Origin of the sequence: Streptomyces sp. RKAG293, from assembly GCF_023701745.1 — a bacterium.
Classification (GTDB): domain Bacteria; phylum Actinomycetota; class Actinomycetes; order Streptomycetales; family Streptomycetaceae; genus Actinacidiphila.
In genome coordinates this window covers 3,860,456-3,975,048 of sequence record NZ_JAJOZB010000001.1, presented here as the reverse complement: position 1 = coordinate 3,975,048, position 114,593 = coordinate 3,860,456, and the positions used below count along the sequence as shown (strand labels likewise).

General features: G+C 71.1%; 100 protein-coding genes, 2 tRNA genes, 2 pseudogenes and 1 riboswitch (2 of these 105 running past the window's edge). Of the genes and pseudogenes, 66 read left to right on the top strand and 38 right to left on the bottom strand.

Annotation, left to right across the window (positions count from 1 at the left end):
* On the bottom strand, positions 1-271 hold the 5' portion of the coding sequence (locus LNW72_RS17450; protein ID WP_250976271.1) for a S41 family peptidase. It extends 3,173 nt beyond the left edge of the window; the window shows 271 of its 3,444 coding nt (coding positions 1-271); it begins with the start codon at positions 269-271; its stop codon lies off the left edge, out of view.
* 136 nt (positions 272-407) lie between these two features.
* Here LNW72_RS17450 and LNW72_RS17445 point away from each other — a divergent pair, with 136 nt between their 5' ends.
* From LNW72_RS17445 to LNW72_RS17420, 6 genes are all read left to right on the top strand, one after another.
* Positions 408-1,508 carry an energy-coupling factor ABC transporter permease gene (locus LNW72_RS17445; protein WP_250976270.1) on the top strand — a complete coding sequence of 367 codons (1,101 nt, stop codon included), beginning with the start codon at positions 408-410 and terminating at the stop codon, positions 1,506-1,508.
* 2 nt (positions 1,509-1,510) lie between these two features.
* Positions 1,511-2,275, top strand: a complete 765-nt coding sequence (cbiQ, locus tag LNW72_RS17440; RefSeq protein WP_250976269.1) for a cobalt ECF transporter T component CbiQ — start codon at positions 1,511-1,513, stop codon at positions 2,273-2,275.
* Positions 2,272-3,066, top strand: coding sequence for an ABC transporter ATP-binding protein (locus LNW72_RS17435; RefSeq protein ID WP_250976268.1), 795 nt, complete (start codon positions 2,272-2,274; stop codon positions 3,064-3,066). The genes cbiQ and LNW72_RS17435 overlap by 4 nt, the downstream gene beginning before the upstream one ends.
* A 43-nt stretch (positions 3,067-3,109) precedes the next feature.
* Positions 3,110-4,765, top strand: a complete 1,656-nt coding sequence (locus LNW72_RS17430) for an FAD-binding dehydrogenase (RefSeq protein ID WP_250976267.1) — start codon at positions 3,110-3,112, stop codon at positions 4,763-4,765.
* A 217-nt stretch (positions 4,766-4,982) separates the two neighbouring features.
* Complete coding sequence (locus LNW72_RS17425; protein WP_250976266.1) at positions 4,983-6,782, top strand: glycoside hydrolase family 6 protein; 1,800 nt, start codon at positions 4,983-4,985, stop codon at positions 6,780-6,782.
* Between the two features lie 177 nt (positions 6,783-6,959).
* Complete coding sequence (locus tag LNW72_RS17420; RefSeq protein ID WP_250976265.1) at positions 6,960-8,159, top strand: serine hydrolase domain-containing protein; 1,200 nt, start codon at positions 6,960-6,962, stop codon at positions 8,157-8,159.
* A gap of 27 nt (positions 8,160-8,186) precedes the next feature.
* Here LNW72_RS17420 and LNW72_RS17415 read toward each other — a convergent pair whose 3' ends face one another.
* The 4 genes from LNW72_RS17415 to LNW72_RS17400 all read right to left on the bottom strand — a co-directional run bounded on the left by LNW72_RS17415 (position 8,187) and on the right by LNW72_RS17400 (position 14,608).
* Entirely contained in the window at positions 8,187-9,806 is a 1,620-nt protein-coding gene (locus LNW72_RS17415) for a penicillin-binding transpeptidase domain-containing protein (protein WP_250976264.1), read from the bottom strand.
* A 265-nt stretch (positions 9,807-10,071) separates the two neighbouring features.
* Positions 10,072-10,833: a nucleotidyl transferase AbiEii/AbiGii toxin family protein gene (locus LNW72_RS17410; protein WP_250976263.1), complete on the bottom strand. Its 762-nt coding sequence runs from the start codon at positions 10,831-10,833 to the stop codon at positions 10,072-10,074.
* Positions 10,834-11,041: 208 nt separating this feature from the next.
* On the bottom strand, positions 11,042-12,523 hold the full coding sequence (locus LNW72_RS17405; protein WP_250976262.1) for a type IV toxin-antitoxin system AbiEi family antitoxin domain-containing protein: 1,482 nt from the start codon (positions 12,521-12,523) through the stop codon (positions 11,042-11,044).
* Between the two features lie 276 nt (positions 12,524-12,799).
* A complete protein-coding gene (locus LNW72_RS17400) occupies positions 12,800-14,608 on the bottom strand; it encodes a phospholipid carrier-dependent glycosyltransferase (protein WP_285370434.1) in 1,809 nt (602 codons plus the stop codon).
* A gap of 219 nt (positions 14,609-14,827) precedes the next feature.
* Here LNW72_RS17400 and rsmI point away from each other — a divergent pair, with 219 nt between their 5' ends.
* The gene (rsmI, locus tag LNW72_RS17395) at positions 14,828-15,730 is read left to right on the top strand and encodes a 16S rRNA (cytidine(1402)-2'-O)-methyltransferase (RefSeq protein WP_138354711.1); all 903 of its coding nucleotides are present in this window, start codon (positions 14,828-14,830) and stop codon (positions 15,728-15,730) included.
* 56 nt (positions 15,731-15,786) lie between these two features.
* Here the strand turns inward: rsmI and LNW72_RS17390 are convergent, their stop codons facing one another.
* Complete coding sequence (locus LNW72_RS17390) at positions 15,787-16,551, bottom strand: glucose 1-dehydrogenase (protein WP_250976260.1); 765 nt, start codon at positions 16,549-16,551, stop codon at positions 15,787-15,789.
* 2 nt (positions 16,552-16,553) lie between these two features.
* Positions 16,554-17,330 (bottom strand): TetR/AcrR family transcriptional regulator, encoded by a 777-nt coding sequence (locus LNW72_RS17385; protein WP_250976259.1) that lies wholly within the window; start codon positions 17,328-17,330, stop codon positions 16,554-16,556.
* Between the two features lie 215 nt (positions 17,331-17,545).
* Here LNW72_RS17385 and LNW72_RS17380 point away from each other — a divergent pair, with 215 nt between their 5' ends.
* The 8 genes from LNW72_RS17380 to LNW72_RS41670 all read left to right on the top strand — a co-directional run bounded on the left by LNW72_RS17380 (position 17,546) and on the right by LNW72_RS41670 (position 24,329).
* Positions 17,546-17,896, top strand: coding sequence for a hypothetical protein (locus LNW72_RS17380; RefSeq protein WP_250976258.1), 351 nt, complete (start codon positions 17,546-17,548; stop codon positions 17,894-17,896).
* A 165-nt stretch (positions 17,897-18,061) separates the two neighbouring features.
* Positions 18,062-18,940 (top strand): TatD family hydrolase, encoded by an 879-nt coding sequence (locus LNW72_RS17375; protein ID WP_250976257.1) that lies wholly within the window; start codon positions 18,062-18,064, stop codon positions 18,938-18,940.
* Between the two features lie 174 nt (positions 18,941-19,114).
* On the top strand, positions 19,115-20,557 hold the full coding sequence (locus tag LNW72_RS17370) for a resuscitation-promoting factor (protein ID WP_250976256.1): 1,443 nt from the start codon (positions 19,115-19,117) through the stop codon (positions 20,555-20,557).
* Positions 20,558-20,652: 95 nt separating this feature from the next.
* Positions 20,653-21,540: a 16S rRNA (adenine(1518)-N(6)/adenine(1519)-N(6))-dimethyltransferase RsmA gene (gene rsmA, locus LNW72_RS17365; protein ID WP_250976255.1), complete on the top strand. Its 888-nt coding sequence runs from the start codon at positions 20,653-20,655 to the stop codon at positions 21,538-21,540.
* Positions 21,537-22,469 (top strand): 4-(cytidine 5'-diphospho)-2-C-methyl-D-erythritol kinase, encoded by a 933-nt coding sequence (locus tag LNW72_RS17360; RefSeq protein WP_250976254.1) that lies wholly within the window; start codon positions 21,537-21,539, stop codon positions 22,467-22,469. The genes rsmA and LNW72_RS17360 overlap by 4 nt, the downstream gene beginning before the upstream one ends.
* Before the next feature lie 109 nt (positions 22,470-22,578).
* Positions 22,579-23,157 (top strand): RNA polymerase sigma factor, encoded by a 579-nt coding sequence (locus LNW72_RS17355; protein ID WP_250976253.1) that lies wholly within the window; start codon positions 22,579-22,581, stop codon positions 23,155-23,157.
* Positions 23,154-23,783 carry a hypothetical protein gene (locus tag LNW72_RS17350; protein ID WP_250976252.1) on the top strand — a complete coding sequence of 210 codons (630 nt, stop codon included), beginning with the start codon at positions 23,154-23,156 and terminating at the stop codon, positions 23,781-23,783. The genes LNW72_RS17355 and LNW72_RS17350 overlap by 4 nt, the downstream gene beginning before the upstream one ends.
* A 219-nt stretch (positions 23,784-24,002) precedes the next feature.
* The gene (locus LNW72_RS41670) at positions 24,003-24,329 is read left to right on the top strand and encodes an STAS domain-containing protein (RefSeq protein WP_250976251.1); all 327 of its coding nucleotides are present in this window, start codon (positions 24,003-24,005) and stop codon (positions 24,327-24,329) included.
* 7 nt (positions 24,330-24,336) lie between these two features.
* On the opposite strand, the gene LNW72_RS17340 is transcribed toward LNW72_RS41670, so the two are convergent.
* From LNW72_RS17340 to LNW72_RS17330, 3 genes are read right to left on the bottom strand one after another with little or no spacing between them, the layout of a single operon-like run.
* A complete protein-coding gene (locus LNW72_RS17340) occupies positions 24,337-24,657 on the bottom strand; it encodes a hypothetical protein (protein ID WP_250976250.1) in 321 nt (106 codons plus the stop codon).
* A gap of 53 nt (positions 24,658-24,710) precedes the next feature.
* Positions 24,711-24,926, bottom strand: coding sequence for a hypothetical protein (locus tag LNW72_RS17335; RefSeq protein WP_250976249.1), 216 nt, complete (start codon positions 24,924-24,926; stop codon positions 24,711-24,713).
* The gene (locus LNW72_RS17330; protein ID WP_250976248.1) at positions 24,926-25,375 is read right to left on the bottom strand and encodes an ATP-binding protein; all 450 of its coding nucleotides are present in this window, start codon (positions 25,373-25,375) and stop codon (positions 24,926-24,928) included. Before LNW72_RS17330 ends, LNW72_RS17335 begins: the two co-directional genes overlap by 1 nt.
* 208 nt (positions 25,376-25,583) lie before the next feature.
* Here LNW72_RS17330 and LNW72_RS17325 point away from each other — a divergent pair, with 208 nt between their 5' ends.
* Together LNW72_RS17325 and LNW72_RS17320 are read left to right on the top strand one after the other, a co-directional pair.
* Positions 25,584-26,429 (top strand): helix-turn-helix transcriptional regulator, encoded by an 846-nt coding sequence (locus tag LNW72_RS17325; RefSeq protein WP_250980194.1) that lies wholly within the window; start codon positions 25,584-25,586, stop codon positions 26,427-26,429.
* An 11-nt stretch (positions 26,430-26,440) separates the two neighbouring features.
* Positions 26,441-26,662, top strand: coding sequence for a DUF397 domain-containing protein (locus LNW72_RS17320; protein ID WP_250976247.1), 222 nt, complete (start codon positions 26,441-26,443; stop codon positions 26,660-26,662).
* On the opposite strand, the gene LNW72_RS17315 is transcribed toward LNW72_RS17320, so the two are convergent.
* The 4 genes and pseudogenes from LNW72_RS17315 to LNW72_RS17300 form a co-directional block, all read right to left on the bottom strand.
* Entirely contained in the window at positions 26,623-26,943 is a 321-nt protein-coding gene (locus tag LNW72_RS17315) for a hypothetical protein (RefSeq protein WP_250980491.1), read from the bottom strand. The two genes, LNW72_RS17320 and LNW72_RS17315, sit on opposite strands and share 40 nt — an antisense overlap.
* 307 nt (positions 26,944-27,250) lie before the next feature.
* A pseudogene (locus tag LNW72_RS42085) lies at positions 27,251-27,466 on the bottom strand (methyltransferase domain-containing protein); the annotation flags it as partial.
* A 161-nt stretch (positions 27,467-27,627) separates the two neighbouring features.
* The gene (locus LNW72_RS17305; protein WP_308401962.1) at positions 27,628-28,071 is read right to left on the bottom strand and encodes a DUF6879 family protein; all 444 of its coding nucleotides are present in this window, start codon (positions 28,069-28,071) and stop codon (positions 27,628-27,630) included.
* Positions 28,072-28,128: 57 nt separating this feature from the next.
* Positions 28,129-28,356: a hypothetical protein gene (locus LNW72_RS17300; protein WP_250976246.1), complete on the bottom strand. Its 228-nt coding sequence runs from the start codon at positions 28,354-28,356 to the stop codon at positions 28,129-28,131.
* A gap of 283 nt (positions 28,357-28,639) precedes the next feature.
* Between LNW72_RS17300 and LNW72_RS17295 the strand changes: the two genes are divergently transcribed.
* From LNW72_RS17295 to LNW72_RS17265, 7 genes are all read left to right on the top strand, one after another.
* Positions 28,640-30,445, top strand: coding sequence for an ABC-F family ATP-binding cassette domain-containing protein (locus LNW72_RS17295; protein WP_250976245.1), 1,806 nt, complete (start codon positions 28,640-28,642; stop codon positions 30,443-30,445).
* Positions 30,446-30,626: 181 nt separating this feature from the next.
* Positions 30,627-32,426 (top strand): hypothetical protein, encoded by a 1,800-nt coding sequence (locus LNW72_RS17290; protein ID WP_250976244.1) that lies wholly within the window; start codon positions 30,627-30,629, stop codon positions 32,424-32,426.
* A gap of 326 nt (positions 32,427-32,752) precedes the next feature.
* A complete protein-coding gene (locus LNW72_RS17285) occupies positions 32,753-33,448 on the top strand; it encodes a LuxR C-terminal-related transcriptional regulator (protein ID WP_250976243.1) in 696 nt (231 codons plus the stop codon).
* Between the two features lie 245 nt (positions 33,449-33,693).
* The gene (gene galT, locus LNW72_RS17280) at positions 33,694-34,737 is read left to right on the top strand and encodes a galactose-1-phosphate uridylyltransferase (protein WP_138354691.1); all 1,044 of its coding nucleotides are present in this window, start codon (positions 33,694-33,696) and stop codon (positions 34,735-34,737) included.
* Between the two features lie 8 nt (positions 34,738-34,745).
* Complete coding sequence (gene galE, locus LNW72_RS17275) at positions 34,746-35,732, top strand: UDP-glucose 4-epimerase GalE (protein ID WP_164294450.1); 987 nt, start codon at positions 34,746-34,748, stop codon at positions 35,730-35,732.
* Positions 35,729-36,871: a galactokinase gene (gene galK / locus LNW72_RS17270; RefSeq protein ID WP_250976242.1), complete on the top strand. Its 1,143-nt coding sequence runs from the start codon at positions 35,729-35,731 to the stop codon at positions 36,869-36,871. The genes galE and galK overlap by 4 nt, the downstream gene beginning before the upstream one ends.
* A gap of 420 nt (positions 36,872-37,291) precedes the next feature.
* Positions 37,292-38,137 (top strand): response regulator transcription factor, encoded by an 846-nt coding sequence (locus LNW72_RS17265; protein WP_250976241.1) that lies wholly within the window; start codon positions 37,292-37,294, stop codon positions 38,135-38,137.
* Here the strand turns inward: LNW72_RS17265 and LNW72_RS17260 are convergent.
* Positions 38,096-38,593, bottom strand: coding sequence for a MarR family winged helix-turn-helix transcriptional regulator (locus LNW72_RS17260; protein WP_138354687.1), 498 nt, complete (start codon positions 38,591-38,593; stop codon positions 38,096-38,098). The genes LNW72_RS17265 and LNW72_RS17260 overlap by 42 nt on opposite strands.
* Before the next feature lie 112 nt (positions 38,594-38,705).
* Between LNW72_RS17260 and LNW72_RS17255 the strand changes: the two genes are divergently transcribed.
* Both LNW72_RS17255 and LNW72_RS17250 read left to right on the top strand, forming a co-directional pair.
* On the top strand, positions 38,706-39,530 hold the full coding sequence (locus tag LNW72_RS17255; protein ID WP_250976240.1) for a trans-aconitate 2-methyltransferase: 825 nt from the start codon (positions 38,706-38,708) through the stop codon (positions 39,528-39,530).
* Positions 39,527-39,892, top strand: a complete 366-nt coding sequence (locus LNW72_RS17250; protein ID WP_250976239.1) for a VOC family protein — start codon at positions 39,527-39,529, stop codon at positions 39,890-39,892. Before LNW72_RS17255 ends, LNW72_RS17250 begins: the two co-directional genes overlap by 4 nt.
* Before the next feature lie 24 nt (positions 39,893-39,916).
* Here LNW72_RS17250 and LNW72_RS17245 read toward each other — a convergent pair whose 3' ends face one another.
* The 6 genes from LNW72_RS17245 to LNW72_RS17220 form a co-directional block, all read right to left on the bottom strand.
* Positions 39,917-40,411, bottom strand: a complete 495-nt coding sequence (locus LNW72_RS17245) for a hypothetical protein (RefSeq protein WP_250976238.1) — start codon at positions 40,409-40,411, stop codon at positions 39,917-39,919.
* A 62-nt stretch (positions 40,412-40,473) separates the two neighbouring features.
* Positions 40,474-41,073, bottom strand: coding sequence for an aminoacyl-tRNA hydrolase (gene pth, locus LNW72_RS17240; protein ID WP_374117285.1), 600 nt, complete (start codon positions 41,071-41,073; stop codon positions 40,474-40,476).
* Between the two features lie 85 nt (positions 41,074-41,158).
* Complete coding sequence (locus LNW72_RS17235) at positions 41,159-41,752, bottom strand: 50S ribosomal protein L25/general stress protein Ctc (protein WP_250976236.1); 594 nt, start codon at positions 41,750-41,752, stop codon at positions 41,159-41,161.
* A gap of 201 nt (positions 41,753-41,953) precedes the next feature.
* Positions 41,954-42,934 (bottom strand): ribose-phosphate diphosphokinase, encoded by a 981-nt coding sequence (locus tag LNW72_RS17230; RefSeq protein ID WP_250976235.1) that lies wholly within the window; start codon positions 42,932-42,934, stop codon positions 41,954-41,956.
* A 168-nt stretch (positions 42,935-43,102) separates the two neighbouring features.
* Entirely contained in the window at positions 43,103-44,545 is a 1,443-nt protein-coding gene (glmU, locus tag LNW72_RS17225) for a bifunctional UDP-N-acetylglucosamine diphosphorylase/glucosamine-1-phosphate N-acetyltransferase GlmU (protein WP_250976234.1), read from the bottom strand.
* Between the two features lie 109 nt (positions 44,546-44,654).
* Positions 44,655-44,726: transfer RNA gene (locus tag LNW72_RS17220), tRNA-Gln, on the bottom strand.
* 201 nt (positions 44,727-44,927) lie between these two features.
* Between LNW72_RS17220 and LNW72_RS17215 the strand changes: the two genes are divergently transcribed.
* Positions 44,928-45,911: a fatty acid desaturase gene (locus LNW72_RS17215; RefSeq protein ID WP_250976233.1), complete on the top strand. Its 984-nt coding sequence runs from the start codon at positions 44,928-44,930 to the stop codon at positions 45,909-45,911.
* 88 nt (positions 45,912-45,999) lie between these two features.
* Positions 46,000-46,605, top strand: a complete 606-nt coding sequence (locus LNW72_RS17210) for a TetR/AcrR family transcriptional regulator (RefSeq protein ID WP_138354766.1) — start codon at positions 46,000-46,002, stop codon at positions 46,603-46,605.
* A 54-nt stretch (positions 46,606-46,659) separates the two neighbouring features.
* Here the strand turns inward: LNW72_RS17210 and ppc are convergent, their stop codons facing one another.
* Positions 46,660-49,389 (bottom strand): phosphoenolpyruvate carboxylase, encoded by a 2,730-nt coding sequence (gene ppc, locus LNW72_RS17205; RefSeq protein ID WP_250976232.1) that lies wholly within the window; start codon positions 49,387-49,389, stop codon positions 46,660-46,662.
* A gap of 226 nt (positions 49,390-49,615) precedes the next feature.
* Between ppc and LNW72_RS17200 the strand changes: the two genes are divergently transcribed.
* Positions 49,616-51,016, top strand: a complete 1,401-nt coding sequence (locus LNW72_RS17200; protein ID WP_250976231.1) for a histidine kinase — start codon at positions 49,616-49,618, stop codon at positions 51,014-51,016.
* A 68-nt stretch (positions 51,017-51,084) separates the two neighbouring features.
* Here the strand turns inward: LNW72_RS17200 and LNW72_RS17195 are convergent, their stop codons facing one another.
* Both LNW72_RS17195 and LNW72_RS17190 read right to left on the bottom strand, forming a co-directional pair.
* Positions 51,085-51,576, bottom strand: coding sequence for an SUKH-3 domain-containing protein (locus tag LNW72_RS17195; RefSeq protein WP_250980193.1), 492 nt, complete (start codon positions 51,574-51,576; stop codon positions 51,085-51,087).
* Between the two features lie 59 nt (positions 51,577-51,635).
* Positions 51,636-52,136 (bottom strand): YwqJ-related putative deaminase, encoded by a 501-nt coding sequence (locus LNW72_RS17190; RefSeq protein ID WP_250976230.1) that lies wholly within the window; start codon positions 52,134-52,136, stop codon positions 51,636-51,638.
* A gap of 253 nt (positions 52,137-52,389) precedes the next feature.
* On the opposite strand from LNW72_RS17190, the gene LNW72_RS17185 reads away from it, so the two are divergent.
* From LNW72_RS17185 to LNW72_RS17170, 4 genes are all read left to right on the top strand, one after another.
* Complete coding sequence (locus LNW72_RS17185) at positions 52,390-53,187, top strand: sensor domain-containing protein (protein ID WP_250976229.1); 798 nt, start codon at positions 52,390-52,392, stop codon at positions 53,185-53,187.
* Between the two features lie 79 nt (positions 53,188-53,266).
* A complete protein-coding gene (locus tag LNW72_RS17180) occupies positions 53,267-54,292 on the top strand; it encodes an SMI1/KNR4 family protein (RefSeq protein WP_250976228.1) in 1,026 nt (341 codons plus the stop codon).
* Between the two features lie 8 nt (positions 54,293-54,300).
* The gene (locus LNW72_RS17175) at positions 54,301-56,901 is read left to right on the top strand and encodes an SUKH-4 family immunity protein (RefSeq protein WP_250976227.1); all 2,601 of its coding nucleotides are present in this window, start codon (positions 54,301-54,303) and stop codon (positions 56,899-56,901) included.
* 185 nt (positions 56,902-57,086) lie between these two features.
* Positions 57,087-58,007, top strand: coding sequence for a cellulose-binding protein (locus LNW72_RS17170; protein WP_250976226.1), 921 nt, complete (start codon positions 57,087-57,089; stop codon positions 58,005-58,007).
* A 27-nt stretch (positions 58,008-58,034) separates the two neighbouring features.
* On the opposite strand, the gene LNW72_RS17165 is transcribed toward LNW72_RS17170, so the two are convergent.
* Positions 58,035-59,576: an MFS transporter gene (locus tag LNW72_RS17165; RefSeq protein WP_374117284.1), complete on the bottom strand. Its 1,542-nt coding sequence runs from the start codon at positions 59,574-59,576 to the stop codon at positions 58,035-58,037.
* 363 nt (positions 59,577-59,939) lie between these two features.
* On the opposite strand from LNW72_RS17165, the gene LNW72_RS17160 reads away from it, so the two are divergent.
* The 5 genes from LNW72_RS17160 to LNW72_RS17140 all read left to right on the top strand — a co-directional run bounded on the left by LNW72_RS17160 (position 59,940) and on the right by LNW72_RS17140 (position 68,645).
* Positions 59,940-60,731, top strand: coding sequence for an ABC transporter ATP-binding protein (locus LNW72_RS17160; protein WP_138356083.1), 792 nt, complete (start codon positions 59,940-59,942; stop codon positions 60,729-60,731).
* Positions 60,728-63,292 (top strand): FtsX-like permease family protein, encoded by a 2,565-nt coding sequence (locus LNW72_RS17155; protein ID WP_250976225.1) that lies wholly within the window; start codon positions 60,728-60,730, stop codon positions 63,290-63,292. Before LNW72_RS17160 ends, LNW72_RS17155 begins: the two co-directional genes overlap by 4 nt.
* Positions 63,293-63,478: 186 nt before the next feature.
* Positions 63,479-67,039 carry a transcription-repair coupling factor gene (gene mfd, locus LNW72_RS17150; RefSeq protein ID WP_250976224.1) on the top strand — a complete coding sequence of 1,187 codons (3,561 nt, stop codon included), beginning with the start codon at positions 63,479-63,481 and terminating at the stop codon, positions 67,037-67,039.
* A 164-nt stretch (positions 67,040-67,203) separates the two neighbouring features.
* Positions 67,204-68,217, top strand: coding sequence for a glycosyltransferase family 2 protein (locus LNW72_RS17145; RefSeq protein WP_250976223.1), 1,014 nt, complete (start codon positions 67,204-67,206; stop codon positions 68,215-68,217).
* On the top strand, positions 68,217-68,645 hold the full coding sequence (locus LNW72_RS17140; RefSeq protein WP_250976222.1) for a GtrA family protein: 429 nt from the start codon (positions 68,217-68,219) through the stop codon (positions 68,643-68,645). Before LNW72_RS17145 ends, LNW72_RS17140 begins: the two co-directional genes overlap by 1 nt.
* Here LNW72_RS17140 and LNW72_RS17135 read toward each other — a convergent pair.
* On the bottom strand, positions 68,626-70,056 hold the full coding sequence (locus LNW72_RS17135) for a DUF2079 domain-containing protein (protein WP_250976221.1): 1,431 nt from the start codon (positions 70,054-70,056) through the stop codon (positions 68,626-68,628). The two genes, LNW72_RS17140 and LNW72_RS17135, sit on opposite strands and share 20 nt — an antisense overlap.
* A gap of 316 nt (positions 70,057-70,372) precedes the next feature.
* Here LNW72_RS17135 and LNW72_RS17130 point away from each other — a divergent pair, with 316 nt between their 5' ends.
* The 13 genes from LNW72_RS17130 to LNW72_RS17070 all read left to right on the top strand — a co-directional run bounded on the left by LNW72_RS17130 (position 70,373) and on the right by LNW72_RS17070 (position 83,548).
* A complete protein-coding gene (locus LNW72_RS17130) occupies positions 70,373-71,020 on the top strand; it encodes a hypothetical protein (RefSeq protein WP_250976220.1) in 648 nt (215 codons plus the stop codon).
* 56 nt (positions 71,021-71,076) lie between these two features.
* Positions 71,077-72,582: a serine/threonine-protein kinase gene (locus tag LNW72_RS17125; RefSeq protein ID WP_250980191.1), complete on the top strand. Its 1,506-nt coding sequence runs from the start codon at positions 71,077-71,079 to the stop codon at positions 72,580-72,582.
* 68 nt (positions 72,583-72,650) lie between these two features.
* A complete protein-coding gene (locus LNW72_RS17120) occupies positions 72,651-73,373 on the top strand; it encodes an HNH endonuclease family protein (RefSeq protein ID WP_250976219.1) in 723 nt (240 codons plus the stop codon).
* Between the two features lie 125 nt (positions 73,374-73,498).
* Positions 73,499-74,128 (top strand): SurA N-terminal domain-containing protein, encoded by a 630-nt coding sequence (locus tag LNW72_RS17115; protein WP_250976218.1) that lies wholly within the window; start codon positions 73,499-73,501, stop codon positions 74,126-74,128.
* 81 nt (positions 74,129-74,209) lie between these two features.
* Complete coding sequence (locus tag LNW72_RS17110) at positions 74,210-75,181, top strand: nucleoside triphosphate pyrophosphohydrolase (RefSeq protein WP_250980190.1); 972 nt, start codon at positions 74,210-74,212, stop codon at positions 75,179-75,181.
* Between the two features lie 79 nt (positions 75,182-75,260).
* On the top strand, positions 75,261-75,962 hold the full coding sequence (locus LNW72_RS17105; RefSeq protein WP_250976217.1) for an endonuclease V: 702 nt from the start codon (positions 75,261-75,263) through the stop codon (positions 75,960-75,962).
* Positions 75,955-77,280 (top strand): cytochrome P450, encoded by a 1,326-nt coding sequence (locus tag LNW72_RS17100; protein WP_250976216.1) that lies wholly within the window; start codon positions 75,955-75,957, stop codon positions 77,278-77,280. Before LNW72_RS17105 ends, LNW72_RS17100 begins: the two co-directional genes overlap by 8 nt.
* A gap of 208 nt (positions 77,281-77,488) precedes the next feature.
* Positions 77,489-78,481: a transglycosylase family protein gene (locus LNW72_RS17095; RefSeq protein ID WP_250976215.1), complete on the top strand. Its 993-nt coding sequence runs from the start codon at positions 77,489-77,491 to the stop codon at positions 78,479-78,481.
* Positions 78,482-78,741: 260 nt separating this feature from the next.
* Positions 78,742-78,914: riboswitch (cyclic di-AMP (ydaO/yuaA leader) on the top strand.
* Between the two features lie 4 nt (positions 78,915-78,918).
* On the top strand, positions 78,919-79,617 hold the full coding sequence (locus LNW72_RS17090) for a transglycosylase family protein (protein WP_250976214.1): 699 nt from the start codon (positions 78,919-78,921) through the stop codon (positions 79,615-79,617).
* Between the two features lie 348 nt (positions 79,618-79,965).
* Positions 79,966-81,249: a phosphopyruvate hydratase gene (gene eno / locus LNW72_RS17085; protein WP_250976213.1), complete on the top strand. Its 1,284-nt coding sequence runs from the start codon at positions 79,966-79,968 to the stop codon at positions 81,247-81,249.
* A gap of 115 nt (positions 81,250-81,364) precedes the next feature.
* Positions 81,365-81,868 (top strand): septum formation initiator family protein, encoded by a 504-nt coding sequence (locus tag LNW72_RS17080; RefSeq protein ID WP_250976212.1) that lies wholly within the window; start codon positions 81,365-81,367, stop codon positions 81,866-81,868.
* 44 nt (positions 81,869-81,912) lie between these two features.
* Entirely contained in the window at positions 81,913-82,461 is a 549-nt protein-coding gene (locus tag LNW72_RS17075) for a DUF501 domain-containing protein (RefSeq protein WP_250976211.1), read from the top strand.
* A 142-nt stretch (positions 82,462-82,603) separates the two neighbouring features.
* Positions 82,604-83,548 carry a Ppx/GppA phosphatase family protein gene (locus LNW72_RS17070; RefSeq protein WP_250980189.1) on the top strand — a complete coding sequence of 315 codons (945 nt, stop codon included), beginning with the start codon at positions 82,604-82,606 and terminating at the stop codon, positions 83,546-83,548.
* Positions 83,549-83,863: 315 nt separating this feature from the next.
* Here LNW72_RS17070 and LNW72_RS17065 read toward each other — a convergent pair whose 3' ends face one another.
* From LNW72_RS17065 to LNW72_RS17060, 3 genes are all read right to left on the bottom strand, one after another.
* Positions 83,864-85,039 (bottom strand): methyltransferase domain-containing protein, encoded by a 1,176-nt coding sequence (locus LNW72_RS17065; RefSeq protein ID WP_250976210.1) that lies wholly within the window; start codon positions 85,037-85,039, stop codon positions 83,864-83,866.
* Positions 85,036-85,164: a hypothetical protein gene (locus LNW72_RS41200; protein ID WP_285369593.1), complete on the bottom strand. Its 129-nt coding sequence runs from the start codon at positions 85,162-85,164 to the stop codon at positions 85,036-85,038. The genes LNW72_RS17065 and LNW72_RS41200 overlap by 4 nt, the downstream gene beginning before the upstream one ends.
* A gap of 681 nt (positions 85,165-85,845) precedes the next feature.
* On the bottom strand, positions 85,846-86,055 hold the full coding sequence (locus LNW72_RS17060) for a hypothetical protein (protein ID WP_250976209.1): 210 nt from the start codon (positions 86,053-86,055) through the stop codon (positions 85,846-85,848).
* 139 nt (positions 86,056-86,194) lie between these two features.
* Here LNW72_RS17060 and LNW72_RS17055 point away from each other — a divergent pair, with 139 nt between their 5' ends.
* The 3 genes from LNW72_RS17055 to LNW72_RS17045 all read left to right on the top strand — a co-directional run bounded on the left by LNW72_RS17055 (position 86,195) and on the right by LNW72_RS17045 (position 90,680).
* Positions 86,195-87,298 (top strand): helix-turn-helix transcriptional regulator, encoded by a 1,104-nt coding sequence (locus tag LNW72_RS17055; protein WP_250976208.1) that lies wholly within the window; start codon positions 86,195-86,197, stop codon positions 87,296-87,298.
* A 481-nt stretch (positions 87,299-87,779) separates the two neighbouring features.
* Positions 87,780-89,189 carry an NAD(P)/FAD-dependent oxidoreductase gene (locus LNW72_RS17050; RefSeq protein WP_250976207.1) on the top strand — a complete coding sequence of 470 codons (1,410 nt, stop codon included), beginning with the start codon at positions 87,780-87,782 and terminating at the stop codon, positions 89,187-89,189.
* A 165-nt stretch (positions 89,190-89,354) separates the two neighbouring features.
* Positions 89,355-90,680, top strand: coding sequence for a cyclopropane-fatty-acyl-phospholipid synthase family protein (locus tag LNW72_RS17045; protein ID WP_250976206.1), 1,326 nt, complete (start codon positions 89,355-89,357; stop codon positions 90,678-90,680).
* A 63-nt stretch (positions 90,681-90,743) separates the two neighbouring features.
* Here the strand turns inward: LNW72_RS17045 and LNW72_RS17040 are convergent, their stop codons facing one another.
* The gene (locus tag LNW72_RS17040; RefSeq protein WP_250976205.1) at positions 90,744-93,290 is read right to left on the bottom strand and encodes an FtsX-like permease family protein; all 2,547 of its coding nucleotides are present in this window, start codon (positions 93,288-93,290) and stop codon (positions 90,744-90,746) included.
* Positions 93,291-93,472: 182 nt separating this feature from the next.
* Positions 93,473-94,243, bottom strand: coding sequence for an ABC transporter ATP-binding protein (locus LNW72_RS17035; protein ID WP_250976204.1), 771 nt, complete (start codon positions 94,241-94,243; stop codon positions 93,473-93,475).
* A gap of 424 nt (positions 94,244-94,667) precedes the next feature.
* On the opposite strand from LNW72_RS17035, the gene LNW72_RS17030 reads away from it, so the two are divergent.
* Positions 94,668-94,749, top strand: a tRNA-Leu gene (locus tag LNW72_RS17030).
* A 117-nt stretch (positions 94,750-94,866) separates the two neighbouring features.
* Positions 94,867-95,784, top strand: a complete 918-nt coding sequence (locus LNW72_RS17025; RefSeq protein WP_250976203.1) for a Bax inhibitor-1/YccA family protein — start codon at positions 94,867-94,869, stop codon at positions 95,782-95,784.
* Between the two features lie 90 nt (positions 95,785-95,874).
* On the opposite strand, the gene LNW72_RS17020 is transcribed toward LNW72_RS17025, so the two are convergent.
* The gene (locus tag LNW72_RS17020; RefSeq protein WP_250976202.1) at positions 95,875-96,105 is read right to left on the bottom strand and encodes a DUF4287 domain-containing protein; all 231 of its coding nucleotides are present in this window, start codon (positions 96,103-96,105) and stop codon (positions 95,875-95,877) included.
* Between the two features lie 89 nt (positions 96,106-96,194).
* Between LNW72_RS17020 and LNW72_RS17015 the strand changes: the two genes are divergently transcribed.
* On the top strand, positions 96,195-96,554 hold the full coding sequence (locus tag LNW72_RS17015; RefSeq protein ID WP_374117282.1) for a hypothetical protein: 360 nt from the start codon (positions 96,195-96,197) through the stop codon (positions 96,552-96,554).
* A 42-nt stretch (positions 96,555-96,596) separates the two neighbouring features.
* On the opposite strand, the gene LNW72_RS17010 is transcribed toward LNW72_RS17015, so the two are convergent.
* The 3 genes from LNW72_RS17010 to LNW72_RS17000 all read right to left on the bottom strand — a co-directional run bounded on the left by LNW72_RS17010 (position 96,597) and on the right by LNW72_RS17000 (position 100,351).
* Positions 96,597-97,406 (bottom strand): hypothetical protein, encoded by an 810-nt coding sequence (locus LNW72_RS17010; RefSeq protein ID WP_250976201.1) that lies wholly within the window; start codon positions 97,404-97,406, stop codon positions 96,597-96,599.
* 566 nt (positions 97,407-97,972) lie between these two features.
* A complete protein-coding gene (locus tag LNW72_RS17005) occupies positions 97,973-99,193 on the bottom strand; it encodes an acetyl-CoA C-acetyltransferase (RefSeq protein WP_250976200.1) in 1,221 nt (406 codons plus the stop codon).
* Positions 99,194-99,322: 129 nt separating this feature from the next.
* Positions 99,323-100,351: an SGNH/GDSL hydrolase family protein gene (locus LNW72_RS17000; RefSeq protein WP_250976199.1), complete on the bottom strand. Its 1,029-nt coding sequence runs from the start codon at positions 100,349-100,351 to the stop codon at positions 99,323-99,325.
* A 197-nt stretch (positions 100,352-100,548) separates the two neighbouring features.
* Here LNW72_RS17000 and LNW72_RS16995 point away from each other — a divergent pair, with 197 nt between their 5' ends.
* Positions 100,549-101,928, top strand: coding sequence for a cystathionine beta-synthase (locus tag LNW72_RS16995; RefSeq protein WP_250980187.1), 1,380 nt, complete (start codon positions 100,549-100,551; stop codon positions 101,926-101,928).
* A gap of 148 nt (positions 101,929-102,076) precedes the next feature.
* Positions 102,077-102,835 carry a hypothetical protein gene (locus LNW72_RS16990; RefSeq protein WP_250976198.1) on the top strand — a complete coding sequence of 253 codons (759 nt, stop codon included), beginning with the start codon at positions 102,077-102,079 and terminating at the stop codon, positions 102,833-102,835.
* A 382-nt stretch (positions 102,836-103,217) separates the two neighbouring features.
* Here the strand turns inward: LNW72_RS16990 and LNW72_RS16985 are convergent, their stop codons facing one another.
* Positions 103,218-103,646 (bottom strand): hypothetical protein, encoded by a 429-nt coding sequence (locus LNW72_RS16985; RefSeq protein WP_250976197.1) that lies wholly within the window; start codon positions 103,644-103,646, stop codon positions 103,218-103,220.
* Positions 103,647-103,861: 215 nt separating this feature from the next.
* On the opposite strand from LNW72_RS16985, the gene LNW72_RS16980 reads away from it, so the two are divergent.
* The 3 genes from LNW72_RS16980 to LNW72_RS16970 all read left to right on the top strand — a co-directional run bounded on the left by LNW72_RS16980 (position 103,862) and on the right by LNW72_RS16970 (position 106,941).
* Positions 103,862-105,238 carry an acyl-CoA synthetase gene (locus LNW72_RS16980; RefSeq protein WP_250976196.1) on the top strand — a complete coding sequence of 459 codons (1,377 nt, stop codon included), beginning with the start codon at positions 103,862-103,864 and terminating at the stop codon, positions 105,236-105,238.
* Between the two features lie 116 nt (positions 105,239-105,354).
* Positions 105,355-106,299, top strand: a complete 945-nt coding sequence (locus LNW72_RS16975; protein ID WP_250976195.1) for a MurR/RpiR family transcriptional regulator — start codon at positions 105,355-105,357, stop codon at positions 106,297-106,299.
* Between the two features lie 126 nt (positions 106,300-106,425).
* A complete protein-coding gene (locus LNW72_RS16970; RefSeq protein ID WP_250976194.1) occupies positions 106,426-106,941 on the top strand; it encodes a hypothetical protein in 516 nt (171 codons plus the stop codon).
* Positions 106,942-107,285: 344 nt separating this feature from the next.
* On the opposite strand, the gene LNW72_RS16965 is transcribed toward LNW72_RS16970, so the two are convergent.
* On the bottom strand, positions 107,286-108,620 hold the full coding sequence (locus LNW72_RS16965) for a diaminopimelate decarboxylase (RefSeq protein ID WP_250976193.1): 1,335 nt from the start codon (positions 108,618-108,620) through the stop codon (positions 107,286-107,288).
* 118 nt (positions 108,621-108,738) lie between these two features.
* On the opposite strand from LNW72_RS16965, the gene hutU reads away from it, so the two are divergent.
* From hutU to hutI, 4 genes and pseudogenes are all read left to right on the top strand, one after another.
* Positions 108,739-110,403: a urocanate hydratase gene (gene hutU, locus LNW72_RS16960; RefSeq protein ID WP_250976192.1), complete on the top strand. Its 1,665-nt coding sequence runs from the start codon at positions 108,739-108,741 to the stop codon at positions 110,401-110,403.
* 11 nt (positions 110,404-110,414) lie between these two features.
* Positions 110,415-111,604 (top strand): annotated as a pseudogene (locus LNW72_RS16955) (allantoate amidohydrolase).
* The gene (locus LNW72_RS16950) at positions 111,595-112,932 is read left to right on the top strand and encodes a formimidoylglutamate deiminase (RefSeq protein ID WP_250976191.1); all 1,338 of its coding nucleotides are present in this window, start codon (positions 111,595-111,597) and stop codon (positions 112,930-112,932) included. Before LNW72_RS16955 ends, LNW72_RS16950 begins: the two are co-directional and overlap by 10 nt.
* A 53-nt stretch (positions 112,933-112,985) precedes the next feature.
* Positions 112,986-114,161 carry an imidazolonepropionase gene (gene hutI, locus LNW72_RS16945; protein ID WP_250976190.1) on the top strand — a complete coding sequence of 392 codons (1,176 nt, stop codon included), beginning with the start codon at positions 112,986-112,988 and terminating at the stop codon, positions 114,159-114,161.
* A 42-nt stretch (positions 114,162-114,203) separates the two neighbouring features.
* Here hutI and LNW72_RS16940 read toward each other — a convergent pair whose 3' ends face one another.
* On the bottom strand, positions 114,204-114,593 hold the end of the coding sequence (locus LNW72_RS16940; protein WP_250976189.1) for an RNA polymerase sigma factor SigF. Its footprint extends 501 nt past the window's final position; 390 of the gene's 891 nt are visible here — the last part of the coding sequence; the start codon falls outside the window, past its right edge; its stop codon occupies positions 114,204-114,206.

Genomic DNA, 114,593 nt, shown 5'->3' with positions numbered 1-114,593 from the left:
CCCAGTACGTCAGCCGGCGGGCCGGGCCGCCGTCCACCGGGGCGAGATGGATCTCCGGGTCCAGACTGCGCCACGAGGTGAAGGCGAGGGCGGAGCCGTCCGGCGAGAAGCGCGGCGAGCCGACCCTCGTGCGGTCGGCCGTGACCCGCCAGGCCCGGCCGGGAACGCCGCCCGGCCGCCCCAGGGGTGCGACCCAGACGTCGTCCTCGGCGACGAAGCACAGCAGTTCGCCGTGAATGTGCGGATACCGGAGATACGCGCCATCGCTCACCTACCCCATGGTTCTGGGCATGGGGGGCGCGGGCAACTCGTACGCGCTCCCGATGCACCTGAACCGCTCTTGCACATCACTTGCAGGTAGCCACTATCATCGAACGGTTGACCAGGCAGTACTTGAGGGGACCCCCATGCACGTACCCGACGGATTCATCGACACCCCGGTGTCGGCGGCGACCGGCGTCGTGGCCGTCGCGGCCGTCGCGATCAGCCTGCGCGGCGCCCGCCGCGAGCTGGACGAGCGCACCGCGCCGCTCGCGGGCCTGGTGGCCGCCTTCATCTTCGCCGTGCAGATGCTGAACTTCCCGGTGGCCGCCGGCACCAGCGGCCATCTGCTGGGCGGCGCGCTCGCGGCGATTCTCGTCGGCCCCTACACAGGGGTCCTGTGCGTGTCCGTGGTCCTGCTGATGCAGGGCGTCCTGTTCGCGGACGGCGGGCTCACCGCGCTCGGCACCAACATCACCGACATGGCGATCGTGACGACCGTCGTCGCCTACGCGATCTTCCGCGGCCTCGTGAAGGTGCTGCCGCGCAGCCGCGCCTCCATCACCGTCGCCTCGTTCGCCGCCGCGGTCGTCTCGGTGCCGGCCGCCGCCGTCGCCTTCACCACGATCTACTGGCTCGGCGGCACCACCGACGTGCCGATCGGCAAGGTCGCCACCGCGATGGTCGGCGTCCATGTGCTGATCGGCATCGGCGAGGCCGCGATCACCGCCGCCACCGTCGGCGCGGTCGTCGCCGTCCGCCCCGACCTGGTCTACGGCGCCAGGGGGCTGAGCAAGCCGCTGGAGCTGCGCACCACGCCGACCGGCGCCCCGCTGGTGCCGGGCGAGGCCCGTCCGGCCGCCGTGACCGTGGCCACCCCGGCGCCCGCCGCCGTCGTGACCTCCCCGGCCCCCGCCGGCCGTTCCAACCGGCCGGTCTGGATCGCGGGCCTGATCGCGGCGCTGGCCCTCGCGGGCGGCGTCAGCTACTACGCCTCCGCCAGCCCCGACGGCCTGGAGAAGGTCGCGCACGACAAGGGCATCGACGAGAAGGCCAAGCCGCACGCGACCGACGACTCCCCGCTCGCGGGCTACAGCGTCAAGGACGTCGGCGACGCCCGGCTGTCGGGCGGCCTCGCCGGGGTCATCGGCGTCGGCGCGACCCTGACCGTCGGCTCCGGCGTCTTCATCGTCGTACGGCGCCGCCGCACGCACACCGTCCACCCGATCCAGGGCCAGGGGGCCTGACCATGGGCGCGGGACACGCACACCGGCTCTACCGGCACGGGCACTCGCCCGTGCACGGGATGCCCCCGCACTGCAAGATCGCGGCCGTCTTCGGCTTCGTCCTCGTCGTGGTCTCCACCCCGCGCGAGGCGATGTGGGCCTTCGGCCTGTACGCGGTCCTGCTCGTGGCCGTCGCGTTCCGCGCCCGCGTCCCGATCGCGTTCCTGCTCCGCAGGCTCGTCATCGAGGTGCCGTTCGTGGCCTTCGCCGTCCTGCTGCCGTTCGTCGCGACCGGCCCGCAGGTCCACGTCCTCGGCATGTCGCTGAGCGAGAGCGGCCTGTGGGGCGCCTGGAACGTGCTGGCCAAGGGCACCCTCGGCGTCGCCGCGTCCGTCCTGCTCGCCGCCACCACCGAACTGCGCGAGCTGCTGCTGGGCCTCCAGCGGCTGCGGATGCCGCCGCTCCTCGTCCAGATCGCGTCCTTCATGATCCGCTACGGCGATGTCATCACCGACGAGATGCGGCGGATGCGGATCGCCCGGGAGTCGCGCGGCTTCCAGGCCCGCGGCATCCGGCACTGGCCGGTCCTCGCGAAGTCCGCGGGCGCGCTGTTCATCCGCTCCTACGAACGCGGTGAACGCGTCCACCTGGCGATGGTCAGCCGCGGCTACACCGGCACGATGCCCGTCATCGACGACGTCACCGCCACCCGCACCCAGTGGTCGCACGCCGCCGTGCTCCCCGTACTGGCCCTGGCCGTCTGCCTGACAGGATGGACGCTGAGATGACCACCGAACTGACCCGTGACCCGACCGCCGGCACGATGCCTCCCTCGCTGGACGTGCGCGGCCTCGCCTTCGCCTACCCCGACGGTCACCAGGCCCTCTTCGGCGTCGACCTGAGCGTCGCCCGCGGTGAGCGGGTGGCGCTGCTCGGCCCCAACGGCGCGGGCAAGACCACCCTCGTCCTGCACCTCAACGGGATCCTGACCGGCGGCGCCGGGACGGTCACCGTCGGCGGTCTGCCCGTCGGCAAGAAGCACCTCGCCGAGATCCGCCGCCGGGTCGGCATCGTCTTCCAGGACCCCGACGACCAGCTCTTCATGCCGACCGTCCGCGAGGACGTCGCCTTCGGCCCCGCCGCCGGGGGCCTGCGCGGCCCGGAGCTGGAGGCGCGCGTCATGACCGCCCTCGACCAGGTCGGGATGGCCGACTTCGCGGCCCGCCCGCCGCACCACCTGTCCTTCGGACAGCGCCGCCGGGTCGCGGTGGCCACCGTGCTCGCGATGCGCCCGGAGATCCTGGTCCTGGACGAGCCCTCCTCCAATCTCGACCCCGCGTCCCGCCGCGAGCTGGCCGACATCCTCCGCTCGCTGGACGTCACCGTCCTGATGGTCACCCACGACCTCCCGTACGCCCTGGAGCTCTGCCCCCGCGCGGTCGTCCTCAGCGACGGCGTCATCACCGCAGACGGCCGCACCCAGGAACTCCTCTGCGACGAGGACCTGATGCGGGCGCACCGGCTCGAACTCCCCTTCGGCTTCAACCCCCGCTCGGTGACGGCCCCTACCGCGAGGTAACGTGCCCCCGAGCATCCGACCACCGCACCCGGAGGGCACCGCCATGGCAATGGACGCGGACGTCATCGTCGTAGGAGCAGGGCTCTCCGGGCTGGTGGCGACAGCAGAGCTGGCCGCGGCGGGCCGCAAGGTGATCCTGGTGGACCAGGAACCCGAGGCGTCGTTCGGCGGGCAGGCGTTCTGGTCGTTCGGCGGGCTGTTCCTGGTCGACTCGCCCGAGCAGCGCCGGATGCGCATCAAGGACAGCCCGGAGCTGGCCCTCCAGGACTGGATGGGCACCGCCGGCTTCGACCGTCCGGAGGACCACTGGCCGCGCAAGTGGGCCGAGGCGTACGTGGACTTCGCCGCGGGTGAGAAGCGCGCCTGGCTGCACGAGCGCGGCGTGCGCTTCTTCCCGGTGGTCGGCTGGGCCGAACGCGGCGGCTTCCTGGCGACCGGCCCCGGCAACTCGGTGCCGCGCTTCCACATCACCTGGGGCACCGGCCCCGGCATCATCGAGCCGTTCGTCCGCCAGGTGCGCGAAGCGGTCGCGCGGGGCCGCGTCGAACTGCGGTTCCGGCACCGGGTGACCGGGCTGAACACCACCGACGGCACGGTGGACGGCGTGACCGGCGAGATCCTGGTCGCCGACGGCGCGCAGCGCGGTGAGGCCAGTTCGCGCGAGGTGCTCGAGGCGTTCACCCTGACGGCGCAGGCCGTGATCGTCACCTCCGGAGGCATCGGCGGCAACCACGACCTCGTGCGGAAGAGCTGGCCCGCCCGGCTCGGCACGCCCCCCGAGAAGCTGCTGTCCGGCGTCCCGGCGCACGTCGACGGCCTGATGCTCGGCACGGCCGGTGCCGCCGGCGCGAACCTGATCAACGGCGACCGGATGTGGCACTACACCGAGGGCATCGAGAACTGGGACCCGATCTGGGCGCGGCACGGCATCCGGATCCTGCCGGGCCCGTCGTCGCTGTGGCTGAACGCGCGCGGCGAGCGGCTGCCGGTGCCGCTGTTCCCGGGGTTCGACACGCTGGGGACGCTGGAGCACATCATGACGACGGGCTACGACTACACGTGGTTCGTCCTCACCCAGAAGATCATCGAGAAGGAGTTCGCGCTCTCGGGCTCCGAGCAGAACCCGGACCTGACGGGCAAGAGCGTGCGCGAGGTGCTCAAGCGCGCGCTGCCGGGCGCGACCGGACCCGTCGAGGCCTTCAAGAAGCACGGCCCCGACTTCGTGGTCGAGAAGGACCTGCCGGCGCTGGTCCGGGGGATGAACGCGATCACCGAGGACGCGCTGATCGACGAGACCGCGCTGCGCCGTGAGATCGAGGCGCGGGACCGGGAGATCGCGAACACGTTCACCAAGGACCTCCAGGTCATGGCGATGCGCGGAGCGCGCAACTACCTCGGCGACAAGCTGATCCGCACGGCGTCGCCGCACCGGATCCTGGACCCGAAGGCGGGCCCGCTGATCGCCGTCCGGCTGAACATCCTGACCCGCAAGTCGCTCGGCGGACTGGAGACCGACCTCGGCGGACGGGTGCTGCGCGCGGGCGGGGAACCGTTCGGCGGGCTGTACGCGGCGGGCGAGGCGGCCGGGTTCGGCGGCGGGGGCATGCACGGCTACCGCTCGCTGGAGGGCACGTTCCTCGGCGGCTGCATCTTCTCCGGGCGTACGGCGGGGCGGGCGGCGGCAGCGGCGACGGCGTAGGGCTACCGCGTAAACGGCTACCGCGTAAACGGCGATCGCGTAGGGGCGGGCCGGGTTTCCGGCCGGCGGCGGTTCTGTTCGAAGCGTTGACAGGACTTGGCCAACGCCCAACTATGGGAGCGCTCCCACGTTAAGAGCGTGTAACCGCACCAGGCATCAACGCACCACCTCCCCCGACGACTTGAAAGCTCACCCCCACCCCGGAGGTAGTCCGCACATGAGAGCCGCAGCGCAACAGCCACGCCAGCTACCACCGCCACGACACCGCCGTACGGCCGTGCTGGCCGCAGGTCTCCTCATCGCCACCGCGGGCGGGACCGCGGCCGCGTTCACCGCCACCGACGCCTCGGCCGCCACGGACGCGGTCGCCGGATGCACGGTCGCGTATACGGTGCAGAACCAGTGGGACACCGGCTTCACCACCCAGGTGACCGTCACCAACACCGGCCCCGCGGTCACTTCTTGGACGCTGGGCTGGTCGTTCGCCGGCAACCAGAAGGTCACCCAGGGCTGGAACGCGGACATCGCGCAGAGCGCCGCCGCCGTCACCGCCAAGAACCTGTCGTACAACGGGACCCTGGCGACCGGCGGTTCCACGAACTTCGGCTTCAACGGCTCCTACAGCGGCACGAACACGAGCCCCACCGCCTTCACGCTCAACGGCGTCGCCTGCAACGGCGGCACGCCGACCACACCCCCCACGACGCCACCGACCACCCCGCCGACCACTCCGCCCACGACGCCGCCCACCACCCCGCCGCCCGGCACCCGGGTCGACAACCCGTACGCGGGCGCCAAGGGCTACGTCAACCCCGAGTGGTCCGCCAAGGCCGCGGCCGAGGCCGGCGGCAGCCGCATCGCCAACCAGTCGACCGCCGTATGGCTCGACCGCATCGCGGCGATCAACGGTGTGAACGGTGGCATGGGCCTGCGCGCCCACCTGAACAAGGCGGTCAGCCAGGCCGCGGGACAGCCGCTCACCATCGAACTGGTCGTCTACGACCTGCCCGGCCGGGACTGCGCGGCGCTCGCCTCCAACGGTGAACTCGGCGCGACCGAGCTCGGCCGTTACAAGACCGAGTACATCGACCCGATCGCCGCGATCATCGCCGACCCGGCCTACGCCGCGCTGCGCATCGTCACGATCATCGAGCCGGACTCGCTGCCCAACCTGGTCACCAACGCGGGCGGCACCGCCGGCTCGACCGAGGCGTGCGCGACGATGAAGGCCAACGGCAACTACGAGGCCGGCGTCGGCTACGCGCTGCACAAGCTCGGCGCGTACGCCAACGTCTACAACTACATCGACGCCGGGCACCACGGCTGGCTGGGCTGGGACACCAACATGGGCCCGGCCGCCCAGGAGTTCCTGAAGGCCGCGACGACGGGCGGCGCGACCGTCAACGACGTGGCGGGCTTCATCGTCAACACCGCCAACTACGGCGCGACGACCGAGCCGTTCTTCAAGATCACCGACAACGTGAACGGCACGAGCGTCCGCCAGTCGAAGTGGGTGGACTGGAACCAGTACGTCGACGAGCAGACCTACGCCCAGGCGCTGCGCAGCCTCCTGGTGACGACCGGTTTCAACTCCGGTCTCGGCATGCTGATCGACACCTCCCGCAACGGCTGGGGCGGCGCGGCGCGGCCCGCCGGCCCGGGCGCGACGACCTCCGTGGACACGTACGTCAACGGTGGCCGGCTCGATCGCCGCATCCACCTCGGCAACTGGTGCAACCAGTCCGGTGCCGGTCTCGGCCAGCGGCCCACCGCGGCTCCCGCGTCCGGGATCGACGCCTTTGTGTGGGTGAAGCCGCCGGGTGAGTCCGACGGTTCCAGCACGGCGATCCCGAACGACGAGGGCAAGGGATTCGACCGGATGTGCGACCCGACCTACACCGGCAACGGCCGCAACGGCAACAGCATGTCCGGCGCGCTGCCGAACTCGCCGCTGGCGGGCCAGTGGTTCTCCGCCCAGTTCCAGGAGCTCATGAAGAACGCCTACCCGGCGCTCTGACCGCCCCGGGTTCTGGTCCCGGCCGCGCCCCGCTCGGATTCCACGAGCGGGGCGCGGCTCATGCCCGCTCCCGAAGGTCCCGGAAGGTACCGAGGAAGGCCGGGGTTGGGATGTGGGGGTGCGCCGTGCACCATGGGGGTGCGGATTCATGTCGGGCGCGGAGCGGGAGCGACAACGGTGGTGGACGTCCATGGGACGGTGACGGACGGCTTCGAGCCGGTCCGCGAGGCGTTCGCACGCAACTTCGAGCAGCGCGGTGACCGCGGCGCGGCCTTCGCCCTCTACCGCGACGGCCGCAAGGTCGTCGACCTGTGGGCGGGCACGGCCGCCCCCGACGGCGACGAGCCCTGGCAGGAGGACACCGCGCAGGTCGTCCGGTCCGCCACCAAGGGCCCGGCGGCGGCCTGCCTGCTCCTGCTCCACCAGCGCGGCCAACTCGACCTGGACGCGCCGGTCGGTACGTACTGGCCCGCCTTCAAGGCCGCGGGCAAGGACCGGGTGACCGTACGGGACGTCCTCGCGCACCGGGCCGGCGTCCCCGCGCTCGATGTGCCCCTCACCCCGGAACAGGCCCTCGACGGGGTGTCCGGCCCCCGCGCCGTCGCCGCGCAGGCCCCGCTCTTCGCGCCGGGCACCACCCACGGCTACCACGCCCAGACCTACAGCTGGCTGCTCGGCGAGATCGTCCAGCGGGCGTCGGGGCGCAGCCTCGGCCGGTACATCGCCGAGGAGATCACCCGGCCGCTCGGGCTGGACCTGTGGGTGGGCCTGCCGCCCGGCGAGGCCCACCGCGTCGGGCGGATCGCCGACGTCCCGCCGCCGCCCGCGCCCGCGGCGAGCGGGCTGCGCGCCCGCCCGAAGCAGTCCGTCCACGACGCCTACGCGAACCCGGAATCCCTCACCCGCCGGGCCTTCGCCGCGATCACCCCGCTCCCGGACGAGAACGACCCGGCCTACCGGGCCGGCGAGCTGGCGGCCTCCAACGGCATCGCCACCGCCCGCTCACTGGCCCGCTTCTACGCGGCCCTGATAGGCAACGTGGACGGGTACCTGGCGAGCGACGCCGAGAGCAGGATGCTCTTCGCGCCGGCCACCGTCACCGGCGCCCGCACCGTCGAGTCCGAAGGGCCGGACCAGGTGTTGGTCGTCAACACCCGGTTCGGCCTCGGCTACATGCTGCACGGGCCGGCCTCCCCGTTCCTCGGCCCGGCCTCGTTCGGCCATCCCGGCCGCGGCGGCCCGCTGGCCTTCGCGGACCCGGACGCCGGCATCGGCTTCGGCTACATCACCAACGGCATGCAGAAGAACGTCACCTCCGACCCCCGCGCCCAGGCCCTGCTCCGGGCGGTACGGGACTGCCTGGCGGCGCTGCGGTAGCGGGGGCTTCCGCCGGTTGCGCGCGGCTTACGAGGCCTTGAGGACGGCCGCGACGATGGGTCCTGCGGAGTCGCCGCCGTGGCCGCCGTTGAGGACGACGGCCGCCACCGACACGTCGCCGCAGTAGCCGAGGAACCAGCCGTTGGGCTGGGTGGAGCCGGCCTCCGCCGAACCGGTCTTGGCGCCGCAACCGCTGCTCTGCAGACCGCTCATCGCCTGGGCGGCGGTTCCGCTGACGGCTGTGGTGTGCATCATCGACCGCAGGTCGCTGGTGACGCCGGACGGGAGCCCGCCGGCCTTCGCGACCGGTGCGCCGATCACGTCCAGCGGCACCATCCTCGGCTGATGGAAGCTGCCGGTGGAGGCGGTGGCCCCGATCGAGGCGACGGTGAGCGGGTTCATCTGGAGCTGGCCCTGGCCGATCATCTCCGAGGTCTTCTCGTCACCGGTACCGCCGGGCACCTTGCCCTCGAGGCACTGCACACCGCAGTTCCACGCGGGACCGATGCCGAAACTGTCACGGGCGACGGACGGCAGGGTGTCGGGCTTGATCTCGTCCGAGAGTCTGACGAAGCCGGTGTTGCAGGAGTTCGCGAAGTCCCAGCGGAAGTCCGCCTTCGGATTAGAGCTCTTCTCCACGTTCGTGTACGGCTTGCCCTGCGGAGCGGCGTACTGCACCGCGCAGGACACCGGGTCGCCGGGCTTGACGCCCGCCTTCAACAGGGCCGCCGCGGTGAGGACCTTGAACGTGGATCCGGGCGCGATCTGCGCGCCGAAGGCCAGGTTCTGCCCGGTCGCGGGGTTGTTGGCGACGGCCAGGATCCCACCGGTGTGCGAGTCCAGCGCGGTCACGGCGGAGCCGGACCGCTTCAGGACGGCCTTCTCGGCGGCCGCCTGGATGTCCGCGTCCAGCGTGGTCGGGAACTTGCTGCCGGTGCCCTTGGCGATGACGTGCAGCGTCTCGGTCACGGTGCCGTCCGCGCCGTCGATCCAGGTCTCGACACCGGGGGTGCCACCCGACGCCTTGGATCCGTACTTGGTCCGCAGCTGGGTGAAGAACCGGCCCAGGGACGGGTACTTGACCGCGTCGAGGACCTTGCCGTTCCGGTCGGTGAAGTCCAGCGTGGCCTGTTTGGCGGTGCCGGTCTCCAGGCTCGCGCCCTCCGCCAGTTTCGGGTGCACGACCGCGGCCTTCCACTGCACGACCGGCTTGCCGCTCGCGCCCCGGATCACGGTGAGGGCGGAGTCGTACGCCCACGGCGAGGTCTTGCCCTGGAACGAGAGCGTGGCGGCCACGTTGAACGGCACCTTGGCGCCGACGGCGGTGCCCGGGGTGAGCGTGACGGCCGAGACGTGCGCCTTGTCCTTGTACCCGCTCAGCGCGGTGGTGGCGGTCTGCACGGAGTCCGTGAGGCCCGCGGCCTTCGCGGTGTCCCCCGCGGCCCAGGCGGCCAGGAAGTCGGCCGCCGTCCCGGCTATCTCCTTGGCGTCCGGAGGCGCCGTGCTCTTGGCCGAACCGGCCTTGCTCGTCGACGACGTGCTGTCGCTGTTGAGCGCGTCCAGCACGTTGTAGACCCCGTACCCGGCGACCCCGAGCATCCCGGCGACCACCCCGCCGACTATGCCGAGCTTGGCACCCCGTTGCATTTCCCGTCCCCCCTCGTGAACTGAACGCGTTCAAAGAAAGCGCTCTTCACCGCACTTTACGGGACGGCAGTGACACAGGGGGTCTCATTCCGGGCACGCGTCGATATCAGGTTCGGACCAAGGGTCCAGGACCAGCCACTCCGTTCAACCCGCCCTGAGGGGCCCTCAGGTGTCAGATCCAGGAGTCGAACCACATCCGGGCACGCCAGGCGTCCATGGAGATCGGCATCCCTGTGTAGATGGGGAAGAAGTGCCTTGCAGTGGGTTAGCCCGGGCTCCAGGTGCCCTGTTCTGGGCACCATGTGCCGGTGAAGGCCGGCCCGAGGAGGGGCGCGAGGAAGGCTTCAGCGGCGGGGAGGGCGGTATCCCATGTATCGCAGCTTTGGAGGCCCGCGACATCCGCAGCAGCCCTCCTGTAGCCGGCGGGCCAGCCGTCGTGCGGCGTCACGAAGCGGTCGGGCAGGCGGAGTTCGGGACCGTTGCTGGCGCGGCGGAGCGATGCCTCCGTGTGAAGAGCATGGTGGGTTGCTGCAGCGTCGAGGGCTTCGTTTTGGCTGATGAGGAGGATGTCAGCCAGGTCACGGAAGCGGCCGGAGGGGACGGTGCCATGCCATTCGTGCATGGCGCAGATCTTGTCGGCCAGGTGATCGACAAGGGGGTAGAGCTTGATCGTGGGCCAATCTGTCGGCCAGGGCAGGTCTGGTCGGGGGTAGAGCTGGGCGGATTGAGGAGTGGCGGTGATGTTGCGCCGGGCGACGAGGTCGACGTGGATGGTGTCGACTTTTCTGTTGCCGATAAGGACTTGGAACGACTGCTTGACCCCTCCATTCTCGTTGCCGTGGCGGTCGATTCTTCCTGGGATGTAGCGGAGAAAGTCGTTGAGGTCGAGGGAGGCCGCGTTGAGGAGTGCGTCCAGGGCCTCGTTCATGCTGCTGTCGTTGGTGAGGCGTTGGAGGTCAATATCCTTACTCAAGCGCGCCGCTGCTGGGTAACGCACCAGGAGCGCTTGGCCCCCTTGAGAAGCCATCCATCCGGGTCGGATTGGAAGACACGGGCGGTAAGTCGCTGGAAATAGAACCCGCGCATCACCGCGTCCACAGTGCCGCTCTTTTGGTTCCTGACGATGTCCCTGGCGTACTGTTTGAGGGCCGTTTCGAACGCCAGAGGGGTTTTGTATGTCTTGATCGCATACTCCGCAGGGCCGTTGGTCTTGGACCAGCTGATTGGCATGTGGTCTAGTCGCCCTCAGCGGCGGCAGATTCGGAGGCGTCGAAGTCATCGACTGTCTCCTCGTCAGGTTCGCCTCCGACGGGTTCGGCTGTCGGAAGGGCCCTGCGCGTGCTCAATGCCCCCTGGGCTGAGAAGTTGTGCGTGCCGAGGGACCGCATGGCCTCCTGGAGTGCCTGCAGCCCCGGGCCGCCCATCGCCAGGTTGCGCAAAGACTCCTGGACTGAGGGAGGCAGTACCGTCAGCCCTCGTGTTGCCTCCTGAAGTGCCTGCAGTATGGAACGGCTCAACGCTTGATTATGCAGCGCCTCTTGGTTTAGTGAAATAGCCTTCATCGCCTCCTGAATGCCTTGCATGGCTGGGGCACCCGAGGCTATTTTGTTGACTGATTCCATAAAGGCGGGGTTCAGCGTGATGGTCTGCGCCGCTTCCTGCAGTGCTCGGGCAGTAGACGTCGGAATCGCGATTTCATGCAGGAGCGTTTGGTAGGCCAGGGCTGAGGCAACCGCTCCTTGGCGGCTTGCTGTGGCGAGTTGCTGATCCCGGAGAAGGAAGCCGGCCTGTTCTGCAAGGGTTTCCAGAAGATCAGTTCCTGTGGCATTACGAGGCAGTCCGTAGAAGTGGGTGTAAGACCGGACCCGGGCGGCGAGGGTTCGGGTATCGATGAGGTCTTGCTGGTCCGCTTCGGCAAGAATTCGGCCAACGTGCCCCGCGTCAGCGCGTGATTTGAGAAGGTCGCAGATCGTGCGTTCGACGGTGGTGACCGGCAGGCCGTCAACCATTGTGATGTCTTCTACGGGAACGGCTACCTGGTGGAGGACAACGGCTGGCTCTCGGGTAGTGCGGCGTCGGGGGACGGATATCTGCACCGCATCGGCTGGAATGTCCCCCAGGTCGTGAAGCTGACAAGCTGATGCGTGAGAAACGACTCCAGAGTGCTCGTCACCAAGATCACGTTGCCAGGCGGGGATAGCCGGGTTTAGTCGTAGCCAGGCAACTTTGATGGCCAGGTGAGCGGTGGGTGTGGCGCCTGAGACCTGGTAGACGCTGCGCCCGGCGCGGTGCAACAGGTCGACGCTTGCCAAGCGGGCCAGGTTCACGCGGGAGACGCCAGCGACCTCGGCTTGGGCTGTCGTCACCAGACCCCACTGGTCAGCGGCGATCTCGTTGAGCGTCTTCAGGGCCTCATGCCGATCCATACAGCAATAGTAACAAGGAGTTGCAAGTAGCGCAGCGTTTGCTTCTCTCAGGATGATGCAAACGCTGCGATCAAGTGGAGGCCACGGAACCTCGTCGAGGACAACGGTCACCTCGGGGGCCTGATCGTCCAGCCGCGCTCGGGCGGCATCCAGCGCGACGGCCTCTGAGACGGTGAGGGCGGTGTGCGCGACGCCCAGCGCCCTACGGGTGAGGATCGGCTGCCAAGCAACCGCCAAGAGGGCGAGCGCCGTGGCGACAGCGGAGACCGCTGTCCAAACTGTGTCCCACATGGGTGCTGATTGTTGACCTTCCACTACCGGTGAGCGCCATTCCGGCTACACACCATCTTGGCGATACCGCGTCGTAATGGCTCGGGGGCCCTGGCGGGCTCGGCGGAGCACGCGCCTACAGGTCAGGCGAAGACCCGGCCGGGCCTACCAGCGAGCCTGAGGGAGGCACGCCGTCGGGCCGTGGGCCGTCCGGGGACGGCCCAGCACGACCGGCAACGACCGATGCCGACCGGGAAGCGGTGCGCTTCTGCGGTCGGCATCGGGGTGTTGTTGCAGCTAGATCCAGGAGTCGAACCACATCCGGGCACGCCAGGCGTCCATGGAGATCGGCATCCCTGTGTAGATGGGGAAGAAGTAGATGAAGTTCCAGACAATCAGCAGGACGAGTGTGCCCGCGCCGACCGCGCCCCACATTCGGCGGCGTTCGTCGGAGCCCGGGGGGCCGAGGATCGAGCCGATCATCATCGCTACGGCGAGACAGAGGTAGGGGACGAAGGCGACCGCGTAGAAGAGGAAGATCGTGCGGTCCTGGTACATCATCCAGGGCAGCCAGCCGGCGAACGCGGCGCACAGGATGGCGCCGGCCCGCCAGTCGCGGCGGAAGCCCCAGCGGTAGACCAGGTACAGCAGCGCGAAGCACGCCGACCACCACAGCAGGGGGGTGCCGATGGCGAGGATCTCGCGGGCGCAGCCCTTGGCCGCGGTGCAGCCGGCCTCGCCGTTCTTCGGCGACTCGTAGAAGTAGGAGACGGGCCGGCCCAGGACCATCCAGCTCCACGGGTTCGACTGGTACATGTGCGGCGTGGAGAGGCCGATGTTGAACTGGTAGACCTGGAACTCGTAGTGCCACAGGCTGCGCAGCGCGTCCGGCATCCACGTCATGTCGAACTGGTGCAGGTCGATCCGGCCGATCAGCGGCAGCTTGATGTGGTCGGGGGACAGGCCCTTGCGGTGGGCCGCCCAGTCGCGGCCGTAGCCGCCCTTCGTCACGAACCAGCCGGTCCAGGAGACCAGGTACGTGCCGATGGCGACGACCACGACGGACAGGAACGCCCAGCCGGTGTCCTTGCGCAGCACCGACACGTACGGGCGCCGGGCGCCCGCGACCCGGCGCGAACCGGCGTCCCACAGGATCGTCATCAGCCCGAACGCCGCCAGGAAGTACAGACCGTTCCACTTGCTCGCGCACGCCAGACCCAGGAACAGCCCGGCCGCCAGCCGCCACGGCCGCCAGCCCATGCCGCCGCGGTCCCCGACCCGGCGGTCCGGGCCCGCCACACCGTCCTCACCGACCGGCAGCGCCGCCGCCAGCCGGGCCCGCGACCAGTCGCGGTCCACGACCAGACAGCCGAACGCGGCCAGCGCGAAGAACATGATGACCAGGTCGAGCAGGGCCGTACGGCTCATCACGTAGTGCAGGCCGTCCACCGACAGCAGCAGCCCGGCCAGACAGCCGAGCGCGGTGGAACGGAACAGCCGGCGGCCGATCCGGCACACCATCAGCACCGACAGCGTGCCGAGCAGCGCGACCATGAACCGCCAGCCGAACGGGTTCAGGCCGAACAGCTGCTCACCGACCGCGATGACCCACTTGCCGACCGGCGGGTGCACCACATAGCCCGGATCGGGCGACAGCGGGATGATCTGGGGATCGGCCAGGATCTGCGGATTGGAGATCTTGCCGTCGGTCCAGGTGCCCTCGTAGCCGTACTGGAGCAGCGACCACGCGTCCTTCGCGTAGTACGTCTCGTCGAATATCACCGCGTGCGGGGTGCCCAGGTGCCAGAAGCGGATGAGGCCCGCCATCAGCGCCACCAGCAGCGGACCGCCCCATCCGGTCAGCCGCGCCACCCTCGACGCGGCCGCCTGGCCCAGGCCCAGCGAGCCCCACAGCCGGGTCCCCGGCTCCGGGAACGGCACCACGAGGCGCTCGCGGACGTCCACATGCGGCCGCTCGGTATAGCCGAAGCGGCGCAGCCGCCGCTGCCATGGGCTGGGCTGCGGCTCCGGGAGGAGGAGGCCCTCGTCCCGCTCGGCCTGAGTCGCGGTGTCACTGGTCACCGGGCCATCGTAGGGATGTCGCATGCCGGTTCGGGTCCCGGGCATGCGGATTCCACCCCCGAACCCACCCACTGCTGACGAGAAGCCGTCCTTTTCCCCCTTCCTGTCAGTTTCCTGTCAGCAGTTCAGCGCCCCCGGGGGCACCTCCCAGCGGTAGCCGGGGGATCTGCGGCCAACCGCACCCCCACCCCCAGGCCGCCCGCCGATTGAGGGCAAAGGGCGGGTGGGTGGGAAGCTGGACCCGTGACTAGCTCAGCGGCAGGCGTAGGCGTACTGGTTCTGGCGGGGACCCCCATCGGCGACATCCAGGACGCGCCACCGCGCCTCGCCGCCGAACTGCTCGCGGCGGAAGTGATCGCCGCGGAGGACACCCGGCGGCTGCGCCGGCTGACGCAGGGCCTCGGCGTGCACACGACCGGCCGGGTCGTCTCGTACTTCGAGGGCAACGAGAGCGCCCGTACCCCCGAGCTGGTCGAGGCGCTGGAGAACGGCGCCCGCGTCCTGCTCGTCACCGACGCGGGTATGCCGTCCGTCTCCGACCCCGGCTACCGGCTGGTGGCGGCGGCCGTGGAGAAGGGCATCAGGGTCACGGCGGTGCCGGGCCCGTCGGCGGTGTTGACGGCGCTGGCGCTCTCCGGGCTGCCCGTCGACCGGTTCTGCTTCGAGGGATTCCTGCCGCGCAAGGCGGGGGAGCGGCTGGCGCGGCTGCGCGAGGTGGCCGACGACCGCCGCACGCTGGTGTATTTCGAGGCGCCGCACCGGATCGACGACACGCTGGCCGCGATGGCGGAGGCGTTCGGTCCCGACCGCCGCGCGGCGGTGTGCCGTGAGCTGACCAAGACGTACGAGGAGATCAAGCGCGGCCCGCTGAAGGAGCTGGCCGCCTGGGCGGCGGAGGGCGTGCGCGGCGAGATCACCGTCGTCGTGGAGGGCGCCCCGGAGCGCGGGCCGTCGGACCTCGGCCCGGCCGAACTGGTGCGCCGGGTGATGGTGCGCGAGGAGGCGGGGGAGCGCCGCAAGGAGGCGATCGTGGCCGTGGCGGCGGAGCTCGGCCTGCCGAAGCGCGATGTCTTCGACGCGGTGGTGGCGGCGAAGAACGCGGCCAAGGCGGCGGAGAAGGGGCCTGGAGCGCCTGCGGGGGCCTGAGAACCGGACCCCCGGCCGCGGCCCCGGCCCCGGCCCCGCCCCCGCGCCTCCCCGGCCTACTGACCCATGACGTACTTGACCGTCGGACCGGCCGTCCAGCCGCCGTCCACGGCGAGCTCGGCGCCCGTCACGTACGAGGCGGAGTCCGAGAGCAGGAAGGTCACGGCGCTCGCGATCTCGTCGGCTTCGCCGACCCGGCCCATCGGGGTGTTCGGGAAGTTGCCCTCGCCGCGCTGGATGCCGACGGACGCCGTCATGTCCGTGTACGTCATACCGGGGTGGACGGAGTTCACGCGGATGCGGGCGGTGCCCAGCTCCACCGCGCCGATCTTGGTGAGGCCGCGCACGCCCCACTTGGACGCGCCGTAGCCCGCGGTGAGGGCGAGGCCCATGAGGCCGGCGGCGGACGAGATGTTGACGATCGAGCCCGCGCCGCGCGCCTTCATGGCGGGGATGACGGTCTTCATGCCGATGAAGACGCCGGTGAGGTTGATGTCGAGGACCTTGCGGAAGTATGCGACGGAGGCGTCCTCGAGGAACTTGCCCTCGGCTATCCCGGCGTTGTTGACGAGGCCGTCGATGCCGCCGAACTCGCTGACCGCGAAGTCCGCGACCGCCGCCCAGCCCTCCTCGGACGTGACGTCGTGGCGCAGGAAGCGGGCCCGGTCGCCGAGCGCGGCGGCGGTGGCCCTGCCGTCCTCGTCCAGTACGTCGGTCAGGATGACACTGGCGCCTGCCGCGACCGCCTGACGGGCGGTCTCGGCCCCCAGGCCGCGGGCCGCGCCGGTGATGATGACGGTCTTGCCGGTCAGGTCGTTCATTTTCAAGCTCCCTGTGGAATCGGGGTCGAAGTCGGACTCGGAGTCGGAGTCGGAGTCGGGGTTGTCGTTGGAGGAGTGGCGCCGGTCTCGGGCGCGGGCGCGCGCAGCATGGCGGTGGTCATGCCGACGAGGTCGGCGAGGAACAGCGGCTCGTCGGTGAGGGTCCGCGTGCCGTCGAGGTACTGGCGGGCCCGGTCGCCCAGGGCCGCGCCGATCAGGGTGAGCGCGAGGTCGAGGCGTTCCAGGCGTACGGGCTCCGGCAGCCCGTCGAGGCGGTCCTCGATGAGGAGGATGAGCCGCCAGTAGCCGGTGCCGGCCAGCGTCGGATGCGGGGTGCGGGTGCGTACCCCGCTCTCGTGGCTGAGCTGTGCGGAGATCAGCAGGCAGTGCCGTCCGCCGTCGGTGGCGAGCTCGGTCGCCTCGGCGGTGACGAGCGCGGCGAGCAGCGCACGCAGGTCGGGCCCAGGGCCCTCAGGCAGGCCCGGTTCCGGTCCCTCAGGCAGGCCCGGCCCCGGCCCCGACCCCGGCCCCGCGTCCGCGAGCAGCTCGGCGAGCCGCGGTGCGAGCGCCGCTTCCGTCCGGTCCTGCCGGCCGGCCATGACGGCGTCGAGCAGGCCCTGCCGTGATCCGAAGTGGTACTGGACGGCGGAGGGGTTGGACTGACCCGCGAGACGGGTGATGTCGCGGGTCAGCGCGCCGTCGACGCCCTTGACGGCGAAGAGTTCCCCGGCCGCGCGGAGCAGTTTGCGGCGGGTCTCGGGTCCGGATGTTCTCGCCATGCGAGCATTCTAATGCACAGCATTATTAAGTGTCGTGACGCACGTCACGTGCCTAAACTCGGACGAGGGCAAAGCAAAGTCGCGCACTACCCACTTACAGCCCAAAAGTGCCCCAAGAGTCGTATACCCCTGCTGCGGTATCGGCCGGAAAGGCGTTCGCTGGTAGTGGGAAGACCCGCTCCGGACGCCTCGTCCGGAGGGCAACAGGAGCTGCCATGAGCGAGATCGTCGGATCCGACACCACCGTCTCCGAGGCGTACGCCTTCGCGTGCCTCAGCTGCGGTCACGGCTGGGAGCAGTCGTACGACATCGAGCACCATGTCGACGCGAAGGGTCAGCCCTTCGTCACCTACACCACCGCCGGCGAGAAGGTGCCGTCCCCGCTCACCCGCCCGACCTGCCTGAACTGCGGGGGGCACAAAGTGCGGATCATGCGGTCGGGTCAGGTCTCCGACGTGATGTCGCTGTGGAACACCCCCACGGGCGAGCGCGCCGTGCACCGAACGCACCACTGGTCTCTCCTGCACCGGCTGCATCGCAAGCACGGAGACACCGGCACGGCCTGACGACCGGCACAGCTTGACGACCGGCACGGCCTGACGCCGGGCCCGTCCGATCCCCGGCCGGGCCGACCCTGGACCGGAAGGACCGCCCCCACGCATGACCCCCGGCGGTCCGCCTCCGCCCGGCCTCCGTGCCGCCCGCTCCCCGGGTCTCCATAGGATCGGGGCATGTCCCCGAAGAACGAGAAGTCCGCGGCCCCGCCGGTGCCCGAGCCGCTGCGGGTCCCGGTCGCCGACTCGCACACCCACCTCGACATGCAGGAGGGAACGGTCGAGGAAGCTCTGGCCAAGGCCGCCTCCGTCGGGGTCACCACCCTCATCCAGGTCGGCTGCGACCTGAAGGGCTCGCAGTGGGCGGCCGACACCGCCGCCCAGCACCCGAACGTGTGGGCCACCGTCGCCCTGCACCCCAACGAAGCCCCCCGGATCGTCCACGGCGATCCGGACGGCTGGTCCCGCCAGGGCGCCCGCACCCCCGGCGGCGACAAGGCCCTGCAGGACGCCCTCGACCGGATCGCCGCGCTCGCCGCGCTTCCCCAGGTCCGCGGCGTCGGCGAGACCGGCCTCGACTACTTCCGCACCGGCCCCGAAGGCGTCGAGGCCCAGCAGTACTCCTTCCGCCGGCACATCGACATCGCGAAGGCCGTCGGCAAGGCGCTCGTCATCCACGACCGCGAGGCACACGCCGACGTGCTGCGCATCCTCGACGAGGAGGGCGCGCCCGACACCGTCGTCTTCCACTGCTACTCGGGCGACGCCGCCATGGCCCGGATCTGCGCCGACAAGGGCTACTACATGTCCTTCGCCGGCAACGTCACCTACAAGTCCGCCCAGGACCTGCGGGACGCCGTCGCCGTGGCCCCGCTCGAGCTCCTGCTGGTGGAGACGGACGCGCCTTTCCTGACCCCGGTGCCGTACCGCGGTCGGCCTAACGCGCCGTACCTCGTTCCGGTCACCCTGCGGGCGATGGCCGCGGCCAAGCAGGTTCCTGAGGACGAGCTGGCGTCCGCCATCGGGGCGAACACGGCGCGGGCCTTCGGCTACTGACGACCGCCGCCCCGCCGCTCTCTCCCCTCCGCCCTCCCCCGCCGCCCCGGCCGACCGGACGGCATCCCAGGACGCGCGATCACGACACAGCGTGCCCGGATGGTTTTGGAGAGTGACGGAAGGTGGGCTAGGGTCCCGGTCCTGATCGGGGACCGTCGGACCTGTGGAGTCGTCGTGAGCAATGCGCAGGGCACCCACCGAGCAGCACGCGGTGCGGCGACCCCCGTACCGGGGGCCGCGACGGAGGCCGGGGGCACCCGGCTGCCGCACCAGTCCGACTGGGACGCCGTACCGAACTCGTCGTGGGCCGACGAGGCGGCGGCCACCGGCTGCCTCCCGGTGATTCCGGTGATTCCGGAACAGGAACCGGCGCCCACGGCGGCGCCGGTCGGCGCCAGGACCGCCGCGCGCCGGGCCGCCAGGAGCGGCGGCCGGGCGGAACCGGCGTCCACGCCCTCCCCTGCGGGAGGTTCCCGGCGCGATCCCCGGCGCGATTCCCGGCGCGACCTCCGCCCCGACCTCCGGCCCGACTCCCTGCGCAAGCTGCTGCCGCAGGCGCTCGTCGTCGCGTTCCTGGCGGGCGGGACCGTCGCGTTCCTCGCCGGCGACAAGGACGTACAGCTCACCGTCGACGGCGAACCGCGCACCCTCCACACCTTCGCCGACGACGTCGGGGAGGTGCTGGCGCAGCAGGGCGTGACCGTGGGCGAGCACGACCTCGTCGCGCCCGGCCCGCAGGCCGAACTGCACGACGGCGACCAGGTCGAGGTCCGGTTCGGCCGTCCCGTCACGCTCACCCTCGACGGTCACCGGCGCCTGCTGTGGACCACGGCTGACACCGTCGACGAGGCCCTGCGCGAGCTCGGCGTCCGCGCCGAGGGCGCGCATCTGTCCGCGTCGCGCGGCTCGTCCATCGGGCGGCACGGCCTCGACCTGGACGTACGCACCGAGCGGACCGTCACGCTGCTCGCCGACGGCCGCGAGCGGACGGTACGCACCAACGCCGCCACCGTCCGCGAGGTCGTCGCCCAGTCCGGGATCACCCTGCGGAACCAGGACGCGACGTCCGTCGACCCGGAGAGCTTCCCCCGGGAGGGCCAGACCATCTCGGTGCTGCGGATCTCCGGCACCGAGGAGGTGCGCGAGGAGCCGGTGCGGTTCCGCACGGAGAAGCACAAGGACGCCCAGCTGTTCCACGGCACCGAGGCCGTCGACACCCCGGGGAAGGCGGGCGTCCGCCGGGTCACGTACGCCTTCCGGACGGTCAACGGGGTGAAGCAGCGGCCCAGGATCATCCGCTCCGAGATCGTCAGGGAGCCCGTCACCCAGGTCGTCCGCATCGGCACCAAGCCGCTGCCGACCTCGGTCGCCGGGGCCGACGGCCTGAACTGGCAGGGCCTCGCGCACTGCGAGGCCGGCGGCCGCCCGCACGCGGTCGACCCGTCCGGCACCTACGGCGGCCTCTACCAGTTCGACACCCAGACCTGGCACAGCCTCGGCGGCAGCGGCCGCCCCCAGGACGCCCCAGCGGGCGAACAGACCTTCCGTGCCAAACGGCTCTACATCCAGCGCGGCTCCAGCCCCTGGCCGGTCTGCGGCCGCAAACTCGGCGGCTGAGGACCTCGGCGCGGTGGTCAGGCCGGGGCCCGGCCGCTGGTCCGCCCGGCCGGGGTCCGGCTTGAGGGCGGCTGCCGGGCCCGTACGCTGAGTACGTGAGCACCACTGAGCCCGACGCCCTCCTCGGTCCCGCCGACATCCGCGAACTGGCCGCCGCGCTGGGCGTACGCCCCACCAAGCAGCGGGGCCAGAACTTCGTCATCGACGCGAACACGGTGCGGCGCATCGTGCGGACGGCCGGTGTACTGCCGGACGACACCGTCCTCGAGGTCGGGCCCGGCCTCGGATCCCTGACGCTGGCGCTGCTGGAAGCGGCCGACCGCGTCACGGCGATCGAGATCGACGACGTGCTCGCGGGCGCGCTCACCCCCACCATCGTGGCCCGGATGCCCTCCCGCGCCGACCGCTTCGCGCTGGTGCACAACGACGCGATGCAGGTCACGGAGCTGCCGGGGCCGCCGCCGACCGCGCTGGTCGCGAATCTGCCGTACAACGTGGCGGTGCCGGTGCTGCTGCACATGCTCGCGACGTTCCCGACGATCGAACGCACCCTCGTCATGGTCCAGGCCGAGGTCGCGGACCGGCTGGCCGCCAAGCCCGGCAACAAGGTCTACGGCGTGCCCTCGGTGAAGGCGAACTGGTACGCGGACGTGAAGCGCGCCGGGTCCATCGGCCGCAACGTCTTCTGGCCCGCGCCGAACGTCGACTCCGGTCTCGTCGCCCTGGTGCGCCACGAGCCGCCGACGACCACGGCCACCCGGCGTGAGGTCTTCGCGGTCGTCGACGCGGCCTTCGCCCAGCGCCGCAAGACCCTGCGGGCCGCGCTCGCCGGCTGGGCCGGCTCGGCTCCGGCGGCCGAGGCCGCGCTCGTCGCGGCGGGCATCTCGCCGCAGGCGCGCGGTGAGGCGCTGACGGTCGAGGAGTTCGCGGCCATCGCCGAGCACAAGCCGGCCGTGGCGGTCCCGTCGGAGGACGCGAAGTGACCCTCCCGGCCTCCGTCACCGTCCGGATTCCCGCCAAGGTCAACGCGCAGCTCGCCGTCGGCGGTCTGCGGCCCGACGGGTTCCACGACCTGGCCAACGTGTTCCTCGCCGTGGGCCTGTTCGACGAGGTCACCGTCACCCCCGCCGACAGCCTGCGGATCACGGCGTCCGGCCCGGACGTCGCCGAGATCCCCCTCGACGGCACGAACCTGGCCGCCCGCGCCGCCGTCGCACTCGCCGCGCGGCACGGCATCGAGCCCGCCGTCCACATCCACATCGCCAAGGACATCCCCGTCGCGGGCGGCATGGCGGGCGGCAGCGCGGACGGGGCGGGCGCGCTGCTCGGCTGCGACGCCCTGTGGGGGCTGCACACCCCGCAGGCCGAACTCCTGGACATCTGCGCCGAGTTGGGCAGCGACGTTCCGTTCAACCTGATCGGCGGCGCCGCACTCGGACGCGGCCGGGGCGAGCTCCTCACCCCGCTCGACGTGCGGGGACCGTTCCACTGGGTCTTCGCCGTCGCGGACGGCGGGCTGTCGACGCCGGCCGTCTACCGCGAGTGCGACCGGCTGCGCGAGGCGTCCGGCACGGGCGCCACCACGGCCGACATCGCCGACCCGGAACCGGCCCCGGCCCTGCTCGCAGCCCTCGCCTCCGGCGACCCGGCCGTGCTGGCGGCTGCCCTGAGCAACGACCTCCAGCCCGCCGCCCTCTCCCTGCGCCCCGCCCTCGCCGACACCCTCCGCGCGGGCACCGGGGCCGGTGCCCTGGCCGCCCTGGTCTCCGGCTCGGGCCCGACGTGCGCCTTCCTCGCGGCCACCTCCGAAGAAGCCGAGAAGATCGCCGAGGCCGTTCTCGCTTCCGGCACCTGCCGCGCGACCCGGGTCACGACGTCCCCCGCTCCGGGGGCGACGATCCTGCCTGCCTGACGCCGCCAGGCGTGGGGCGGCTGGTGGTGGGAGGGGGGCGTGTAACGCTTTCGGGCGGCCGAGCCAAGTAGAGATGTAAGGCATTGCTCGTCCGTTCAAGGAGTCGTCCGTGAAAGCGGAGCATTCAACAGCGCCACCGGTGCGTGATCCGGTCGGGTTCGCCGCGTTCTACCAGCAGCAGTTCGACACTGTGCTCGGTTTCGTCACCCGGCGCACCGACAGCCCGCACCTGGCCGCGGACCTGACGGCCGACATCTTCCTGACCGCGCTCGAACAGGCACACACCTACGACGCCCGGCGCGGCGCACCGGTCGCCTGGCTCTACGGCATCTCCCGCAACGTCCTGGCCGCCCACTTCCGGGGCAGTGCCCGTGAGCGGCAGGCCACCGCCCAGCTCGCCGGCCGGCGGCTGCTGGACGACGAGGACGTCAGCGCGATCGAGCGCCGGATCGACGCGGCCCGCGACGCCCGGCAGCTGGCCGAGCGGCACGCCGCCCTCTCCGAGCCGCTGCGCGCGGTGCTGGACCTGGTGGCCCTGGACGGACTGACCACCCGAGAGGCCGCACAGGCCCTGGGCATCAGCTCGGCCGCCGCCCGGGTGCGCCTGCACCGCGCCCGCATGGCCCTGCAGCGCGCCGACACCCAGACCACCACATCCCTGCACGCCGTCTCGGAGGCCCACTCATGACCAGCCCCGTGCACTTCCAGCAGCAGCTCGCCGAGGAGCTCACCGCCCGCGCCGCGGCCCTGCCGCCCACCACTGCGGTGCCGGTGCGGCCGCGCCACACCCGGCGGATCGCGGTCACCGCGCTGGGACTGGCCGCGGCCGCCACCGCGGTGGTGCTGATCCCGCACTCGGCCGACACCACCGACACCCCGCAAGCAGGAACAGGTCAGAGCACCGCCCACGTCCCCGGCAGCGGTGCGCCGGTCCTGAGCAACGCCTCGTACACGGTCGCTCCGCGCAAGGACGGGACCGTCAGCATCCAGGTGTCGGGCGCGGAGGTGTCCGGACTCCAGGCGGCGCTGCGCAGCCTGGGCGTGCCGGCCGTGGTCCTGCGGGCCTCGGACTCCTGCCCCGACAAGGTCCGCACCAACCCCAACCTCGAGTCGGTCGAGTCGCAGGACCCGAAGGACGGACGCGTGATGCTGATCCGTCCCAGCGCCATCCCGCACGGGGACTTCCTGGTACTGGTGCAGGCCGACCTCAAGGGCGCCCTGCACCCGGACAAAATGGGCTCCATGGACGTCATGCTGACCCACGGCGAGCCCACCTGCTTCCCCACCTCCCAGTCCGGCATCGGCGAGGGCTAGAGCCTGTCCCGCCCCCTCCGGACCCGGTCGTACCGGGTCCGGAGGGGGCGCGCACCGAACAAGAGCCGAACAAGAGGGGCCGCGCCTTCATCCCCCGCACCTGAGCACCGACAGAGGATCACCGCCATCACAGCGACCACGCGAACAGGATCCGATCCGGGCCAGGGCACGGCGACCGGACACCTCCGGCACCCCGCGGTCCGCACCATCGGCCAGGACGTGCGGGGCACGACCGTCGTCGAGCTCCACGGCGAGATCGACATAGCCACCACCCGCCACAGCGACCAGCACCTGGACGCCGCCACCGCCCGCAGCGCGCCGTCGGTGCTCGTCGACCTGCGCGGGGTGACGTTCATCGACAGCGCCGGGCTCGGCCCGATCTGCAGGGCCTGGCGCCGGGCCGTGGACCGTGGCGGCGACCTCACCCTGCTCTGCACCGACACCAGGATGCTCACCATCCTGCGGCTGACGGGCGTGACCCCCGCCATCGCCGTCACCGGCTCCACCCCTCGGATGGCCAACCGGCCGGGGTACCAGGCGAGCTGATGGAACCTCAGCCGTACATCCCCGCCACCCATGCCCACACCGTGAACTGCGCTCCCATCGCGATCGCCCAAAGTGCCGGCCGCCACGGCCGGCGGGACATCGCGCCGTAGCTGCCCACGGCTGCCGCCGCCAGCGCGACGGCCATCGGCCCGAGGGACAGAACGGCCTTGCCCCAGCCGTTGCAGAGCGCGTGGTCGCCCGGATCGCACTCGGTCGCAACGGACAGGCCCATCAGGGACACGGCGGTCAGCCCGACGAGGGAGCACAGACAGACGACCGCCACACCCAGCACCCGTACACCCTGCTCGACGATCTCTCTGCGCGTCACGAGCGGCACGGTAGCGGTTCGCCCTGACGTCACGCCACGAGTTCTAGCCGGCGTCAGGTGCCACCCGCATCGTCGAGGTTGCGCCGCAGGGCGATGAACACCCGCCACCGGTACCGGAAGGATTCCAACGGTGCGGCACTGCCGGTCCGTTCGGCCTCCCGCCGCGCGGCGATCAGCTCCCGGTCGAACCGTTCGGCCGCCGCCAGATCCAGCCCGCTGACGGTCACCCGCAGGGCCGCCTGGACGAGCGGATCGCCGGGTTCCGCCATCAGGCGGCCAACTCGAACCACAGCAACTTCCCGCACATCCCGAACACTTCCTCGCCGAGCGCGTACCCACCCCACCGGTCCGCGCACTCCCGCACGAGCAACAGCCCGCGCCCCCGCTCGGCGCACTCGGGCGGCCCGGGCGGGTGCGGCGCGCCGCGAAACGGCGGCGGAATCGTCGGGTTGGTGTCCCACACACCCACCCGTACGTGCGTCGTGCGCGGATTGCTCACCCGGATCCACGACGGCCCGTCGGAGTACAGCAGCGAGTTGGTCACCAACTCGCTCGCCAGTAGCTCGGCCACGTCGCTGACCTGCGCCATCCCGTATGTCTGCAGCACGGTTCGCACCGTTGACCGCGCGACGCGGACGGCTCTGCCGTCGTGCGGGAGTTGGAGGGTGTACGTCCAGAACTCGTCTGAACCCGGCGCGTTCGCCGCTACGTTGTCCATGCGGATCTCCTTCGGAGAGGGAGTGGGATCGTCGCTCGGTGGCGTTGTCGCCGTGCAGGCGGTGCACTTCCGGTGACGCAGAGTGTCTGCCTCATACGGTAGAGGTTATGGCGAAAAGATTTCAGCGCTTCGGGCAGAATCATTGAAGGCGTACGCGTACGAGTGATGCCTGCCCGCCCACCACGAGCGAGGAGCACGGCACGTGCCGATGAGGAGCAATCCGACCGGGCGCCAACTGCGTCTGGGCGCGGAACTGCGGAAACTCCGGGAGCGCGCGGGTCTCTCCACTGCGGAAGCGGCTCGACTTCTACGCGTCAACTCGGCGCAGATCAGCAATATCGAAGCGGCGCGCTTCGGCCCGAGCGCCGAACGGGTGCATGCTCTGGCCAGGAACTACGAATGTTTTGATCCAGACCTTGTCGATGCGCTCGTGGGCATGACCGGCGACCGGAAACGGGGCTGGTGGGAGGAGTATCGCGAGCTGCTTCCTGCTGGGCAGCTCGACCTAGCGGAGCTGGAACATCACGCGACGGCGATCCGCGTCGCCGTAGTGATCCACATCCCGGGACTGTTGCAGGCGTTGGATCACATCCGCGCCGGTCTCCTGGAGTGCGTCCCACCACTCCGTCCACATGAAGTGGAGCACCGGCTCTCCTACCGCTTGAAGCGGCAGGCGATCCTGTTCAGTGATCCACCGACGCCGTACGCCACGATCGTGCATGAGGCCGCCCTACGGATGGGAGTGGGCGGCCGGGATATCGCGCGGCGGCAGCTACAGCACCTCATCGAGATGAGCGAGCACGAGAACGTGGTCGTTCAGGTGATCCCGTTTGGTTCGTGGGCCTGTGTCTCCTCCGGCCAGTCCTTCACGTACGTCGAGGGACCTGTGCCGAAGCTGGACACAGTGGTTCTGGACACCGCACATGGTTGCGAGTTCCTTGATGCCGAAGCGCAGCTGGCCAAATACCGCTCGGTGCTGGACCGCATGGACAGCGGTTCGCTCACGCCGGAGAAGTCGCGGGATCTGATCCACAACATCGCCCAGAGCATCTGAGAGGTGGCTAAATGTCCGCATTGAAGTGGCAGAAGTCATCCTTCTGCCCGGAGTCCGCGAACTGCGTCCACATATCCCGCACCTCCGACGGAACCGTCCGCCTCCGCGAAAGCGACGATCCCGACGTGACCGTCCGCACCACCCCCGCCGCGCTCCGCGCGTTCCTGCACGGAGTGAGGGCCGGAGCGCTCGATCACCTCGCAGGCGGCCCCGGCGGCGCCCCGGGGATGTAGTCAGCGGACGGTGGGGACCGGCACTTCGGCGTGCGTAGCCAGACCTGCTGGCCGCCGGCCTCCGTCACGGTGAGGCCGAATGCGTCGCGCTCGGGCCGACCGTGCTCCGACCACCAGGCGTAGGCGGTTCGGACCTCGTCCCAGAGGTGGCGGGGGCCGTACTGGTCCACCTCGAACGACGTTGCACCCGGGACGTAGTCGACGGGGGCCCACGATCGCCGGTCGTCGGCCAGCAGCCACAAGGTCGACTCGTCGCTGCCGTCGTCGGCGGCGCACAGCATCGACCATAGGCCGGACACCCTGGACGGCGACGGCGAAGCGGGCGTCCGTGTCGTTCCGGACGGACTCCGGGTGCACCGTCGTTCGGCTCTTGGCGCCCTCGTCGTCGTGGTGGAGGTAGTCCACGAGGTATCCGTAGCCGGGACGCTGCTGTCGAGCCCACCTGAAGGCCGGATATCCCGAGAAGCGGCCGGTGGCCACTCCGCGCGATACGTCGAGTACCGCGAAGGAGGCGGAGAAGCAGCCGTTTCCCCAAGGGGTGACGATCCGGCCTTCAGGGGTCTGTTCGACCCAGGCCCCCGGGATCTCCTGGACGCAGCAGGTGGAGATCAGCCGGTCGAAGGGGGCGTGGGCCGGCACCCCGGCGAGCCCGTCCCCGAGGATCAGCCGGGGAGCCAGGCCCGCCCGGCGGAGGTTCTTCCGTGCTTCCGCCGCCACGCCCTCGTCCATTTCGACCGAGGTCACCAGCCGGCCGCCGAGCCGATGAGTGAGCCATGCGGCGTTGTAGCCCGTGCCGGTGCCCACCTCCAGTGCGCGACGCCTTCGACTCACTCCAACCGGCGCGGGCGGCGAGCGCCCGCGCCGTCAGGCCGGTCGGTCTGCGGATCTCTCGAAGGCGTCGCCCGAGAGCCCTCCGGGCATCGAGGACGGCTGAGGAAGGAGAAGTCGCCACGGGAGCGTTCGGATCAGATGATCCGGTACTCCTCGTGCGGGATTGCCCGTTCCCACACCGCCTCGAACGAGCTTTCGCAGAGGTTGAGGATCGTCGGGTCGGTCGTCAGTTCCATCCAGTCCTCTGGGCTCTCACCGTCGCCGGTGAAGTGCAGGACGAGGACCAGCTCGTTGTCGAACACCCAGAAGTCGTTGCCGGGGAAGGCGATGTCCGTCGCTTGCCGGCGGGGGAGCCAGCGAATCTGTTCGCCGGCCTTCACGTTCGCGTCCGAGACATGGTGCTCGAACTTGATGTAGTCCGACTCCGGGACGGAGAAGACCCGTGCTCGGCGGTTCACCACGCCGCGATCCGTTGCTTCCCGCACCCACGTGAGCCAGTCCCGGAACTCGGGATCGTTGTCCTGATCCGCGTTGCGAACCCCGCTCTGCCAGGCGATATAGGCCGGGTCCGACGTCATGTAGCCGTCGCGCATCCCAGATGCACGGCCGAGTGACGTGCCGAGGCGAGCAGTTCCTCAAACGTTGGGGGCTTCGTCACTCTTCACCTCCAGGAAGAACTGGACCATCCGCCGCGGGATCTCGACGACGGTCTCGTGGGCGGGGAGGTCCAGTTCCGACAGCCGTTCCCGGTCCAGCACCTTCCACCCCTGGACCAGGTAGTTGTCGGTCTCGTCATCGAGATACACGGTGGGAGAGCCGCCGGACTTGCTCTCCGGGTCCTTGCCGAGCAGGTGTAACGCCATGGTGTCCTCCGCTGTCGAGCCGGATGAGGGTCCGCTGCCAACGAGCTTGCACCGCGCCCACCCGCGCGCGACACGAACTTGCGCGACCTTGCTCGATCGACTTCGGTGCCGCGGCTGGGAACGGGGGCCGGGCGGTGGCCCGCTCCCGCCTGCGGATTGCCACACCGGGTGACCGCGAACGCACGCTGTGTGGCGCCACCGGCAAGGGATGCGGGCGGAGGGGGTGGTCGGTGGTGGCGACTACCCTGGGAGATCGATCGTTCCGCACCAGCATGGAGTAAAAGTGGCCGTCAACCTCGTCAACGTCGAGGCCGTAGGAAAGGTCTACGGCACCCGGGCGCTGCTCGACGGTGTTTCCCTCGGCGTTTCGGAGGGCGACCGTATCGGGGTCGTCGGCCGTAATGGTGACGGGAAGACGACCCTGATCCGGATGCTCGCGCAGCTGGAGGAGCCGGACACCGGGCGGGTCACGCATGTGGGCGGGCTGCGGCTCGGGGTGCTGACGCAGCACGACAGCCTGGATCCGAAGGCGACCGTCCGGCACGAGGTGGTCGGGGACAAGGCGGACCACGAGTGGCTCGGGGACGCGAAGATCCGCGATGTGCTGACCGGGCTGTTCGGCGGGCTGGACCTGCCGGGGTTCCCGCAAGGGCTGGACACGGTGATCGGGCCGCTGTCCGGTGGTGAGCGGCGCAGGATCGCGCTGGCGAAGCTGCTGATCGACGAGCAGGACCTGGTCGTGCTCGACGAGCCGACCAACCACCTCGACGTCGAGGGCATCGCCTGGCTGGCCCAGCACCTCCAGACCCGGCGCTCCGCGCTGGTCTGCGTCACTCACGACCGGTGGTTCCTGGACCAGGTCTGCACCCGGATGTGGGACGTGCAGCGCGGTGACGTGCACGAGTACGAGGGCGGCTACAGCGACTACGTCTTCGCGCGGGCCGAGCGCGACCGGCGGGCGGCCACCGAGGAGGGCAAGCGGCAGAACCTCATGCGCAAGGAGCTGGCGTGGCTGCGCCGCGGCGCCCCGGCGCGGACGAGCAAGCCGCGCTACCGCATCGAGGCAGCGAACGAGCTGATCGCGGACGTGCCGCCGCCGCGCGACAGCGCCGAGCTGATGAAGTTCGCCAACTCGCGGCTCGGCAAGACCGTCTTCGAGCTGGAGGACGTGACGATCCAGGGCGGCGACAAGGTGCTGCTCAAGCACCTGACGTGGCAGCTGGGTCCGGGCGACCGGATCGGTCTGGTCGGGGTGAACGGCGCGGGCAAGACGTCGCTGCTGCGGGCGCTGGCGGAGGCCGCGTACTCGCACGGCGACGACCAGCCGCCGGCCGGGAAGATCGTCGTCGGCAAGACGGTGAAGCTCGCGTACCTGTCGCAGGAGGTCAGCGAGGTCGACCCGACGTGGCGGGTGCTGCAGGCCGTGGAGAGCGTGCGGCAGCGCGTGGACCTCGGCAAGGGCAAGGAGATGACGGCGGGCCAGCTGTGCGAGCAGTTCGGCTTCTCGAAGGAGAAGCAGTGGACGCCGGTCGGTGACCTGTCGGGTGGTGAACGGCGCCGGCTGCAGATCCTGCGGCTGCTGATGGACGAGCCGAACGTGCTGTTCCTCGACGAACCGACCAACGACCTCGACATCGAGACGCTGACGCAGCTGGAGGACGTCCTCGACGGATGGCCCGGCTCGATGGTGGTCATCAGCCACGACCGGTTCTTCCTGGAGCGCACCACCGACAACGTCTGGGCGCTGCTCGGCGACTCGACGCTGCGGATGCTGCCGCGCGGGGTCGACGAGTACCTGGAGCGCCGCCGCCGTATCGCGGCGGACTCGGCGCCCGCGCCGGTCGCGGCGAAGGGCAAGGCGGCGGGAGCCGCCGGGTCCCGGGACGAGCGGGCGGCGAAGAAGGAGCTGCAGAAGGTCGAGCGCCGGCTCGACCGCATCGGCCAGGAAGAGGCCAAGGCGCACGCGCAGATCGCGGACAACTCGACGGACTTCGACCTCGTCGCCAAGCTGGACACGCAACTGCGCGCGCTGCGCGACGAGCGCGACGAGCTGGAAATGCGCTGGCTGGAGCTGGCGGACGACGAGTAGGACGGCACAAATAGGACGGCGCGAGCCGTCGACGCCGGGGCGTGCGCGCCCCGGCGTGTGGGGCTTGTAGCGGGCGCGTAACGGTCGAGGACCGGCGCGTGGGGCGGCCGGGACGCAGTGATACAAAGAGAACTCCCGCTTACCTGACCCTTACTGGTATTGCCTGAATGAGGACCTGCTGATGACGCAGCCGCCCCCGCCGCCCGGCAACCCGCCCAACTTCGGGAAGTCCGAGGGCGCTGTGCCTCCGCCTCCCCAGCAGGCTCCGCCGCCGCAGGAGCCGCAGTACGGCTATCCGCAGCCGGCCGTGAGCCCGCAGGCGCCGCCGCCCGGCCAGCCGCCGCAGTACGGCTATCCGCAGAACCCGCCTCCGGGCCAGGTTCCGGACAATCCGTACGCGCAGCCGGTCCCGCCGGGGCAGAACCCGTACGCGCAGCCGGCGCCGCAGCAGCCGCAGCAGCCCCAGTACGGCTACCCGTCGCAGGGCCAGCCGCCCGGGCAGCCGCCGCAGTACGGCTACCCGCAGAACCCGCAAGGTCCGCCCCAAGGTCCGCCCCAGGGGCCGCCGATGGGCCCGCCGCAGACCGTGTACACGCCGCAGGGCGGCGGTCAGGGCGGCGGCAACAGCAAGATCGTCATGATCGTCGCCGCGGTGGTCGCCGCGGTGCTGGTCATCGGTGGTGGCGTGTACTTCCTGACCAAGGGCGACGACGGCGACAAGAAGCCGATCGCGGACAAGACCTCGGCCGGTGCCACCGGCGGCGCCACCGGCGGTAACGACGGCAAGCAGCAGGGCGTCATCAACGCCAAGGTGGGTTGGAGCAAGACCGCTACGCGGCCGCCGGTGGACGAGATCCAGGCCCGGGTCCCGAACACCTGGTTCAGCGGCGACACCGTCGTCAAGACGCTGCCGGACTCCGTGAAGGGGTACGCGCTCAGCGGCGGCGCGGAGAAGTGGTCGATCCCGATCACCGGCAAGTCCTGCCCCGCGTCGGACGACGTCTCCGACAACCGGGTCGCGATCCAGTTCGGCGCCAACTGCGAGATGCTGATGGCCGTCGACATCTCCAAGGGCACCAAGCTCTGGGAGGTGCCGCTGCCCATCGCACCGGGTTCGAGCAGCTCCACCTTCCTCTACTCGACGGTCGCGGTCAGCGGTGATGTCGCGGCGGTCTCCTGGCTGCACGGCTACGCCGGGTACAAGCTCAGCACCCATGCGCAGATCTGGGCGCCCAACCCGTCGTCCAACTGCCAGGACAAGAGCTACGCGGGCGGCAAGCAGCTCGTCGTCTCGGTCGAGTGCGGCAAGGACGTCTTCGTCCGCGGCGTCGACACCACGACCTACAAGACCACCTGGTCCTGGCAGGTCTCGGCGGGCACCGAGCTCTCCAGCATCGTGTCCACCGACCCGGTGGTCATCGGCATCGGCGCCACCAACAGCCTGATGTCCGACCTCATGTACCTGGAGGGCGGCAAGCTCGTCGGCCACACCTCGTTGGGCAACGGCGGCTACCAGGGCAACTACGGGATCCACTGCCGGATCGCCGGTGAGGGCCCCTGCTTCAACTTCGCCATCCAGGGCACGACGCTCTACACCCCGACGAAGTCGCACAAGGCGGACGGTGCCGCCTACGGCCAGACCAACGAGATCGCGGCCGTGGACCTGAAGACCGGCAAGCCGCTGTGGACCGTCAAGCCGGCCGTCTCCGGCGAGTCGACCGTGGTCGGCATCGAGAACGGCAAGGTCATCGCGTACCAGGAGTCGGGGTACGACAAGCCCGGCGGGCTCTACGCGATGGACCCGACGACGCAGAAGAACACGCCGTACATGGTGTTCAGCGCCGACACGAAGACGACCGAGAACGACTTCCTGGACACGTACCGCTACACGTGGCTGCACAACGGGCACTTCTTCCTCACCGGTGTCACCGTCTCCGCCCGGGACTCGCTGTCCGCACTGGTGATCGCGGACTTCAGCTGAGCCACCGGCCGGGGTAAAACCCCAGTACCGCACTGACGGGCCCATAACGAGACACCAGTCCCGTTATGGGCCCGTCCTGTGCACGATGAGACGCCCCGGGCGTGAACCGGCCATCAATGACGGGTATTTCGGAATTGAGGGGTGCTTCTTACCGGTAAGGGGCGCGCCGCGTCGAACAAACGTGTAGCTTCCGGGGCTAGACCCGGGCCCGCCGTGGGTCACCGCCGGGACAACGGGCGGGCCGTGCGCTACGTACAAGTGGGGGCAGGACGTGGAGCCGCCGGGACCGGTCCCGATCGGTCCTCAGGGGGATAGGGGAGCGCGACATGGGCGTACGTCTTGTCGTCATCGACGACCACCGGCTGCTCGCGGAGGCGCTCGCCTCGGCACTGAAACTGCGCGGGCACCGGGTGCTCGCCGCGGCCTCGCCGGCGGCGGGGGCGGCGGATCTCGTACTGAGCAGGTCGCCGGAGGTGTGTCTGATCGGCACGTCGTCGCCGGCCGATCCCGGGGTGTTCGAGACCGTTTCGCGGGTCAAGCGCGAGCGGCCGGCGGTGGCCGTGGTCGTTCTCGGGCCGGTGCCGAGCCCGCGCGGCATCGCGGCGGCGTTCGCGGCCGGCGCCTCGGGCTATGTGCGGCAGGACGAGCGCATCGAGGGCGTCGAGCGGGCGATGGTGAAGGCCAGGGCCGGTGAGGTCGCGGTCTCTCCGCAGCTGCTGCAGAGCGCGTTCGCGGAACTGCTGAACCCGGTGGAGGAGCCCGACGACGAGGGCAGCCGGCTGCTGCAGATGCTCACCCCGCGCGAGATAGAGGTCCTGATGCGGGTCGCCGAGGGCGAGGACACCCGGCTGATCGCCGCCGGGATGAGCATCGCCCCCAGCACCGCGCGCACTCATGTGCAGCGGGTGCTCATGAAACTCGGCGTCGGCTCCCGGCTGGAGGCCGCCGCGCTCGCGGCCCGTACCGGGCTGCTGGACCGGGTCGCTGCCGGGAGCTTCCCCTCCGGAGGCCCCGCAAGCTGACCGGGCCGCCGTGGCCCGCCCCCCGTAGCCCGCCGCCCGTACGTAGCCCGTGGCCGGGGCCCGAGCCCCCGCGTTCCGATGCTCCACACGCCGATGCCCCCGCGCCCTGTGCGGGGGCATCGGCATGTCGTCGTGCCCCTCACCCATCGATCTCGCCAGGTCCTGGCCGGTGCATTGACGTCACTGTTGTTTTGTGGTTCATTGTGCGCGGTTATGTTGAGTAGGTTTGATGAGGGGTCTCCGGAGTGAAGAAGACGACGACCCGCCTGGCGGACGGCCGTGAGCTGCTCTACTACGACTCCCGTGACGACGTGGTGCGCGACGCCGTGGACCGGCGCCTGCTGGACGCCGTCGCCACCTCGGCGGAGCTGCGCCGCGATCCGCTGCTGGGCGATACCGTCGCCGTCGCCTCCCACCGGCAGGGCCGGATCTACCACCCGCCCGCCGACGAGTGCCCGCTGTGCCCGTCGCGCGACGGCCGGCTCAGCGAGATCCCGGCCGCCGACTACGACGTCGCCGTCTTCGAGAACCGCTTCCCCTCCCTCGCGGGCGACGCCGGCCGCTGCGAGGTCGTCTGCTTCACCTCCGACCACGACGCCTCGTTCGCCGACCTCACCCCCGAGCAGGCCGGACTGGTGCTCGACGCCTGGACCGACCGCACCGCCGAGCTGTCCCAACTCCCCGGCGTCGAGCAGGTCTTCTGCTTCGAGAACCGCGGCAAGGAGATCGGCGTCACCCTCGGCCACCCGCACGGCCAGATCTACGCGTACCCGTTCATCACCCCGCGCACCGAGCTGATGCTGCGCTCGCTGGCCGAGCACCGGGAGCGCACCGGCGGCAACCTCTTCGACGACGTCCTCGCGGACGAGCGCGCCGACGGCCGCCGTGTCGTGCTGGAGGGCGAGCACTGGACGGCGTTCGTCCCCTACGCGGCGCACTGGCCCTACGAGGTGCACCTCTACCCGAACCGCCGGGTGCCGGACCTGCTGCAGCTCGACGAGGACGCCCGCACAGAGTTCCCACATGTCTATCTGGAACTCTTGAAGCGCTTCGACCGGATCTTCGGGGAGGGCGAACCGCGCACGCCGTACATCGCGGGCTGGCACCAGGCGCCCTTCGGGGCGGCCGACCGGTGTGACTTCGCGTTGCACCTTGAGCTTTTCACCGTCCGCCGCACTTCCGGCAAGCTGAAGTTTCTCGCGGGTTCCGAATCCGGCATGAGTGTGTTCATCAACGACGTGCCCCCGGAAACCGCGGCACAGCGACTGCGAGAGGTAGCGAGCCAGTGAGCACCCCCATGAAGGTCCTGGTGACCGGCGGCGCCGGTTACATCGGCAGCGTCGTCACCGCGCACCTGCTGGAAGCCGGCCACCGGGTCACCGTCCTGGACGACCTGTCGACGGGCTTCCGCGAGGGCGTGCCGGCGGGCGCGGACTTCGTCGAGGGGCGGATCCAGGACGCGGGCAAGGTGCTCGACTCCTCCTACGACGCCGTGCTGCACTTCGCCGCCTCCTCGCAGGTCGGCGAGTCCGTCGCCGACCCGGGCAAGTACTGGCGGAACAACGTGGCGGGCACCATGGAGCTGCTCGCCGCGATGCGCGAGTGCGGGGTCCGCCGGCTGGTCTTCTCCTCCACGGCCGCGACCTACGGCGAGCCGGCGTCCGTCCCGATCACCGAGGACGACGCGACCGCGCCGACCAATCCGTACGGCGCCACCAAGCTGGCCGTCGATCACATGATCACCGGCGAGACCGCCGCGCACGGGCTGTCCGCCGTCTCGCTGCGGTACTTCAACGTGGCCGGGGCGTACCGCTCGCTCTCCGGGGAGATGATCGGCGAGCGGCACGACCCCGAGTCGCACCTCATCCCGCTGGTCCTCCAGGTCGCGCAGGGCCGCCGCGAGGCGATCTCCGTCTACGGCGACGACTATCCGACGCCCGACGGGACCTGCGTCCGCGACTACATCCACGTCGCCGACCTCGCGCAGGCGCACCTGCTGGCGCTGGCCGCCGGCGCCGAGGGCGAGCACCTGATCTGCAACCTCGGCAACGGTGAGGGCTTCTCCGTCCGCCAGGTCGTCGAGACCGTCCGGCAGGTCACCGGTCACCCGGTCCCCGAGGTCACCGTCCCGCGCCGCGGCGGCGATCCGGCCGTGCTCGTCGCCTCCGCCGACCGGGCCCGCCGGGTCCTCGGCTGGCGTCCGTCCCGGCCGGATCTCGCCGAAATCGTCCGGGACGCGTGGGCGTTCGCCCAGCGCGGGGAGAACCAGGAGACCGCCAAGTGACCGTGTTCGAGAAGGTGTTCGGCAGCGCGCCGGAGGGCGTGTGGGCGGCTCCCGGCCGGGTGAACCTGATCGGTGAGCACACCGACTACAACGACGGCTTCGTGATGCCGTTCGCGCTGCCGCACACCACCGTGGCCACCGTCGCCCGCCGCGACGACGGCCTGCTGCGGCTGCACTCCGCCGACATGCCCGGCGGCATCGTCGAACTGCGGCTCGACGAGCTGACGCCCGGCAGGGACGACGGCTGGGCCTCGTACCCGGCGGGCGTGGTGTGGGCGCTGCGCGAGGCGGGCCACCGGCTCACCGGTGCCGACATCCACTACGAGAGCACGGTCCCCACCGGCGCCGGGCTGTCCTCGTCGGCCGCGCTGGAGGTCGTCACCGCTCTCGCCCTCGACGACCTGCACGAACTCGGCCTGGAGCGGCCCGCGATGGCCCTGCTGTGCCAGCGCGCCGAGAACGTCTACGTCGGCGCGCCCACCGGCATCATGGACCAGACGGCGTCCGCCTGCTGCACGGCGGGCCACGCCCTGTTCGTGGACACCCGCGACGGCTCGCAGCGCCAGGTGCCGTTCGACCTCGCCGCGGAGGGGATGCGGCTGCTCGTCGTGGACACCCGCGTCAAGCACGCGCACAGCGACGGTTCGTACGCCGAGCGCCGGGCCGGGTGCGAGGCCGGCGCCGCCGCCCTCGGGGTCCCCGCGCTGCGCGACATCCCCTACGACGGCCTGGCCGCGGCCCTCGACCGGCTGCGCGCGGGTGGTCAGGACGACACGATCCTCGGTCTCGTCCGCCACATCGTCACCGAGAACCACCGCGTCGAGCAGGTCATCGAGCTGCTGGACGCGGGCCGTACCCGGGACATCGGGGCGGTGCTGACGGCGGGCCACGTCTCGCTGCGCGACGACTTCCGCATCTCCTGCGCGGAGTTGGACCTCGTCGTGGACACCGCCAACACCTCGGGTGCGCTGGGCGCACGGATGACGGGCGGCGGATTCGGCGGCTCGGCCATCGTCCTCGCGGAGAGCGACGCCGCGGAGAAGATCACCGAGGCGGTCGTCTCGGCCTTCGCCGCCGCCGGTTACCGGGAGCCGCGGGTCTTCACGGCGGTCCCGTCGGCGGGCGCCCGCCGCCTGTAGCCCGCCATGTGCCGTCCGGCCGGCCGGTCCACCGGCCGGCTGTCCGGGCGTCCCGGCGTCAGGGCGTCCGGGCATCCGGGCATCCCAAACCCCGGCCGGCCGGAAAGAGTCCGGGACCCGGAGCACCAACGTTCCCGCGCGCCCCATCGGTTGGCCGAATGCATCCGCTGCTACCGGCCGACTTCTGCCAATCGGGCGCTATTGGCGTCCCCGGCCCCTACGCTTCTGACACAGCGCCGGTGGGGGCCGGCGCCATCAGGGGGCGAGACGCAAGGATTCGGCACCCGGAACGGGCACCTCAGGCGCGGCACGACGGCGGTCGTGCGGTACCGCGGTGGATGATCCTGTTTTCCGGGCGCCGGATCCCATGCGATCGCAACCCCAACCGTGGGGGAGTGCAACATGCCGGGAGTGGGGCCCGTGGGACGCATTCGTGTTCTCGTCGTCGACGACCACCGGATCTTCGCCGAATCACTGGCGGCCGCACTCGCGGCGGAGCCGGACGTCGATGTGTCGGCGGCCGGCAGCGGCCCTGCCGCGCAGCGCTGTCTGGAGCGCGCGGTGGCCGACAACCGAAGGTACGACGTGCTGTTGGTGGACGCCGACCTCGGTGCGGTGTTCCGTCCGCCGGGAGGCTCGGTGGGCGCGGGAACGCTGGCCGCGGTACCCCGCATCGTGCCGGAGCCGCGGCAGGCGGACCACCCGGGCGGCCCGGCCGCACCGGCCATCCCGGACCATCTGATCGACGGGATCGGCCTGGTGGAACGGGTCCGTGCCGAGCATCCCTCGACGCGCACCGTGGTGCTGGCCGAGCGGGACGACGCCCGGCGCGCGGCCCGCGCGCTGCAGGCGGGAGCCTCCGGCTGGGTCGCCAAGGACTGTTCCCTGTCACGGCTGCTGGCCGTGATGCGCGGAGTGCTGCGCGACGAGACGCATCTGCCGCCCGCGCTGCTCACGGGCGTGCTGCGGGAGCTGACCGCGGCCCGCCGGCACCGCACCGAGAGCGAACGGCTGGTGGAGTCGCTGACGCCGCGCGAGCAGGAAGTGCTGCGCTGCATGGTCGCGGGGCTCGGCCGCAAGGCGGTCGCCGAGCGGCTGTTCCTGTCCCCGCACACCGTCCGCACCCATATGCAGAACGTGCTGGGGAAGCTGGGCGTGCACTCGACGCTGGCGGCGGTCGCGCTGGCGCGCCGCGCGGGCGTCGGACCGGTGGAACTGGTCCCGTCAGCCGGGGATGTTGTCGAACGGAGCGGTCAGCTGTCGTAGCAGCGCCGCGAGGTCGCCGCGCTGGCGGTCCGTCAGTTCACCGAGGATGGACCGCTCCTGGGCGAGCAGCCCGGCCAGTGCCTGGTCGGCGCGCTCGCGCCCCTCGGGGGTGAGCCGGACGAGCACCCCGCGCCGGTCCGAGGGGTCCGGCAGCCGTTCCACCAGGCCCTTCTTGGCGAGCCTGTCGATCCGGTTGGTCATCGTTCCGGAGGTGACCAGCGTCTGCGTGAGCAGTTGGCCGGGGGAGAGCTGGTACGGGTCGCCGGTGCGGCGCAGCGAGGTGAGCACGTCGAACTCCCACGGCTCCAGGCTGTGCTCGGAGAAGGCGAGCCGCCGGGCCCGGTCCAGGTGCCGGGCCAGCCTGCTGACGCGGCTGAGCACCTCGAGTGGTTCCACGTCGAGGTCGGGGCGCTCTCGGCGCCATGCAGCGACCAGCCGGTCGACCTCGTCCTCCATGACGATCAGTGTAGTGGTTCTGTCGATATGAAGTCTCTTGACGTCAAGATAAAAATTGAGGCACGGTAGAGGACATCAGCAGACCCACCGGATCCATCAGGGAGGCAGAAACGTGCCGGCAGCAGCACCCGCCTGGGACCCCCAGCAGTACCTGCACCACACCGACCACCGCACCCGCCCCTTCCACGAACTGCTCGCCCGGGTGCCCGCCCTCCCGGGGCAGGCACCGCGCATCGCGGACATCGGCTGCGGTCCCGGCAATGTCACCATGCTGCTGAGCGGCCGCTGGCCGGCCGCCCGCGTCACCGGCTTCGACAACTCGCCCGAGATGCTGGACGCGGCCCGCGTCTACGCCGGCCCGACCCCCGGCGGCGGCCGGCTGGACTTCCGGCCGGCCGACGCCGCGCACTGGGCCCCCGACGAGACCTACGACCTCATCATCGCCAACGCCGCCCTGCAGTGGGTCGAGGGCCACGCGGAGCGCTTCCCCGACTGGCTCGACCACCTGGCCCCCGGCGGCACCCTCGCGTTCCAGGTCCCCGGCAACTACAACGCCCCCAGCCACGTCCTGCTCGCCGAGCTGTGCGCGTCCCCGAGGTGGCGGGCCCGGCTGGGCGGCAGCGCCGACCGCCGGGTCCCGATCCTCGAACCCGAGGAGTACTTCCAGCGCCTGAGCTCCCACGGCTGCGAGACCGACGTCTGGGAGACCACGTACCTGCACCATCTGCAGGGTCCCGACCCGGTGCTCGAATGGACCAAGGGCACCGCGCTGCGCCCGGTGCTGACCGCGCTCGGGAACGACGCAGCCGCCCGCGAGGAGTTCCTCGCCGAGTACGGCGAGCTGCTGCGCACGGCGTACCCTGCCGGTTCGCACGGCACCGTCTTCCCGTTCCGGCGGATCTTCGTCGTCGCGCGCAAGGCGGGGGTGTCCGCATGATCAGCGCTCTCGACCACGTACAGCTCGCGGCGCCGCCCGGCAGCGAGGACGCGCTGCGCGCCTTCTACGGGGACGTCCTCGGCATGACCGAACTCCCCAAGCCGCCGGTGCTCGCCGCCCGGGGCGGCTGCTGGTTCGGCTCCGGCGCGGCCCAGCTCCACATCGGGGTCGAGGAGGGCTTCCGCCCGGCCAGGAAGGCGCATCCGGGCATCAGGGTCGTCGGCATCACGGCGTACGCCCGGCGGCTGGAGGAGCGCGGCGCGACCGTCGTGTGGGACGACGACCTGCCGGGGCACCGGCGCTTCTACTCCGACGACCCGTTCGGCAACCGCCTGGAGTTCCTGGAACCCGACCCCTCCTGACGAGCGGTGCCTTCAGCGGCCGCGCTACAGCAGGGCGAAGGCGGCGACCATCAGGGCCGCGCCCGCCAGGCCGGCCGTCCAGGCGCTGCGGGGCATCCGCAGGCCCCCCGCGAGCACCAGGGCGGCCAGCAGGAGGGCGCCGCCGAGCGGGACCCAGGCGTACAGCACGCCGGACCAGCCGGTGCGGACGACGTCGTCGGTGCCGGGTTCCACGGCGACCTTGAGCTTCTCGCCGGTGCGGTGGGTGACCGACCGGGTGATGGTGACCCGGGGCCGCGCCGTGGCGGGCCCGGTGGGGACGAAGGGGCCGGTGCAGGTCTTGTCGCCGCAGGCCGCCACCGTCATGGTGCCGCGCTCGCGGCCCTTGGAGAGCATCACGTGCTGGGCCGTCCCCCAGGACACCCACACACCCGAGGCGAGCAGCAGGGCGACCACCGCCGACAGGATCACGGCCTTGCCGACGAGCAGCACGCCCCAGGCACTCTCCGCCATCCGGCGGGACCGGCTCCGTTTGACCATGCGGGCGATCTTTGGCCATGACACGCCGTGGAGTCAACCGCCGCGGCCGACGGCGGGCGGAGTCAGCTGTTGTACGTGCTCTGGGCCCGCTCCAGGCCGTCGGAGATCAGTGCCTCGACCGCGTCGGCGGAGCGGTCGACGAACCAGTCCAGCTCCTTGCGCTCGGCCGAGGAGAAGTCCTTCAGCACGAAGGCCGCCACATCCATCCGGCCCGGCGGCCGTCCGATGCCGCAGCGCACCCGCAGATAGTCGGGACCCAGCGACTTGGTGATCGACTTCAGGCCGTTGTGACCGTTGTCGCCGCCGCCCGCTTTCAGCCGCAGCGTCGGGTAGTCGATGTCCAGTTCGTCATGGACGGCGATGATCTGCCCGGTCGGCACCTTGTAGAAGTCGCGCAGCGCCGTGACGGGCCCGCCGGAGAGGTTCATGAACGTCATCGGCTTGGCCAGTACGACCCGCTGTCCGCCGATCCGGCCCTCGACCACCTGGGCGCGGCTCTTGTGGGTCTTGAACTTGCTGCGGATCCGCTCCGCGAGCAGATCGGCCACCATGAAGCCGATGTTGTGCCGGTTGCCGGCGTACTCGGGGCCGGGGTTGCCGAGCCCGGCCACCAGCCAGGGCCCCTCGGGGGCGGGTGAACTGCTCATGCTCATGCCGTCCATTCAAGTCCACTGACGTCGCAACCCGAACCGCCGCCCCGCTCCGGAGGGAGCGGGGCGGCGGTACGGGACAGCGGAGGCGGGAGGATCAGGCCTCGGTGGTCTCGCCGGCCGGGGTGGCGGTCTCGTCCGCCGGCTCCTCGGCCTGCGGGGCGACGACCTGGATGACGACGGTGTCGCCGTCGATCGTCAGCACGGTGCCTTCCGGCAGCGTGATGTCCTTCGCGAGGATGGCCGCGCCGGCCTCCAGGCCCTCGATGGAGACGGAGACGGAGGTCGGGATGTGGGTGGCCTCGGCCTCGACCGGGAGGGCGTTGAGGACGTGCTCCAGCAGGCCGCCGCCCGGGGCCAGCTCGCCAGTGGTGTGCACGGCCACGTCGACGCTGACCTTCTCGCCGCGCTTCACGGTGAGCAGGTCGACGTGCTTGAGGAAGCCCTTGATGGCGTCACGCTGGACGGCCTTGGGGAGCACGAAGGTGGTCTCACCCTCGACCTCGAGGCTGATCAGGACGTTCTTGGTGCGGAGCGCGAGCTGCAGCGCGTGACCCGGAAGGTTCACGTGCACCGGGGTGGCGCCGTGGCCGTAGACGACACCGGGGACCAGGTTGGCGCGGCGCGCACGACGGGCGGCACCCTTGCCGAATTCGCTGCGGACCTCGGCGCTGAGCTTGACCTCGGACATGAGAATCACTCCTCGTAAAGAGACGACTGGCTGGGACACATGTCGCCCGGCCCACGACGGGGGCCGATCCACTTACGAGGAGCGCGCCGATAACGGAGACGAAAAAGCCTCCCTCGCCGAGCAAACTCCAGGAGTCTACCCGGCGGGGAGGCCTTGACGAAATCGATCAACGCACGCTCAGCGCGTGCGGTCGATCAGCGGTCAGTGCGAGGCGCCGTCGAAGAGGCTGGTGACCGAGCCGTCCTCGAAGACCTCGCGGATCGCGGAGGCGAGCGTCGGGGCGATCGACAGCACCGTGATCTTGTCCAGCTCCAGCTCGCCCGGGGTCGGCAGCGAGTTGGTGAAGATGAACTCGCTCACCTGCGAGTTCTTCAGCCGGTCGGCGGCCGGGCCGGAGAGCACACCGTGCGTCGACGCCACGATGACGTCCTCGGCGCCGTTCGCGAACAGGGCGTCCGCGGCCGCGCAGATGGTGCCACCGGTGTCGATCATGTCGTCGACGAGCACGCAGATGCGGCCCTTGACGTCACCGACGACCTCGTGGACCGTCACCTGGTTCGCGATGTTGGGGTCGCGGCGCTTGTGGACGATCGCCAGCGGGGCACCGAGCCGGTCGCACCAGTTGTCGGCCACGCGGACGCGGCCGGCGTCCGGGGAGACGATGGTGAGCTTGGAGCGGTCGACCTTGGCGCCCACGTAGTCCGCCAGCATCGGCAGCGCGATGAGGTGGTCCACCGGGCCGTCGAAGAAGCCCTGGATCTGCGAGGCGTGCAGGTCCACGGCGAGCAGCCGGTCGGCACCCGCGGTCTTGAACAGGTCCGCCATCAGCCGGGCCGAGATCGGCTCGCGGCCACGGTGCTTCTTGTCCTGGCGGGCGTAGCCGTAGAACGGCAGGATCACGGTGATGCGCTTGGCGGAGGCCCGCTTCAGCGCATCGATCATGATCAGCTGCTCCATGATCCACTTGTTGATCGGAGCGGTGTGGCTCTGGATCACGAACGCGTCGCTGCCGCGCGCGGACTCCTCGAAGCGGACGTAGATCTCGCCGTTCGCGAAGTCGAACGCCTTGGTCGGGACGAGGTCGACACCGAGCTGGTGGGCCACCTCCTCCGCGAGTTCCGGATGAGCGCGTCCGGAGAAGAGCATCAGCTTCTTCTCACCGGTCGTCTTGAGCCCGGTCACACCGTCTCCTTGGTTGTACGGGTCTACGGGGGTTTCGGGGGCAACCCCCGTGAAGACTCAGTTAAGACTCAGTTCGCGGGTTCGTCCTGTGGACGTCGACCTGCGGCATTCTGTGCATCTCTTACGGTACGCCCCGCCGGGCCGGGTCGTGACCCGGCGGGAGTGCCGTTACTCACCCTGAGCGGCTCGTTCGGCGGCCTCCGCGGCGGCGCTCCCGGGACGCTTGCGGGCGACCCAGCCCTCGATGTTCCGTTGCTGGCCACGGGCTACGGCCAGCGAACCGGCCGGTACGTCCTTGGTGATCACGGAGCCCGCGGCGGTGTAGGCGCCGTCCCCGACTGTGACCGGCGCCACGAACATGTTGTCGGAGCCGGTCTTGCAGTAGCTGCCGATCGTGGTGTGGTGCTTGACCTCGCCGTCGTAGTTCACGAAGACGCTCGCGGCGCCGATGTTCGTGTACTCGCCGATCGTCGCGTCGCCCACGTACGACAGGTGCGGGACCTTGGTGCCCTCGCCGATCGTCGCGTTCTTCATCTCGACGTACGTGCCGGCCTTCGCCTTCGCGCCGAGCCGGGTGCCGGGGCGCAGGAAGGCGAACGGGCCGACGGTGGCGTGCTCGCCGATCTCGGCGCTCTGCGCGACCGTGTTGCTCACCTGGGCGCCCGCGCCCACGGTGGTGTCGGTCAGCGTGCAGTTCGGGCCGACCTCGGCGCCCGTGGCCAGGCTGGTGGACCCGTACAGCTGGGTGTTGGGGAGCACCAGGGTGTCGGGCGCGAACTCGACGGCCACGTCGACCCAGGTCGAGGCCGGGTCGACGATGGTGGCGCCGGCCAGCATCGCCTCGTTGAGCAGCCGGTCGTTGAGCGTGCGGCGGGCCTCGGCGAGCTGCACCCGGTTGTTGATACCGGCGATCTCGCGGTGGTCCGCGGCGACCGCGGCGCCCACCCGGTGGCCGGCCTCGCGCAGGATGCCGAGGGTGTCCGTGAGGTACTCCTCGCCCTGCGCGTTGTCCGTCGTGACCTTGCCGAGCGCGTCGGCGAGCAGCTGCGCGTCGAAGGCGAAGACCCCGGAGTTGATCTCGGCGATGGCCAGTTGGGCCTCGTTGGCGTCCTTGGTCTCGACGATCCCGGACACCGAGCCGTCGGCGGCCCGCACGATCCGGCCGTAGCCGGCCGGGTCCGGCACCGCGGCGGACAGCACGGTGGCGGCGTTGCCGTCGCCCTCGTGCGTCGCGACCAGCGACCGCAGCGTCCCGGCGGTGAGCAGCGGGGTGTCGCCGCAGGTGATCACGACCGTGCCGGCGAGGACGACGCCCTGCGCCGACAGCGCCTCCAGGGCCATCCGGACCGCGTGCCCGGTGCCGAGCTGCTGGTCCTGCACGGCGGTGCGGGCGGCGGGGTCGATCTCGGCGAGATGGGCGCCCACCTGCTCGCGGGCATGGCCGACGACCACGACGAGGTGTTCCGGGTCGAGCGCGCGCGAGGCGGCCACGACATGGCCGACCAGGGTGCGCCCGCAGATGGCGTGCAGAACCTTGGGGAGGGCCGACTTCATGCGGGTGCCCTCACCCGCGGCGAGGACGACGACAGCAGCCGGGCGGTTGGGGCTCACGGAAGGGGCTCCTCGGCTTTGGGTGACGGACACCCGCAGGATACCGGGGGTATGGGCGGGGAAACACGGGCGGGTCCCGACCATGAAGACCGGGACCCGCTACCACAAGCTCCGCCGCCAGGACTCGAACCCGGACAAAGGGCACCAAAAGCCCCGGTGCTGCCAATTACACCACGGCGGACCGACGCGCCTGAGCGCGCCTGCGCGTCCCTACTATGCCGCAAGCGACCACGTGAACGCGACGAGGTTCCGGGGTACACCTAGCCACGGGGCGTCAGCCCTCCGGGCCTATTGCCTGTCGACGCGACGCTGACATACTTACGTCGCCGTAGGTTACGGTTCCGTAGTAAATCCCCCCATACACCCCCGGTGAGGGACCCTCATGACCGCACAGGCCGACGTGATCACCGAGCCCCGAGACCCCGGGCCCGGCCAATTCGTAACCCTCGCCACCCTCGGTGGCGACAACAAGGGGATGACCGAGCGCATCACCCTCGGCGCCTTCATCGGCGTCCCCTTCGTGGCGCTGGTCGCCGCGATCCCGCTGGCCTGGGGCTGGGGGATGAGCTGGCTGGACCTCGGTCTGATGGTCGGCATGTACTACATCGGCTGCCACGGCATCACCATCGGATTCCACCGGTACTTCACGCACGGCGCCTTCAAGGCCAAGCGCCCGCTGCGGATCGCGCTCGCGGTCGCCGGTTCGCTGGCCGTCGAGGGCCCGGTCGTGCGCTGGGTCGCGGACCACCGCAAGCACCACAAGTACTCCGACGCCGACGGCGACCCGCACTCGCCGTGGCGCTACGGCGAGACCGTGCCGGCCCTCATGAAGGGTCTGTGGTGGGCCCACATCGGCTGGATGTTCGACACCGAGCGGACCCCGCAGGAGAAGTACGCGCCGGACCTGATGAAGGACCCGGCGATCAGGATGATCTCGCGGCAGTTCCTGCTCTTCACCCTCGTCTCGCTCGCGATCCCCCCGCTCGTCGGCGGACTGGTGACGATGAGCTGGACCGGCGCGTTCACCGCGTTCTTCTGGGGATCGCTCATCCGGGTCGGCCTGCTCCACCACGTCACCTGGTCGATCAACTCCATCTGCCACGCCGTCGGCGACCGCCCGTTCAAGTCCCGTGACCGCTCCGGCAACGTGTGGTGGCTGGCCGTGCTGTCCTGCGGCGAGTCCTGGCACAACCTGCACCACGCCGAGCCCACCTCGGCCCGGCACGGCGTGCTGCGCGGCCAGCTCGACTCCAGCGCCCGCATCATCCGCTGGTGCGAACAGCTCGGCTGGGCGAGTGACGTCCGGTGGCCCAGCAAGGAGCGGATCGCCGCCCGGCGTAAGGAGAGCGTCAGTGAAGCGGCATGATTGACGCGTGAGCGACGGCAGCAGTACGAGCGGCGAGGGCCCGAACGGAACGACGGGTACGAACGCTCGGCGCGCGCGCCGGGTACGGATGACGGGCAAGGAGCGCCGCGAGCAACTGCTCGACATCGGCCGCACGCTCTTCGCCGAACGCGGCTTCGAAGGCACCTCGGTCGAGGAGATCGCCCATAAGGCCGGGGTGTCCAAACCGGTGGTCTACGAGCACTTCGGCGGCAAGGAAGGGCTCTACGCCGTCGTCGTCGACCGTGAGATGCGCCGGCTCCTGGACATGGTCACCAGCGCTCTCACCGGCGGCCATCCGAGGGAACTCCTGGAACAGGCGGCGTTCGCGCTGCTCGACTACATCGAGCAGTACACCGACGGGTTCCGGATCCTCGTCCGGGATTCGCCCGTCGCCCAGTCCACCGGCACCTTCGCGTCCCTGATCAGCGACATCGCCACCCAGGTCGAGGACATCCTCGGCATGGAGTTCAAGAACCGCGGCTTCGAACCCAAGCTCGCGCCGATGTACGCCCAGGCGCTCGTCGGCATGGTGGCCCTGACCGGCCAGTGGTGGCTCGACGCACCGCAGCGGCCCGAGAAGGCCGAGGTCGCCGCCCACCTGGTGAACCTGTCCTGGAACGGGCTGTCGGGCATCGAGCCCAAGCCGCGGCTGATCGGGCACCGCAAGAGCTGAACGGCGAAGGCCCCCGGACCGCGGTCCGGGGGCCTTCGTACGTTCCGGGCCGGGTCAGCCGGTGTTGCGGAGACCCGCCGCCACGCCGTTGACGGTCAGCAGCAGGGCCCGCGACAGCAGCGGGTCCGGATCCTCGCCCCGGGCCGCCGCCTCGCGCTGGCGCGAGAGCAGGGCGACCTGGAGGTACGAGATCGGGTCGAGGTACTGGTCGCGGATGTGGAACGTCTGCGCCAGCGCTGGATCGCCGGCCAGCAGCTCCTTCTCACCGGTGATCCGCAGCACCTCCTGGACGGTGAGCGCGTGCTCGGCCTCGATGGTGTCGAAGACGTGCTTCAGCTCGTCGGGCACCAGGCTGTCCACGTAGTGCCGGGCGATCCGCAGATCCGTCTTGGCCAGCGTCATCTCGACGTTGGACAGGAAGTTGCGGAAGAAGTGCCAGTTGGCGTGCGCCTCGTCGATGACCGAGCCGAGACCGGCGTCCCGCGCGGCCTTGAGCCCGGAGCCGACGCCGAACCAGCCCGGGACGATCTGCCGGGACTGCGTCCAGCCGAACACCCACGGGATGGCCCGCAGCCCGTCCAGGCCCGCGCCGGAGTCCGGGCGGCGGGACGGACGGGAGCCCAGGTGCAGCTCGGCGAGCTGGTCCACCGGGGTGGAGGCGAAGAAGTACGACGGCAGGTCCGGGTCCTCGACGAGGTGCCGGTACGCGTTGTGCGCCGCGTCCGAGATGGTGTCCATCGCCGCGTCCCAGCGGGCCAGCGCCTCGTCGGACTGGCGCGGCGAGGTGTGCAGCGCGGAGGCCTGCAGCGTCGCCGCGACGGTCAGTTCGAGGTTCTCGCGGGCCAGCGACGGGATCAGGTACTTGTCGGAGATGACCTCGCCCTGCTCGGTCACCTTGATCTCGCCCTCCAGCGTGCCCCACGGCTGCGCGAGGATCGCGGTGTGCGAGGGGCCGCCGCCACGGCCGACGGTGCCGCCGCGGCCGTGGAAGAGCCGCAGCCGTACGCCGTAGCGGTGCGCGACATCGCGCAGCCGGCGCTGGGCACGGTGGATCTCCCACTGCGAGGTGGTGATGCCGCCGAACTTGGAGGAGTCGGAGTACCCGAGCATGACCTCCTGCACATCGCCGCGCAGCGAGACCAGCCGGCGGTACGACGGGTCGGCGAGCATCTCGTCGAGGATCCGGTCCGCCTCCTTGAGCTCGTCCGTCGTCTCCAGCAGCGGGACGATGCCGATCTGGGCGACGCCGCCGTGCAGATCGATCAGACCGGCCTCACGGGCCAGCACCGCCGCGGCGAAGACGTCGTCCGCGCCCTGGCACATCGAGATGATGTACGACTCGACGACCTCGGGGCCGAAGCGCCCGAACGCCTCGCGGATGGTGTGGAAGACACCGAGGGTCTTCGCGCCGGCCGCGTCCAGCGGGGCCGGGGTGCCGGCCAGCGGACGGCGGGAGCGCAGCTCCTTCGCGAGCAGCTTGCGCCGGTAGTCGCGCGGCATGTCCGCGTACCGCCAGGACTCCTCGCCGAGCCGGTCGAAGAGCTGGCCGAGCGCGTGGTGGTGGGCGTCCGCGTGCTCGCGCACGTCCATCGTGGCCAGTTGCAGCCCGAACGCGGCGAGCGTGCGGATGGTGCGTTCCATCCGGCCGTCCGCCATCAGCTCACCGCGGTTGGCGCGCAGCGAGGTCTGGATGAGCGCGAGGTCCTGCAGCAGCTCCGCGCTGCCCAGGTAGTCGCGGCCCGGGACGTGCGTGCTGCCCGCGGCGAGCCGCTCGCGGGTGTTGACGAGCTTCTGCCGGACGCAGGTGGCCTTGAGGCGGTACGGCTCCTCGGCGTTCAGCCGCTTGTAGCGCGGGCTGATCTCCGGAAGCGCCGCCAGGTCGGCGTCGAGCGAGGTGAGCAGCTCCGGGGTCGCGCCGCAGTTGCGGATCGAGTTGGAGAGCGCGCCGCGCAGGGAGTCGACCAGTTCCAGGGCGTCGGTGATGCCGTGCTCGTGCTGCAGGATCAGGACGTCCCAGGTGACCTCGGGGGTCACGTTCGGGTTGCCGTCGCGGTCGCCGCCGATCCAGGTGCCGAAGGTCAGCGGGCGGGTCTCGGGCGGCAGCGGCACACCGACCCGCTCCAGCTCGGCCGACAGGTCCTCCAGGACGTCGCCGACGGCCCCCGCGTGCAGCTCGTCGAGGTAGTAGATCGCGTTGCGCGCCTCGTCCGCGGGCTCCGGGCGCACCACGCGCAGCTCGTCGGTCTGCCACAGCAGGTCGATGTTCTCGGCCAGCCGCAGGTCGGCGCGGCGGCGGTCACCGGTGCCGTCCTGGTGCGCGTCGAGCAGCTCGGCGATGCGGCGCAGCTTGTTCAGCACGCTGCGGCGGGCCGCCTCGGTGGGGTGCGCGGTGAACACCGGCCGCACATTGAGGTGCTTGACGGTCTCGCGGATGTGGTCCGGGTCGGCGTCCTTCATCAGGTCCGCCGTCTGGCTGAGCAGACCGCCCTCGGAGGCGCGGCGGGCCCGCAGCTCACGGCCGCGGTGCACCTGCTCGGTGACGTTCGCCAGGTTGAAATAGGTGGAGAAGGCCCGCACCAGCTTCGCGGCGGTCTGCAGGTCCGTCTTCCCGAGGAGGGCGGCGGCGGCCTCGCCGTCGGAGCGGGTCAGGGCCCGCACCTTCTCGACGAGGTCGAGTAGCTCCTGGCCCTCCTGGCGGACCAGCGTTCCGCCGAGGAGTTCGCCCAGCCGGCGGATGTCGGCGCGCAGGGCTGGGCTGTCCGTTGCGTTGTCGGCGCTGCTCACAGGTGCGGCTCCTAGTGCAGGGGATGGGCGACGGCTGATCTCCCCGCCGGTGGATGGGCGGAGTGGGGCGGACCGCGCTGTCCGACCCGACCAGGATAGGTCGGGTCACCGCCGGCCACGGCCCCCGCCCATCTGGCGGACACCCCTATGCGCCGACGGCCGCCCCCCTGGCCGCCCCAGGACACCGGACCCCTGCCCGGACGGCACACGGCCTAGGCTGGACCGTATGAGTACGACGGGGGCGCACGTACCGGATGACAGGGGCGGGGGCCGGGCACGGCCCGGCCCGTGGTGGTGGCCGAGGCGGCGCAGCCTCGTGCTCGACGCGACGCTGGCCGCTGTGTCGGCGCTCGAATGCTTCGTCGAAGGCGCGTCCTTCGCGGAGAAGACCGGGATCGAACCCGGCATCGGCGCCGTCTTCGGGCTGCTCGTCGGCGCGTCGCTGCTGTTCCGCCGCCGCTGGCCGATCGCGATCGTCCTGATCGCCATCGCGGTGACACCCGCGCAGCTCGGCTTCCTGCTCGGCATCGTCGGCCTCTACACGCTGGCGGCCTCCGAGGTCCCGCGCCGCATCACCGCGACCCTGGCCGGGATGACCGGGGTCGGCACGATGATCGTCGCGTTCATCCAGATGCGCGACAGCCTGCGGCAGGACAGCAACACCCCGATGCCGGTCATCGTGATCACCTCGGTCCTGATGGCCCTCGGGCTGACCGCGCCGCCGGTGCTGCTCGGGCTGTACGTCCGGGCCCGGCGCCGGCTGGTGGAGAGCCTGCGGGAACGTGCCGACGGTCTGGAGCGGGAGCTGACGCTGCTCGCCGAGAAGGCGACGGAGCGGGCGGAACGGGCCCGTTCCGACGAGCGGACCCGGATCGCCCGGGAGATGCACGACGTGGTCGCGCACCGGGTGAGCCTGATGGTGGTGCACGCGGCGGCGCTCAAGGCCGTCGCCCTGAAGGACCCGGAGAAGGCGTCCGCGAGCGCGGAGCTGCTGGGGGACATGGGGCGGCAGGCGCTCAACGAGCTGCGCCAGATGCTGGGCGTCCTGCGGACGGCCCAGGTGGTGAACGGGGCGGGCACCGGAAGCACCCTCGCCTTCACGGAGCTGGGCAGCGGTAACGCTTCCGGGGCGGCGCGTACCGCCGTCGGACCGTCCGACGGGGCGGGCACCGGGCACCGGGCCGACGGGCCGCAGCCGGACGGTCCGTGCCTCGCCCGGCTGGAGGCGCTCGTCGAGGAGTCCCGGGCGGCGGGGATGCGGGTCGAGCTGACCGTCGAGGGCGCGGTCCGGTCGTGCGAGGACCAGGTCGAGCGGACCGCGTACCGCGTCGTCCAGGAGGCCCTGACCAACGTGCACAAGCACGCGCCGGGCGCCAGTACCGAGGTCCGGCTCGCCTACCGGGACGCCGAGGTCGCCGTCCGCGTCCAGAACGGCCCGTCCGACGGCTCACCCGCCGCGGCCCTGCCCAGCGGTGGCCACGGCCTCGTCGGGATGAAGGAGCGCGTCACCGCGCTCGGCGGCGGCTTCGTGGCGGGTCACACCGAGGCCGGCGGCTTCCGGGTCTCCGCCATGATCCCGGCGCTGCCCGTCGTCGCGGTGCCCACCGGACCGCCGGCCGCCGGCTGAGCGGACGGGCCCGGCGGCCCGACCAAGGCCCGACCAAGGCCCGGGCTGGCGGGCGTGCCGGGCGGGCGTCAGGCGGTGGTCAGCCGGTCCGGCCGGCCGCCGCCGACCAGGGTCGTCAGGGCGCTGTCGATGTCGGCGCCGAGGTACCAGTCCCCGGTGTGGTCGATGGCGTAGACATGGCCGTTCGCGTCGATCGCGAGCAGCGAGCCCGAGCCCATCTCCTCGCCGAGCGGGGACACCTCGGTCTCCAGCGCCCGGCCGAGGTCGGCGAGGGTCCTGGCGAGATGGAGCCCGCGCAGCGGGTTGACCAGGACCGGCGTCGGGGCGATCTGCCGGCCGGGGCCGGTGGTGGCGGGTATGGCGAGGCCGCCGAACTCCGCCCAGGCCTCCACGGCCGCCGGGGAGACGGCGTGCGTGTGCCCGGCGGGGGAGGAGTGCGCGCGCAGCGCGTCCGCCCACACCTCGGCCTGCTTGATGTCCCAGCGGCCGGGCTGCCAGCCGGCCGACCGCAGAGCGGCGTCCACACCGACCGGGAACCGGGTGCTCGGGGAGCTCGGCATACCTGCGGCGTGGTTCACCCCGTTCACGCTGTTCGGGTCCCGCAGGGCGTTCGGGTCGCTCACGCCGCCTCCGCCGACGGATCGACCGGCCGCACGCCGAAATGTGCCAGCAGCGGCGCGCAGGAGCGGCAGGGCGGCGCGTACGAGCCGTGCTCGGGGTCACCGTCCTCGCGTATACGGCGGGCGGTGAGCCGCGCGCCACGCAATGCCTTACGGGCCTCACTCTGCGTGAGCGGCTTGCGGGCCGCGCGCTTGCTGCGCGAGGAGTCCACGGCGGAGAGGAACCGGGAGAGCAGCACGGGCTCCGGACAGCGTCCGGTGAAGCGCTCGCGCTGGGCGACCGGCAGGGTGTCGAGGAAGTCCTGGACGATCGGATGCAGCGCCGGCGCCTGCTCGGCCTTGCTCCCGGTGCAGGTCAGCACCTCGTCGCGGATCGACAGCGCGGCGGCGACGGCCGGCAGGATGCCGTCCCGCCGGTGCCGCAGAACAGGTGGCCCCGCGGTGTCGGCGCCCATGGCACTCCAGGTGAGCCGCGGGTCCGCGGCATCCGTTGTCTGCATGGTGGTGCGTCCTCCTGTCCGCCCGCCGGAGCGGGCGATCCCCCGTTTACAAGACTCAGAGTGCCAAAGGTGTCAGGAGGTGGGGAAGTCGGGTGCGGTGTGCGGAACATCCTGTGTGTCCCATGTCACCGTGGTGTGACGGATCGTCGGCGGAGTGGAAACGGCTTGGACGGGGCAGCAGATGGGCCGGAAGGATGGGCCGCAGCTCGCATTCGCGGGCGGAACGTTCCGTCCACGAGGGAGAGTTGCCCGCATGCGCACTCGGTCCCGCACCACCACTCGCACCAATGTCCGTATCCGCCAAGCCGTCACGGCCGCCGCCGTGCTGCCCGTCCTGGCACTGGCCGCGGCCTGCTCCGGCGATGACGGCGGGAGCGGCGACGGGAAGGGCAAGGACGGCGCGACGACGGCTCCCGCGACGTCTGCGGCCGGGTCCTCGACGGGGGCCGCCAAGGCACCGCTGAACGCGGCACAGTTGAGGGCGGCGCTGGTCAAGGACACCGAAGTGCCCGGCTACAAGATCGAAGCGTCGAAGAACGAGGCGATGAGCCCCGACGACGTGATGACGACCGACAAGCCCGAGTGCCAGCCGCTCGCCGATCCGCCCAGCACCCGGCCGAAGTACGCGCGCAAGGCGTTCGTCGGCGCCTCGGTCGGCAAGATCGACCCGGGCAACCTGCCGGCCGGCGTCGAGCTGACCCAGCTGCTGCTCGCCAGCCACGCCCCCGGTGAGGCCGGGAAGATGGTGGCCGACATCCGGCAGGCGCTGGACAAGTGCACCGGCTTCACGGCCACCGACGGCACCGGCAAGAAGATCCCGTTCACGATCCGGAAGGGCCCCGCGGTCACCGTCGGCGATGAGGCCGTGGCGTACGTGATGTCGGACACCAGCGACAAGGAGGGCGGCACGGCACTGGTCACCGTCGTGCGCACCGGCGACGCCAGCGTCACGTATCTGTCGGTGAAGGGGACCGGCCAGGCGGGCGACGCGCCCCTCGTCATCGCCCGCAAGCAGGACGCGAACCTGAAGGCCGCGGAGGCCGCCGGCTGACCCGGACGGGGGCGGAAGCCGAACTTGCCACACCCCATAGGCTGTGCTCATCAGCCAGACGCAGCAGGGGGCAACCGCCATGACGACAGGTCGGCCAGGGCTGGGGGCACCTCCCAGCCCCCGGACCGGGGGACGGACCGTGCCACCGAACGCGGCCTACGCCGGTCAGGTCGTGCACTTCCCGGACCCGGTGCGCGCCGCCCGGCACCCCCAGGGTGTCTGGGTCGACGACGACGGCTATCCGGACTTCTCCGCGTTCGCGAGGGCGGCGGCGGAGATCGCGGAGCCGCCCGAGGGCTTCGGCGTGGACGAGCTCCGGCTGACCGACTACGTGTCGGCCAACGCCGCGATGCACGCCGCGGGGCACGAGCTGTGGGGCAGCCTGCCGCCCGTCGCGACCCCGCACGGCTGGACCTGGCACCACGTCGCGGGCACCCGGCGGCTGGAGCTGATCCCCGTCGAGGTCAAGGCCCTGCTGCGGCACCACGGCGGCCTCGCCGTCTCGACCGCCGACCACTCCAAGCGCGGCACGCGCCCGCTCCAGGAGACCCGCCCGGTGCACTTCGGGCTGCCCAAGGCGACGCCCCACCACAGCGGTGTGGCGATCACCGAGCAGCAGGTCCTGGACGTCGAGGAGGAGCTGGGCTACCGGCTCCCCGGCGCCTACCGCACGTTCCTGAAGGCGGCCGGCGGCTGCGCCCCGGCCGGGGTCGCGCTCGACCCGGACCTGGGACTGCTGCTGGACCAGCCGTTCTTCACGGTGCGTGACGAGGCCGCGGTCAACGACCTCGTGTACGTCAACAAATGTCTGCGCGACCACTTCACCAAGGACTACCTGGCCATCGGGTACGTCCAGGGCGGGGTGCTCGCGGTCAAGGTCAAGGGCGACGGCACCGGTTCGGTCTGGTTCTGCGCCTACGACGACGCGCGGGACGGCGACCACTGGTCGTCCCCGCAGGAGCGGGTCGCGGAGCTGCTGCTGCCGTGCGGTGACTCGCTCGACGCGTTCCTGCTGCGGCTGGCGGGAAATCCGCCGGAGCTGGAGACAGTGGCGAACCTGATGGTGGACGGTGGCTTCGCCAGTGCCGTCCCGGTGGAGGGGTGAAGCAGGGAATGGTCACTTTCGCGCAGGCGCAGGAGCGCGCCGAGCGGTGGATCAACGGTGACGTCCCGGCGTACCAGGCCCGCGAGGTGCGGGTGCGGGAGTTCGACCTGGGCTTCGTCGCCTGGTCCGAGCCCCGCGAGGACGGTCCGTCGAGCGATGACGGACAGGTGCGGCTGGTCATCGCGCGGGACAGCGGAGAGGCCACGCTGTGGCCGGGTCTGCCGGTCGGCGAGGTCATCCGCCGCTACGAGGAGGAGTACGGCGCGGTGCCCAACGACGCCCCGCCGACACCGCCCCAGCGGCTCGATCTGGAGGCGACGTCCTTCCTGATCAGCCCACCGCAGTGGCTGCAGGACGCGGCGGACAAGATGGGCATCCCGGACCGTCGCCCCGGCGCGGCTCCGGCCGCGGCCGGAGCCCCCGACGCACCGGTCGTGCCGGCCCCCGCGCCGGTGCCGTCCCCGGCGTCCGCCGAGATCTCCTCCGGCGCCTGGTCCGGCCGTACCACCAGCGCCGGGGACGACTCCGTCTCCGTCCCCATTCCCGCCACGGTGTTCGCCCCGCCGATCTCCGACTCCGACGAGGCGCACACCCCGCCGCCGATGGCCGGCGCCGAGGCCAAGACCGAACTGATGCCGCAGGGCAGCTCGCTGCCCGCGACGATCATCGCCCCGCCGGAAGGCGCCGCCGGCTTCCCGATCGCACCCGCGACGCCCGGCGCCGGCGGGCCCGGCCGGCCCCCGGGCCCCGGCTATGCCGGTCCCGGTCTGCCGCCGCCGTCAGGCCCCGGAGTGGCGCTGCCGCCGCCCGCGGGTCTCGCGACCCCGGGCGGACCCGGCGGCCCCGGTACGTCCGGGAGCGCGGCCGCGGACATCGCCGACGCGGAGACCGCGAAGGCGGTGCGCGGCAGCGTGCCGTCCGCGGGACCCGTACGGCGCAGCCCGGACGCACCGCCGCCGCCCAGCGCGCCGCACGCGCCCGGAACTCCGGGTACGCCCGGCGCTCCGGGCGGCGGGGGATACCTGCCGACGCAGCTGGTGCCGGCGCGCGGCCCGAACGACCCCGGCCCGGCCGCTCCCGGAGCGCCCGGTGCCCCCGGAACTCCGGGCAGCCCGCCGTCGTCCGGCGGTGTGAACTACGCGGCGACGATGCTGGCCGGTCCCGGCGTCGGTGGCCCGGGTGCTTCGGGTGGTCCCGGCGGTCCGCCGCCGCCTCCCGGGGTGATCGGTGGTGGCCGTGGCGCTCCGCCTCCCGCTCCGCCCGCTCAGGGCTCCTCCGGCGGCGTCAACTACGCGGCGACGATGCTCGCGGGTCCTGGCGTCGGTGGTCCGGGTGCTCCCGGTGCTCCCGGCGGTCCTGGTGGTCCGCCGCCTCCCGGGGTGATCGGTGGTGCGGGCCCTGGTGGTCCGCCGCCTCCGCCCGGTGTGCCCGGCGGTGGCCGCGGCGCTCCGCCGGCTCCGCCCGGCCCCGGCGGGCCCGGTGGCGGTGCCCACTACGCCGCGACGATGCTCGCCGGCCCGAACCCCGGTGGCCCCGGTGGCCCCGGCATGCCGCCACCGCCGCCCGGCGCCGCGGCCCCGCCGCCCCCCGGCGGTTACGGGTACCCGCAGCCGCCGGCCGGTGTGCCGACGGTCGGCCCCGGCTACATGGCCGTCCTCAGCTACCGCGCGCACGACGGTTCGCAGCAGCAGCTCATCCGGCGCTCGGCGCCGGGCACTCCGCACCCGGAGTGGCAGATCCTGCACGAGCTGCGCGCGCTCAACGTGCCGCCGCAGCAGGTGCTGGAGCTGCACACGGAGCTGGAGGCGTGCGATCTGCCGGGCGGCTACTGCGCCCGGATGATCCGCGAGACCTGGCCCCAGGTGCGGATCAGCCACACCGCCCCGTACGGCCGCGAGCACGCCTCGCGCCAGCAGGGCGTCCAGCATCTGCTGACGCACCAGGGCGAGCTGCACCAGGTCGCGTCGGCGCCGGCACGGCCGCAGCCGCAGCGGGTGCCGATGCCGGACCCGAACCAGGTCCAGCGGGTACCGCCGATTCCGCTCGAGGGGATCGGCCACGAGCTGGCGCAGGCGTTCGGGCCGCAGGGCCTGTTCCGGTTCGACCAGCGTGCGGTCTCCCGCCAGGGCGTGCCGGACATCGTCGCGCAGACCCTGATGTGGGCCGGGCTGCCGGTCGACTTCGGGCCGTTCTTCTGGGCGCAGGCCCAGCCGGGCCGCCCGGTGCCGACGCTCGCCGAACTGGCGCAGGAGCGCGGGGTGCAGCCGGCCTCGGACGCGGGCTCGTACCTGGTCATGGGCAATGACTTCGGGCGCCAGCTGTGCGTGCAGTACGGGACCGCGCACATCGTCGCCGTGCCGCTCGAAGCGGGTCCCGGCGGGCAGCCGGTGCCGCCGCAGTTCGTGAACTCCAGCCTGCCGGAGTTCGCCCGCTGCCTCGCCCTGCTCGGGCGGATGTGGCGGCTGCGGATCGGGCTCACGCCCGACCAGGCCGGCCGCTGGACGGTCGACTTCCAGGCGCAGCTCGCGGCGCAGGACCCGGCCGCGATCGCCTCACCGGACAACTGGTGGGCCGTACTGATCGAGCAGATGTGGGACGGCCTGCTCTGACGCTCCCCGCTGTGTCCTGATCCCCGGGCGGCCCGGGTCCGGATTATCCGGACCCGGGCCGCCGCGCTATGTACGGGCGATGGGTTGGGTAGGGGTACGTCGGAGTGTCGCGGTATACACAATTCGGACATATCGACAAAAATGGATTACAGAGTACGGTTCGGAAGGACGGCGAGGGGCAGCGCATGAGCAGCACGGCAACACCTCACGGCTTCGACACCGTTCGCGGGCGCGGCTACCGGGTGGAACAGGTCGAACGCTTCCTCGAGGAACTGTCCGAGGACCGCGACGCGGCCTGGGAGCGGGCCGCCCGGCTCACTGTTCTCGCGAACGAGATGGACACCGAGGCCAAGGCGCTGCGGGAATCCGTCGACGCGCTCGGACCGGCGAGTTACGAGACGCTGAGCGCGAGCGCGCAGGAACTGCTGCGCCTCGTCCAGGAAGAGGCCGCGGCGGTCAGGGAGCGCGCCGAGAACGAGATCCAGTACGCCAGGGACGCCGCGGAGACCGCCCGCCGCGCCCTCCAGAACGAGGCCAGGGCCGCCGCCGCCGAGCGGCGCGCCGTCGCGGAGGACCAGGCCGGCCGGGTGCTCGACCTGGCCCGCGGCCGCGCCGGCGAGATCCTCACGGAAGCGCAGGCCGAGGCCGGTCCGGTCCGCAGCGAGGCCGAACAGGCCCTGGAGGCCACCCGGCAGGACACCACGCGCACCCTCACCGATCTCGACAAGGAACAGCGCGAGCGGCTGGACGCCTTCGAGCACGAGATGGCCGAGCGCGAGGCCGGCGTCGACAGCCGGATCGGCGAGCTGACCGGCTACGCGGAGCGCCGCTTCGAGGACGCCAGGACGGCGCGCGCGGAGGCCGAGGAGTTCGCGCGGCACGGGCAGGAGGACGCCGAGGCCCGTGCGGCCGCCCTGCTCGCGGAGGCCCGGATGCGGGAGGAGCGCATCCGGCGGGAGAGCGAGCGGGAACTGCGCGAGCACGAGGAGCGCGGCGAGGAGATCCGCGCCCACCTCGCCCACGTCCGCAGCAGCCTCGCGGCCCTCACCGGCCGACCGCTGCCCGACGATCCCTCGGTCCCGGAACCGGGCCCGGCCCCGGAATAGGCCCTGTCCTGCCGAACGGACGGGTGGTCAGTCCCCGTCCGTCAGGACGGGGAAGCGGCGCGGGGCGACGAACAGCAGCACCAGCACGGCCGCCCCGGCCGCCGCCGCGGCGCCCACGTAGACGTGGTCGACCGCGGCCGCCACCGCCCGGCGCACCGGCTCGGCCGCCCCGCCCGGCGGCGTCAGCGAAGCCGGCGCCGCGCCCAGCCTGGCGACCAGCGTGTGGTTGGCGACGGCGCCGAAGACCGCCGCGCCCACGCTCTGGCCGACCTGGCGGCAGAAGAGCACCGACGAGGTCGTCGTGGCCCGCTCCGCCCACCCCACCGTGGACTGCACACCGACGATCAGCGGCAGTTGGAAGAGCCCGAGCGCGCCGCCGAGCAGCAGCATCATGAGCGCGGGCTGCCAGGCCGGCCCGCCGTACGGCAGCAGCGGGAACGCGGCGAGGATCGCGGTGGCGCAGCTCATGCCGATGACGGCGCTGTTGCGGAAGCCGATCCGCAGATAGACGCGGCTGCTCAGGGCGGCCGACAGCGGCCAGCTCAGCGTCATCACGGACAGCACGAACCCGGCGGCGACCGGCCCCAGCCCCAGGACCGTCTGGGCGTACGTCGGCAGGAAGACCGTCGGCGCGATCATGAGCACCCCGAGCGCGCCGAGCGCCAGGTTCACCGAGACGATGACCCGCCGCCGCCAGACCCAGCCCGGGATGATCGGCTCGGCGGCGCGCCGTTCGATCACCACCGTGCCGGCGGTGCAGACGGCGCTGGCGGCGAACAGCGTGAGGGACTGCCAGGACAGCCAGTCCCACGCGATGCCGCCCTGGACGAGGGCGAGGAGCAGCAGCCCGCCGGCGAGGAACAGCGCGACCGCGCCCGGCCAGTCGATGCGGTGCCGGGTGCGGGTGATGTTCTCGTGCAGGTGGCGGAGGATGAGGACGAGGGCGGCCGCGCCGACCGGCAGGTTGATCAGGAAGATCCAGCGCCAGTCGCCGTACCCGGCGAGGAAGCCGCCGGCCAGCGGTCCCGCGATGGCGGAGACCGCCCACACGGTGGAGAGCGCCGCCTGTATGCGGCCGCGTTCCTTCAGCCCGTACAGATCGGCGGCCACGGTCTGCACGGTGCCCTGGATCGCGCCGCCGCCCAGCCCCTGGACGATCCGGAAGGCGATCAGGCTCGCCATGTTCCAGGCGCCCGCGCACAGCAGTGAGCCGAGCAGGAAGAGCGCGATGCCCGCCAGCAGCACCGGCTTGCGGCCGAAGGTGTCGGCGAGCTTGCCGTACACCGGCAACGTCACCGTCACGGCCAGCAGATAGCCGGAGAAGAGCCAGGAGAACACCGACAGGCCGCCGAGGTCCCCGACGATCTGCGGGACGGCCGTCGAGATGATCGTCGAGTCCATCGCGGCGAGCGCCATGGCGAGCATCAGCGCGGCCACGATCCGGCCGCGCCGGGGTGGGCGCGCGGGCTCCGCCGCGGCCGATGACCGGACCGTACGTTCCACAGGACCGCTCACGGCGGCTCCCTCCCCTGGCGTGCACCGCAGTGTGTGTACACCGCACCATTCCATGCGGGACCAGGGTCGCGACAGCCCGTTCCGGAGGCATCGCCGCAGGTGGAAGAAGGTTCTTGCACCTCACGTGGGGTGAGGGCAGATCATCGACCCCGAGGCCGCGGACGGTTGGATGTCGGCGACCCTTAGGGGAAAGTACTCACTTCCGCCTACTCGATGTTCGTACTGGCGGAGGACGTTCGGGGGGCCTGGTGCTCCTTAGGGTCATCAGTGGGACGTGGTGGGGCTAACCCCACCGGCAAGAGGGAGACCTGCCCCATCGCCGCGACCCCAGGCCGACCAGCACTCTGATAACGCGGGACAGGGACCACCAGGTTCCGCTGGAGCCCGACGAATCACACGAGATTTCAGGAGATAGCAGTGACAACGGCTGTAACGATTCCCAAGTCCGGGGGCAGCGGAGAGCGTTCGGCTGTTGCCGCCCGTGCACGTCAGGTCACCAAGTCGTACGGCACCACCGAGGACACGCGCGTGGTCGCGCTGGACGCGGTGGACGTGGACATCGCCCGCAGCGGCTTCACCGCGATCATGGGCCCGTCCGGTTCCGGCAAGTCGACCCTGATGCACTGCCTGGCGGGTCTGGACTCGGTCACCAGCGGACAGATCTGGGTCGGTGACACCGAGATCACCAAGCTGAAGGACAAGAAGCTCACCCAGCTCCGCCGGGACCAGATCGGCTTCATCTTCCAGGCGTTCAACCTGCTCCCGACGCTCAACGCGCTGGAGAACATCACCCTGCCGATGGACATCGCGGGCCGTAAGCCCGACCGCGAGTGGCTGGACCGCGTCATCGAGACCGTCGGTCTGGCCGGGCGTCTCAAGCACCGCCCGAACCAGCTCTCCGGTGGCCAGCAGCAGCGTGTCGCGGTCGCCCGCGCCCTCGCCGCCCGCCCCGAGATCATCTTCGGTGACGAGCCGACCGGAAACCTGGACTCGCGCGCCGGCGCCGAGGTGCTGGGCTTCCTGCGCCGCTCGGTCGACGAGCTCGGCCAGACGATCGTCATCGTGACCCACGACCCGGTCGCCGCCTCCTACGCGGACCGCGTCATCTACCTGGCCGACGGCCGCATCGTCGACGACATGGCGAACCCGACGGCCGACTCCGTTCTCGAGCGCATGAAGTCCTTCGACGCCCGTGGGAGGGTGTCGTGACCGTCTTCAAGACATCGATGCGCAACTTTGTCGCGCACAAGGGCCGGATGGTGCTCAGCGCCGTCGCCGTGCTCCTTTCGGTGGCGTTCGTCTGCGGCACGCTCGTCTTCACCGACACCATGACCGCGACCTTCGACAAGCTCTTCGCCTCCACGGCGTCGGACGTCTCGGTCAGCGCCAAGAAGGTCGACGACGCCCAGGAGACCGGCAAGCCGGAGACCGTTCCGGCCGCGCTGCTGGCGAAGCTGCAGCAGACCCCCGGGGTGCAGAAGGTCGACCTCCAGGTCACCAGCGAGAAGATCACCGTCGCCAACAGCAAGAACGAGAACATCGGCCCGACCTCCGGTGCTCCCACCCTTGCCACCAACTGGGACGACGGCGAGAAGAAGTCGGTCGAGGTCACCTCCGGCCACCTGCCGCGCGGCCCGACCGAGGCGATGATCGACGCCGACACCGCCGACAAGAAGGACCTGAAGATCGGCGACACGCTCCGTGTCATCGCCGCTCCCGGTGACTTCACCACCCGGATCGTCGGCATCGCCACCTTCAAGACCACCAACCCCGGTGCGGCGATCGTCTACCTCGACACCGCCACCGCGCAGTCCAAACTGCTCGGCGACACCGACTCCTACAGCGGCTTCGGCCTCACCGCCAAGACCGGCGTGACCGACGAGCAGCTGAAGAAGGACGTCACCACCGCCGTCGGTACCGGCTACAAGATCCAGACCGCCGCCGAGTCCAAGGCCGAGGCCAAGAACGACATCGGTTCGTTCCTGAACCCGATGAAGTACGCGATGCTCGGCTTCGCCTTCGTCTCCGTGCTCGTCGGCATCTTCCTCATCGTCAACACCTTCTCGATGCTGGTCGCCCAGCGCACCCGCGAGATCGGCCTGATGCGGGCCATCGGCTCCAGCCGCAAGCAGGTCAACCAGTCCGTGCTCTTCGAGGCACTGCTGCTCGGCGTGGTCGGCTCGGTCCTCGGCATCGGCGGTGGCATCGGTCTCGCCGTCCTGCTCATGAAGCTCATGGGCAAGCTCGGCATGCACCTCAACACCTCCGAGCTGACGATCAAGGTGGCCACCCCGATCATCGGGCTGTCGATCGGCGTCATCGTCACCATGCTGGCCGCCCTGCTGCCGGCCTGGCGGGCCGGCAAGATCTCCCCGATGGCCGCCATGCGGGACGCGGGCACCCCCGCCGACGGCAAGGCCGGCAAGATCCGCGCCTCCATCGGCGTCGTGCTGACCCTCGCCGGCGCCGCCGCCCTGGTCGCGGCAGGACAGGCCGCCAAGGCGTCCGAAGGCTCCTCGTTCCTGGGCCTCGGCGTGCTGCTCACCCTGATCGGCTTCGTCATCGTCGGCCCGCTGCTCGCCGGGGTCATCGTCCGCGCCCTCAGCGCCGGAACACTCCGGTTCTTCGGCCCGGTCGGCCGGCTCGCGGAGCGCAACGCGCTGCGCAACCCGCGCCGTACGGGTGCCACCGCCTCGGCCCTGATGATCGGGCTCGCCCTGGTCGCCGGGCTGTCCGTGGTCGGCTCCTCGATGGTGGCCTCGGCCACCGACCAGCTCGACAAGTCGGTCGGCGCGGACTTCATCCTGCAGACCGACAACCAGCAGCCGATCAGTCCCGCGCTCGCCAAGGCCATCCACTCGGCCGGCCACCTGGCGCACGTCACCGACTACGCCGGTGTCAACGCCAAGGTGACCACCCCCGACGGCCAGTCCTCCACCAAGGAGCTGACGGCGGCCAGCCCCAGCTACGCGGACGACCTGCGGGTCGAGACCGTCCAGGGCAAGCTCGGCGACGCCTACAACGACAACGCGATGTCGGTCGGCGAGGGCTACGCCAAGGACCACGGCATCAAGGTCGGCAGCGAGCTGACGGTCGCCTTCATCGGCGGTGAGACCGCGAAGCTCAAGGTCAACGTCATCACGTCCGACGACACGACCATCGACCACGGCGCGATGTACATGAACATCGCCACGGCGAAGCAGTACCTGCCGGCCGGCAAGTTCCCGCTCAACGAGATCATGTTCGCCAAGGCCACCGACGGCCAGGCGAAGGAGGCGGCCGCGTCCCTCAAGGAAGCGGTCAAGGACTACCCGCAGCTCAAGGTCCGGGATCAGTCCGACTTCAAGGAGCTCATCAAGAGCCAGGTCAACCAGCTGCTCTACATGATCTACGGGCTGCTCGGCCTCGCGATCATCGTCGCCATCCTCGGTGTCGTGAACACGCTGGCCCTGTCGGTCGTCGAGCGGACCCGTGAGATCGGCCTGATGCGCGCCATCGGAATGTCCCGGCGCCAGCTGCGCCGGATGGTCCGGCTGGAGTCCGTGGTCATCGCCCTCTTCGGCGCCCTCGTCGGCCTCGGCCTGGGCATGGGCTGGGGCATCTCGGCCCAGCAGCTGCTGGCCTCGGTGGGACTCGGCGTCCTGGAGATCCCGTGGGGGACGATCATCTTCGTCTTCATCGGATCGGCCTTCGTCGGTCTCGTGGCCGCGCTGGTCCCCGCCTTCCGGGCGGGCCGGATGAACGTGCTCAACGCCATCGCCACCGACTAGGCAGTCTCCCCACTGCCTACCAGGCGGCCCCGGAACGCAACCCCCCGCGTTCCGGGGCCGCCGTTTGTCGTCGTTCGTGATGAGCGGGCGGCGAGTGTCAGTGGGGAGTCGTACGCTTGATGAACCCCGGCCCGTTTGACGTGTCGGGTCGTTCGCGTTGTCCAGCCCTGGGACGGAAACCCCTTCATGAGTCTGAACGGTCTGCTCGACGTCGTCGTGAACGATCCGGCCCTCGCCGAAGCGGTCAAGGCCGGTACCGACGGCAATCGCCCGTACGTCGACCTGGTGGGCCCGGCCGCCGCCCGGCCGCTGGTACTGGCGACCCTGGCCGCCCGCACCGGCCGTACGGTCCTGGCGGTGACGGCCACCGGCCGGGAGTGCGAGGACCTGGTGGCGGCGCTGCGCTCGCTGCTGCCGCCGGACTCCGTCGTGGAGTACCCGGCGTGGGAGACGCTGCCGCACGAGCGGCTGTCGCCGCGCTCCGACACCGTCGGCCGGCGGCTCGCCGTGCTGCGCAGGCTGGCGCACCCGCGGGCCGACGACCCGACGGCCGGTCCGGTGAAGATCGTCGTCGCGCCGATCCGTTCCGTGCTGCAGCCGCAGGTCAAGGGGCTGGGCGAGCTGGAGCCGGTGTCGCTGCGCAGCGGGCAGAGCGCGGATCTCGGCGAGGTCGTGGACGGCCTGGCGGCCGCCGCGTACGCCCGGGTGGAGCTGGTGGAGAAGCGCGGCGAGTTCGCGGTGCGCGGCGGGATCCTCGATGTCTTCCCGCCGACCGAGGAGCACCCGCTGCGGGTGGAGTTCTGGGGCGACGACGTCGAGGAGATCCGGTACTTCAAGGTCGCCGACCAGCGGTCGCTGGAGATCGCCGAACACGGCCTGTGGGCGCCGCCGTGCCGGGAGCTGCTGCTCACCGACGAGGTGCGGGCGCGCGCGGCCGAGCTGGCGATCCAGCACCCCGAGCTGAACGAACTGCTCGACAAGATCGCCGAGGGCATCGCCGTCGAGGGCATGGAATCGCTGGCTCCGGTCCTGGTGGACGACATGGAGCTGCTGCTGGACGTGCTGCCGGCCGGCAGCATGACGGTCGTCTGCGACCCGGAGCGGGTCAGGACCCGCGCCTCCGACCTGGTCGCCACGTCGCAGGAGTTCCTGGAGGCGTCCTGGGCGGCCTCCGCCGGTGGCGGGGTGGCGCCGGTCGACCTGGGCGCGGCCTCGCTGTGGTCGATCGCCGACGTACGCGACCACGCCCGGCAGCTGGGCACGCCCTGGTGGTCGATCAGCCAGTTCGCCGCTGGCGAGGGTAAGCACAGCGCCGCGGAGGGCACGGACACCGACGAGGACACCCTGCAGCTGGGCATGCGCGCGCCCGAGCTGTACCGGGGGGACACCGCCCGCGCGCTCGCCGACACCAAGGGCTGGCTGGCCGACGGCTGGCGCACGGTCTACGTCACCGAGGGCCACGGCCCGGCCGCCCGCATCGTCGAGGTGCTGGGCGGCGAGGGCATCGCCGCCCGCCTGGACATGGACCTGGCCGATCTGGAGCCGTCCGTCGTCCATGTCTCGACCGGTTCGATCGAGCACGGCTTCATCGACGCGGCGCTCAAGCTGGCGGTGCTCACCGAGTCCGACCTCACCGGGCAGAAGTCCTCCACCAAGGACATGGGGCGGATGCCGTCGCGGCGCCGCAAGACCATCGACCCGCTGACCCTGCAGCCCGGCGACTACATCGTGCACGAGCAGCACGGCGTGGGCCGCTACGTCGAGATGGTGCAGCGCACCGTCCAGGGCGCCACCCGCGAGTACCTGCTGGTCGAATACGCGCCCGCGAAGAAGGGGCAGCCCGGCGACCGGCTCTTCGTGCCGACCGACCAGCTGGAGCAGATCACCAAGTACGTCGGCGGCGAGGCCCCGACGCTGCACCGGCTCGGCGGCGCCGACTGGACGAAGACCAAGGCGCGCGCGAAGAAGGCGGTCAAGGAGATCGCCGCCGACCTCATCAAGCTCTACTCGGCGCGGATGGCGGCCCCCGGCTACACCTTCGGGCCCGACACCCCCTGGCAGCGCGAGCTGGAGGACGCCTTCCCGTACGTGGAGACGCCCGACCAGCTGACCACCATCGCCGAGGTCAAGGAGGACATGGAGAAGTCGGTCCCGATGGACCGGCTGATCTGCGGCGACGTCGGCTACGGCAAGACCGAGATCGCGGTCCGCGCCGCCTTCAAGGCGGTCCAGGACAGCAAGCAGGTCGCGGTGCTGGTCCCCACCACGCTGCTGGTGCAGCAGCACTTCACGACCTTCTCCGAGCGGTACGCCCAGTTCCCCGTGACGGTGAAGGCACTGTCGCGCTTCCAGTCCGACAGCGAGGCCAAGGCCGTCCTGGAGGGGCTGCGGGACGGCACGGTCGACGTCGTCATCGGCACCCACCGGCTCTTCTCGTCCGAGACCAAGTTCAAGGACCTGGGCCTGGTCATCGTCGACGAGGAGCAGCGGTTCGGCGTCGAGCACAAGGAGCAGCTGAAGAAGCTGCGGGCCAACGTGGACGTGCTGACGATGTCCGCCACCCCCATTCCCCGCACCCTGGAGATGGCGGTCACCGGCATCCGCGAGATGTCGACGATCACCACCCCGCCGGAGGAGCGGCACCCGGTGCTGACCTTCGTCGGACCGTACGAGGAGAAGCAGATCGGCGCCGCGGTCCGGCGTGAACTGCTGCGCGAGGGCCAGGTCTTCTACATCCACAACCGGGTCGAGTCGATCGACCGGGCGGCGGCGCGGCTGCGCGAGATCGTGCCGGAGGCGCGGATCGCCACCGCGCACGGGCAGATGGGCGAGAGTGCGCTGGAGCAGGTCGTCGTCGACTTCTGGGAGAAGCGCTTCGACGTGCTGGTCTCCACGACGATCGTGGAGTCCGGCATCGACATCTCCAACGCGAACACCCTCATCGTGGAACGCGGCGACAACTTCGGTCTCTCGCAGCTGCACCAGCTGCGCGGCCGCGTCGGCCGGTCGCGCGAGCGCGGCTACGCCTACTTCCTCTACCCGCCGGAGAAGCCGCTCACCGAGACCGCGCACGAGCGGCTGGCGACCATCGCGCAGCACACCGAGATGGGCGCGGGCATGTACGTCGCGATGAAGGACCTGGAGATCCGCGGCGCGGGCAACCTGCTCGGCGGCGAGCAGTCCGGGCACATCGCGGGCGTCGGCTTCGACCTCTACATCCGGATGGTCGGCGAGGCGGTCGCGGACTACCGCTCGGCCCTGGAGGACGGCGGCGAGCCCGACGAGACGCTGCTCGACGTCAAGATCGAACTGCCGGTGGACGCGCATGTCCCGCACGACTACGCGCCGGGGGAGCGGCTGCGCCTGCAGGCATACCGCGCCATCGCCGCCGCCAACAGCCACGAGGACATCACCGCGGTCCGCGAGGAGCTGACCGACCGGTACGGCAAGCTGCCGGAGCCGGTGGAGAACCTGCTGCTGGTGGCCGGGCTGCGGCTGCTCGCCCGCAAGGTCGGGGTCAGCGACATCACCCTGGCGGGCAGCAACGTCCGGTTCGGCCCGGTCGAGCTGCGCGAGTCGCAGGAACTGCGGCTCAACCGGCTCTACCCGCGCACGGTCATGAAGAACGCGGCCCGTCAGGTCCTCGTACCGCGCCCGACCACCGCCAAGATCGGCGGAACGCCGGTCATCGGACGGGAACTCCTGCTCTGGACGTCGGAGTTCCTGACCACGATTCTCGACAACTGAGACCTGACCGACGGGTATCCGAGGGGTCACCGACACACAACCGGCGCCGCCGCGCCGTGAGTCATGTGGCGTTCAGATCGCCGTCATGTGGCCCTTGCGCGGCGGCCGCGCGGGGGTCGTGTATCGCGGGCAGCATTTCCGTGTATCCCACGGAAAGTGAATCCATGCGCCTGTCCGTTGTCGTTCCCTGTTACAACGAGGAATCCGGTGTAGAGCTTTTCGACGCGAAGATCCGGGAGACTCTCGACCTCCTCCCCGTCGAATACGAGCTCTGCTACGTGGACGACGGCAGCTCGGACGCAACGCTGGAACGCCTGCGGGGCCTGGCCGAGAAGCATGTGGGCAGCACCCGGTACGTCTCGTTCAGCCGGAACTTCGGCAAGGAGGCCGGCATGCTCGCGGGGCTCCGTGAGGCCACCGGCGACGCCGTCGTGCTGATGGACGCCGACCTGCAGCACCCGCCGGAGCTGATCGTGCGGATGCTGGAGCTGTTCAGCCGCGGCCACGACCAGGTGATAGCGCGCCGCACCAGGGAGGGCGACAAGTTCGTCCGCAGCACGGTGAGCCGGCTGTACTACCGGATGGTCAACAAGTGGGTCGACGTCGAACTGACCGACGGGGTCGGCGACTTCCGGCTGCTCTCCCGCCGCGCCGTCGACGCGCTGCTGTCGATGCCGGAGTACAACCGCTTCTCCAAGGGGCTGTTCTCCTGGATCGGCTTCGACACCGTCACCTTCGACTACCGCAACGCCGCCCGCGCCGCGGGCGAGACCAAGTGGCGGTTCGGGGCGTTGCTCAACTACGGGATCGACGGCCTGATCTCCTTCAACAACCGTCCGCTGCGGATGGGCATCCACCTCGGCCTCGCGCTGGCGGGCCTGGCCGGGCTGTACGCCGCCTGGGTCACGGTGGCCGCGGTGGTCGGCGGGGTGACCGCGCCCGGCTATGTGACACTGATCGTCGCCATCGTCGGGCTCGGCGGGCTGCAGATGATGATGCTGGGGCTGATGGGCGAGTACATCGGCCGTATCTACTACGAGTCCAAGCGGCGGCCGCACTTCCTCGTGAAGGAGACCAACGTGCCGCCCTCCACCTTCGGTGGCCCGGACAGCGCACCCGCCACCGGTGCGGCTCTGCTGACGGAGCGGCCGGCGCCCGCTTCGGAGGGCCGGCGCTGATGCCCGTACGTCTCCTCCAGGTGGTGCGCTTCGGCCTGGTGGGTGTGGTGAACACCGGCACCTTCTACGGCTGCTATCTGCTCCTGCACCGCTGGATGCCCTACTACCCGGCGTATGTCGTGGCGTTCGTGCTGAGCATGATCGGCTCGTTCTTCCTCAACACGTACTTCACCTACCGGACCCGCCCGACGTGGCGGAAGTTCCTGTTCTTCCCGCTGACCAACCTGACGAACTTCACCGTCACCTCGGTCGGCATGTACGTCCTGGTGGAGTGGTGCGGGGTGGGGGAGAAGCCCGCCCCGCTGATCGCGGCGGCCGCCGCGATCCCCGTGACGTTCCTGCTCTCCCGGCGGATCCTGCTGACCCGCGAGCAGCCGGCCCCCGTCCAGGAGCCGGCCCTCACCCCGGCTACCCGCGACGCAGGATGACGTAGCCCTCGCTGTTGGCGATCTCGGTGTAGGCCGCCGACGGATGGAGCTGGTGGGCGTACTCGACCGGGTCGGGGACCCAGCCGTCCCCGTTGTCGATCGCGATGTAGTCGGGCACCACGTTCTTGGCCCCGCCGATCCAGTAGACGGTGCAGCGGTTGACGAGCCTGCTGATCGGTCCGACGTTGGCCTCGACGCTCGCACCGTCCGGGATCTGCCGCAGCAGCTTCTCGACGGCCTTGACGTGCGCGCCGGGATGGTACGTGGCGGTGTGCGTGAGATCCGCCAGCGGGAGGGTGGTGCTCAGCGCCAGGGCCGCGGCCGCCGCGGCGGCCGGCAACTGCGAGGCGTAGGAGCGCAGCCAGCCCCGCGGGCTGTTGCGCGACTCGTTGACGGCGTCGACGAGGGCGAGGAAGACGACGGGCATCAGCACGGCGCTGTAGTGCCAGTCCAGGCCCCAGTAGTGGTCGTCGTGGGAGATGAAGCGCCAGCCGATGGTGGGCAGGGCGGCGATCAGCAGCGGGGAGCGCAGCGCGAGCAGCCCGCTGGTCGGCAGCAGGATCCACAACAGGGTGCGCAGCGCGGTGTCCGGCGGAATGGTGCCGGCGACGGGCGCGCCGCTGCCGCCGAGCTTGTTCCAGTAGTCGTAGCCGCCGCTGTTGTTGAAGGCGGGGATGAGGACGCCGAAGGCGATGGCGGCGAAGGCGAGACCGAAGCCGATGAGCCAGATCGCGTACGACGCGGTCCGCGGATCCTCGCGCCGGGTCCGCAACAGCACGACGACACCGATGGCGGCGACGGTCGCCCCCATGTCCTCCTTGACGAGGATCAGCGGCAGCGCCCACCACATGGCGGTCTTCCACCGCTTGCGCAGCACGGCCTCCAGGGAGAAGGCGAGCATCGGCATGGCGAAGGCGATCTCGTGGAAGTCGAACTCGACGGCCCGCTGCACCCCCCACGACAGGCCGTAGGCGACACCGACGGCCAGCCCGCGGCCGCGGCCGAGGAAGTGCGCACCGACCCGGGTGACCGGGACGACGGAGAGCGCGAAGAGGGCGGCCTGCACCACGAGGAGGGTGACCGGGGAGGGGAAGACCCGGTAGAAGGGGGCGACGAGGGCGGTGATGGGGCTGAAGTGATCGCCGAGGATGTTGGTCCCGGGGCCCTTCAGATCGGCGACCGGCGCCTGGAAGTGCGCGTAGGACTTGATCGCCTGCTCGAAGATCCCGAGGTCCCAGGACATCGTCGCCATCCGCCGGAACCGGCACACCGACAGGGTGGCGTACGCGACGAAGAGCGCGCCGGCCAGCCAGTACGGGTCGAGTTCGGGGCGGAAGAGGCGCTGCACGCGGGTGCCGGCGGCGGCGCTGCTCCCGTGCTGGGCGGGGATGGCCGCGGTAGCCATGTCCATGCTGCGTTCCTTTCGCACGGGAAGACGCGCGGCACCCTCGGCCGGTGCACGCCCGCCACGAAAAGATACGTGAGTGGCGCGGGGGTGTGGTTCGGCCGGCCGTTCTCCGGTCACCGCAACCACTCGTATCGCAGTATGCGTCGCTCTTGGTGACAGTGGCCAGACGGTCGGCCGGCGGTCGGCCTGCGGTGGCGGGGATGCGCGGTGTTCGGACGGGGTGTGGTCCGGTCCGAATTGTTGTGGCATCGCCGGACCGTGCGTCCGCCCCTGCCGATACGCTCGCTCTTCCAGCCGAGACTTTTGTTCAGGAGCAGCCATGAACGGCCCAGGCATCGTGCCGCCCCAGCCGACTGACGGCACTCGGACCGGGCTGCGAGTCCTGTTCGTGCTGCTCGCGGTGCTGTCGTGCGGAATGCTCGCCTGGGCGCCGCTGCTGCGCGTCGCCCTGCTGCGCCGGCGCAACGCCGTGGACTGGGTGCTCTGCGGCGCCAGCTTCGTCCTGACCGTCGTGCTGCTGGCGCTCCTCGGCAACGGGGGCGACAGCGGCGACAGCGGCAACAGCAACAGCCCGCGGGACAACGCGGTGGTCTCCATCCTGGTGATCCAGGCCATCGCGGTGGTGGTGTACTACCTGGTCTCCGACATCCGGCACTTCCGGGCGGTGGACGCGCAGACGGCGTCCCGCGCGTACGGCCAGCAGCAGTTCCCCTACGGCGCCGCGCAGGCGCAGCGCCAGCAGGTGCAGCCGCAGGTGCAGCAGACGCAGCTGCCCACCCCGCGCGCCGACTACAACCCGTACCGCGACACCCCCACCTCCACCCCGGCGCCCACCGCTCCGGTGGCCCCGGACCCGGCCGCGACGCCGACCCCGGGCCCGGCCGGCCCGGCCGCGCCGCGCATCGACCGGGTCCGCGCCGAGCTGGACGAGCTGAGTGACTACCTCCGCAAGGAAGAAGGCCGGTGAACGGCCGGCTCGTCGCGGGGCGGTACGAGCTGGCCACCGTCCTCGGCCAGGGCGGCATGGGCCAGGTCTGGACGGCGTACGACCGCCGCCTGGACCGCCGGGTCGCGGTGAAGCTGCTGCGCCCCGACAAGGTCGCGGGCGGCGAGAACGTCGCCGAGCTGCGCCAGCGCTTCGACCGCGAGTGCCGGGTCACCGCCCAGGTCGACCACCCCGGCCTGGTCACCGTCCATGACGCGGGCACCGACGGCGACGAGCTGTACCTCGTCATGCAGCACGTCGAGGGCCAGGACCTGGCGGACCACCTCGCCGAGCACGACCCCTACCCGTGGCCCGGGGCGGTGGCGGTCGCCGCCCAGTTGTGCGCGGCGCTCTCCGCCGTGCACGCGGTGCCGATCGTGCACCGCGACCTGAAGCCGAGCAATGTGATGGTGCGCCCGGACGGCACCGTCGTCGTGCTCGACCTCGGCGTCGCGTCCGTCATGGACACCGACACCACCCGCCTCACCCACACCGGCACACCGATCGGCAGCCCCGCGTACATGGCGCCGGAGCAGGCGATGGGCGGCGCCGTCGGACCGCGCACCGACCTGTACGCGCTCGGGGTGGTGCTGCACGAACTGCTCAGCGGCAACGTCCCGTTCCACGGCTCCACCGCGCTCGGCGTCCTGCACCGCCATCTCTACGAGGCGCCGGTCGCGCTGCGCCAGCTGCGGGCGGAGGTGCCCGCGGCGCTGGAGTCCCTCGTCCTGCGGCTGCTCGCCAAGGACCCGCAGCACCGGCCCGCCGACGCCCAGCGCGTCTACGGCGAGCTCGCGTCGCTGCTCCCGTCCGCCGGGACCGCGCACGCGCAGCGCCCGCCGGGGCCGATGGATCCCACCCGCCCGTTCCTGCGCCCGCACGCCCCCTGGCCCGACCGGCCCGGCACCGGCCAGGAAGGGGTCCAGGTGCCGGCCATGCCGTCGACGCCGCCCTCCACCACCCTCCCGCCGACGCCGCCGGCGGGCCCGGACATCGCCGCCGCGGTCGACGAGGTCAGACGGCTGCTCGACGCGGGCCGCATCACCCAGGCCGTCGACATCCTCGGCGGCGTGCTGCCCGCCGCCGCCGCGAAGCACGGCGAGCACTCGCCGATCGTGCGGATGCTGCGCAAGCAGTACGCCGCCACGCTCATGGAGGACGGCCAGTTCCGCCGGGCGTTCCCCGAACTGCGCCGGCTGGCGGACGAGTTCGCCACCCAGAGCGGTCCGGCCGACCGCCAGGTCCTGCAGTTCCGCTACGAGGCGGCGCAGTGCCTCGAACAGCTCGGCGAGGCCGGCGCCGCACTCGGCGAATACCGCACGCTCCTGCCGTACTTCGAGCAGTACGCGGCCACCGACCCGGTCGTCCCGCTGGAGATCCGCCGCCGGATCGGCAACCTGCTGCTCTCCGTCGGCGACCGCGCCACCGCCCGCGAGGTGCTCGCCCGGCTCCTCTACGACGCCGACCGCGTGCACGGACCGCACCACCCGTTCTGCGTCGAGTTGCGCCGCACCCTGGCATGGCTGGGCCAAGTGCGGGCATGAGGCGAGCAGATGGGTGGTCCGGCCGGGCCGCTCCGGACGCCGGGCTGTCAACGCCATAAGGTGCGAGCATGGTCAAACGCGGGGCACGGGCACCACACATACTCCTTTGCGGGCTGGCGGTCGCCGGACTGCTCGGCGCGGCGGGCTGCAAGGCCGACACCGCGGGCGGTGCCGGGAACGGCAACGGCAGCGGCAGCGGACCGGGCAAGTCGGCTCCCGGCGGCAGCGCGCTGGCCGCCGTCGACTCCCTGACCGTCAAGGGGCGGGCACCGAAGACCGGTTACACCCGGGAGAAGTTCGGCAAGTCCTGGGTCGACACCGACCACAACGGCTGCGGGACGCGCGACGACATACTGAAGCGCGACCTCACCGCAGAAACGTTCCGCGCGGAGAAGGGCGGCGACTGCGTCGTCACCTCGGGGAAGTTGGACGACCCGTACACCGGGCAGCAGCTCACCTACACCCGGGGCAAGAGCACGATCGACATCGACCACGCGGTCGCGCTCTCCGACGCCTGGCAGAAGGGCGCCGGGCAGTGGACGACCGACAAGCGGGTGCAGTTCGCCAACGACCCGATGAACCTGATCGCCGCCGACGCGTCCGCCAACCGGTCCAAGGGCGACGGGGACACCGCGACATGGCTGCCGCCGAACAAGGGGTACCGGTGCGCGTACGTGGCGCGGCAGGTGGCGGTGAAGAAGAAGTACGGGGTGTGGGTCACGGCGGCCGAGAAGGACGCGATGCGCAAGCAGCTGAACACCTGCCCGAACGAGAAGCTGCCCACCAGCTGACCCCTTCGGGATCGGGCAGACACGGCCCAGTTCGGCGGAGTGCTGGATATCGAAGCCGTCCGCTCCATATCCTCGATCTTCGCAAGGTCGAAGCACCGCCGCTCGATCCCATGCCGGGAGGCACCATGGTCCGCCGACGCACCGCCGTCTCGCTCGCCGCCGCCGCACTCGTGGCGATGACCCCTGTGATCAGCGCGTGCGGCACCCCGCACGCGGGGGCCGCCGCAGTGGTGGAGAACGAGACGATCTCCGTCTCGGACCTCCAGTCGCAGGTCAACGCCGTCCGCACCGCGCAGGAGAAATCGCCGCAGTCAGCCGCTCTCCTCGAGGGAACCAGCAAGCTGTCCCAGATGACGCTGAGCAGGTTGGTGGCGACCCGTGTGCTGGACCGGATCGCCAAGGACGCGGGGATCACGGTCACCCGCTCCGAGACCGAGCAGATGCGGAAGGCACTGGAGAGCCGGTACGGAGGAGCGGACGGGTTTCTGCAGACCTTCGGCGTCGCTCCGTCCGGCGCCGACGCCTTCAGCCGGCTCCAGGTCGAGGCGGCGAAGATCATTGTCGGCCTCCGGCTCGAGCCCGGCAGCGACGGCGGGAACACGGCCCTGTCCCAGCTCATCGCCAAGACCGCCAAGACCATGAAGATCGACGTGAACCCCCGCTACGGCACCTGGGACGCGCGGACGGGCCAGCTGGGCGACACCAAGGAGCCCTGGCTCGTCCCGGTGGCGGAGGCTCCCGTCCAGGGCGCATAGCGCCCTCGGGGCGGCCGGCGGGTCCCGGCCGCCCGGACCGGGGTGCGGGGCGCGCGGTAGGTTCGTGCGGTGGACGACTCGATGACCCCCGCGCCAGGCCGCCTCGTACTGCTCACCACCAGTCACCGGGTGGCGCCCGGTCTGCTGTCGTGGCCCGCGTGGGAACTGCTGCGCGGTGCCGACCAGGTCATCTGCGCGGACCCCGGGCATCCCCAGCTTCCGTATCTGCGGGAGGCGGGCGTGCGCGTCGTGCACGCGGCGCCGACCGGGCGGGAGCTGGTGGACGCGACCGCTGGTGAGCGGACCGTCGTCTATCTGCCGGCCGCCGACAACGACCCCGCGGTCACCGACGAACTGGCCCGCCTCGGCGGGTCGGGGCGGGTGGCGATGCCGGATCTGGAGCTGCTGCCCGGCTCCTACGACCTGCCGGGCGCGCGGCTGCTCGATCTCGTGCAGGTCATGGACCGGATCCGCGCGGAGTGCCCGTGGACCCGCGAGCAGACCCACACGGACCTCGCCAAGTACGGCATCGAGGAGATGTACGAGCTGGTCGAGGCGATCGAGGAGGGCGACCGGGAGTCGCTGCGCGAGGAGCTCGGGGACGTTCTGCTGCAGGTCGTCTTCCACTCCCGGATCGCCGAGGAGGACGCGGAGGAGCCGTTCTCGGTCGACGATGTCGCCGGCACGATCGTCGACAAGTTGATCCACCGGCACCCGCACATCTTCGGGGACGAGGTCGCCGAGACCCCCGAGGCCGTCCAGGCGAACTGGGTCCGGCTCAAGGCCGTGGAGAAGCAGCGCGACTCGGTGACGGACGGGGTGCCCGTCGGGCAGCCGGCGCTCGCGCTGGCCGCGCAGCTCAGCGGCCGGGCCCGGCGGGCCGGGCTGCCGGTGCCGGACGCCGCCGGCGTCGAGGTGCCGTCGGACCGGACGGCGCTCGGCGATCTGCTGCTGGCGCTGGCCTCCGCGGCTACCGCCGCCGGGCTCGACCCGGAATCCGCGCTGCGGGACGCCGCCCGCCGCTACCGCGACACCCTGCGCGCGGCCGAATAGCCGGCCGGAGCGGCAGGGGATGACCGGGCGCGCGGAAACCGGGGCGACCGTCGTCCGGGCCGCAACGTAGCGTTCTGCCATGCAGATTGATGTGCCGCACGAATGGCCCGCCGGTGAGGCGCAGGCGCTGGAGATCCAGGACCGGCTGCGGGCGCGGGCGGACCACCGCGGGCCGGGGCCGCGCGAGCCGCGCTTCGTCGCCGGGCTGGACGTCGCGTACGCGGGCGACGGCAACGGCACGGGCGACCGGTTGGCCGCGGCCGTCGTCGTACTGGACGCGCGGACGCTCGCCCCGGTGGAGCAGGCGACCGCCGTCGCCGAGACCTCGTTCCCCTACATCCCGGGGCTGTTCGCGTTCCGCGAGCTGCCCACCCTGGTCGAGGCGTTGCGCAAGCTGAGCACCGTCCCGGATCTGCTGGTCTGCGACGGCCACGGGCTCGCACACCCCCGGCGGTTCGGCCTCGCCTGCCATCTCGGGGTGATCACCGGCATTCCGACGGCCGGGGTCGCGAAGACACCGTTCACCGGGAGCTACGACCCGGCCGCGCTGGGCCCGGAACGCGGGGCGTCCGCACCGCTCGACGACGGCGGGGAGACCGTGGGCCGGGTGCTGCGCACCCAACGCGGCGTCAAACCGGTCTATGTGTCGACAGGGCACCGCATCGACCTGGACACCGCGTGCCGGCACGTCCTCGCGCTGGCGCCGGAGTACCGGCTGCCGCAGACGACCCGGCTCGCCGACCGGCTCTGCCGGGACGCGCTAGCGTCAGGGGGTGCCTGACGAGACTGCCGCCACCCCCGCCGCCCCGCCCGCCCCCACCCTCTTCACCTGGGAGTTCGCCGCCGATCCGTACCCGGCGTACGCCTGGCTGCGCGAGCACTCGCCGGTGCACAGGACCACCCTCCCCAGTGGCGTCGACGCCTGGCTGGTGACGCGGTACGCGGACGCGCGGCAGGCGCTGGCGGACGCGCGGCTCAGCAAGAACCGCGGCCATCACAGCGAGGGCGCCAACGCCAAGAACAAGGTGGGCATCCCCGGCGAGCGCGGCGCGGATCTGATGACGCACCTGCTGAACATCGATCCGCCGGACCACACCCGGCTGCGGCGGCTCGTCTCCAAGGCGTTCACCCCGCGCCGGATCGCGGAGTTCGCACCGCGGGTGCAGGAGCTGACCGACCGGCTCATCGACGGCCTGCAGACGGACGAGGCGGGCGCGGTGAAGTCGGAGGCGGACCTCATCCACGAGTTCGCGTTCCCGCTCCCCATCTACACGATCTGCGACCTGCTGGGCGTTCCGCCCGAGGACCAGGACGACTTCCGGGACTGGGCGGGCATGATGATCCGCCACGGCGGCGGCCCGCGCGGCGGCGTCGCCCGGTCGGTGAAGAAGATGCGGGCGTATCTGCTGGAGCTGATCCACCGCAAGCGCGCGGACCCCGGCGACGATCTGATCTCCGGGCTCATCAAGGCCAGCGACCACGGTGAGCACCTGTCGGAGAACGAGGCCGCCGCGATGGCTTTCATCCTTCTTTTCGCCGGTTTCGAAACCACCGTCAACCTGATCGGCAACGGGGTCTACACGCTGCTCCGCCATCCCGAACAGCGCGCCCAGCTCCAGGCGTCGATCGCCCGCGGTGAGACGGACCTCCTGGAGACCGCGGTGGAGGAACTGCTGCGGTACGACGGGCCGGTCGAGCTGGCGACCTGGCGGTTCGCGACCGAGTCGCTGACGATCGGCGGGCAGCGGATCGGGGAGGGCCAACCGGTGCTGGTGGTGCTGGCGGCGGCCGACCGCGACCCCGACCGGTTCGACGGGCCCGACACGCTGGACCTGGCGCGCCGCGACAACCAGCACGTCGGCTACGGGCACGGCATCCACTACTGCCTGGGCGCCCCGCTGGCCCGCCTGGAGGCGCAGTCCGCGCTCGCGACGCTGCTGACCCGGCTCCCGGACCTGCGGCTGGCGGCCGAGCCGGACGATCTGCGGTGGCGCGGCGGGCTCATCATGCGCGGGCTGCGGACGCTGCCGGTGGGCTTCACCCCGGAAGCCGGCGCCGGCGGATCCGGCGAAAGCGGAATCCCCGAATCGACGCCCTGAGTCCAGCCTTTCACACCGCTAAACCCTGATGGAACGTCAAAAATGTCCTGTACACGAGGTACGGGCTGAAATCGACCGTGACCTCAGCGTGATGCCCGCTACACCGACTTGTGATGCGATGGTCAACACCGCTACGTTCTGCGGTCATCGCAGGCTTCTCGAATATGACGCAGGGCCGTAGTCAATGTTTTTGGAGAAGGGTGACCGCATGCTGAAGTCCGGGAACGGCAGACACCGCCGACCGCGCCAGGCCCCGACCGCCATCGTGGTGGTCGCGGCGACCGGAGCGGGGATCGCACTCCCGCTGCTCGGTGCAGGCGCCGCGCAGGCGGCCGACGCCACGGTCTGGGACAAGGTGGCGGTGTGTGAGAGCGGCGGCATGTGGAGCGCCAACCACGGCAACGGCTTCTACGGGGGTCTGTCGATCACCGAGGACACCTGGGAGCAGTACGGCGGCACGGTCTACGCCGAGCGCCCCGACCTGGCGAGCCGCTCGCAGCAGATAGCCGTGGCCGAAACGCTGCTGAAGGAACTCGGGCCCGACGCCTGGCCCGGTTGCTCGGGACCCGCGGGGCTCGTGACCGGCGAAGCGCCGCCGAAGATCGACCCGGGCTCGATCCTGCCGCCGTTGGTCACCACGAAGCCGACGGCGCCCACCACGACGCCGACGACGCCGACGACGCCGACGACGCCCACGACACCCGCGACGCCGACGACGCCTCCGGTCTCCACGACGCCGACGTCTCCGTCGACGCCCACCGGCACTCCGACGACCGACCCGGCGGCCGACCCGACGACCGACCCTTCGGACGCCACCACGCCGGCCACCACGCCGACCGCCCCGAGCACCTCCCCGGAACTGGCGGACACCACGCCGGGCGCCGCGGGCAAGAGCCAGGGCAAGCACGCCAAGCCCGGATCGCCGGACTCCACCGACGGGCAGAGCACCGACCGCGCCTCGCGCGACGCCGACCGGGCCGCGGGTGCCGCCGACGGTCTGAACGGTGATCAGAACACCGGGCAGGGCGATGTGGCGGCCGACGGCGACTACGTCGTCGTGCCGGGCGACAACCTCTGCGACATCGCCGCCGACCATCATCTGCAGGGCGGATGGAAGGCGCTTTATGGGGCAAATGACCAGATTGTTGGGGACAATCCCGACCTGATTCTCCCTGGGCAGCACCTGGACTTGAGCTTCTGAGACCGCTCAACACGATCCCGGCACCCCGGACCTTGTGACAAGGGTCTCCGTGGCGGCCGTGCCGGCCCGCTCGCACCGCGCCGCCTTTCTCCCTTCCGACCTGCGGTTCTGTGGGTCCGTTCAGCCGGATGGGGGAGTTGCTGTACGACCCCGGGATGTTTGTCCTCGCCGGGATCGTGTGTTTAACGTCGTACTGCTCGCCACAGCGGGCCCCGCCGGTCAGGATCGCCGAGTCCTGCCGCCGACCGACGGGAACAGTCGACGCGAAAGCGCCGTAGGCAGGAGCGGGGGACCCAAGGTCTTCCGCCGGCCCGGACCCGAACTCGTGGGGGACGGACCGGCTTGGGGTGAAGCAGCACGGCGAAAGCCGCGCAGCCGGGCAACTCACGCCCGAACCCGACAGCTGACCTCGTAGGCGTCGGTGAGGATGAACAACCATGGCTAAGCACCGTCGCCCGTCCAAGTTCACCCGAATTGCCGCGATTGCCGGTGTCACCACCGCCGCGATCGCCGTTCCGCTGATGGGTGCCACCGGCGCCTCCGCCGCTTCGGTCGCCACCTGGGACGCTGTCGCCCAGTGCGAGTCCGGCGGCAACTGGTCGATCAACACCGGTAACGGCTACTACGGCGGCCTGCAGTTCTCCCAGTCCAGCTGGGAAGCCGCCGGCGGCACCGCGTACGCCTCCCGCGCCGACCTCGCCACCAAGGACCAGCAGATTGCGGTAGCCGAGAAGCTGCTCGCCCTGCAGGGCCCGGGTGCCTGGGCCTGCGCCGGCGCCGGCAACCTGACCGCCGGTGGCCCGGCCGCCGACGTGAACACCGGTTCCGCGACGAAGAGCACCCCGTCGAAGAGCACCACCTCGCGCGACACCTCGGACACCGCCAGCCGCGGCAAGTCCGAGAACCGCGCCCCGGTCAAGAAGACCAAGCCCGCCGCCAAGCCGGCCGAGACCAAGAAGGCCGCGCCGGTCCAGCAGGGCAACGGCGAGTACAAGGTCGTCACCGGTGACAGCCTTTCCGGGATCGCCCAGGCGCACCACGTCGCCGGCGGCTGGGAGAAGCTGTTCGAGCTCAACAAGAGCATCGTCAGCGACGCCGACCTGATCTACCCGGGCCAGCAGCTGCACCTCAGCTGAGACCGATAGCCGCGGGCGCGGCCGGCCTGGTCGCCCGGGCCGCCGCCCCGCCGGCTCTCCTCCGCTGAACCCCGACGGGATCCTGCTGGATCCTTCTGAATCACGCCGGATCCCGTCGAACCCCAGGACTCCCCGGCCAGGCACGCACTCCCCCCGAGCGTGCCGGGCCGGGGTTTTGGCGTCCGGCACGCGGCGTAAGGCGCCGTTGGTCACCTGTTGTCAGCCTTTGGGCCCTTTTTCGTCTCAGGGGTCGGCCGATCGACGGGTCTACCCTCCCCGGGCGGTTAGGCTCGTGTCGCAAGAGCAGAGAGACACGCATCAGCTGTACACAGCCTGAAGGAGACACTCGTGCCGTCCATCGACGTCGTCGTAGCCCGGGAAATCCTCGACTCACGAGGCAACCCCACCGTCGAGGTCGAGGTCGGCCTCGACGACGGCAGCACCGGCCGTGCGGCCGTGCCGTCCGGTGCCTCGACCGGAGCCTTCGAGGCCCTGGAGCTCCGCGACGGTGACAAGACCCGCTACATGGGCAAGGGCGTCGAGAAGGCCGTTCTCGCCGTCATCGAGCAGATCGGCCCGGAGCTCGTCGGCTACGACGCCACCGAGCAGCGGCTGATCGACCAGGCGATGTTCGACCTGGACGCCACCCCGGACAAGTCCTCGCTCGGCGCCAACGCCATCCTCGGCGTCTCGCTCGCCGTCGCGCACGCCGCCTCCGAAGCGTCCGACCTGCCGCTCTTCCGCTACCTCGGCGGCCCGAACGCGCACGTGCTGCCGGTCCCGATGATGAACATCCTGAACGGCGGGTCGCACGCCGACTCGAACGTGGACATCCAGGAGTTCATGATCGCGCCGATCGGTGCCGAGTCCTTCTCCGAGGCCCTGCGCTGGGGCGCCGAGGTCTACCACACGCTCAAGGGCGTGCTGAAGGAGCGCGGGCTGTCCACCGGTCTGGGCGACGAGGGCGGCTTCGCGCCGAACCTCGACTCCAACCGTGAGGCGCTCGACCTCATCGTCGAGGCCATCAAGAAGGCCGGCTACCAGCCGGGCCAGGACATCGCGCTCGCGCTCGACGTCGCCGCCTCCGAGTTCCACAACGAGGACGGTTCGTACGACTTCGAGGGCAAGAAGATCTCCGCCGGCGAGCTCTCCGACTACTACGCCGAGCTGGTCGCCGCGTACCCGCTGGTCTCCATCGAGGACCCGCTGAACGAGGAGGACTGGGAGGGCTGGAAGGCTCTCACCGCCAAGCTCGGCGACAAGGTCCAGATCGTCGGCGACGACCTCTTCGTCACCAACCCGGAGCGCCTGCAGCGCGGTATCGACGAGGGCTCGGCCAACGCGCTGCTCGTCAAGGTCAACCAGATCGGCTCGCTCACCGAGACCCTCGACGCGGTCGAGCTGGCCCAGCGCAACGGCTTCAAGTGCATGATGTCGCACCGTTCCGGTGAGACCGAGGACGTCACCATCGCCGACCTCGCCGTCGCCACCAACTGCGGCCAGATCAAGACCGGCGCCCCGGCCCGCTCCGAGCGCGTCGCCAAGTACAACCAGCTCCTGCGCATCGAGGAGATCCTGGACGACGCGGCGGTCTACGCCGGCCGTTCCGCGTTCCCCCGCTTCAAGGGCTGACCCGGCCGGCCCGAGGGCTGATCGGCGGCACCGCCCGCACGTCTGACCTACGTCCCCGCGCCCGGTCCCGTACCGTGGCCGGGGACGTAGGTACGTGCGGACGAGGGGAGACGGCGTGGGGGCGGATCGGTTCTCCACCGCGGCGCGGCTGAAGGCGATCGGCCAGGAGGCGCAGGCCCGCGTCTACCGCGCGGCGACCAGGCGCCCCGCCCCCCGCCGCAGCAAGCTCACCGGGCGGGCCGCGCTGCTGGCGCTCGTGCTCTGCGCGCTGATCGTCGCCCTCGCCTACCCGATGCGGCAGTACATCGCCCAGCGCTCGGACATCGCCGACCAGCGCAAGGAGGCCCAGCAGGCCAAGCAGCGCGTCGAGCAGCTGCGCGAGGAGAAGGCCCGCTGGCAGGACAACGAGTACGTGAAGACCCAGGCCCGCAAGCGGCTGCACTTCATGCTGCCCGGTGAGACCGGTTATACGGTGGTGAGCCCGACCCCGAGCGCCGCCCCCGACGGCGACCCCGCCGGCCGCCGGCCCTCGGACGAGGCCGCCGCGCACCGCCCCTGGTACGACAATTTCTGGGACAGCGTCGACCACGCCGACGCCGCCGGGTCCCCCCGGCGATAGCCGGGCACCGCCCGCCGCCGGCCTTCCACGATCGAGAACGGCTCATGACAGATCACCCCGCTCCCACCCCCCGCACCACGCCGACCGAGGCCGACATCGCCGCGTTCAAGGAGCAGCTGGGCCGCCCGCCGCGCGGCCTGCGGGCCATCGCCCACCGCTGCCCGTGCGGACAGCCGGACGTGGTCGAGACCCAGCCGCGGCTGGAGGACGGTACGCCGTTCCCGACGCTGTACTACCTGACGTGCCCGCGCGCCGCGTCCGCCATCGGGACGCTGGAGGCCGACGGCGTCATGAAGGAGATGACGGCCCGGCTCGCCGAGGACCCGGAGCTGGCCGCCGCCTACCGGGCCGCGCACGACGACTACATCACCCGCCGGGACGCCATCGAGGTGCTGGAGGGCTTCCCGAGCGCGGGCGGCATGCCCGACCGGGTGAAGTGCCTGCACGTCCTGGTCGGTCACTCGCTCGCCGCCGGCCCCGGGGTCAACCCGCTGGGCGACGAGGCCATCGCGATGCTGCCCGACTGGTGGCGCAAGGGCCCCTGCGTCAGCGGCGGCTGCGCCACCACGACCACCGACGAGGTGCAGAAGTGAAGCGAGCCAAAGGGCGCGCCGGTGTCGAAAGAGACGAGACCAAGTGACCGAGGAACGAGGGAACGCAGCGTCGAGGAACGTCGACACCGGGTCTGAGCGCCCGGAGGCGAGGGAACAGCAAAAGGGGTCCCGCGTCGCGGCCATCGACTGCGGTACCAACTCCATCCGGCTGCTCGTCGCCGACGCCGACCCCGTCACGGGCGAGCTCAAGGACCTCGACCGGCGGATGACGATCGTCCGGCTCGGGCAGGGCGTGGACCGCACCGGACGGCTGGCGCCCGAGGCGCTGGAGCGGACCTTCGCGGCCTGCCGCGAGTACGCCGCCGCCATCAAGGAGCTCGGGGCGGAGCGGCTGCGCTTCGTTGCGACGTCCGCCTCCCGCGACGCCGAGAACCGCGCGGACTTCGTCCGCGGTGTGGTGGACATCCTGGGCGTCGAGCCCGAGGTGATCACCGGTGACCAGGAGGCCGAGTTCTCCTTCACCGGCGCCACCAGGGAACTGACCGGTCACGAAGGCCACGCGAAGCCCTACCTCGTGGTGGACATCGGCGGCGGCTCGACCGAGTTCGTGGTCGGCGACGACACCGTGCTCGCGGCCCGCTCCGTCGACATCGGCTGTGTGCGGATGACCGAACGGCACCTGACCGCCGACGACGGCACGATCATCGATCCGCCGACGCTCGGCCGGATCACCGCCATCAAGGCCGACATCAACGCCGCGCTGGACGAGGTGGCCGCATCCGTCCCGCTGGAGCAGGCCCGCACCCTCGTCGGACTGGCCGGCTCCGTCACCACGATCGCCGCCGTCGCGCTGGGACTGACGGAGTACGACTCGGCCGCGATCCACCATTCGGTGATCTCCCTGGACCAGGTCAGGGAGATCACCGGCCGGCTCCTCGCGGCCACCCACGCCGAGCGCGCGGCCATCCCCGTGATGCACCCGGGACGGGTCGACGTCATCGGCGCGGGAGCGCTCGTCCTGCTCCAGATCATGGAGCGGACCGGGGCCCGGGAGGTCGTCGTGAGCGAGCACGACATCCTCGACGGCATCGCCTACAAACTGGCAGAAGAACCAGACAGAGCCTGACCTGCGGTAACGCGTCTACGACGGGCGCGGAGCGGCCCCGGTACCGCCTTAGCGGTGGTATCGGGGCCGCTGCTGTTGTGGGGGAGCCCTTAGATCCGTCGAAATCCCGGATCCGGCGCAGAACCACTGCCTGCACTGCTTGACCGTCGGGCAGCCGGACGACTGCCAATGGCCCGACACCCTGCCGCTTGGCCTGCTGTCCTCTTTCCATTGTTCGATTCTAGTTCGATTTTTGGTCCGGGGGCTGACGCGATAGCAGCACGGCGCCCCCGACCGGGAGGGATCCCAATCGGGGGCACTGTTGTGGCCGAACGTCTAGCCGTTTTTGGGCACCGGTGTGCCGGGGTTGTCGAGCCACACGTGCTGGCCGTCCGGGGTCACGGTGAGCCCGAAGCGTTCGAAGCCCGGTCGGTCATGTGCGTTCCACCAAGCCATGGCGGATTCCACTTCGTCCCACAGGCGCCGTGGCCCGGACTGCACCACCACGTATGTCGAACGGCCTTTCTCGAAGTCCGCGGTTGCCCATGAGAGCGCGTCGACGTCGAAGAGCCACAGTCGGTATGCGTCGTTCTCGAACCATTCCGGCCGGCAGAACATCCCAGGTGACTGGATGCCGATGGTGAACATGTGAACCCAATCGCCCATGTCATCGGGCGAGAGTTCCGTTAGCCGGCGGTCTCCTCCCGCGGGCCAGTCCGCACCCTTGAGGTACGTCTCCCGGGGAGGTCGTCTCGTCCGCTGGTCTCGCAGGCGCATGAACGCGGACGACATGACGAACTGTCCCGAGGCCGTGCCATCGCCAGAGACGACCAATCGGGTGATTGCCTCTCCGCCGTAGGCCGGGCCCCACGGAGCCAGGATCACCCCGCCTGGGCGCGCCTGGGTGACCCAGGCGTATGGCACGGACCCGATGGAGCACGTAGCCATGATCCGGTCGTAGGGAGCTTCCTGTGGGAATCCGAGCGCGCCGTCGCCCACCACGCTCAGCGGGCGAACGCCGGCCCGCTCAAGGCGGGCCGCCGCCTCGGCCGCGTTGACCGTGTCGACCTCGACGGTGACCACGTTCTCGGCCCCGACGCGGTGCGCGAGGAGGGCGGCATTCCACCCTGTGCCAGTTCCGATCTCCAGCACCTTGTGTCCTGGCTCGACGTCCAGGGCGGCAAGCATGGCGAACACCAGTTTGGGGCGGGAGTTGGACGATGTCGGCGTGGTGCCCCGCCCGGTGCCGGTGTGCTTGCCGTCATCCCATTGGGTGGTCAGCGGGATATCCGAGTACACGGCCGTCCGCCAGGCTTCCGGGTCGTTCAGGCGGCTGATGTGCTCGCCCTGGCCGACTCCGCTCTCGCGGCCGGGCCACAGGGTGTCGGGTACGAACAGCTCGCGCGGCACGGCCTCGAAGGTAGGCAGCCAATCGGTGGTCAGCGAGCCGTTCGCTAAGAGCACGGAGGCCAGCCCTCCCGGGCCGGCCTCCCTCACGTTGTGCTCGGTCACTTGCCGTCCGCCGGTCCGGAGCCGTCAGAGGTGTTGCCGCCCTCGTCGGAGCCGCCTCCACCGTGCTTGTTGCCGCTGTCGCCGTCGTCCTGTCCGCCGTCGGCCATCAGGTACCAGGGCTTCATGTGCTTCTCTCTTCTGCTTGCCGTGCCAGCGAGGGGACTATCCCCGCGCCGCCGTGCATCAATCACCCAGGCGCGGCCGAGTAGCCGCTGTGTGGGGGTCGGGGCCCGCTCCGGTCGCGCGGGGGAGCGTAAGGCCCATCGGCTTGGGCGCTCACGACCGGAGCGGGAGCTCAGGTGGATCTTCGGTGGCGGCCAGTCCCGGGCTGTAGGAGCTGATCCGGTACACGCACGTCGGAGACTCCCGCGCCGTTCTTTGGTGCCCCGCGGTCCGTGGCCATGGCTTCATCCCAGATCTGGTCATGGAGCACCGTCAGACAGAATTCGCAGGCATGCATATCCGCGGACAGGCTGCCGGGCGTCGTCGCCGGTCCTATTCACGCGACGCGCGTATCGGCGCGCCCGCACCAAAGCCAGCAGCGACCGCGCCGCCACTTGTCGTCCTCGGACGGGGGCGGTGCGGGCGGTCCGGCCAACGTTGCCAATCGCATCAGTGCTGTGCCGCCTTGTGCCGGGTCATGATCACGTTGACGGCCGTCTCTTGCGTGAGGTCCCGTGTACCGCGGGCCCGGTCACGCTCGACGTTCAGGGCGTCACATACGGCGCAGCCAGGCGCGGGCAGCGGCGGGAGCACGGGTGGAGGTAGATGCACCGGGCCGGAACAGATAGTCGGCGGTTGGGGTCTCATTCCGTGACTCCCATGCCGTTGGAAGAGAGGCCGGCTCGTTCGCGCTCATCGCGTGTCGCAAGCCTCAGGGCGTCCGGGTCTGCTTCCCATCGCCGGTCGGTGCCGGGCCTTTGCAACACGACCAGTGCACCCGACGGTCGGACCACCATCGCCAGTTCGGCCGTCATCGCGTCCACTACGTACGCGCCTTCTCGGTACGTCGTCATCGTCGACCCCCTTTGCCGCTGTTGTGCTGAATAGAGTCGACTCGAAGTCGAGGGCGGCCTAGTGCGATCACTAGTGGCAAGTCGGTCTAGGGCTGGGTGACTTGCTTGCTAGTGGCATTCGTAGGGGCAAGATGGGGTCATGAGTATCGGCGCTCTGATCAAGGACCTACGCTCGGCGCGCGGCTGGTCCCAGGGCCGGTTAGCGTCGGAAATCAATGATGCGTTCGGGACGAACCTCGCTCGGGAGTACGTGAGCAACTGGGAGCGTTCCAAAATTGAGCCTGGCTCGTACTACCTCCGGTGTCTGTCGGCCGTCCTGGACGTGCCCCTAGCTGTGCTTGAGGATGACGTGAAGCGCCGTACCTTTTTGACCGACGCGGCAGGGGCGGCGATAGCGCCCGTGGTGGCCTCGGATCTTCTGACCGCGGGATTTGCCGCCCGCCTCAAGGGCGGGCCGTCCGTCGAGGCTTGGGAAGGGAAGCTGACCACGTACGGAACCCAATACATGAGCCTCGGTGCTGCCGACATTCAGCGTCGGGTGTCGGGCGAACTGGTGGTGGTTCAGCAGCAACTTGATAAGCCGCAGTTGTGGTCCGTCGCGGCCCGGCTCATGACGTTGTATGCGAAGACGTTCCCCGGGTCGGATGGTTCCAAGGCAGTCCATTGGTACCGCATGGCCGCTGATGCCGCGGATGAGTCCGGAGACGCGCAAGCCCGGATTTGGGTCCGGGGCCGGGCAGCCATCGCGCTCGGGTATGAGGGCGCATCTTTGGGAGTCGCCGACGTCTTGGCAGATCAAGCCCTCGCCGTCTCCGACAAGCCTTCGCTCGGGCTGCTGAACGCGGTCATGGGCAAGGCGCACGCCGCGGCGCTCCGTGGGGACCGGGCGACTGCCCTTGCTCTTGTTGATCAGGGCCGCCGGATTTTCGATGCGTCAGGGTCTTACGAACAGACCTCCGACTATGCGGTGCCGTGGTGGCGCATGAACGTGTTTCTGTCCCTGCTCCTCGCGCGTCTCGGCGACGAGAAGGGAGCGGTAGAAGCACAAGAGCAAGCCCGTCGGGAGCTGCCTGCGAGCCTGCCCCGGTTCGCCACGCACCTGGAGCTACACCGTGGGCTGATGCTCGCCCGCTCCGGAGATCGGGCAGGGGGTGCGGCCTACGCGCAAGCGGCCATGGACGCCCTTCCGCCGGAGAAGCATTCACTCACGCTGCGCATGCTCATGGACGAGATCCGCGCCTAGCGGTCGGACGCCGGTCGTCGGAACGCTGATGGTTGCCAGGGTCGCTCTCGTACGGGAACCCGAGGTCGAAAACGCCCCGGCAGCAGGGGCCCAAGACGTCGCGATCATGGACGATGAATCGAGTGTCAGTTCGCATGACATGCTCGACGGCATCGCCTGGAGCATCGCGTAGCACGAAGTTTGTGAAACTCTTCACATGAAGTTCCGGCCCTACGGCCCAGTTTTCCAAGGCCGTAGGGCCCGAGACCCCTCGGAACCCTTGTGGCGCGGTGTTTCCGCGGTGTTACAGCCCTTTGGAGACATGCCCAAAGGGCGCCGATCTTCGCTGATCAGATGGTGCGCTCAACGGCCCGCCCAGGTCTCGGGTTCCCTCGGAGGGCTGTGGGCCTGATCACGCGGCCGGGCAGTGTAGCAGAGGGTGTCCAGGACCTTGTGAAGGGGCTCACGAGCACCCCCCCATCAGGTGCTGGATACTCGAACCATGAGCACTTCGGAGCGTCCACGGATCCTCGTAGTAGGCGGCGGATACGTCGGCCTGTACGCGGCGCGCCGCATCATGAAGAAGATGCGGTACGGCGAGGCGACGGTCACTGTCGTTGACCCGCGCTCGTACATGACGTACCAGCCGTTCCTTCCCGAAGCTGCCGCCGGCAGCATCTCCCCGCGCCATGTCGTCGTCCCGCTCCGACGCGTGCTGCCCGGTGCGGAGGTGCTCACCGGCCGCGTGATGAACATCGATCAGGACCGCAAGGTCGCGTCGATCCAGCCGCTCGTGGGTGAGACCTACGAGCTGCCCTTCGACTACCTGATCATCGCGCTCGGCGCGGTCTCCCGTACCTTCCCGATCCCCGGCCTGGCCGAGAACGGCATCGGTATGAAGGGCGTCGAGGAGGCCATCGGCCTGCGCAACCACGTCCTCGAGCAGCTCGACAAGGCCGACTCCACGACGGACGAGGACGTCCGCCGCAAGGCGCTGACCTTCGTCTTCGTCGGCGGTGGCTTCGCCGGCGCGGAGACCATAGGCGAGGTCGAGGACATGGCCCGCGACGCCGCCAAGTACTACCCGAACGTCAAGCGCGAGGACATGCGCTTCATCCTCGTCGACGCCGCGGACAAGATCCTCCCCGAGGTCGGTCCGCAGCTGGGCGAGTGGGGCCTGGAGCACCTGCGCGAGCGCGGTATCGAGGTCTACCTCAGCACGTCGATGAAGTCCTGTGTCGACAAGCACGTGGTGCTCGCCAACGGCCTGGAGGTCGACGCCTCCACGATCGTGTGGACCGCCGGCGTCAAGCCGAACCCGGCGCTCGCCCGCTTCGGTCTCCCGCTCGGCCCGCGCGGCCACGTGGACACCTCGGAGAAGCTCCAGGTGCAGGGCACCGACTACATCTGGGCCGCGGGCGACAACGCCCAGGTCCCGGACATCGCCGCCCGCAAGGCCGGCGTCGAGAACGCCTGGTGCCCGCCGAACGCCCAGCACGCGCTGCGCCAGGCCAAGGTCCTCGGCGACAACGTGGTGTCGGGGATGCGCGGCTTCCCGCAGCAGACCTACGCCCACGCCAACAAGGGCGCGGTCGCCGGTCTCGGTCTGCACAAGGGCGTGGCGATGATCGTGGTCGGCAAGACCAAGATCAAGCTCAAGGGCCGGCTGGCCTGGTACATGCACCGTGGCTACCACGGCATGGCCGTCCCGACCTGGAACCGCAAGATCCGGGTCTTCGCCGACTGGACGCTCGCGATGTTCCTCAAGCGCGAGGTCGTCTCGCTCGGCGCCATGGAGAACCCCCGCGAGGAGTTCTACGAGGCGGCCCGTCCGGCCCCGGCCCCCGCGAAGGCGGCCGTCCCGGCGAACGCGGCGACCGCCGAGGCAGCCGCGAAGGCCAAGGCTTCCTGACGCCTGGTCACACCGGCCCGGCAGGGCCGGTCGCACGTACGTAGGCCCGAAGGGGCGCCCGCCATCCGTGGTGCGGGCGCCCCTTCGGCGTACTCCCGGGGACGCCCGGGTGGTTGGGCCGGAAAATCACTCGCGTCGGCGGCCGTCCGTCGTACGCTCGTACGCATGGCAGATGCGGCCCGTCGCATGCGCGACCTTGCTGAAAAAGCCCTACGAGGACCGTTCCCGCTGCGCATCCGCGCATGGGACGGAAGCGAGGCCGGCCCCCCGGACGCCCCCATGCTCGTCATGCGGCGGCGCCGGGCGCTGCGCCGGCTGCTGTGGAAGCCCGGCGAGCTGGGACTGGCCCGCGCCTGGGTCGCCGGCGACCTCGACATCGAAGGCGATCTGTACGAGGCGCTGGACCTGATCGCCGGCATCGTCTGGGACACCGGCGAGGACGGCGCACCGCACCCCGGCAGGTTCCGCCGGGCGGCGGACCTGCTGCGCGACCCGCACACCTACCGGCTGGCCCGCGAGGCCTTCGTGCTCGCCGGGCCGGGGCTGCCGCCGTCGCCGCCGCCCGAGGAGGCCCGCCGCCGGTTCGGCGCGCTGCACAGCCCGGGCCGCGACCAGCAGGCCATCAGCCACCACTACGACGTCGGCAACAACTTCTACGAGCGCGTCCTCGGCTCGTCGATGGTCTACTCCTGCGCCTACTGGGAGCACCCCGACACCACCCTCGAAGAGGCCCAGCGGGCCAAACTCGACCTCGTCTGCCGCAAGTTGGCGCTCCGGCCTGACCAGACGCTGCTGGACGTCGGCTGCGGCTGGGGCTCGATGGTGCTGCACGCCGCCGAGCACTACGGGGTGCGCGCCGTCGGCATCACGCTCTCCACCGAGCAGGCCGCGTACGCCCGCAAGCGCGTCGCGGAGGCCGGGCTCACCGACCGCATCGACATCCGCGTCCAGGACTACCGGGCGGTCGCGGACGGACCGTACGACGCGATCTCGTCGATCGGCATGGCGGAGCACGTCGGCCGCGACCTGTACCGCGAGTACGCCGCCCACCTCTACGGCCTGCTGCGGCCCGGCGGCCGGCTGCTCAACCACCAGATCGCCCGCCGCCCCTGGGCGGACGAGGAGGCATACCACGTCGACGAGTTCATCGACCGCTACGTCTTCCCGGACGGCGAGCTCGCGCCGGTCGGCTCGACCGTCTCCCGGCTGGAGGAGGCCGGATTCGAGGTGCGGGACGTCGAGGCGCTGCGGGAGCACTACGCGCTGACGCTGCGGGCCTGGGTGCGCAATCTGGAGGACCACTGGCAGGAGGCGGTGCGGCTCGCCGGTGCCGGACGGGCGCGGGTGTGGCGGCTGTACATGGCCGCCAGCGCGCTGTCCTTCGAGCAGAACCGTATCGGCGTCAACCAGGTCCTGGCCGTCAGGACCAGGCCCTCCGGGGAGGCGGGCATGCCGCCGGCCCGGCCGTGGCCCGAGCAGCCGAAGGCCTGAACAGCGCCGCGGGCCCTCCCGGACGGATCCGGGAGGGCCCGCGGCGGCGGTGGACGGAACGCGCTACTCCGCCTTGATGGCGCTGAGCATGTTGAGCCGGGCCGCGCGCCGCGCCGGCCACAGCGCGGCCAGCACCCCGACCACGGCGGCGCCGCCGAGGAAGATCGCGATCCGGTCCCACGGCAGGACCATCGTGTAGGTGTCCATGCCGCCGGAGATCAGCCGGCCTGCGGCCCAGCCGAGGAAGACCCCGAGCCCGATCCCGAGCACCGCGCCGAACAGCGAGATCAGCAGCGACTCGAACCGGACCATCCGCTTCACGTCCCGCCGGTCGAGGCCGATCGCCCGCAGCATGCCGATCTCGTGGGAGCGCTCGAAGACCGACATGGCCAGGGTGTTGATGACACCGAGGACCGCGACGATCACGGCCATCGCGAGCAGCCCGTAGAGCATGTTCAGCATCATGCTGATCATTCCGCCGGCCTCGTTGGAGATGTCGGCCTTGTCCTGCACCTTGATCGCCGGGTTGTCGCCCAGCGCCTTCTCGATGGCGTCCTTGGCGGCGGCGCTCGTGCCGTCGGCGGTCTTCACCATGACCTGGGTGTCGGAGATCTTCGACAGGTGCGGGTCGAGGGTCGCGGTGTCGACGAGGACGCCCTTGAGCATCTCGTTGCCGTGGTAGATGCCGCCGACCTTCAGCGTGCCCTTCGCGTTGTCGTCGTAGACGGTCGGCAGGGTGTCGCCGACCTTCCAGCCGCCGTCCTTGGCGGTCGTGTCGTCCACGACGACGGTGCTGCCGCCGAGACCGGCGATCGAGCCGCTGGTGAAGTCGAGGTTGACGAGCCGCGCGATGGAGCGGGGGTCGACGCCGGTCACCGCGTGGTCGCCGCCGCCGAGCTCGATCCAGGAGTCCCGCATCGGGCTGGACGCGGTCACGGTGCCGAGGCCGGCGAGGGTCTTCGCCACTTCGGGGGAGAGGTCGGTACCGCGGTTGACCATGCTGATCGTGTAGTCGGCCTTGATGGAGTCCGCGGCGATCCGGTCGATGCCCTTCTGGACCGAGGTCGCGATCACCGTGAGACCGGTGATCAGCGTCAGGCCGATCATCAGCGCCGACGCGGTGGCGGCGGTGCGCCGCGGGTTGCGGACCGAATTCTGCCGGGCGAGCTTGCCGGTGATGCCGAACGGGCGCAGCAGCGGTCCCGCGGCGGCGATGACCGGGCGCGACAGCAGCGGTGTCAGGACGAACACCCCGATCAGCAGCAGCCCGCCGCCCGCGCCCAGCGGCAGTTTGCCGCTGTCCATGCCCATGCCGACGCCGGCCAGCACCAGGGCGATGCCCGCTGCGGCCAGCAGTGCGCCGAGGGTGTTGCGCAGCACCAGGCTCTTGGTGGTGGCCGGGGCGTGCACACTGCTCATCGCGGCGACCGGCGGGATCCTGGACGCCCGGCGGGCGGGCAGCCAGGCGGCCAGCATGGTGACGGCGACACCGACGACGAGCGACGCCACGACCGTGCCGGGACCGACGACCAGCGGGCCGTCCGGCATCGTCGCGCCGGTCGAGCCGAGCAGCGAGCGCATGCCGACCGCGATCCCGATGCCCGTCACGAGGCCGACCACGGCGGCGGTCAGACCGACCACGAACGCCTCGATCAGCACCGAGCGCGTCACCTGGCGGCGGCTCGCGCCGACCGCCCGCATCAGCGCCAGCTCCTTGGTGCGCTGGGCGACCAGCATGGTGAAGGTGTTGGCGATGATGAAGATGCCGACGAACAGCGCGATGCCGGCGAAGACCAGCAGCCCGGTGTTCAGACCGCTCATCGCCTGCGAGATCTGGGTGGCCTCCTCGTCCGCCAGCTGCTGTCCTGTGACGATCTCGGTGCCCTTGGGCAGGGCCTTCTCGGCCTCGGCCTTGAGCACGGCCTGGCTGGTGCCGGGCGCCGCCTTGACGTCGATCTCGTCGTACTGGCCGGGCTTGGCGAAGAGCTTCTGCGCGGTGCCGGTGTCGAAGAGCACGAGGCTGCCGCCCGCCGCGACGTTGCCGTCGTCGGTGTCGAAGACGCCGGTGACGGTCTGGTGCATGACCGGGCCGTCGACGGACATCCGTACGGTGTCGCCGACCTGGAGCTCCGCGCGGTCGGCGGTCCTGCCGTCGATCGCGACCTCGTCCGGCTTCTGCGGGGCGCGGCCGTCCGTCAACGCGTAACGGGCGTCGGTGCCGTCCTTGCCGGCCGAGTAGTTCCCGCCCCGGGTGGACCAGCCGTTGCCGATCAGCTTGCCGTCCTTGTCGGCGACGGCGGTGAACCCGGAGACGCTGCCGGTGGCCGAGGCCGCGCCGGGCAGCGCCCGCACGGCGTCCAGCTGCCGCTGGGTCAGCCGCGGCCGCTCGTCCTGGCCTGCCGTGCCCGTGGACCGGGCCGGGTAGCCGGGCTTCACGGCGACGGAGACGTTCTCGTAGCTCTTGGCGGAGCTCTTCTTGAAGGCGTCGCCGATGGTGTCGGTGAAGACCAGGGTGCCGGAGACGAAGGCGACGCCGAGCATGACGGCGAGCACGGTCATCAGCAGCCTGGCCTTGTGCGCGAGGACGTTGCGCAAGGCGGTGCGGAACATGGGGATCAGTCCTGGTTCGTTCGGTCGGGCGGCGGTGCGGCGGACGTGCGTGATGGGCACGACGGCAGCGCGGAGGCACGGCGGAGCGGCACCACGGCAGGGCTGCGGCGCGGGCGGCTACGGAGGGGGCGGAGGACCGGGGGTGTACGGAGGCGCGGAGGGGGCGGCGGGGTGCGCCCGGCTCAGCTGGTGCGGCCCTTGGCGTCGAAGCGCTTCATGCGCTCCAGGACGCCGTCCGAGGTCGGGTCGTGCAGTTCGTCGACGACGCGGCCGTCGGCGAGGAAGATCACCCGGTCCGCGTAGGACGCGGCGACCGGGTCGTGCGTGACCATGACGATCGTCTGGCCCAGCTCGCGCACCGAGTTCCGCAGGAAGCCGAGGATCTCGGCGCCGGAGCGCGAGTCCAGGTTGCCGGTGGGCTCGTCGGCGAAGATGATCTCCGGCTTGCTCGCCAGGGCGCGGGCGACCGCCACGCGCTGCTGCTGCCCGCCGGACAGCTGGTTCGGCCGGTGCGACAGCCGGTCGGCCAGACCCACCGTGGCGATCACCTGGGCGAGCCACTGCTTGTCGGCCTTGCGACCGGCGATGTCCATGGGGAGGGTGATGTTCTCGGCCGCGGTGAGCGTCGGCAGCAGGTTGAACGCCTGGAAGATGAAGCCGATCTTGTCGCGGCGCAACTGCGTGAGCTGCTTGTCCTTGAGCGACGCCAGTTCCGTCTCACCGATCCGCGCCGACCCGGCGGAGACCGAGTCGAGCCCCGCCATGCAGTGCATCAGCGTGGACTTGCCGGAGCCCGACGGACCCATGATCGCCGTGTACTCCGCGCGCCGGAACTCGACCGAGACACCGTCCAGAGCGACCACCCGGGTCTCTCCCTCGCCGTAGACCTTGCTGAGGTCCGTGGCGCGGGCCGCCACCGTCGAGGTGCGGGAAGTGGTTCCGGTGGAGGTCACGGGGCGGCTCCTGAAGTGGGGTGAACGACGACTACTCCATGGTGACGGCCGGATCCGCTCCCGGGATCAGCCCAGACTGCTGTTCTGAGGGCAGTCCTGGGAGGGACCCGGGGGGTCCGCTGTACTACTTGCGGATGACACCGGGCCCTGAGGCCCGGTCCGCCGTCCACCGTCCGCGCGGTCCCGGTGATGGCCCGGCGGGACTCCGGGTGGTGTCCGGGTGGCCGCCCTGCGTGATCGATTTCGCGTCATATGCGAATGACGTGTGTGCGCCGTGTGAAGGCCCGGGGGCTCCCGATCCACCCCCTCAAGGCCCACTTGAGGCTGCGTCAGGTACCCCTAAAATCAGACAACATGACGCGGATCGTGCCCTGTTCGGCCCAGTAACCCCGATACGCTCGTCCTGCGTCGAGACCCCGCCCCCGCCCGGATGGTGGAACGCAGACACGGCGAGCTTAAACCTCGCTGGCCTCATGGCCGTGCCGGTTCGAGTCCGGCTCCGGGCACCTCAAAAACTCCCGTGGGGCGCCCGTCAGAAGATCCTCCTCCGGCGGTACTCCGTCTCCTTTGCTAACCCATTACTCTTGTGGCAACGCCGTAACGCGCGGCCATGGAGGAGTGAGATGAGGAGCAGCAACCCGGTCTTCTCGCGGCGAGGCTTCAGCCGCGGGGACGGATACGCGGGCTTCGGCACGCAGCAGCAGGGCGCGGCCCCGCAGGGGTCGGGGAATCCGTACGCGCAGCAGGGAAACCCGAACGCGCCGCAGGGCGGTAACCCGTACGCGCAGGGCGGCAATCCTTACGCCACGGCGGACCAGCAGCAACTCACCCCCGAGCAGCTCCAGCAGATGTACCAGGCCCCGCCGGCCGGGCCCGCGCAGACCGGGCGCATGACGATGGACGACGTCGTCATGCGAACGGGTATGACGCTGGGCACCGTGATCGTCGGTGCCGCGCTGGCGTGGACCCTGCTGCCGGTGAACATGGGCATCGCGATTGCCTTCTCGCTGGTCGCCCTGGTCTTCGGGATGATCCAGGCGTTCAAGGCGACGCCGGTGCCCGCCCTGATCCTGGCCTACGCGTTCTTCGAGGGAATCTTCCTCGGCGTGTGGAGCCACATGTACAACATCGCGTGGTCCGGAGCTCCGCTCCAGGCCGTGCTGGGCACGATGGCCGTCTTCGTCGGCATGCTGATCGCCTACAAGACCCGGCTGATCCGCGTCACCGCGCGGTACCAGCGCATCGGCATGGCGATCGCCATCGGCTTCGTGCTGCTGATGTTCGTGAACCTGCTGTTCGTCCTGTTCGGTGCCGCCCCCGACGGCGGCCTGCGCAGTAACGGCCCGCTCGGCATCATCGTCGGTGTCATCGCCATCTGCCTGGGCGCGTTCTTCCTGTCGCTCGACTTCAAGCAGATCGAGGACGGTCTCCGCTACGGCGCTCCGCGGAACGAGTCGTGGCTGGCCGCCTTCGGCCTGACGCTCTCGCTGGTGTGGATCTACCTGGAGATGCTGCGGCTGATCGCGATCCTCAGAGACTGATCCGGCGGCAGGACTCCGTACGAGCACCTCGTACATGACGGGCCCCCAGGAGGCAGTGCCTCCTGGGGGCCCGTCGTCGTACACCCGGGGCTACCGGAGATTGCGGGCTGCCCGCCTCAAGTCGTATTCGTGGACGATCGCCTTGGCATGTCCGTAGGACAGGTCGTGTTCGCTGCGGAGCCAGCTGACTTTCTCGTCGAAGCGGAGGAGGGCTGGGCCGTCGTCGACTGCGCGGAGCCAGTCGCGTACCTCTCGGCCGGTGCAATGGGGGATGCGGGAGAGCAGGTTCCGGTGGGTTTCCTCGGAGAAGATCTGGGACATCGGCGCCTCCGGTATACGGTGTCCGGTCATCTCACCGTGCCTGACTGTTGGGGCGTTGGCAACCATCCATGGCAGGCGGATGTGAGTGCGTGGCCGGAACACACGCCCCCGGTACGCTCGCCGACATGCTCGACTGCACTCCTCTGCGCTCCACCGTTGACCGATTGGCGAGCCGATTTCGCGCCCTGCCCCAGAGCCGGCTGCGCGGCGGGGCCGCCGAAACCGGTCTTGAACTGGCCCGATGGCTGGCCGCGGAAGCCCAGCGGCTTGAATTCCCCGGCCGGGAACCGGCCTTGATCCCGGACGACGGTGCCTTCACCGTGGGCGACCAGATCGCGGTGGCCGGGAACGATCTGGCACTGGCGCTCGAACAGCGCCCGGAGTGCGGGGAGGTGCTCGAAGCGGCCCTCGTCCGTATCGACGGGGCCGCTCGGCGTTCGGGGGTCTGATGGATCCGGCAGGCCGGACCGGGTCCGACGGGTCGGGTGCGCTCAGAGGGAGGCGACGACCCGGTCGGCCAGGATGAAGATGCTCTCGTCGCCGTAGGTGAACGTCAGGGCGTACGCGCCGCCCACGGCGGAGCCGCCGAGGAGGACGGGGACCTCGCCGCGCTCCAGGGCCGCGGAGAGCTGCAGGGCGGTCTCGCGGTGGCCCGGGGTCATGCAGAGCGTGGTGCCGTCGGCGAAGACGTACACGTCCAGCGTGCCGAGCGGGCCCGGGCGGACGTCGGAGAGCGGTACGCGGCCCTCGGCGAGGTCGGTGAGGCGCTCGGCGGTCTGGTCCGGGTTGGCGACGACCGAGGGGCTGGGGGCGCTGTGCAGGTCCGGGAAGTCCGGGTAGTCGGCGTGGTCCTGCGCCGCCGAGGGGTGCGGGAAGAAGCCCGGCGCCGGGAGGGCGAGCTCGGACTCCAGCCCGGCCAGATCGGACTGCCGGGGCAGGAACGGCAGCACCGTCGGGATCTCGTACTCGGCGTAGTCGGTGCCCGCGGTGGGTATGCCGCCACGGAAGAACGAGGTGTCCGCGGATTCGCGGGCTTCCTGCTCGGCCCAGAAGGCCCGCGCCTCGGCGAGCTCGCGCTCCCGCTCGTCGGCGAGCGCGTCCGCGACGGCGGCGCGTATCTCGTCGGCGGGAACCGGCCGGGCGGCCGGTACGGCGGTGCTGCCGGCGGTGCCGGCGAGCGCGAGATCCCCGCGCAGGGCGGCGAGCTCACGGCGCAGGCCGCGGGCGGACAGCAGGGCGGCGGAACCTAGGGCCACGGCGATGACCGCGACCACCAGCAGGATGGAGAACAGGGCGCTCACAGACGTACTCCCGACTGACGTGATCCCGAGCAGTGCCCACTGGAGAGTGGACGAAACATCCCCCACACATCACTGTGCCTGTAAACCTCTCCCCTTCGCAGTGCGGAACGTCACGAAATGGGCGGGTCTGAGGTCCTCGACCATCCGGGTGATGCCGCCCTGACCTGCGAAAACGAGCCGCCCCCGGGCTCGTATAACAACCCGGGGGCGGTTCGATTGCGACTTAGATCACACGCCGTGACGGCGAAAGAGTTACGAGTGGATCAGCTCAGGCGCTCGATTCTGCCGGTCGCGCTGAGCTTCGCCTCCGCTGCGGGCAGGTACCGCCCTCGTTCCTCGGGCGATCCCTACCCTCCGCTGCGACTCAGCTCAGGCGCTCGATTCTGCCGGTCGCGCTGAGCTTCGCCTCCACTGCGGGCAGGTACCGCCCTCGTTCCTCGGGCGATCCCTACCCTCCGCTGCGACTCAGCTCAGGCGCTCGATTCTGCCGGTCGCGCTGAGCTTCGCCTCCACTGCGGGCAGGTACCGCCCTCGTTCCTCGGGCGATCCCTACCCTCCGCTGCGACTCAGCTCAGGCGCTCGATGACCATCGCCATGCCCTGGCCGCCGCCGACGCACATCGTCTCCAGGCCGAACTGCTTGTCGTGGAACTGCAGCGAGTTGATCAGCGTGCCGGTGATGCGGGCGCCGGTCATGCCGAACGGGTGGCCCACGGCGATCGCGCCGCCGTTGATGTTCAGCCGGTCCAGGTCCACGCCGAGGTCGCGGTAGGACGGGATGACCTGCGCGGCGAACGCCTCGTTGATCTCGACCAGGTCGATGTCGCCGATGCCCAGGCCGGCCCGCTTGAGCGCCTGCTTCGACGCCTCGACCGGGCCGTAGCCCATGATCTCGGGGGAGAGGCCGGAGACACCGGTGGAGACGACGCGGGCGAGCGGGGTGATGCCCAGCTCGCGGGCCTTCACGTCGGACATGACCACGAGGGCCGCGGCGCCGTCGTTGAGCGGGCAGCAGTTGCCCGCGGTGACCGTGCCGTCGGGGCGGAAGACCGGCTTGAGGCCCTGGACGCCCTCCAGCGTGACGCCCGCGCGCGGGCCGTCGTCCTTGGAGACGACCGTGCCGTCCGGCAGCGTGACCGGGGTGATCTCGCGCTCCCAGAAGCCGTTCTTGATGGCGGCCTCGGCGAGGTTCTGCGACCGCACGCCGAACTCGTCCTGGTCGGCGCGGGTGACGCCCTTGATCGCGGCGAGGTTCTCGGCGGTCTGGCCCATCGAGATGTACGCGTCCGGGATCAGCCCGTCCTCGCGCGGGTCGTGCCACTCGCCGCCGCCCTTCTCGGCGCGGCCCAGGGTGCGCAGCTCGGCGTCGGCGAAGAGCGGGTTCTTGGTGTCCGGCAGGCCGTCGGAGCTGCCCTTGATGCTGCGCGAGACCATCTCGACACCGGCCGAGACGAAGATGTCGCCCTCGCCGGCCTTGATGGCGTGCATCGCCATCCGGGTCGTCTGGAGCGACGACGAACAGTAACGGGTGACCGTGCAGCCCGGCAGGTGGTCCATGCCCATCTGCACGGCCACGATCCGGCCGAGGTTGTAGCCCTGCTCGCCGCCGGGCAGACCGCAGCCGAGCATCAGGTCGTCGATCTGCCGCGGGTCCAGCTCCGGGACCTTCGCGAGCGCGGCCTGGATGATCGTGGCGGTCAGGTCGTCCGGGCGCAGATCCTTGAGGGATCCCTTGAAGGCGCGTCCGATGGGGGATCGGGCGGCTGAGACGATCACGGCTTCGGGCATCGCGACACACACTCCTCGTCGAGGCGGCAGGACTCTCTGGGAAGTTACCTGCACGTATCGCGAGGAGTCACGGGCTGTGGGCTGTGACACGGGACTCTTTCTGAGCGCGCGCTTAGCCCGGGTCCCTCCTCAGGCCGACGAATGCTGGCTGGCCGTCCGTTCGGCCCCGTGCGGCAGCCGCTGGCGGCGGCGGTGCTTGAGCAGCGCCCAGCGGCCACGGGGCCCGGATACGGGGTGCATCGCCGCGACGACCTCCGTACCGCCCTCCGAAGCGGCCTCCACGGCGGCCTGTGCCACCGGCAGGAAGCCCTCGCCGCGCTGTGCGTCCGGACGCTCGTCCGCTTCCGGCCACACGCCCAGTGAGGCGCACAGCGTCGGGAGCATCGCCATGGCCGCCGTCGCGTACCCCTCCGCGGAGGGGTGGTAGTTGTCGGGGCCGAACATCTCGCGGGGATGGGCCTCGAACTCCGCTCCGAGCAGATCGCCCAGCGAGACCGAACGGCCGCCGAGCCCGACCACCCCTATGGTCTGCGCGGCGGCCAGCTGGCGGCTCATCCGGCGCGCCAGCCAGCGCAGCGGCTGGTACACCGGTTCCACCGAGCCCAGGTCGGGACAGGTGCCGACGATCACCTCGCTGCCCGCCTCACGCAGCCGGCGGACCGCGTCCGACAGCAGCCGGACGGACTTGGCGGGCGGCATCCGGTGCGTGACGTCATTCGCGCCGATCATGATCACGCAGACGTCCGGGGGCGGTGCGCCCACGTCGAGCAGCAGGGCGACCTGGCGCGCCAGGTCGTTGGACTGCGCTCCGGGGTTCGCCACGTTCACCAGGGTGACGGGACGCTCCGCGACCGCCGCGAGCCCGGAGGCGAGCAGCGCGCCCGGGGTCTCGCGGGCCCGGTGCACGCCCTGCCCCGCCGCCGTCGAGTCCCCGAGGAAGCCGAGCCGGAGCGGAACTTCATCCGTTCGGTGCGAGAACGCCGACCCGTATCTGCCGTCGGCGCGCGGCGGTACGTCGTCGGAGCCGCCGACCGTCCGTTTGGCCAGGCTCACCTCGGCCAGCAGTACTCCGACGGCCGCCCCGCCGAGCAGACTGATCCCGCCACCGCCGTATGCGGCCGCGGTCGCGATCCGCCGTGCCACCCTCGCCCTCGACATCGAGCCCGCTCACCTCCCGTGCTTTTGTGCGTACAACACCTTGTTGCCCCGTGACGCGCCCACTGCAACGTGCCGTAGTGGTGATCGATCGACATTAGGGGGGAGGAAGGGAGAAGCGATCGAGGCGCGGACGAGCTGAGAGTCGGCGCGTTAGGCCATAGGCTGGCCGCACATTCACGGAGAACCCGGAGACAATGGTGCAGTTCCACGACTCGATGATCAGCCTCGTCGGCAACACCCCGCTGGTGCGGCTCAACAACGTGACCGAGGGCATCCAGGCGACCGTCCTGGCCAAGGTCGAGTACTTCAACCCCGGAGGCTCGGTCAAGGACCGCATCGCGGTCCGGATGATCGAGGCCGCGGAGCAGAGCGGTGAGCTGAAGCCCGGCGGCACGATCGTCGAGCCGACGTCCGGCAACACCGGTGTCGGCCTCGCGATCGTCGCCCAGCAGAAGGGCTACCACTGCATCTTCGTCTGCCCGGACAAGGTGTCGCTCGACAAGATCAACGTACTGCGGGCGTACGGCGCGGAGGTCGTGGTCTGCCCGACCGCCGTGGACCCCGACCACCCGGAGTCGTACTACAACGTCTCCGACCGGCTGGTGCGCGAGACCCCCAACGCGTGGAAGCCGGACCAGTACAGCAACCCGAACAACCCGCTGTCGCACTACCACTCCACCGGCCCCGAGCTGTGGGAGCAGACGGAGGGGCGGATCACGCACTTCGTCGCGGGCGTCGGCACCGGCGGCACCATCTCCGGCACCGGCCGCTACCTCAAGGACGCCAGTGACGGCCGCGTCCAGGTCATCGGCGCCGACCCCGAGGGCTCGGTGTACTCCGGCGGCTCCGGGCGTCCGTACCTGGTCGAGGGCGTCGGTGAGGACTTCTGGCCGACCGCCTACGACCGTGAGGTCGCGGACGGCATCGTCGCCGTGTCCGACAAGGACTCGTTCCAGATGACCCGCCGCCTCGCCAAGGAGGAGGGCCTGCTCGTCGGCGGCTCCTGCGGCATGGCGGTCGTCGCGGCGCTGCGCGTCGCCGAGAAGCTCGGCCCGGACGACGTCGTCGTCGTCCTGCTGCCGGACTCCGGCCGCGGCTACATGTCGAAGATCTTCAGCGACGAGTGGATGGCCTCGCACGGCTTCCTCGACGAGGGCACCGGCCAGGCCCGCGTCGCCGACGTCCTGGAGCACAAGGGCGGCGGCATCCCGCAGCTGCTGCACATGCACCCGGAGGAGACGGTCGGCGAGGCGATCGACGTGCTCCGCGAGTACGGCGTCTCCCAGATGCCCATCGTCAAGCCGGGCGCCGGCCACCCGGACGTGATGGCGGCCGAGGTCATCGGCTCCGTCATGGAACGCGACCTCCTGGACGCGCTGTTCGCCAAGCGCGCCACGCTGGCGGACCCGCTGGAGAAGCACATGAGCGGACCGCTGCCGCAGGTCGGCTCCGGCGAGCCGGTCTCCGACCTGATGAAGGTCCTGGGCACCAAGTCCGACGCGGCGATCGTCCTCGTCGAGGGCAAGCCGACCGGCGTCGTGAGCCGTCAGGACCTGCTCGCCTTCCTGGCCAAGTAACCAGCCGAGCCGTAACCGGCACCACGACGGCCCCCCTGCCCGGTCCGGGCAGGGGGGCCGTCGTGTACTTTCTGCTCGCCCGGCGCAGCGCCTCGTCCTGGACCGGGTCCTGCGTCCTCTCAGCAGATCTCCAGCAGAACGGTCCGCCATGACCCCCCGCACCCCCGCCCCGCTCCGTGCTGCCGCCGTGTTGCTCCTGCCGCTGGCGCTCACCGCCTGCTCGTCCGCCACGGACTCCGCGGCCGGGACCGGTCCGGCGGTGACCGCCACGACTCCCTCCACCGGAGCGACCACGTCACCCGCCACCACTGCCCCCGCCGCTACGGACGCCCGGCTGCTCACCGGCGACAAGCTGCGGGCCGTCCTGCTGCGGGGTGATGTGCTCCCCAAGGGGTACAAGGCCAACGCGGACGCCACCCGCGACTCCGGCCTGGAGCTCGCACCCGTGGCCAAGGACGGCGCCGCCGGTGCGTGCGGGACGCTGGAGCAGACCGGCTGGATCCGGGTCAGCGGCATCGAGAGCGCCTCGTTCGCCCAGGGCGACTTCCTCAACGCCAAGCGCGAGGAGTTCACCCAGGAGGTCGACACCTTCCGCGGCTCCGGCGCCGCGACCGCCATGACCCGCATCCAGCAGGCATTCACCCGCTGCGCGCACTTCACCGACTCCGGGAGCGGCTCTCCCGTCCCGGTGAAGGTGAAGAGCGGCCCGATAGCGGGGTCGAAGGGCCAGTCCATCAAGGCCGTGCTCACCTCGGACCAGTGGGACGGCGGCACCACCCTGGTCGCGACCCGCGTCGGCAACAGCGTGATCACGACGTTCTACGCGGTCCAGTCCGCCGATCTCGGTGCCGCCGATGTGGGGTTCACCCAGAAGATCGCGAAGAACCTCACCCGCGCCCAGCGCTGACCCACGGAAGCGTGGAACGCCGCCCATGGCGCGCCGTTCACCCGGGGATTCGAAAGTGCTACATCCGCGTCACGCGGCCGCAGCACGCGCTTAACACGCGTCGGGCACATTGGTGTTCGCCGGGAAGAGAAGCCCGGCGACACAGGATGTGGCACCCAGGAACTCCGGAGCGGCTCCCGGACCTCTGAGGTGACCCTCCCTGGACGCGGTGTCTGGTCCTGACCCGGCCCGCGTCCGATGCGGGGACCGCCGTCGTCCCGCCCCCCGGGTGACCGGGGGTGCGGCGGTCCCCGCTCCAACTTCTTCCGCGGGGTCGCCGCGCCGTTCGCCCGGCTGCCTGCCGGCCCGTCCGTGTCCGCCCGGCTTTCCGGCGGGCCGGTGGTTACTCCCAGTCGCCGTCGGACTTCTTGCGCCGCTCGCCGCGGTCGCCCGTGAAGAGGTGGCCGAGGGACTGGGCGACGTTCACGCCCACGATGCCGGCCCAGGTGATGAACAGACCGCCGGTCCCCGCGTTGACCACACCGATCGCGGAGAGCGGGATCGCGGCGATCATGGTGAAGCCGGCGAAGCCGTAGCGGGCGAAGCGCGCGTTGGGCTCCGGCGTGCCGGGGCTGCGGCCCGCCCGGGCGAAGGAGGTCTGCTGCTCGGCCAGTTGGCGGCGGACCCGCTGCTCGACATGGCTGTCGAGGCGCTGGTCCACTTTCTCCATGAACGAGTCGACCAGTTCCGACTCGTACTCCGCACCGAGGTCCTTGCGGGCCTGAAGGGTGGCGGCGAGTTCTTTTTTGAGTTCCGGGTCGCGGGCGTCCATGACGCCACCGTACGGAGCGCGGCGGCGTCAGGCACTGGGGGAAACCCCCGATTCTTTTCGGGGGTGCCCCCTCCCAGCGGGCGATGCGTAGAGTCGCGGTGCTACTGCGCTGCGAGCGCCGTCGAGCCCGGTCGAGCCCGGCGGGGCCCGGATCTCGGATCCGGGATCCTGGTCAGAGACATTCATCGGACAGAGACCTTCAGAGGAGCACACCCGTGCCGCTGTCACCCGTCCCCTCCCTGCTGACGGCCCTCACCGCGTCCGACGGCGCGGACCGGCCCGACGCCGTGACCGTCGCGGGGCGGTCCTGCTCGTACGAGGAGCTGCTCGGCGCGGCGGGCGCGGTCGCGGCGCGGGTGGCGGGGGCGCCGGCGTTCGCGCTGCGGGCGACGGCGTCGCTGGAGACGGTGGCCGCGGTGGTGGGCGGGCTGCTGGCCGGAGTGCCGTTGGTCCCGGTGCCGCCGGACGCGGGGCCGGCCGAGCAGAACCACATCCTGGGGGACTCCGGCGCGGCGCTGATCCCCGTCGACTTCGCCGAACGGGCCGGCTGGAGCGGGCCCGAGCCGGGGCCGAAGGAAACCGCGCTCATCCTCTACACATCGGGAACGACCGGCCCGCCCAAGGGCGTCGTGGTCTCGCGCGGCGCGATCGCCGCCGACCTCGACGCGCTCGCCGGGGCCTGGGAGTGGACCGCGGGGGACACGCTGGTGCACGGCCTGCCGCTGTTCCACGTGCACGGCCTGGTGCTGGGCGTGCTCGGCGCGCTGCGCACCGGCAGCCGGCTGGTGCACACCGGACGGCCGACGCCGCAGGCCTACGCGGCGGCCGGCGGCAGCCTCTACTTCGGCGTGCCGACGGTCTGGTCGCGGGTGGTGCGCGACCCCGCCGCCGCACGGGCGCTGACCGGCGCCCGGCTGCTCGTCTCGGGCAGCGCCCCGCTGCCCGCGCCCGTCTTCCGGGACCTGGAGACGCTCACCGGGCAGCGTCCCGTGGAGCGGTACGGGATGACGGAGACGCTGATCACGATCAGCACGCGGGCGGCCGGTGAACGCCGCCCCGGCTCGGTCGGGCTGCCGCTGCCGGGGGTGGAGACCCGGCTGGTGGACGAGGACGGCGGGCCCGTCCCGTACGACGGCGCTACGGTCGGCGAGCTGCAGATCCGTTCCGGCACGCTCTTCGACGGCTATCTCGGCCGCACGGAGGCCACCGCCGCCTCGTACACCGCCGACGGCTGGTTCCGCACCGGCGACATGGCGATGGCGGAGCCGGACGGCATGCACCGGATCGTCGGCCGCGCCTCGACCGACCTCATCAAGTCCGGCGGCTACCGCATCGGCGCGGGCGAGGTGGAGAACGCGCTGCTCGACCACCCCGCGGTCCGGGAGGCGGCGGTGGTGGGCGCGCCGCACGAGGACCTGGGCCAGGAGATCGTCGCGTTCGTCGTCGCGGACGGGGTGAGCGAGGCCGAACTGATGGACTTCGTGGCCGGGCACCTTTCGGTGCACAAGCGGCCGCGCAAGGTCCGGTTCCTGGACGAGCTGCCGCGGAACGCGATGGGCAAGCCGCAGAAGGGGCGGCTGCCGCCGGTGTAGCCGCCACGCGTAGCCACGCCGGCCGCCGGTTCTGACGCGTCCGGTGGACACTCCTTGCCAATGCTGCATGGATTCATGCAGAGTCAGCGACGACTGAATAGGCCAGGAGGACGTTGATGGGTACCACGGAGGACGGGGGCGACGCCGCGGAGGCGGGCGCGGGCGTCGGTGCGGGCCTGGGCGCGGTCCTGGGAGCGGGCCCGGGTGCGGGTGCCGGCGAGGGCGCGGCCGAGGGCGCTTCGGCGCGGCTGCTGAAGCTGTTCGAGTCGCACCGGCTCACCCCGACGCAGCGCCGGATCGCCCACTGCCTGGTGCGCCGGTCGGCCGACGCGCCGTTCCTGTCCAGCGTCGAGGTCGCCGAGCTCGCCGGGGTCAGCCAGCCGTCCGTCACCCGTTTCGCCGTCGCGCTCGGCTTCGACGGCTACCCGGCGCTCCGCCGCCACCTGCGCGAGGTCGCGCCGGTACGGCCCGGCCCCGAGGCCGCCCCGTACAACGAGTACCAGCAGGCCGTGCACGCCGAGATCGAGAACCTCCGGCACCTCGCCGCCCTCCTCGCCGACCCAGCGCCCGTCGCCCGCGCCGGCGCCGTGCTCGCCGCGTCCCGCCCGCTGCCCGTCCTCGGCCTGCGCGCGGCGGGCGCGCAGGCGCGCGGCTTCGCGTACTTCGCCGCGAAGGTCCACCCCGACGTCCGGCTGCTCGACGAGGGCGGCACGATGTTCGCCGACCGCGTCGACGGCGCGGTCCGGGCGGGCGCGAGCGCGCTGCTCTGCTTCGCGCTGCCGCGGCATCCCCGCGAGGTCGTCGAGGCCCTGACGTACGCGCGCCAGGCCGGTCTGACGGTCGTCACCGTCGCCGACAGCGCCTTCGCCCCGGTCGCCGCCTGCTCCGACCTGCTGCTGCCTGCCGCGGTGGGCACCGGGCTCGCTTTCGACACGGCCTGCGCCCCGATGCTGCTCGGACGCGTCCTGCTGGAGTCGATGTGCGATCACCTGCCGGACGCCCAGGCGAGCCTCGAGGAGTTCGACGCGCGGGCCGCTGCGCGGGGGCTGTTCACCGACTGACGCTGTGCGCCGACTGACGCTGTGCGCCGACCGACCGGGCCCTCATGAAATTCTGAGGATCGCTGAGTACCCTCCCGTGCAACTGGACGCTGCGTAGCGGTGTGGACGTATCGGAGGAGGACGGTCGTGGCACGCGGGGCTTACACGCTGGCTCGGGTGGGGGTGCTGGTGCGGGTCGCTGCGCGCTGGCTGTTGTGGCTGGGCGCGGTGGCCGCCGTGGGAGGCGTGTTCGTCCCCGGCGTGACCGGCCGCCGGATCGGGATACTCGGCGGGGCAGCCCTGTTCATCGTCGCGGCGGTCGTCGCCTTCGCGGTACGGCGCGGGCGATACGTGGCGCTCGGCGCGGACGCCACGCGGGCCGGCAAGTCCGTCTTCCTCCAGGACCGCCGGGTGACGGCGCGGATCTGGGTCCGCGGCCACCGGTGGTGGCTGCTCGCGGCGTTCGCTCTTGCCGCGGCGTCCACGCTGCTCGCTTCTTCCGCGGGCGGAATGCTGCTGGCGGGGGCCGGGGCGGGACTCTGGGTGAAGTCGCTGTGGTTCGAGCGGCTGGAGCGGGCGGGGGACGTGCGGTACTGGGTGCGGCCGGATCGGGGCGGGGTTTCGTCGGCGTACGAGACGACCGGGTTCGCGGCGGGGCGGTAGTTCACGGGCCGGGTCGGGGGCCGGGCCCTGCGGGGCGGGGCTTCGAAATCGACTATTTACGGGCCTGGCGGCCCACAAATAGCTCGGCAGCATTTCGAAACCCCACCCCTCCGGCCCCGTCCCCCGACCCTCCGAGCGTGGCCCCGTGCGGGTTTGGCGCCGGCTGGGGCCCCGTCCCTGCGGCCCGGGGCACCCGCGATCCGCTCTTCCTCCCTCGGGCCGTCAGGTGCCGACGCTCCTCCGTTGCCGATGGCAAAGGGCGGTCGGTGGGGAAAAGCCCGCCGCAGGCGATACGGCGTCGCGGGCGCCGACGTACCCGCACCCCCGCCGGAGGCGCGTGGCACTCACCCCTGCCCGAGACCGGTCAGAGCTTCGCTCTCATCGGCGCCGCTCTCGGCGAGCACGCTTTCGATCGTCTGGGCCGCGCGCACCAGCGCGAACGTCACCGAGCCGTCGGCGGACGCTTGGTAGCCGTGGATGGCCGGGCGGGGGAGGGAGTTGTAGGCGAAGTGGTTGGAGAAGTAGTAGGCGCCGGTGTCGAGGAGGGCGACGAGGTCGCCTGCTTCGAGGAGGGGGAGGGGGCGGGCCTGGGCGAGGAGGTCGCCGGCGAAGCAGCAGGGGCCGGCGACGTCCTGGAGGACGGGGTCGCCGCCTTTGGGGCGGCCCTTGGCGTCGAGGGCTTCGACGCGCAGCGGCCAGGCGTCGGGGACGAAGACCGTACGGGTGGCGAGCTGTGCGCCCGCGTGGGTGATCGCGATGGGCCGGCCGCCGGCCGACTTGGCGTACTCGACGCGGGCCAGCACCGTGCCGGCCTTGGCGAGGAGTGAGCGCCCGAACTCGGTGACGATCGTGTAGCGGCCGTCGAAGAGGCCGGGGACGGTGGTGCGCAGCAGCCGCGCGTAGTCGTGGAAGGTGGGCGTGACCTCGTCGGAGGTGAAGTTGACGGGGAGGCCGCCGCCGATGTCGAGGGTGGTGATCTGCCGGCGGCCGGCGGCCGTGTTGATGCGCTCGGCCAGGTCGTAGGCGGCCCGGACGCCTGCCGCCATGAGGGCGAGCGGTACGCCCTGGGAGCCGGTGTGGGTGTGCAGCCGGTTGAGCCAGGGGCGGTCGGCGTAGGCGCGCAGGATCCACTCCTCGGCGCCGTCGTCGCGCAGCGCGACGCCGAACTTCGAGGTGGCGGTGGCGGTGCTCATGGCGCCGATGCTGCCGCCGCCGATCTGCGGATTGACCCGCAGGCCGATGGGGGACGTGGTCGGGGCCGCGGCGACCAGCGCGTCGAGGCGGCCGAGTTCCTGCGGGTTGTCGGCGTTGACGGCGATGCCCAGCGCGAGTGCTTCGCGCAGTTCGGCGACGGTCTTGGCGGGGGAGTCCAGGACGATGCGGTCGGCCGGCAGGCCCGCGGCGCGGGCGATGGCGAGCTCGCCGGGGCTGGCGACCTCGGCGCCGAGGCCGAGGCCGGCGAGCAGTCGCAGGACCGGGACGAGGGCGGCGGCCTTGACGGCGAAGGTGTGGGTGACGGTGACGCCCGGGGTGGCGAAGGCGTCCTGGAGGGCGGCCGCGGTCTCGTGGACACCGGTGACGTCGAGGAGGCCGATGACCGGGTTGTGTGGAGTGAGTAGATGCAGTTCCACTGCCGCGCGCAGCGCGTGGCCCCGTCGTGCTGTCGCGTCCGGCGTCATGCCGGCCATCCCATCACCCGGTATGGGGCAATGCCACCCCACCCTGTTGACTAGATGTATTCAGCAGGACAGGATGTGAATGGATAGATCCATCGATGCACAGAGGGAGGCCGGGCCGATGTCGGGACCGAGGATCGTGCGGGCGCCGCGCGGTACGGAACTGAGCACTCAGGGTTGGCAGCAGGAAGCCGCGCTGCGGATGCTCCAGAACAACCTCGACCCGGAGGTCGCCGAGCACCCCGAGAAGCTGGTCGTCTACGGAGGCACCGGGAAGGCCGCGCGTGACTGGCGTTCGTTCGACGCCATGATCCGCACCCTCCAGACGCTGAAGCAGGACGAGACGATGCTCGTCCAGTCCGGCCGTCCCGTCGGCGTGATGCAGACGCACGAGTGGGCGCCGCGGGTGCTCATCGCCAACTCCAACCTGGTCGGCGACTGGGCCAACTGGGAGGAGTTCCGCCGCCTGGAGGCGCTGGGTCTGACCATGTACGGCCAGATGACGGCCGGCTCGTGGATCTACATCGGTACCCAGGGCATCCTCCAGGGCACCTACGAGACGTTCGCCGCGGTCGCCGCCAAGAAGTTCGGCGGCACGCTGGCCGGGACCATCACGCTCACCGCCGGGCTCGGCGGCATGGGCGGCGCCCAGCCGCTGGCCGTCACCATGAACGGCGGCGTGGTGATCTGCATCGACGTGGACCCGCGGGCGATCTCGCGCCGTATCGAGCACCGCTACCTGGACGTCAAGGCCGACTCCCTGGCGCACGCGATGCAGCTCGCCACCGAGGCCCGCGACAAGCGCGAGCCGCTGTCGATCGGGCTGCTGGGCAACGCCGCCGAGCTGCTGCCGCAGATGCTCGCCGAGGGCGCGCCGATCGACATCGTCACCGACCAGACCTCCGCGCACGACCCGCTGGCCTATCTGCCGGTGGGCATCGCGTTCGACGAGATGGCCACGTACGCGGCCGAGAAGCCCGCGGACTTCACGCTGCGGGCCCGCGAGTCGATGGCCCGGCACGTCGAGGCCATGGTCGGCTTCATGGACGCCGGTGCCGAGGTCTTCGACTACGGCAACTCGATCCGCGGTGAGGCACAGCTCGCCGGGTACGAGCGGGCGTTCGACTTCCCCGGGTTCGTGCCCGCCTACATCCGGCCGCTGTTCTGCGAGGGCAAGGGCCCGTTCCGCTGGGCGGCACTGTCCGGCGAGGCGTCCGACATCCACAAGACGGACAAGGCGATCCTCGACCTGTTCCCGGAGAACGAGTCGCTGCACCGCTGGATCAAGCTGGCGCAGGACAAGGTCCACTTCCAGGGCCTGCCCGCCCGTATCTGCTGGCTCGGCTACGGCGAGCGCGACAAGGCCGGCGAGCGCTTCAACGACATGGTCGCCAGCGGTGAGCTGGCCGCGCCGCTCGTCATCGGCCGCGACCACCTGGACTGCGGCTCGGTGGCCTCGCCGTACCGCGAGACCGAGGCCATGCTCGACGGCTCCGACGCCATCGCCGACTGGCCGCTGCTCAACGCCATGGTCAACGTCGCCTCCGGCGCGTCCTGGGTCTCCATCCACCACGGTGGCGGCGTCGGCATGGGCCGCTCCCTGCACGCCGGACAGGTCACGGTCGCGGACGGCACCAAGCTCGCCGGCGAGAAGATCCGCCGGGTGCTGACGAACGACCCGGGCATGGGCGTCATCCGGCACGTGGACGCGGGCTACGACCGCGCCGACGAGATCGCCGACGAGCGCGGTGTGCGGATCCCGATGCGCGAGGGCGACTCCGAGTGAGTTTCCACAGCATGTGGACGGAGCTGCTGCCGATCGGCCGCAGCTCCGTCTCCGGGGGATACCGCCGCTACGCCTGGAGCGGCGCCGACCTGGACTGCCGGGCGTGGTTCCGGGCGCAGGCGGAAGGCCGCGGGCTGACGTACGAGGTCGACCGCAACGGCAACCAGTGGGCCTGGCTGGGCGACCCGGCCGCCGGTGACGCGGTCGTCACCGGCTCGCACCTGGACTCGGTACCGGACGGCGGCGCCTTCGACGGGCCGCTGGGCGTCGTCTCGTCCTTCGCCGCGCTCGACGAACTGCGCGAGCGCGGAGCGGCGTTCGGCAAGCCGCTGGCCATCGTCAACTTCGGTGACGAGGAGGGCGCCCGCTTCGGGCTCGCCTGCGTCGGATCGCGGCTGGCCGCCGGGCAGCTCACCAAGGACAAGGCGTACGCGCTGCGCGACGCGGACGGCGTCAGCCTGCCGCAGGCCATGGAGCAGGCCGGTTACGACCCGGCCGGCATCGGCCCCGACCCGGAGCGGCTCGCCCGCATCGGCGCGTTCGTGGAACTCCACGTCGAGCAGGGCCGGGCACTGGACCTGAGCGGCGACGCCGTCGGCATCGCGTCCGCGATCTGGCCGCACGGCCGCTGGCGGTTCGACTTCCACGGAGAGGCCAACCACGCGGGCACCACCCGCCTGGAGGACCGCCGCGACCCGATGCTCAACTACGCCGACACGGTGCTGGCCGCCCGCCGGGAGGCCCAGGCGGCCGGGGCACTGGCCACCTTCGGCAAGGTGAGCGTCGAGCCCAACGGCGTCAACGCCATCGCCTCGCTGGTACGCGGCTGGCTCGACTCCCGGGCCGCCGACCAGGAGACGCTGGACCGGGTGGTGGCCGGGATCGAGGCCGCCGCCGCCGAGCGGGGGCCCGCGACGGCATCGACGTCCGCGTCACCCGTGAGTCGTTCACCCCGGTCGTCGAGTTCGAGCACGCGCTGCGCGACGAGGTCGCGAAGCTGCTCGGCGGTGTCGTCCCGGTGCTGCCGACCGGCGCGGGACACGACGCCGGGATCCTGTCGGCGAGTGCCCCGACCGCCATGCTGTTCGTACGCAACCCCACCGGCGTCTCGCACTCACCCGCCGAGACCGCCGCCGAGGACGACTGCCTCGCCGGGGTGACCGCGCTCGCCGACGTACTGGAAGGTCTCGCGTGCAGCTGACGTACTGGACGGAACACGCCTGGCTCAACGGAGTCGTCGAGCCGGGCGTGGCGATCGACACGGCCGGCGGCCGGATCACCGCAGTCAGGACCGGTGTCGGCACTCCGCCGCCCGGCGCCGTCGCGCTGCGCGGATTCACCCTGCCGGGACTGGCCAACGCGCACTCGCACGCCTTCCACCGGGCGCTGCGCGGCACCGTCCAGGTCGGGTCCGGCACCTTCTGGACCTGGCGCGAGATCATGTACTCGATCGCGGCGGAGCTCGACCCCGACACCTACTTCGCGCTCGCGCGGGCGGTGTACGCGGAGATGGCGCTGGCCGGCGTCACCTGCGTCGGCGAGTTCCACTATCTGCACCACGGTCCCGGCGGCACGCCGTACGACGACCCCAACGCCATGGGCGAGGCCCTGATCGCCGCCGCGGGGGAGGCGGGCATCCGGATCACGCTGCTGGACACCGCCTACTTCTCGTCCGGATTCGGCGCGCCCCCCGACCGGCACCAAGTGCGCTTCGCCGACGCCGGCCCCGACGCCTGGGCGGAGCGCGCCGACGCCCTCAAGGACCGCGACCACGTCCGGATCGGCGCGGCGGTCCACTCGGTGCGCGCCGTGCCGCCGGCCGGGATCGCCAGGGCGGCGGAGTGGGCGGCGGCGCGGCAGGCCCCGCTGCACGTCCATCTGTCGGAGCAGCCGGCCGAGAACGAGGCCTGTCTGAAGGCCCACGGCCGTACACCGACGCGGCTGCTCGCGGACCACGGGGCGCTGGGCCCCCAGACCTCCGCCGTGCACGCCACCCACCTCACCGGTGCGGACATCCGGCTGCTCGGCGACAGCGGCACCGTCGTCTGCATGTGCCCCACCACCGAACGCGACCTCGCCGACGGCATCGGCCCGGCGCGCGAGGTCCAGCTCGCCGGGAGCCCGCTCTCGCTCGGCAGCGACAGCCACGCCGTCATCGACCTGCTCGAAGAGGCCCGCGCCATGGAACTCAACGAGCGGCTGCGCACCCGCACCCGCGGGCACTGGACCGCGGCCCAGCTGCTGCGGGCCGCCACCGCCGACGGCCATGCCTCGCTCGGCTGGGCGGACGCCGGCCAGCTCGAGACCGGCGCGCTCGCCGACTTCACCACCGTCGCCCTGGACTCGGTCCGCACCGCCGGCACGCTGCCGCGCCTCGCCGCGGAGACGGCCGTGTACGCCGCGACCGCCGCGGACGTACGGCACACCGTGGTGGGCGGGCGGCACATCGTCCGGGACGGTACCCATCAGCTGGTGCCGGACGTCCCGGCCGCGATGGGCGCGGCCGTCGCCCGTCTGCGGCGTTCCTGACCTCTCCCCCAGCTACCGCTGGGAGGTGCCCCCAGACCCACGGAGATCGCGCGATGCCCACCACCGTCATCACCAACATCGGCAGCCTGGTCACCAACGACCCGGACCTCGGCACCGGGCCGCTCGGCCTGGTCGCGGACGCGGCGGTGGTCATGGCCGACGGCCTGATCGCCTGGGTCGGCCCGGCGGACCGGGCGCCCGCCGCCGACGACGTGTACGACGCGGGCGGCCGGGCGGCGCTGCCCGGGTTCGTCGACTCGCACTCGCACCTGGTGTTCGGCGGTGACCGCACCCAGGAGTTCAACGCCCGGATGTCCGGCACGCCGTACACCGCCGGCGGCATCAGGACCACGGTCGCCGCGACCCGTGCCGCCAGTGACGCCGAGCTGGACGCCACCGTGGCCCGCTATGTGGCCGAGGCGCGGCGGCAGGGCACCACGACCATCGAGACGAAGTCCGGCTACGGGCTGACCGCGGAGGACGAGGCGCGCAGTCTGCGGATCGCCGCCGCGCACACCCCGGAGACCACGTACCTGGGCGCGCACATCGTCGCGCCGGAGTACGCGGACGACCCGGCCGGCTACGTCGGCCTGGTCACCGGGCCGATGCTGGAGGCCTGCGCGCCGCACGCCCGCTGGGTGGACGTGTTCTGCGAGAAGGGGGCGTTCGACGGCGACCAGGCGCGGGCGATCCTCACCGCGGGCGCCCGGGCCGGACTGATCCCGCGGGTCCACGCGAACCAGCTGACCTACGGGCCCGGCGTGCAGTTGGCGGTCGAGCTGGGGGCGGCGTCCGCCGACCACTGCACGCATCTGACGGACGCGGACGTCGACGCCCTCTCGTCCAGCGGTGGCGCCACCGTGGCGACGCTGCTGCCCGGCGCCGAGTTCTCCACCCGCGCCACCTACCCCGACGCCCGCCGGCTGATCGACGCGGGCGCGGCGGTGGCGCTGTCGACGGACTGCAACCCGGGGTCGAGCTTCACCAGCTCGATGCCGTTCTGCATCGCCGTCGCCGTACGGGACATGCGGATGACGCCCGACGAGGCGGTCGCGGCCGCGACGCTCGGCGGCGCGCGGGCCCTGCGCAGGGACGACGTGGGAAGGATCACGGCGGGGGCGCGAGCGGATCTGATGCTGCTCGACGCCCCCAGCCATGTACATCTGGCCTACCGGCCGGGTGTGCCGCTGGTCAGCCGGGTGTGGCAGGGCGGGGTCCGCGCCGCCTGACCCGTGGCCGGGCGACGCACACCGTCACTCCTCGGCGAACCGTCACTCCTCGACGAGCAGCCCGCGCCGCAGGCGCGCCAGTGTCCGGGAGAGCAGGCGCGAGACGTGCATCTGTGAGATGCCGAGCTCCTCGCCGATCTCCGACTGGGTGAGGTTGCCGGTGAAGCGCAGCGAGAGGATCTTGCGGTCGCGCGCCGGGAGCTCGGCGATCAGCGGCTTCAGGGACTCGATGTACTCGATGCCTTCGAGGTCGTGGTCCTCGTAGCCGATGCGGTCGGTCAGCGCCCCCTCGGAGTCGTCCTCGTCGGGCTGGGCGTCGAGCGAGCTCGCGGTGTACGCGTTGCTCGCGGCCATGCCCTCGATGACCTCTTCCGCGGTGATCCGCAGCCGGGCGGCCAGCTCGGCCACGTTCGGTGAGCGGTCCAGCTGCTG

What these genes read in the sequence shown, in the direction of transcription:
- LNW72_RS17445 (WP_250976270.1), top strand. Translation starts at nt 408, where the DNA reads ATGCACGTACCCGACGGATTCATCGACACCCCGGTGTCGGCGGCGACC.
- cbiQ (WP_250976269.1), top strand. Translation starts at nt 1,511, where the DNA reads ATGGGCGCGGGACACGCACACCGGCTCTACCGGCACGGGCACTCGCCC.
- LNW72_RS17435 (WP_250976268.1), top strand. Translation starts at nt 2,272, where the DNA reads ATGACCACCGAACTGACCCGTGACCCGACCGCCGGCACGATGCCTCCC.
- LNW72_RS17430 (WP_250976267.1), top strand. Translation starts at nt 3,110, where the DNA reads ATGGCAATGGACGCGGACGTCATCGTCGTAGGAGCAGGGCTCTCCGGG.
- LNW72_RS17425 (WP_250976266.1), top strand. Translation starts at nt 4,983, where the DNA reads ATGAGAGCCGCAGCGCAACAGCCACGCCAGCTACCACCGCCACGACAC.
- LNW72_RS17415 (WP_250976264.1), bottom strand. Translation starts at nt 9,806, where the DNA reads ATGCAACGGGGTGCCAAGCTCGGCATAGTCGGCGGGGTGGTCGCCGGG.
- LNW72_RS17410 (WP_250976263.1), bottom strand. Translation starts at nt 10,833, where the DNA reads ATGGCTTCTCAAGGGGGCCAAGCGCTCCTGGTGCGTTACCCAGCAGCG.
- LNW72_RS17405 (WP_250976262.1), bottom strand. Translation starts at nt 12,523, where the DNA reads ATGTGGGACACAGTTTGGACAGCGGTCTCCGCTGTCGCCACGGCGCTC.
- LNW72_RS17400 (WP_285370434.1), bottom strand. Translation starts at nt 14,608, where the DNA reads ATGCGACATCCCTACGATGGCCCGGTGACCAGTGACACCGCGACTCAG.
- LNW72_RS17390 (WP_250976260.1), bottom strand. Translation starts at nt 16,551, where the DNA reads ATGAACGACCTGACCGGCAAGACCGTCATCATCACCGGCGCGGCCCGC.
- LNW72_RS17385 (WP_250976259.1), bottom strand. Translation starts at nt 17,330, where the DNA reads ATGGCGAGAACATCCGGACCCGAGACCCGCCGCAAACTGCTCCGCGCG.
- LNW72_RS17380 (WP_250976258.1), top strand. Translation starts at nt 17,546, where the DNA reads ATGAGCGAGATCGTCGGATCCGACACCACCGTCTCCGAGGCGTACGCC.
- LNW72_RS17375 (WP_250976257.1), top strand. Translation starts at nt 18,062, where the DNA reads ATGTCCCCGAAGAACGAGAAGTCCGCGGCCCCGCCGGTGCCCGAGCCG.
- LNW72_RS17350 (WP_250976252.1), top strand. Translation starts at nt 23,154, where the DNA reads ATGACCAGCCCCGTGCACTTCCAGCAGCAGCTCGCCGAGGAGCTCACC.
- LNW72_RS17335 (WP_250976249.1), bottom strand. Translation starts at nt 24,926, where the DNA reads ATGGCGGAACCCGGCGATCCGCTCGTCCAGGCGGCCCTGCGGGTGACC.
- LNW72_RS17330 (WP_250976248.1), bottom strand. Translation starts at nt 25,375, where the DNA reads ATGGACAACGTAGCGGCGAACGCGCCGGGTTCAGACGAGTTCTGGACG.
- LNW72_RS17325 (WP_250980194.1), top strand. Translation starts at nt 25,584, where the DNA reads ATGAGGAGCAATCCGACCGGGCGCCAACTGCGTCTGGGCGCGGAACTG.
- LNW72_RS17320 (WP_250976247.1), top strand. Translation starts at nt 26,441, where the DNA reads ATGTCCGCATTGAAGTGGCAGAAGTCATCCTTCTGCCCGGAGTCCGCG.
- LNW72_RS17315 (WP_250980491.1), bottom strand. Translation starts at nt 26,943, where the DNA reads ATGCTGTGCGCCGCCGACGACGGCAGCGACGAGTCGACCTTGTGGCTG.
- LNW72_RS17305 (WP_308401962.1), bottom strand. Translation starts at nt 28,071, where the DNA reads ATGACGTCGGACCCGGCCTATATCGCCTGGCAGAGCGGGGTTCGCAAC.
- LNW72_RS17300 (WP_250976246.1), bottom strand. Translation starts at nt 28,356, where the DNA reads ATGGCGTTACACCTGCTCGGCAAGGACCCGGAGAGCAAGTCCGGCGGC.
- LNW72_RS17290 (WP_250976244.1), top strand. Translation starts at nt 30,627, where the DNA reads ATGACGCAGCCGCCCCCGCCGCCCGGCAACCCGCCCAACTTCGGGAAG.
- LNW72_RS17285 (WP_250976243.1), top strand. Translation starts at nt 32,753, where the DNA reads ATGGGCGTACGTCTTGTCGTCATCGACGACCACCGGCTGCTCGCGGAG.
- galE (WP_164294450.1), top strand. Translation starts at nt 34,746, where the DNA reads ATGAAGGTCCTGGTGACCGGCGGCGCCGGTTACATCGGCAGCGTCGTC.
- LNW72_RS17260 (WP_138354687.1), bottom strand. Translation starts at nt 38,593, where the DNA reads ATGGAGGACGAGGTCGACCGGCTGGTCGCTGCATGGCGCCGAGAGCGC.
- LNW72_RS17250 (WP_250976239.1), top strand. Translation starts at nt 39,527, where the DNA reads ATGATCAGCGCTCTCGACCACGTACAGCTCGCGGCGCCGCCCGGCAGC.
- LNW72_RS17245 (WP_250976238.1), bottom strand. Translation starts at nt 40,411, where the DNA reads ATGGTCAAACGGAGCCGGTCCCGCCGGATGGCGGAGAGTGCCTGGGGC.
- pth (WP_374117285.1), bottom strand. Translation starts at nt 41,073, where the DNA reads ATGGACGGCATGAGCATGAGCAGTTCACCCGCCCCCGAGGGGCCCTGG.
- LNW72_RS17235 (WP_250976236.1), bottom strand. Translation starts at nt 41,752, where the DNA reads ATGTCCGAGGTCAAGCTCAGCGCCGAGGTCCGCAGCGAATTCGGCAAG.
- LNW72_RS17215 (WP_250976233.1), top strand. Translation starts at nt 44,928, where the DNA reads ATGACCGCACAGGCCGACGTGATCACCGAGCCCCGAGACCCCGGGCCC.
- LNW72_RS17210 (WP_138354766.1), top strand. Translation starts at nt 46,000, where the DNA reads ATGACGGGCAAGGAGCGCCGCGAGCAACTGCTCGACATCGGCCGCACG.
- LNW72_RS17200 (WP_250976231.1), top strand. Translation starts at nt 49,616, where the DNA reads ATGAGTACGACGGGGGCGCACGTACCGGATGACAGGGGCGGGGGCCGG.
- LNW72_RS17195 (WP_250980193.1), bottom strand. Translation starts at nt 51,576, where the DNA reads ATGCCGAGCTCCCCGAGCACCCGGTTCCCGGTCGGTGTGGACGCCGCT.
- LNW72_RS17190 (WP_250976230.1), bottom strand. Translation starts at nt 52,136, where the DNA reads ATGCAGACAACGGATGCCGCGGACCCGCGGCTCACCTGGAGTGCCATG.
- LNW72_RS17185 (WP_250976229.1), top strand. Translation starts at nt 52,390, where the DNA reads ATGCGCACTCGGTCCCGCACCACCACTCGCACCAATGTCCGTATCCGC.
- LNW72_RS17180 (WP_250976228.1), top strand. Translation starts at nt 53,267, where the DNA reads ATGACGACAGGTCGGCCAGGGCTGGGGGCACCTCCCAGCCCCCGGACC.
- LNW72_RS17175 (WP_250976227.1), top strand. Translation starts at nt 54,301, where the DNA reads ATGGTCACTTTCGCGCAGGCGCAGGAGCGCGCCGAGCGGTGGATCAAC.
- LNW72_RS17170 (WP_250976226.1), top strand. Translation starts at nt 57,087, where the DNA reads ATGAGCAGCACGGCAACACCTCACGGCTTCGACACCGTTCGCGGGCGC.
- LNW72_RS17165 (WP_374117284.1), bottom strand. Translation starts at nt 59,576, where the DNA reads ATGGAATGGTGCGGTGTACACACACTGCGGTGCACGCCAGGGGAGGGA.
- mfd (WP_250976224.1), top strand. Translation starts at nt 63,479, where the DNA reads ATGAGTCTGAACGGTCTGCTCGACGTCGTCGTGAACGATCCGGCCCTC.
- LNW72_RS17145 (WP_250976223.1), top strand. Translation starts at nt 67,204, where the DNA reads ATGCGCCTGTCCGTTGTCGTTCCCTGTTACAACGAGGAATCCGGTGTA.
- LNW72_RS17140 (WP_250976222.1), top strand. Translation starts at nt 68,217, where the DNA reads ATGCCCGTACGTCTCCTCCAGGTGGTGCGCTTCGGCCTGGTGGGTGTG.
- LNW72_RS17135 (WP_250976221.1), bottom strand. Translation starts at nt 70,056, where the DNA reads ATGGACATGGCTACCGCGGCCATCCCCGCCCAGCACGGGAGCAGCGCC.
- LNW72_RS17130 (WP_250976220.1), top strand. Translation starts at nt 70,373, where the DNA reads ATGAACGGCCCAGGCATCGTGCCGCCCCAGCCGACTGACGGCACTCGG.
- LNW72_RS17125 (WP_250980191.1), top strand. Translation starts at nt 71,077, where the DNA reads ATGGGCCAGGTCTGGACGGCGTACGACCGCCGCCTGGACCGCCGGGTC.
- LNW72_RS17120 (WP_250976219.1), top strand. Translation starts at nt 72,651, where the DNA reads ATGGTCAAACGCGGGGCACGGGCACCACACATACTCCTTTGCGGGCTG.
- LNW72_RS17115 (WP_250976218.1), top strand. Translation starts at nt 73,499, where the DNA reads ATGGTCCGCCGACGCACCGCCGTCTCGCTCGCCGCCGCCGCACTCGTG.
- LNW72_RS17110 (WP_250980190.1), top strand. Translation starts at nt 74,210, where the DNA reads ATGACCCCCGCGCCAGGCCGCCTCGTACTGCTCACCACCAGTCACCGG.
- LNW72_RS17105 (WP_250976217.1), top strand. Translation starts at nt 75,261, where the DNA reads ATGCAGATTGATGTGCCGCACGAATGGCCCGCCGGTGAGGCGCAGGCG.
- LNW72_RS17095 (WP_250976215.1), top strand. Translation starts at nt 77,489, where the DNA reads ATGCTGAAGTCCGGGAACGGCAGACACCGCCGACCGCGCCAGGCCCCG.
- LNW72_RS17090 (WP_250976214.1), top strand. Translation starts at nt 78,919, where the DNA reads ATGGCTAAGCACCGTCGCCCGTCCAAGTTCACCCGAATTGCCGCGATT.
- LNW72_RS17075 (WP_250976211.1), top strand. Translation starts at nt 81,913, where the DNA reads ATGACAGATCACCCCGCTCCCACCCCCCGCACCACGCCGACCGAGGCC.
- LNW72_RS41200 (WP_285369593.1), bottom strand. Translation starts at nt 85,164, where the DNA reads ATGAAGCCCTGGTACCTGATGGCCGACGGCGGACAGGACGACGGCGAC.
- LNW72_RS17060 (WP_250976209.1), bottom strand. Translation starts at nt 86,055, where the DNA reads ATGACGACGTACCGAGAAGGCGCGTACGTAGTGGACGCGATGACGGCC.
- LNW72_RS17055 (WP_250976208.1), top strand. Translation starts at nt 86,195, where the DNA reads ATGAGTATCGGCGCTCTGATCAAGGACCTACGCTCGGCGCGCGGCTGG.
- LNW72_RS17050 (WP_250976207.1), top strand. Translation starts at nt 87,780, where the DNA reads ATGAGCACTTCGGAGCGTCCACGGATCCTCGTAGTAGGCGGCGGATAC.
- LNW72_RS17045 (WP_250976206.1), top strand. Translation starts at nt 89,355, where the DNA reads ATGGCAGATGCGGCCCGTCGCATGCGCGACCTTGCTGAAAAAGCCCTA.
- LNW72_RS17040 (WP_250976205.1), bottom strand. Translation starts at nt 93,290, where the DNA reads ATGTTCCGCACCGCCTTGCGCAACGTCCTCGCGCACAAGGCCAGGCTG.
- LNW72_RS17025 (WP_250976203.1), top strand. Translation starts at nt 94,867, where the DNA reads ATGAGGAGCAGCAACCCGGTCTTCTCGCGGCGAGGCTTCAGCCGCGGG.
- LNW72_RS17020 (WP_250976202.1), bottom strand. Translation starts at nt 96,105, where the DNA reads ATGTCCCAGATCTTCTCCGAGGAAACCCACCGGAACCTGCTCTCCCGC.
- LNW72_RS17005 (WP_250976200.1), bottom strand. Translation starts at nt 99,193, where the DNA reads ATGCCCGAAGCCGTGATCGTCTCAGCCGCCCGATCCCCCATCGGACGC.
- LNW72_RS17000 (WP_250976199.1), bottom strand. Translation starts at nt 100,351, where the DNA reads ATGTCGAGGGCGAGGGTGGCACGGCGGATCGCGACCGCGGCCGCATAC.
- LNW72_RS16990 (WP_250976198.1), top strand. Translation starts at nt 102,077, where the DNA reads ATGACCCCCCGCACCCCCGCCCCGCTCCGTGCTGCCGCCGTGTTGCTC.
- LNW72_RS16985 (WP_250976197.1), bottom strand. Translation starts at nt 103,646, where the DNA reads ATGGACGCCCGCGACCCGGAACTCAAAAAAGAACTCGCCGCCACCCTT.
- LNW72_RS16975 (WP_250976195.1), top strand. Translation starts at nt 105,355, where the DNA reads ATGGGTACCACGGAGGACGGGGGCGACGCCGCGGAGGCGGGCGCGGGC.
- LNW72_RS16965 (WP_250976193.1), bottom strand. Translation starts at nt 108,620, where the DNA reads ATGACGCCGGACGCGACAGCACGACGGGGCCACGCGCTGCGCGCGGCA.
- hutU (WP_250976192.1), top strand. Translation starts at nt 108,739, where the DNA reads ATGTCGGGACCGAGGATCGTGCGGGCGCCGCGCGGTACGGAACTGAGC.
- hutI (WP_250976190.1), top strand. Translation starts at nt 112,986, where the DNA reads ATGCCCACCACCGTCATCACCAACATCGGCAGCCTGGTCACCAACGAC.